Source organism: Neisseria sp. P0008.S002 (assembly GCF_051962805.1).
GTDB lineage: Bacteria > Pseudomonadota > Gammaproteobacteria > Burkholderiales > Neisseriaceae > Neisseria > Neisseria perflava.
Genome location: NZ_JBQCUY010000007.1, coordinates 1 through 113,454 on the forward strand (window position 1 = coordinate 1; position 113,454 = coordinate 113,454).

General features: G+C 48.3%; 113 protein-coding genes, 5 tRNA genes and 5 pseudogenes (1 of these 123 only partly in view). 90 read left to right on the plus strand and 33 right to left on the minus strand.

Annotated features, from left to right (window positions below; all coding sequences use genetic code 11):
- The first annotated feature begins 1,056 nt into the window (after window positions 1-1,056).
- The 5 genes from pyrB to ACTHSA_RS08440 all read left to right on the plus strand — a co-directional run bounded on the left by pyrB (window position 1,057) and on the right by ACTHSA_RS08440 (window position 4,593).
- On the plus strand, window positions 1,057-1,977 hold the full coding sequence (pyrB, locus tag ACTHSA_RS08420) for an aspartate carbamoyltransferase (RefSeq protein WP_440367686.1): 921 nt from the start codon (window positions 1,057-1,059) through the stop codon (window positions 1,975-1,977).
- A 10-nt stretch (window positions 1,978-1,987) separates the two neighbouring features.
- Window positions 1,988-2,446, plus strand: coding sequence for an aspartate carbamoyltransferase regulatory subunit (gene pyrI, locus ACTHSA_RS08425; protein ID WP_004520167.1), 459 nt, complete (start codon window positions 1,988-1,990; stop codon window positions 2,444-2,446).
- A 193-nt stretch (window positions 2,447-2,639) separates the two neighbouring features.
- Window positions 2,640-3,305 (plus strand): hypothetical protein, encoded by a 666-nt coding sequence (locus tag ACTHSA_RS08430; RefSeq protein WP_440378870.1) that lies wholly within the window; start codon window positions 2,640-2,642, stop codon window positions 3,303-3,305.
- Between the two features lie 275 nt (window positions 3,306-3,580).
- Window positions 3,581-4,444: a GNAT family N-acetyltransferase gene (locus ACTHSA_RS08435; protein WP_049336349.1), complete on the plus strand. Its 864-nt coding sequence runs from the start codon at window positions 3,581-3,583 to the stop codon at window positions 4,442-4,444.
- A gap of 23 nt (window positions 4,445-4,467) precedes the next feature.
- On the plus strand, window positions 4,468-4,593 hold the full coding sequence (locus ACTHSA_RS08440) for a hypothetical protein (protein WP_003684698.1): 126 nt from the start codon (window positions 4,468-4,470) through the stop codon (window positions 4,591-4,593).
- 65 nt (window positions 4,594-4,658) lie between these two features.
- Here ACTHSA_RS08440 and ACTHSA_RS08445 read toward each other — a convergent pair whose 3' ends face one another.
- On the minus strand, window positions 4,659-5,162 hold the full coding sequence (locus tag ACTHSA_RS08445; protein WP_049336347.1) for a hypothetical protein: 504 nt from the start codon (window positions 5,160-5,162) through the stop codon (window positions 4,659-4,661).
- Window positions 5,163-5,375: 213 nt separating this feature from the next.
- Between ACTHSA_RS08445 and pyk the strand changes: the two genes are divergently transcribed.
- Entirely contained in the window at window positions 5,376-6,848 is a 1,473-nt protein-coding gene (pyk, locus tag ACTHSA_RS08450) for a pyruvate kinase (RefSeq protein WP_049337966.1), read from the plus strand.
- A gap of 175 nt (window positions 6,849-7,023) precedes the next feature.
- Window positions 7,024-8,439 (plus strand): OmpP1/FadL family transporter, encoded by a 1,416-nt coding sequence (locus ACTHSA_RS08455; RefSeq protein WP_004520172.1) that lies wholly within the window; start codon window positions 7,024-7,026, stop codon window positions 8,437-8,439.
- 311 nt (window positions 8,440-8,750) lie between these two features.
- Here ACTHSA_RS08455 and ACTHSA_RS08460 read toward each other — a convergent pair whose 3' ends face one another.
- On the minus strand, window positions 8,751-10,016 hold the full coding sequence (locus ACTHSA_RS08460; protein ID WP_049336996.1) for a LysM peptidoglycan-binding domain-containing protein: 1,266 nt from the start codon (window positions 10,014-10,016) through the stop codon (window positions 8,751-8,753).
- 234 nt (window positions 10,017-10,250) lie between these two features.
- On the opposite strand from ACTHSA_RS08460, the gene def reads away from it, so the two are divergent.
- From def to topA, 10 genes and pseudogenes are all read left to right on the plus strand, one after another.
- Complete coding sequence (gene def, locus ACTHSA_RS08465) at window positions 10,251-10,754, plus strand: peptide deformylase (protein WP_003678675.1); 504 nt, start codon at window positions 10,251-10,253, stop codon at window positions 10,752-10,754.
- Window positions 10,755-10,889: 135 nt separating this feature from the next.
- Window positions 10,890-11,816, plus strand: coding sequence for a methionyl-tRNA formyltransferase (gene fmt, locus ACTHSA_RS08470; protein WP_070503666.1), 927 nt, complete (start codon window positions 10,890-10,892; stop codon window positions 11,814-11,816).
- 33 nt (window positions 11,817-11,849) lie between these two features.
- Window positions 11,850-12,368 (plus strand): annotated as a pseudogene (locus tag ACTHSA_RS08475) (O-acetyl-ADP-ribose deacetylase).
- Window positions 12,369-12,414: 46 nt separating this feature from the next.
- The gene (gene rsmB, locus ACTHSA_RS08480; protein ID WP_070503669.1) at window positions 12,415-13,674 is read left to right on the plus strand and encodes a 16S rRNA (cytosine(967)-C(5))-methyltransferase RsmB; all 1,260 of its coding nucleotides are present in this window, start codon (window positions 12,415-12,417) and stop codon (window positions 13,672-13,674) included.
- Window positions 13,640-14,233, plus strand: a complete 594-nt coding sequence (locus tag ACTHSA_RS08485) for a DUF4390 domain-containing protein (RefSeq protein ID WP_004520180.1) — start codon at window positions 13,640-13,642, stop codon at window positions 14,231-14,233. The genes rsmB and ACTHSA_RS08485 overlap by 35 nt, the downstream gene beginning before the upstream one ends.
- Before the next feature lie 3 nt (window positions 14,234-14,236).
- Window positions 14,237-16,363, plus strand: a complete 2,127-nt coding sequence (locus ACTHSA_RS08490; protein WP_004520181.1) for a sensor histidine kinase — start codon at window positions 14,237-14,239, stop codon at window positions 16,361-16,363.
- On the plus strand, window positions 16,350-17,624 hold the full coding sequence (locus tag ACTHSA_RS08495; RefSeq protein WP_004520182.1) for a sigma-54-dependent transcriptional regulator: 1,275 nt from the start codon (window positions 16,350-16,352) through the stop codon (window positions 17,622-17,624). Before ACTHSA_RS08490 ends, ACTHSA_RS08495 begins: the two co-directional genes overlap by 14 nt.
- A 235-nt stretch (window positions 17,625-17,859) precedes the next feature.
- Window positions 17,860-19,050 carry a DNA-processing protein DprA gene (dprA, locus tag ACTHSA_RS08500; protein WP_004520183.1) on the plus strand — a complete coding sequence of 397 codons (1,191 nt, stop codon included), beginning with the start codon at window positions 17,860-17,862 and terminating at the stop codon, window positions 19,048-19,050.
- Window positions 19,051-19,074: 24 nt separating this feature from the next.
- Window positions 19,075-19,530, plus strand: coding sequence for a DUF494 family protein (locus tag ACTHSA_RS08505; RefSeq protein WP_070624746.1), 456 nt, complete (start codon window positions 19,075-19,077; stop codon window positions 19,528-19,530).
- 73 nt (window positions 19,531-19,603) lie between these two features.
- Complete coding sequence (topA, locus tag ACTHSA_RS08510) at window positions 19,604-21,910, plus strand: type I DNA topoisomerase (RefSeq protein ID WP_004520185.1); 2,307 nt, start codon at window positions 19,604-19,606, stop codon at window positions 21,908-21,910.
- Between the two features lie 113 nt (window positions 21,911-22,023).
- Here the strand turns inward: topA and ACTHSA_RS08515 are convergent, their stop codons facing one another.
- The gene (locus ACTHSA_RS08515; protein ID WP_079453718.1) at window positions 22,024-22,374 is read right to left on the minus strand and encodes a hypothetical protein; all 351 of its coding nucleotides are present in this window, start codon (window positions 22,372-22,374) and stop codon (window positions 22,024-22,026) included.
- A 366-nt stretch (window positions 22,375-22,740) separates the two neighbouring features.
- On the opposite strand from ACTHSA_RS08515, the gene rsmD reads away from it, so the two are divergent.
- The 50 genes from rsmD (at window position 22,741) to rplQ (ending at window position 61,733) form a co-directional block, all read left to right on the plus strand.
- Window positions 22,741-23,313, plus strand: a complete 573-nt coding sequence (gene rsmD, locus ACTHSA_RS08520; protein ID WP_004520186.1) for a 16S rRNA (guanine(966)-N(2))-methyltransferase RsmD — start codon at window positions 22,741-22,743, stop codon at window positions 23,311-23,313.
- 122 nt (window positions 23,314-23,435) lie between these two features.
- Window positions 23,436-23,687, plus strand: coding sequence for a YfhL family 4Fe-4S dicluster ferredoxin (locus ACTHSA_RS08525; RefSeq protein ID WP_003679513.1), 252 nt, complete (start codon window positions 23,436-23,438; stop codon window positions 23,685-23,687).
- Between the two features lie 98 nt (window positions 23,688-23,785).
- A tRNA-Tyr gene (locus ACTHSA_RS08530) sits at window positions 23,786-23,869 on the plus strand.
- 31 nt (window positions 23,870-23,900) lie between these two features.
- A tRNA-Gly gene (locus tag ACTHSA_RS08535) sits at window positions 23,901-23,974 on the plus strand.
- Window positions 23,975-23,983: 9 nt separating this feature from the next.
- Window positions 23,984-24,058: transfer RNA gene (locus tag ACTHSA_RS08540), tRNA-Thr, on the plus strand.
- Window positions 24,059-24,106: 48 nt separating this feature from the next.
- Window positions 24,107-25,291 (plus strand): elongation factor Tu, encoded by a 1,185-nt coding sequence (gene tuf, locus ACTHSA_RS08545; protein WP_004520187.1) that lies wholly within the window; start codon window positions 24,107-24,109, stop codon window positions 25,289-25,291.
- A gap of 6 nt (window positions 25,292-25,297) precedes the next feature.
- A tRNA-Trp gene (locus tag ACTHSA_RS08550) sits at window positions 25,298-25,373 on the plus strand.
- A 131-nt stretch (window positions 25,374-25,504) separates the two neighbouring features.
- Window positions 25,505-25,780 carry a preprotein translocase subunit SecE gene (gene secE, locus ACTHSA_RS08555; protein WP_004521090.1) on the plus strand — a complete coding sequence of 92 codons (276 nt, stop codon included), beginning with the start codon at window positions 25,505-25,507 and terminating at the stop codon, window positions 25,778-25,780.
- Window positions 25,781-25,782: 2 nt separating this feature from the next.
- Window positions 25,783-26,316, plus strand: coding sequence for a transcription termination/antitermination protein NusG (gene nusG, locus ACTHSA_RS08560; protein WP_003680697.1), 534 nt, complete (start codon window positions 25,783-25,785; stop codon window positions 26,314-26,316).
- A gap of 104 nt (window positions 26,317-26,420) precedes the next feature.
- The gene (rplK, locus tag ACTHSA_RS08565) at window positions 26,421-26,855 is read left to right on the plus strand and encodes a 50S ribosomal protein L11 (protein ID WP_002220151.1); all 435 of its coding nucleotides are present in this window, start codon (window positions 26,421-26,423) and stop codon (window positions 26,853-26,855) included.
- Window positions 26,855-27,550 carry a 50S ribosomal protein L1 gene (gene rplA / locus ACTHSA_RS08570; RefSeq protein ID WP_003677918.1) on the plus strand — a complete coding sequence of 232 codons (696 nt, stop codon included), beginning with the start codon at window positions 26,855-26,857 and terminating at the stop codon, window positions 27,548-27,550. The genes rplK and rplA overlap by 1 nt, the downstream gene beginning before the upstream one ends.
- A 223-nt stretch (window positions 27,551-27,773) precedes the next feature.
- Window positions 27,774-28,274, plus strand: a complete 501-nt coding sequence (rplJ, locus tag ACTHSA_RS08575; RefSeq protein WP_003680699.1) for a 50S ribosomal protein L10 — start codon at window positions 27,774-27,776, stop codon at window positions 28,272-28,274.
- Window positions 28,275-28,331: 57 nt separating this feature from the next.
- Window positions 28,332-28,703, plus strand: coding sequence for a 50S ribosomal protein L7/L12 (gene rplL, locus ACTHSA_RS08580; protein ID WP_003677916.1), 372 nt, complete (start codon window positions 28,332-28,334; stop codon window positions 28,701-28,703).
- A gap of 189 nt (window positions 28,704-28,892) precedes the next feature.
- Window positions 28,893-33,071 carry a DNA-directed RNA polymerase subunit beta gene (gene rpoB / locus ACTHSA_RS08585; protein WP_070624754.1) on the plus strand — a complete coding sequence of 1,393 codons (4,179 nt, stop codon included), beginning with the start codon at window positions 28,893-28,895 and terminating at the stop codon, window positions 33,069-33,071.
- A 156-nt stretch (window positions 33,072-33,227) separates the two neighbouring features.
- Complete coding sequence (gene rpoC / locus ACTHSA_RS08590) at window positions 33,228-37,406, plus strand: DNA-directed RNA polymerase subunit beta' (protein ID WP_070624752.1); 4,179 nt, start codon at window positions 33,228-33,230, stop codon at window positions 37,404-37,406.
- Between the two features lie 572 nt (window positions 37,407-37,978).
- On the plus strand, window positions 37,979-40,885 hold the full coding sequence (locus tag ACTHSA_RS08595) for a nuclease-related domain-containing protein (protein ID WP_070624750.1): 2,907 nt from the start codon (window positions 37,979-37,981) through the stop codon (window positions 40,883-40,885).
- Window positions 40,872-43,175: a DUF7017 domain-containing protein gene (locus tag ACTHSA_RS08600; protein WP_070624748.1), complete on the plus strand. Its 2,304-nt coding sequence runs from the start codon at window positions 40,872-40,874 to the stop codon at window positions 43,173-43,175. The genes ACTHSA_RS08595 and ACTHSA_RS08600 overlap by 14 nt, the downstream gene beginning before the upstream one ends.
- 190 nt (window positions 43,176-43,365) lie before the next feature.
- Window positions 43,366-43,737 (plus strand): 30S ribosomal protein S12, encoded by a 372-nt coding sequence (gene rpsL / locus ACTHSA_RS08605; RefSeq protein ID WP_002218431.1) that lies wholly within the window; start codon window positions 43,366-43,368, stop codon window positions 43,735-43,737.
- Between the two features lie 117 nt (window positions 43,738-43,854).
- Window positions 43,855-44,325, plus strand: a complete 471-nt coding sequence (gene rpsG, locus ACTHSA_RS08610; protein WP_002240962.1) for a 30S ribosomal protein S7 — start codon at window positions 43,855-43,857, stop codon at window positions 44,323-44,325.
- An 18-nt stretch (window positions 44,326-44,343) separates the two neighbouring features.
- A complete protein-coding gene (gene fusA / locus ACTHSA_RS08615; RefSeq protein ID WP_003749269.1) occupies window positions 44,344-46,449 on the plus strand; it encodes an elongation factor G in 2,106 nt (701 codons plus the stop codon).
- Window positions 46,450-46,537: 88 nt separating this feature from the next.
- A complete protein-coding gene (tuf, locus tag ACTHSA_RS08620) occupies window positions 46,538-47,722 on the plus strand; it encodes an elongation factor Tu (RefSeq protein ID WP_004520187.1) in 1,185 nt (394 codons plus the stop codon).
- Window positions 47,723-47,739: 17 nt separating this feature from the next.
- The gene (rpsJ, locus tag ACTHSA_RS08625; protein ID WP_002642322.1) at window positions 47,740-48,051 is read left to right on the plus strand and encodes a 30S ribosomal protein S10; all 312 of its coding nucleotides are present in this window, start codon (window positions 47,740-47,742) and stop codon (window positions 48,049-48,051) included.
- A 252-nt stretch (window positions 48,052-48,303) separates the two neighbouring features.
- The gene (gene rplC, locus ACTHSA_RS08630) at window positions 48,304-48,948 is read left to right on the plus strand and encodes a 50S ribosomal protein L3 (protein WP_004520188.1); all 645 of its coding nucleotides are present in this window, start codon (window positions 48,304-48,306) and stop codon (window positions 48,946-48,948) included.
- Window positions 48,948-49,568 carry a 50S ribosomal protein L4 gene (gene rplD / locus ACTHSA_RS08635; protein WP_003684798.1) on the plus strand — a complete coding sequence of 207 codons (621 nt, stop codon included), beginning with the start codon at window positions 48,948-48,950 and terminating at the stop codon, window positions 49,566-49,568. Before rplC ends, rplD begins: the two co-directional genes overlap by 1 nt.
- On the plus strand, window positions 49,565-49,879 hold the full coding sequence (rplW, locus tag ACTHSA_RS08640; RefSeq protein ID WP_002243944.1) for a 50S ribosomal protein L23: 315 nt from the start codon (window positions 49,565-49,567) through the stop codon (window positions 49,877-49,879). The genes rplD and rplW overlap by 4 nt, the downstream gene beginning before the upstream one ends.
- Before the next feature lie 5 nt (window positions 49,880-49,884).
- A complete protein-coding gene (gene rplB, locus ACTHSA_RS08645; protein ID WP_003684813.1) occupies window positions 49,885-50,718 on the plus strand; it encodes a 50S ribosomal protein L2 in 834 nt (277 codons plus the stop codon).
- A 5-nt stretch (window positions 50,719-50,723) separates the two neighbouring features.
- Complete coding sequence (rpsS, locus tag ACTHSA_RS08650; protein WP_002215422.1) at window positions 50,724-51,002, plus strand: 30S ribosomal protein S19; 279 nt, start codon at window positions 50,724-50,726, stop codon at window positions 51,000-51,002.
- Window positions 51,003-51,010: 8 nt separating this feature from the next.
- Window positions 51,011-51,340 (plus strand): 50S ribosomal protein L22, encoded by a 330-nt coding sequence (rplV, locus tag ACTHSA_RS08655; RefSeq protein ID WP_003749277.1) that lies wholly within the window; start codon window positions 51,011-51,013, stop codon window positions 51,338-51,340.
- A 9-nt stretch (window positions 51,341-51,349) separates the two neighbouring features.
- Window positions 51,350-52,042 (plus strand): 30S ribosomal protein S3, encoded by a 693-nt coding sequence (gene rpsC, locus ACTHSA_RS08660; RefSeq protein ID WP_004520189.1) that lies wholly within the window; start codon window positions 51,350-51,352, stop codon window positions 52,040-52,042.
- A complete protein-coding gene (rplP, locus tag ACTHSA_RS08665; RefSeq protein WP_003684741.1) occupies window positions 52,026-52,442 on the plus strand; it encodes a 50S ribosomal protein L16 in 417 nt (138 codons plus the stop codon). Before rpsC ends, rplP begins: the two co-directional genes overlap by 17 nt.
- On the plus strand, window positions 52,442-52,633 hold the full coding sequence (gene rpmC / locus ACTHSA_RS08670; RefSeq protein ID WP_003684705.1) for a 50S ribosomal protein L29: 192 nt from the start codon (window positions 52,442-52,444) through the stop codon (window positions 52,631-52,633). Before rplP ends, rpmC begins: the two co-directional genes overlap by 1 nt.
- On the plus strand, window positions 52,633-52,896 hold the full coding sequence (gene rpsQ, locus ACTHSA_RS08675) for a 30S ribosomal protein S17 (protein ID WP_003684766.1): 264 nt from the start codon (window positions 52,633-52,635) through the stop codon (window positions 52,894-52,896). The genes rpmC and rpsQ overlap by 1 nt, the downstream gene beginning before the upstream one ends.
- A gap of 227 nt (window positions 52,897-53,123) precedes the next feature.
- Entirely contained in the window at window positions 53,124-53,492 is a 369-nt protein-coding gene (rplN, locus tag ACTHSA_RS08680; protein WP_002215434.1) for a 50S ribosomal protein L14, read from the plus strand.
- An 11-nt stretch (window positions 53,493-53,503) separates the two neighbouring features.
- Window positions 53,504-53,827 carry a 50S ribosomal protein L24 gene (gene rplX / locus ACTHSA_RS08685; protein ID WP_004520190.1) on the plus strand — a complete coding sequence of 108 codons (324 nt, stop codon included), beginning with the start codon at window positions 53,504-53,506 and terminating at the stop codon, window positions 53,825-53,827.
- A gap of 9 nt (window positions 53,828-53,836) precedes the next feature.
- Window positions 53,837-54,376: a 50S ribosomal protein L5 gene (gene rplE, locus ACTHSA_RS08690; protein ID WP_003684750.1), complete on the plus strand. Its 540-nt coding sequence runs from the start codon at window positions 53,837-53,839 to the stop codon at window positions 54,374-54,376.
- A 2-nt stretch (window positions 54,377-54,378) separates the two neighbouring features.
- The gene (gene rpsN, locus ACTHSA_RS08695) at window positions 54,379-54,684 is read left to right on the plus strand and encodes a 30S ribosomal protein S14 (RefSeq protein WP_003684736.1); all 306 of its coding nucleotides are present in this window, start codon (window positions 54,379-54,381) and stop codon (window positions 54,682-54,684) included.
- A gap of 14 nt (window positions 54,685-54,698) precedes the next feature.
- Complete coding sequence (gene rpsH / locus ACTHSA_RS08700) at window positions 54,699-55,091, plus strand: 30S ribosomal protein S8 (RefSeq protein WP_003684738.1); 393 nt, start codon at window positions 54,699-54,701, stop codon at window positions 55,089-55,091.
- 13 nt (window positions 55,092-55,104) lie between these two features.
- Window positions 55,105-55,638, plus strand: a complete 534-nt coding sequence (gene rplF / locus ACTHSA_RS08705; protein WP_004464590.1) for a 50S ribosomal protein L6 — start codon at window positions 55,105-55,107, stop codon at window positions 55,636-55,638.
- Between the two features lie 13 nt (window positions 55,639-55,651).
- Window positions 55,652-56,005 (plus strand): 50S ribosomal protein L18, encoded by a 354-nt coding sequence (gene rplR, locus ACTHSA_RS08710; RefSeq protein ID WP_003749287.1) that lies wholly within the window; start codon window positions 55,652-55,654, stop codon window positions 56,003-56,005.
- A 17-nt stretch (window positions 56,006-56,022) separates the two neighbouring features.
- Window positions 56,023-56,541 (plus strand): 30S ribosomal protein S5, encoded by a 519-nt coding sequence (rpsE, locus tag ACTHSA_RS08715; RefSeq protein ID WP_003684704.1) that lies wholly within the window; start codon window positions 56,023-56,025, stop codon window positions 56,539-56,541.
- Window positions 56,534-56,719 (plus strand): 50S ribosomal protein L30, encoded by a 186-nt coding sequence (gene rpmD / locus ACTHSA_RS08720; RefSeq protein ID WP_440366956.1) that lies wholly within the window; start codon window positions 56,534-56,536, stop codon window positions 56,717-56,719. The genes rpsE and rpmD overlap by 8 nt, the downstream gene beginning before the upstream one ends.
- A gap of 1 nt (window position 56,720) precedes the next feature.
- Window positions 56,721-57,155 carry a 50S ribosomal protein L15 gene (gene rplO / locus ACTHSA_RS08725; RefSeq protein WP_004520192.1) on the plus strand — a complete coding sequence of 145 codons (435 nt, stop codon included), beginning with the start codon at window positions 56,721-56,723 and terminating at the stop codon, window positions 57,153-57,155.
- A 13-nt stretch (window positions 57,156-57,168) separates the two neighbouring features.
- Window positions 57,169-58,482, plus strand: coding sequence for a preprotein translocase subunit SecY (secY, locus tag ACTHSA_RS08730; protein ID WP_004520193.1), 1,314 nt, complete (start codon window positions 57,169-57,171; stop codon window positions 58,480-58,482).
- Window positions 58,483-58,486: 4 nt separating this feature from the next.
- Window positions 58,487-58,705: a translation initiation factor IF-1 gene (infA, locus tag ACTHSA_RS08735; RefSeq protein ID WP_003684714.1), complete on the plus strand. Its 219-nt coding sequence runs from the start codon at window positions 58,487-58,489 to the stop codon at window positions 58,703-58,705.
- 18 nt (window positions 58,706-58,723) lie between these two features.
- On the plus strand, window positions 58,724-58,837 hold the full coding sequence (gene rpmJ, locus ACTHSA_RS08740; RefSeq protein WP_003697674.1) for a 50S ribosomal protein L36: 114 nt from the start codon (window positions 58,724-58,726) through the stop codon (window positions 58,835-58,837).
- Between the two features lie 67 nt (window positions 58,838-58,904).
- Complete coding sequence (gene rpsM, locus ACTHSA_RS08745) at window positions 58,905-59,267, plus strand: 30S ribosomal protein S13 (RefSeq protein WP_003749295.1); 363 nt, start codon at window positions 58,905-58,907, stop codon at window positions 59,265-59,267.
- A 19-nt stretch (window positions 59,268-59,286) separates the two neighbouring features.
- Window positions 59,287-59,682, plus strand: a complete 396-nt coding sequence (gene rpsK / locus ACTHSA_RS08750; protein WP_002216249.1) for a 30S ribosomal protein S11 — start codon at window positions 59,287-59,289, stop codon at window positions 59,680-59,682.
- 19 nt (window positions 59,683-59,701) lie between these two features.
- Complete coding sequence (rpsD, locus tag ACTHSA_RS08755) at window positions 59,702-60,322, plus strand: 30S ribosomal protein S4 (protein ID WP_003749296.1); 621 nt, start codon at window positions 59,702-59,704, stop codon at window positions 60,320-60,322.
- A gap of 25 nt (window positions 60,323-60,347) precedes the next feature.
- On the plus strand, window positions 60,348-61,334 hold the full coding sequence (locus tag ACTHSA_RS08760) for a DNA-directed RNA polymerase subunit alpha (RefSeq protein WP_003684706.1): 987 nt from the start codon (window positions 60,348-60,350) through the stop codon (window positions 61,332-61,334).
- A 24-nt stretch (window positions 61,335-61,358) separates the two neighbouring features.
- Complete coding sequence (rplQ, locus tag ACTHSA_RS08765; RefSeq protein ID WP_039862272.1) at window positions 61,359-61,733, plus strand: 50S ribosomal protein L17; 375 nt, start codon at window positions 61,359-61,361, stop codon at window positions 61,731-61,733.
- 145 nt (window positions 61,734-61,878) lie between these two features.
- Here the strand turns inward: rplQ and cas2 are convergent.
- The 7 genes and pseudogenes from cas2 to ACTHSA_RS08800 all read right to left on the minus strand — a co-directional run bounded on the left by cas2 (window position 61,879) and on the right by ACTHSA_RS08800 (window position 70,734).
- Window positions 61,879-62,204 (minus strand): annotated as a pseudogene (gene cas2 / locus ACTHSA_RS08770) (CRISPR-associated endonuclease Cas2).
- A pseudogene (cas1, locus tag ACTHSA_RS08775) lies at window positions 62,197-63,098 on the minus strand (type II CRISPR-associated endonuclease Cas1). Before cas1 ends, cas2 begins: the two co-directional pseudogenes overlap by 8 nt.
- Window positions 63,099-63,274: 176 nt before the next feature.
- Window positions 63,275-65,257 (minus strand): annotated as a pseudogene (gene cas9, locus ACTHSA_RS08780) (type II CRISPR RNA-guided endonuclease Cas9); the annotation flags it as partial.
- 269 nt (window positions 65,258-65,526) lie between these two features.
- Window positions 65,527-66,951 carry an alanine/glycine:cation symporter family protein gene (locus tag ACTHSA_RS08785; protein ID WP_070624650.1) on the minus strand — a complete coding sequence of 475 codons (1,425 nt, stop codon included), beginning with the start codon at window positions 66,949-66,951 and terminating at the stop codon, window positions 65,527-65,529.
- A gap of 262 nt (window positions 66,952-67,213) precedes the next feature.
- Window positions 67,214-68,725 (minus strand): lysine--tRNA ligase, encoded by a 1,512-nt coding sequence (lysS, locus tag ACTHSA_RS08790; RefSeq protein ID WP_049323415.1) that lies wholly within the window; start codon window positions 68,723-68,725, stop codon window positions 67,214-67,216.
- Window positions 68,726-68,904: 179 nt separating this feature from the next.
- Window positions 68,905-70,347 carry an aldehyde dehydrogenase gene (aldA, locus tag ACTHSA_RS08795; protein ID WP_070588191.1) on the minus strand — a complete coding sequence of 481 codons (1,443 nt, stop codon included), beginning with the start codon at window positions 70,345-70,347 and terminating at the stop codon, window positions 68,905-68,907.
- A gap of 311 nt (window positions 70,348-70,658) precedes the next feature.
- Window positions 70,659-70,734: transfer RNA gene (locus ACTHSA_RS08800), tRNA-Lys, on the minus strand.
- Between the two features lie 182 nt (window positions 70,735-70,916).
- On the opposite strand from ACTHSA_RS08800, the gene ACTHSA_RS08805 reads away from it, so the two are divergent.
- Entirely contained in the window at window positions 70,917-71,348 is a 432-nt protein-coding gene (locus ACTHSA_RS08805) for an Ag473 family lipoprotein (protein WP_003749309.1), read from the plus strand.
- A 63-nt stretch (window positions 71,349-71,411) separates the two neighbouring features.
- On the opposite strand, the gene ACTHSA_RS08810 is transcribed toward ACTHSA_RS08805, so the two are convergent.
- Both ACTHSA_RS08810 and ACTHSA_RS08815 read right to left on the minus strand, forming a co-directional pair.
- The gene (locus tag ACTHSA_RS08810; RefSeq protein ID WP_107811066.1) at window positions 71,412-72,386 is read right to left on the minus strand and encodes a TerC family protein; all 975 of its coding nucleotides are present in this window, start codon (window positions 72,384-72,386) and stop codon (window positions 71,412-71,414) included.
- Between the two features lie 33 nt (window positions 72,387-72,419).
- Window positions 72,420-72,869 (minus strand): CopD family copper resistance protein, encoded by a 450-nt coding sequence (locus ACTHSA_RS08815; protein WP_036493576.1) that lies wholly within the window; start codon window positions 72,867-72,869, stop codon window positions 72,420-72,422.
- Window positions 72,870-73,123: 254 nt separating this feature from the next.
- Between ACTHSA_RS08815 and ACTHSA_RS08820 the strand changes: the two genes are divergently transcribed.
- Window positions 73,124-73,336, plus strand: a complete 213-nt coding sequence (locus tag ACTHSA_RS08820; RefSeq protein WP_003684747.1) for a glycine zipper 2TM domain-containing protein — start codon at window positions 73,124-73,126, stop codon at window positions 73,334-73,336.
- Window positions 73,337-73,399: 63 nt separating this feature from the next.
- On the opposite strand, the gene ACTHSA_RS08825 is transcribed toward ACTHSA_RS08820, so the two are convergent.
- From ACTHSA_RS08825 to ACTHSA_RS08845, 5 genes are all read right to left on the minus strand, one after another.
- Window positions 73,400-74,320, minus strand: a complete 921-nt coding sequence (locus ACTHSA_RS08825; RefSeq protein ID WP_003749313.1) for a hydrogen peroxide-inducible genes activator — start codon at window positions 74,318-74,320, stop codon at window positions 73,400-73,402.
- 3 nt (window positions 74,321-74,323) lie between these two features.
- Window positions 74,324-74,587 (minus strand): cell division topological specificity factor MinE, encoded by a 264-nt coding sequence (gene minE, locus ACTHSA_RS08830; protein ID WP_003680625.1) that lies wholly within the window; start codon window positions 74,585-74,587, stop codon window positions 74,324-74,326.
- Window positions 74,588-74,590: 3 nt separating this feature from the next.
- Window positions 74,591-75,406, minus strand: a complete 816-nt coding sequence (gene minD / locus ACTHSA_RS08835; protein ID WP_440378871.1) for a septum site-determining protein MinD — start codon at window positions 75,404-75,406, stop codon at window positions 74,591-74,593.
- A 26-nt stretch (window positions 75,407-75,432) separates the two neighbouring features.
- Window positions 75,433-76,152 carry a septum site-determining protein MinC gene (gene minC / locus ACTHSA_RS08840; RefSeq protein ID WP_003749320.1) on the minus strand — a complete coding sequence of 240 codons (720 nt, stop codon included), beginning with the start codon at window positions 76,150-76,152 and terminating at the stop codon, window positions 75,433-75,435.
- A 147-nt stretch (window positions 76,153-76,299) separates the two neighbouring features.
- The gene (locus ACTHSA_RS08845) at window positions 76,300-77,535 is read right to left on the minus strand and encodes an FAD-binding domain-containing protein (protein ID WP_065422610.1); all 1,236 of its coding nucleotides are present in this window, start codon (window positions 77,533-77,535) and stop codon (window positions 76,300-76,302) included.
- A gap of 125 nt (window positions 77,536-77,660) precedes the next feature.
- Between ACTHSA_RS08845 and ACTHSA_RS08850 the strand changes: the two genes are divergently transcribed.
- The 6 genes and pseudogenes from ACTHSA_RS08850 (at window position 77,661) to ACTHSA_RS08875 (ending at window position 86,878) form a co-directional block, all read left to right on the plus strand.
- Window positions 77,661-78,518 (plus strand): ATP-grasp domain-containing protein, encoded by an 858-nt coding sequence (locus tag ACTHSA_RS08850; protein ID WP_004520216.1) that lies wholly within the window; start codon window positions 77,661-77,663, stop codon window positions 78,516-78,518.
- A 369-nt stretch (window positions 78,519-78,887) separates the two neighbouring features.
- Window positions 78,888-80,279 (plus strand): alanine/glycine:cation symporter family protein, encoded by a 1,392-nt coding sequence (locus tag ACTHSA_RS08855; protein ID WP_004520217.1) that lies wholly within the window; start codon window positions 78,888-78,890, stop codon window positions 80,277-80,279.
- Between the two features lie 82 nt (window positions 80,280-80,361).
- The gene (locus ACTHSA_RS08860; RefSeq protein ID WP_070624658.1) at window positions 80,362-81,618 is read left to right on the plus strand and encodes a D-amino acid dehydrogenase; all 1,257 of its coding nucleotides are present in this window, start codon (window positions 80,362-80,364) and stop codon (window positions 81,616-81,618) included.
- Between the two features lie 180 nt (window positions 81,619-81,798).
- Window positions 81,799-82,608, plus strand: a pseudogene (gene zupT, locus ACTHSA_RS08865) (zinc transporter ZupT).
- Between the two features lie 96 nt (window positions 82,609-82,704).
- Entirely contained in the window at window positions 82,705-85,536 is a 2,832-nt protein-coding gene (locus ACTHSA_RS08870; protein ID WP_070624660.1) for a valine--tRNA ligase, read from the plus strand.
- A gap of 82 nt (window positions 85,537-85,618) precedes the next feature.
- Entirely contained in the window at window positions 85,619-86,878 is a 1,260-nt protein-coding gene (locus ACTHSA_RS08875; RefSeq protein ID WP_440367143.1) for a hypothetical protein, read from the plus strand.
- Between the two features lie 256 nt (window positions 86,879-87,134).
- On the opposite strand, the gene ACTHSA_RS08880 is transcribed toward ACTHSA_RS08875, so the two are convergent.
- On the minus strand, window positions 87,135-88,076 hold the full coding sequence (locus ACTHSA_RS08880) for an ABC transporter ATP-binding protein (RefSeq protein ID WP_070734998.1): 942 nt from the start codon (window positions 88,074-88,076) through the stop codon (window positions 87,135-87,137).
- A gap of 15 nt (window positions 88,077-88,091) precedes the next feature.
- Window positions 88,092-88,982 carry an NUDIX hydrolase gene (locus tag ACTHSA_RS08885; protein WP_070624667.1) on the minus strand — a complete coding sequence of 297 codons (891 nt, stop codon included), beginning with the start codon at window positions 88,980-88,982 and terminating at the stop codon, window positions 88,092-88,094.
- Window positions 88,983-89,102: 120 nt separating this feature from the next.
- Between ACTHSA_RS08885 and ACTHSA_RS08890 the strand changes: the two genes are divergently transcribed.
- The 8 genes from ACTHSA_RS08890 (at window position 89,103) to ACTHSA_RS08925 (ending at window position 98,149) form a co-directional block, all read left to right on the plus strand.
- On the plus strand, window positions 89,103-89,687 hold the full coding sequence (locus tag ACTHSA_RS08890) for a beta-class carbonic anhydrase (RefSeq protein WP_049336840.1): 585 nt from the start codon (window positions 89,103-89,105) through the stop codon (window positions 89,685-89,687).
- A gap of 18 nt (window positions 89,688-89,705) precedes the next feature.
- Window positions 89,706-90,311 (plus strand): nicotinate-nucleotide adenylyltransferase, encoded by a 606-nt coding sequence (nadD, locus tag ACTHSA_RS08895; RefSeq protein ID WP_070624668.1) that lies wholly within the window; start codon window positions 89,706-89,708, stop codon window positions 90,309-90,311.
- A gap of 58 nt (window positions 90,312-90,369) precedes the next feature.
- Window positions 90,370-90,756, plus strand: a complete 387-nt coding sequence (gene rsfS / locus ACTHSA_RS08900; RefSeq protein WP_002246503.1) for a ribosome silencing factor — start codon at window positions 90,370-90,372, stop codon at window positions 90,754-90,756.
- Window positions 90,757-90,864: 108 nt separating this feature from the next.
- The gene (hrpA, locus tag ACTHSA_RS08905; RefSeq protein ID WP_083307443.1) at window positions 90,865-92,259 is read left to right on the plus strand and encodes an ATP-dependent RNA helicase HrpA; all 1,395 of its coding nucleotides are present in this window, start codon (window positions 90,865-90,867) and stop codon (window positions 92,257-92,259) included.
- A gap of 129 nt (window positions 92,260-92,388) precedes the next feature.
- Window positions 92,389-93,966: a lipooligosaccharide phosphoethanolamine transferase gene (gene lpt3 / locus ACTHSA_RS08910; RefSeq protein WP_107849013.1), complete on the plus strand. Its 1,578-nt coding sequence runs from the start codon at window positions 92,389-92,391 to the stop codon at window positions 93,964-93,966.
- Window positions 93,967-94,032: 66 nt separating this feature from the next.
- Window positions 94,033-96,993 (plus strand): DUF3418 domain-containing protein, encoded by a 2,961-nt coding sequence (locus ACTHSA_RS08915; RefSeq protein ID WP_070624670.1) that lies wholly within the window; start codon window positions 94,033-94,035, stop codon window positions 96,991-96,993.
- 32 nt (window positions 96,994-97,025) lie between these two features.
- Window positions 97,026-97,925, plus strand: coding sequence for an SDH family Clp fold serine proteinase (locus ACTHSA_RS08920; RefSeq protein ID WP_070624672.1), 900 nt, complete (start codon window positions 97,026-97,028; stop codon window positions 97,923-97,925).
- Between the two features lie 20 nt (window positions 97,926-97,945).
- Entirely contained in the window at window positions 97,946-98,149 is a 204-nt protein-coding gene (locus tag ACTHSA_RS08925) for a hypothetical protein (protein ID WP_070624674.1), read from the plus strand.
- Between the two features lie 292 nt (window positions 98,150-98,441).
- Here the strand turns inward: ACTHSA_RS08925 and ACTHSA_RS08930 are convergent, their stop codons facing one another.
- From ACTHSA_RS08930 to ACTHSA_RS08940, 3 genes are all read right to left on the minus strand, one after another.
- Entirely contained in the window at window positions 98,442-99,212 is a 771-nt protein-coding gene (locus ACTHSA_RS08930; protein ID WP_070624676.1) for a ParA family protein, read from the minus strand.
- A 67-nt stretch (window positions 99,213-99,279) separates the two neighbouring features.
- Window positions 99,280-99,909: a 16S rRNA (guanine(527)-N(7))-methyltransferase RsmG gene (rsmG, locus tag ACTHSA_RS08935; RefSeq protein WP_070624678.1), complete on the minus strand. Its 630-nt coding sequence runs from the start codon at window positions 99,907-99,909 to the stop codon at window positions 99,280-99,282.
- A gap of 82 nt (window positions 99,910-99,991) precedes the next feature.
- Window positions 99,992-100,486 (minus strand): hypothetical protein, encoded by a 495-nt coding sequence (locus ACTHSA_RS08940; RefSeq protein WP_070624680.1) that lies wholly within the window; start codon window positions 100,484-100,486, stop codon window positions 99,992-99,994.
- Between the two features lie 434 nt (window positions 100,487-100,920).
- On the opposite strand from ACTHSA_RS08940, the gene ACTHSA_RS08945 reads away from it, so the two are divergent.
- The 3 genes from ACTHSA_RS08945 (at window position 100,921) to ACTHSA_RS08955 (ending at window position 103,755) form a co-directional block, all read left to right on the plus strand.
- A complete protein-coding gene (locus ACTHSA_RS08945) occupies window positions 100,921-102,393 on the plus strand; it encodes a malate:quinone oxidoreductase (RefSeq protein WP_049329291.1) in 1,473 nt (490 codons plus the stop codon).
- A gap of 143 nt (window positions 102,394-102,536) precedes the next feature.
- Window positions 102,537-103,319 carry an indole-3-glycerol phosphate synthase TrpC gene (gene trpC / locus ACTHSA_RS08950; RefSeq protein WP_440367430.1) on the plus strand — a complete coding sequence of 261 codons (783 nt, stop codon included), beginning with the start codon at window positions 102,537-102,539 and terminating at the stop codon, window positions 103,317-103,319.
- Between the two features lie 64 nt (window positions 103,320-103,383).
- Window positions 103,384-103,755, plus strand: coding sequence for a DUF488 domain-containing protein (locus ACTHSA_RS08955; RefSeq protein ID WP_440367429.1), 372 nt, complete (start codon window positions 103,384-103,386; stop codon window positions 103,753-103,755).
- 72 nt (window positions 103,756-103,827) lie between these two features.
- Here the strand turns inward: ACTHSA_RS08955 and ACTHSA_RS08960 are convergent, their stop codons facing one another.
- The 5 genes from ACTHSA_RS08960 to argG form a co-directional block, all read right to left on the minus strand.
- A complete protein-coding gene (locus tag ACTHSA_RS08960) occupies window positions 103,828-104,460 on the minus strand; it encodes a DUF421 domain-containing protein (protein ID WP_049336846.1) in 633 nt (210 codons plus the stop codon).
- A gap of 14 nt (window positions 104,461-104,474) precedes the next feature.
- Window positions 104,475-104,924, minus strand: coding sequence for a DUF3290 domain-containing protein (locus ACTHSA_RS08965; RefSeq protein WP_036493644.1), 450 nt, complete (start codon window positions 104,922-104,924; stop codon window positions 104,475-104,477).
- Window positions 104,925-105,053: 129 nt separating this feature from the next.
- On the minus strand, window positions 105,054-105,269 hold the full coding sequence (locus ACTHSA_RS08970; RefSeq protein WP_049329287.1) for a hypothetical protein: 216 nt from the start codon (window positions 105,267-105,269) through the stop codon (window positions 105,054-105,056).
- The gene (locus ACTHSA_RS08975) at window positions 105,262-105,477 is read right to left on the minus strand and encodes a DUF4177 domain-containing protein (protein WP_036493650.1); all 216 of its coding nucleotides are present in this window, start codon (window positions 105,475-105,477) and stop codon (window positions 105,262-105,264) included. The genes ACTHSA_RS08970 and ACTHSA_RS08975 overlap by 8 nt, the downstream gene beginning before the upstream one ends.
- Window positions 105,478-105,520: 43 nt before the next feature.
- A complete protein-coding gene (gene argG, locus ACTHSA_RS08980; protein ID WP_036493659.1) occupies window positions 105,521-106,864 on the minus strand; it encodes an argininosuccinate synthase in 1,344 nt (447 codons plus the stop codon).
- A 110-nt stretch (window positions 106,865-106,974) separates the two neighbouring features.
- On the opposite strand from argG, the gene ACTHSA_RS08985 reads away from it, so the two are divergent.
- The 3 genes from ACTHSA_RS08985 to ACTHSA_RS08995 are packed head-to-tail and all read left to right on the plus strand — an operon-like array spanning window position 106,975 to window position 109,364.
- Window positions 106,975-107,775: a competence/damage-inducible protein A gene (locus ACTHSA_RS08985; RefSeq protein ID WP_070624686.1), complete on the plus strand. Its 801-nt coding sequence runs from the start codon at window positions 106,975-106,977 to the stop codon at window positions 107,773-107,775.
- Window positions 107,775-108,401, plus strand: coding sequence for a phosphatase PAP2 family protein (locus ACTHSA_RS08990; protein WP_070588213.1), 627 nt, complete (start codon window positions 107,775-107,777; stop codon window positions 108,399-108,401). Before ACTHSA_RS08985 ends, ACTHSA_RS08990 begins: the two co-directional genes overlap by 1 nt.
- A 12-nt stretch (window positions 108,402-108,413) precedes the next feature.
- Window positions 108,414-109,364, plus strand: coding sequence for a YheT family hydrolase (locus tag ACTHSA_RS08995; RefSeq protein WP_070624688.1), 951 nt, complete (start codon window positions 108,414-108,416; stop codon window positions 109,362-109,364).
- A gap of 94 nt (window positions 109,365-109,458) precedes the next feature.
- Here the strand turns inward: ACTHSA_RS08995 and ACTHSA_RS09000 are convergent, their stop codons facing one another.
- The 6 genes from ACTHSA_RS09000 to ACTHSA_RS09025 form a co-directional block, all read right to left on the minus strand.
- A complete protein-coding gene (locus ACTHSA_RS09000) occupies window positions 109,459-109,755 on the minus strand; it encodes a helix-turn-helix domain-containing protein (RefSeq protein ID WP_003680641.1) in 297 nt (98 codons plus the stop codon).
- A gap of 404 nt (window positions 109,756-110,159) precedes the next feature.
- Window positions 110,160-110,960 (minus strand): type I methionyl aminopeptidase, encoded by an 801-nt coding sequence (map, locus tag ACTHSA_RS09005; RefSeq protein WP_223168906.1) that lies wholly within the window; start codon window positions 110,958-110,960, stop codon window positions 110,160-110,162.
- 42 nt (window positions 110,961-111,002) lie between these two features.
- A complete protein-coding gene (locus ACTHSA_RS09010; protein ID WP_440367424.1) occupies window positions 111,003-111,608 on the minus strand; it encodes a hypothetical protein in 606 nt (201 codons plus the stop codon).
- A gap of 67 nt (window positions 111,609-111,675) precedes the next feature.
- On the minus strand, window positions 111,676-112,287 hold the full coding sequence (locus tag ACTHSA_RS09015) for a BON domain-containing protein (protein WP_036493677.1): 612 nt from the start codon (window positions 112,285-112,287) through the stop codon (window positions 111,676-111,678).
- 73 nt (window positions 112,288-112,360) lie between these two features.
- Window positions 112,361-112,954, minus strand: coding sequence for a phosphoheptose isomerase (locus tag ACTHSA_RS09020; protein WP_070825815.1), 594 nt, complete (start codon window positions 112,952-112,954; stop codon window positions 112,361-112,363).
- A gap of 4 nt (window positions 112,955-112,958) precedes the next feature.
- Entirely contained in the window at window positions 112,959-113,306 is a 348-nt protein-coding gene (locus ACTHSA_RS09025; RefSeq protein ID WP_440367422.1) for a YraN family protein, read from the minus strand.
- 65 nt (window positions 113,307-113,371) lie between these two features.
- Here ACTHSA_RS09025 and rsmI point away from each other — a divergent pair, with 65 nt between their 5' ends.
- Window positions 113,372-113,454, plus strand: partial view of a 16S rRNA (cytidine(1402)-2'-O)-methyltransferase gene (gene rsmI, locus ACTHSA_RS09030; protein ID WP_440378872.1) — the beginning only. The gene runs 796 nt beyond the window's last position; only the first 83 of its 879 coding nucleotides appear in the window; it begins with the start codon at window positions 113,372-113,374; the stop codon falls past the right edge of the window.

Consider the following 113,454-nt stretch of genomic DNA (forward strand, 5'->3'; position numbering starts at 1 on the left):
ATGGGGTAACAATCGGGTGGAAAGGGAGAAGCGGATAAAGAAAAAGGACGTGCTCAGGCACGTCCTTTCGGGAGAGGCTGATCTCAACCTCGAGTACTGCATTATTGTCTTAACCCGTTTTATTATTTTGACGAACTGAATATTTCAAATCCAGTACCTTATGCTGACACTGCAACCAGCCGGCGGAAGGTAATGCCCTGGTCAGAACTATTAGGAATTAACTGTAAATTGAGCGGGAAAGTTTAAAAGTAGAGAAAGCGGTAGTTTAAGTTATTGATGCAACATTATTCAGACGGCCCGAGCGGTCATGGGTAAGGATAATAAAAGATAAAGGCTGTAGACAAATTACACCAAGCAAAGATAGCATTGTCTGCAGGGTAAAAGGCTGGTTGATACAGCAAACATATATCTGTATCTATTTTGAAAGGCTATATTGAGAAACTGCACATCACTCCTTCAATATCGACGAGATAAGGTATGGCAGAAGGTTCGATCAAAGGCTACGGCAGCAAAACAGATGGCACCTAGAAAAACATCAGCTACAGACCTGCATTATCGCAAAGCCCTTTGCAACAACTCATCGACGGAAACGCAAATCAAACACAACCGAATATTTGTCGAAAAACCCGTTATGTGGTTGAACAAAGCTTTGTTACGTTTCACTGTAAATCAGGGTGTGAACCTAATTTGCTTTAGGCAACATGGGTGTGCAACGCTATTCGAAAGCGATATGTTTGAATCGTTGAAGTGGTTAACAGCTTACTTGCGCTTGTTTGCTCCTACAAGATGCGAGCATTGGGAAGATAAAAGGGAGCTGTCAAGTCCCTGTGTTTGATTTTTGGCTGTTGGGGATGAAGGATTTTTTGCAAAGGTCTCAGACCGTCTGAAAACTTGATAGAAGCAGTCGTCTGTTAAATATGCGATAATGCGGGAGATTTCATGGGTGTGGTAGAAACATGGTTGTGATTGTCCGACGGGGATGATGTCGGGCAACGATGGAATCGGTTTGCTTGAAACGCCCGCCTGTTGCGGGCTTTTTTATGGGAAGGAATGGTCATGCCTAATCCGCTTTATCGGCAACATATTATTTCAATTTCAGATTTGACGACGGAGCAGCTCGAATTGCTGCTTCAGACGGCCTTGAAGTTGAAAAAGCAGCCTCGCAAAGATTTGCTTGAAGGTAAATTGATTGGTTCGTGCTTTTTTGAACCCTCTACCCGTACGCGTTTGTCTTTTGAAACGGCGGTACAGCGTTTGGGTGGGAAAGTTATCGGTTTTTCCGATGGCGCGAATACCAGCGCGAAAAAGGGTGAAACGCTTGCAGATACTGCGAGGATTATTTCCAGTTATACGGATGCGATTATTCAGCGACACCCGAAAGACGGTGCGGCCCGTGTGGCGGCCGAGTTTTCGAGCGTGCCCGTGATTAATGCCGGCGATGGTACCAACCAACATCCAAGCCAGACGCTTTTGGATCTGGTAACGATTTATGAAACACAAGGTAGTTTGAGCAATTTGAAGATTGCGATGGCCGGTGATTTGAAATATGGCCGTACGGTACACTCATTATGTCAAGCATTGAAGCGTTGGGGTTGTGAGTTTGCATTTGTTTCTCCTCCCAGCTTGGCGATGCCGGACTATATCACTGAAGAGCTGGAGGAGGCCAGTTGCCCTTATCAAGTCCTGTCCAGCTTGGAAGAAGCGGTCGAATGGGCGGATATTTTGTACATGACCCGCGTTCAGCGCGAACGTTTTGATGAGCAGGAATTTGCCAAAATTCAGGGTAAATTCAATCTTGATGCGCCGATGTTGGCAAACGCCAAACCCAATTTGCGCGTCTTGCATCCTTTACCGAGGGTAGATGAAATTCATCCGAATGTGGATAAAACACCTCATGCCTATTATTTTGAACAGGCAACCAATGGAGTGTATGCACGGATGGCGATTTTGTCTTTGGTATTGAACGAAGAAGTTTAAGGAGCGAAAGATGGAAAACTCAAAACTCAGCGTTGAAGCAATCGAACAAGGTACGGTGATTGACCATATTCCTGCTGGTAAAGGCTTGGCCATTTTAAGACAGTTTAAGCTGCTGCATTATGGCAGCGCGGTTACGGTTGGTTTTAATTTGCCCAGTAAAACGCAGGGAAGCAAAGACATTATCAAAATCAGCGGTGTGTGGTTGGATGCCAATGCGGCCAACCGTTTAGCTTTATTTGCCCCTGAAGCAGTGGTCAACAAAATCGATCGGTTTAAGGTGGTTGAGAAACAGCATTTGTCATTGCCGGACGAGATTTCGGAAGTGTTCCGTTGCCCGAATACTAATTGTGCCAGTCATGGCGAGCCGGTCATCAGTCGCTTTTATGTCCGTTCACATAATGGTCAGACGCGTTTGAAATGCCATTATTGCGAAAAAACCTTCTCGCGTGATTCGGTTGCCGAAGCCTGATAAAAATCTCAGGCCGTCTGAAAATACGGCTATACGGTTTGAGTTGTCTGCTTGATACATTAGTTTCATAAAAAGCAAGATATTAAGCAAATTGCGTTAAAATTACGTTAAAATAATGCCTTCCGGGTTGATGACATTATTCGCCCGAAAGGCATTATTTTTTAATAACATGATACGAAATGTAGGAAAACTCATGCACTCATCCATACAAAGCCGGTTTGCCCCAATTTTATACGTCTTGATTTTCTTTGCCGGATTTTTAGCCGCACAAGTTTGGTTTAATCAGCAAGCCTATTTGACCAATCTTCCCCTTTTGGTTACAGCCATTTCTGCCGTTGCATTTGTTTGGTTGATTTGGGCCGTCGTATCTGCGCGATCCAAAGCTAAAAGCAAGATTTTGCACCGTGAGCAGCTGATTCAAAAAGAGAGCATTCATCCTGTTTTGCATGCGACGTTGCAACGTTCTGATGGACAAACGGATTTATTGGTTTTGGTTGTCCGCAATAGCGGTAAGGGCTTGGCGAAGAATGTGCGTTTTGAGGCTGAGGCTTTGCCGGATCACTTGCCGAGCAAGCTGGTTGCCGATGCAGTTATGCGCTTGGAGATGTTTTCCGGCGGCGTGGATATGCTGGCATCGGGAGAATTGTATGGCGGCGTGTTTGCAAGCATGTTGGCGCTGGCTGCCGAATTGCCGGACCAAACATTCGGCGGAGTATTGAAACTGAAAGCCACTTATGAAAATGCCTTTGGCGATCAATGCACTTCAGAAAGCGTTTTGGATTTGAGCATATTGAATTTCAATTTGTCAGAAATTAAATCCAATGGCGAGCAAAAGCCCCGCAAGAAATTGTTGTATTGATATTCAAAATATGCAGGCCGTCTGAAACCGAAATACTTGTTTTCAGACGGCCTGTTGTTATTTTTCAAATGATTTTTGAAGAAAAAGAGGCGTATCGGGTATAATAATCAAAGAATTCGAAACGGATTGTCAGGCTCGGCAAGCCGTCTCATCATTGTCGTATTTCAAAACCTTACTGATATTTTTTCAATAATCTGTTGCTATGTATCGGAACTTTTTCTGATGTTGGCACTGGCGAAATATTCCTTCAGCCATTTACTCTCAGGAAGCTGCTTATGTTAGTGTGTAATCCTTATGAAGTTGTGATCCATGGTACGACCAGCAAAGGCAAGATTTTCCGACCAAGCGACTGGGCGGAGCGCCTGTGCGGTATTTTGTCCTCCTTTACTAAAGACAACCGCCTTTCCTATTCGAATTGGGTGCGCCCGATTTTGGTGGACAATGTCCGTTGTGTAGCGGTCGATAAAAAGTTGGAAGAAGACAATCCGCAAATGTTCCGTTTCTTGATGGACTTTGCAGCGGATAATGATTTGCGCGTGATTGACTGCAAAGCCTTGCTCAAAGAGCAAGAGAGCAAACAGCAGGGCGAAGTGCCGGTCGAGCGCGTTTTGTTGGCGCAGGCGATTGAAGAAAAACATGCAGCCGAGCGTGCGGAAGCGGCCAATGCTCAGCCTGAGCCTCAAGCTGCCGCGCCTGTGGTTGGCGTATTGCGTGAAATTCCGCCGGAAGAAACCGCAACCGCTTTTGCGGCATTGAGCATTTTGCGTTCTTCTTTGACCGATATTCACCGTTTCGTCGAACAAATCAACGAGCATCAGCGCAAAACCGGTTACCGCCTGTTGGGTATTTTTGAAGAAGGTAAACAAAATGCCGTGGCCGTATGCGGTTTCCATACTGCACATAACTTGGCCAGTGGTTACCATATCCATATTGATGATCTCGTAACCATGCCGCAATGCCGCCAAAAAGGCTATGCTTCACGCTTGTTGGAAGAAGTACGCAAAATCGGTGCGGAAACCGGCGCGACCAAAATCCATCTGAATGTCCATGTTAACCATGACCGTGCAGGTGCGCATCGTCTCTACTTCAAAAACGGATTTGAAATTTGCGCTTACCATTTCCGTTGCGATCCGAAATAATTTTTGTGGAAAGAGAGAAATCAATGTTGAAGATTTTGACCGCGGCTGTTTTGACACTGAGCTTGGCGGCCTGCGCATCAGGCAGCGGAGGCAGCTCGCAAATGTATGGTGAGATTAAGGCCGGTGTAGAAACCAGCCATCAACGTTGAGATATACAATGACAAGGCCGTCTGAAATAGGTTTTCCTGTTTCAGACGGCCTTTTTGCAACTTGATTAGAGTGTCGTGGAGGTGTCGTCAGCGGCAACAGTCCGATGCAGGCGATACCAATTGTACAGGCGCAGGATGCACAAGAAAGCGATGATGGGCATGCAGGCTGCGGTAACCAGATAACGCGGGTTGCTGAAGTTTAAAACGTTGTGCCCGGAAAGCAGCGACAAAGCGGCATGCAACCATTCCCACAAAGACGAAATGCTGAATGCCAAAACAGCCAACAGGCCGAGGGTTCGGAAAATACCGATGGGCAGGATTTGTTGGCGTAATACGGCGCGGTTGAGTTGGAACAAAACAATCAAACCGAAGCCGATGATACAGACCATGCCGCCGTTGGCGACGATTTGTAGGCTGTTGAAGGCAATGTCGGGCGTAACGGAAATTGTACCGGACTGGTTGGCGGCGGTTTGTTGCAAATTTAAGCCTTGCATGACATTAAGTACGAAACCGTAGATCAGGTCGGCCAAAACGATACCGATGGGTAGCGGAGTCAAAAAACGTTTCATGGATCAGTTGGGTATTCTATTAGTATGAGGGAGGCCGTCTGAAAATTAAAAATGACGACGTGAGAGTGTATTGTATCCGATAGAAAAGTAGGTTAATGCAAAAATAAATTTAGTTTAAGTCAGAAAATGATGTAATTTTACGCCAACATTATTGCATTAAGAGTACAATCTTCTTCATTATCAAACGTGAAATCAACAGGAAAGGACGTTTACATGAGCCAATTGCAACGTGATTTAACCCGTATCAGCCACAATACCAAAATTGTTGCCACACTGGGTCCGGGCAGCAACAATGTACAATTGTTGGAAGACATGATCCGTGTCGGCGGCCTTAATGTCGTCCGTTTCAATTTCAGCCACGGTACGCCGGAGTTTCATGAAGAAAATGCCCGTATCGTACGCGAAGCCGCGAAACGTGCGGGTCAGGAAATCGCCATTCTTGCCGACTTGCAAGGGCCTAAAATCCGTGTCGGTAAAATTGCCGGCGGCAGCATCGAGCTGAATAAAGATGAAACTTTGATTTTGGATGCCGCACTTGAAGGCGAAGGTACACGCGAAGCGGTGGGTTTGGACTACCGTGATTTGCCGAATGACGTCGCTGCCGGCGATGTTTTGTGGCTGGACGACGGCCTGTTGACTTTGACCGTTGAGGCGGTTGAAGGAAGTAAGATTATTACAAGGGTAGAAAACAGCCATGTGCTGAAAAGTAACAAAGGTATCAATAAACGCGGCGGTGGCCTGTCTGCCGGTGCGTTGACCGAAAAAGACTTCCGCGACCTGAAAACGGCGATTGCCATTGGTTGCGACTACTTGGCCATCAGCTTTGTGAAATCTGCCGAAGATTTGCACATCGCACGCGCCAAAGTCGAAGAAGAAATGAAAGGCAGTACAGCCGTACGTCCCGGTTTGGTTTCCAAAATCGAGCGCGTAGAAGCCATTGAAAATCTGGACGAAATCATCCTTGCCAGCGACGGTATTATGGTTGCCCGCGGCGACTTGGCAGTGGAAGTCGGCCATGCCGCCGTACCTGCCCTACAAAAACGCATGATCCGCCGCGCCCGTGAGTTGCGCCGCTTCAGCATTACCGCAACTCAAATGATGGAATCCATGATTACCAACCCTGTACCAACCCGCGCGGAAGTCAGCGACGTGGCCAACGCGGTATTGGACGGTACCGATGCGGTGATGTGTTCCGCCGAAACCGCCGTCGGTGCGTATCCGTTTGAAACCGTCAGCCAAATGGCGATTATTTGTGCGGCTGCGGAAAAAGAACAAGATTCGCTCAACGGCGTTGCCGAACAGGTCGAGTATCCCGAAGCCGTCAGCACCAACTTGGCGATTGCTGGCGGTGCGGTCAGCGTGGCGCGAGCAGTTCACGCCAAAGCCATCGTTGCCCTGACTGAAAGCGGTTCGACCGCCTTCGAAGTCAGCCGCCACAACATCACCCTGCCGATTTTTGCCCTGACGCCGAGTGTTTCAGCGCAACGCCGCATGGCGATGTACCGCGGCGTGCGTCCGTTGATTTTGGCAACCAGTACCGATCACGATACCGCGCTGAACGAAGTGGAAGCCATGCTGGTAGAACACAAAATCCTCCAAAGCGGCGACCAATACATCATCACCAGCGGTTCGCAAATGCGCGAATCCGGTTCGACCAATACGCTGGAAGTGTTGCAGGTTAAATAATTGCAGTGATCCGATAATTGGAAAAGCAGGCTGTTTTAGCCTGCTTTTTTGTGTAAAAAAAGAAAAGATTAGGCAAAAATAATGATGTAGTATAGAATTGAGTGCCTATACTAAATCAATAAAGGACGTTTCAGACGGCCTTTTTCTTTGTACGCCACTTTCACGGTAAACCAAAATGATTCATTTCAACCTGAAAAAAACAGCGTTTATTTTAAGCGCAGCACTGTTATCTACCGCCGTCCAAGCCTCCGGCTACCATTTCGGCACACAATCCGTTAACGCACAAGGCACGGCCAACGCCGCCGCCGCCGAAGCCGCCGATGCCTCAACTATTTTCTACAACCCGGCCGGTTTGAGCAAAATCGACAGCAGCCAAATTTCCGTCAACGCCAATATCGTTTTCCCAAGCATTCATTATGAGGCAGAATCTGCGAAACACTTCCGCACGGGTGCCGATGTCAGCGGCTCGACCAGCGGCAAAATTACCGAAACCACCGTTGCTCCGCACGTTTATAGCGCGTACAAAGCCAGCGACGATGTGACTTTGGGTTTGGGCGTGTACGTTCCTTTCGGTTCGGCAACCGAATACGAAAAAGATTCCGTCTTGCGCCACAACATCAACAAACTGGGTTTGACCACCATAGCCATCGAGCCGGTAGTTGCGTGGAAACTGAATGAGCAGCACGCCGTCGGTGCCGGTTTGATTGCCCAATATTCCAAAGCCGAATTGCGCAAATACTCCGACTGGGATGCTTCCGGCGCCATCAGCCAGTTGGCCAGCGGCTTGGCTTCCCGTCAAGCAGGCCGTCCCGTTGCTGTCGATGCGACCGGCAAAGCTGACGGTCATGCCGATGTAAAAGGTCACGATTGGGGCTTTGGTTACCAACTGGCGTGGATGTGGGACATCAACGAGCGCGCACGCGTGGGTGTGAACTATCGTTCCAAAGTATCGCATACGCTGAAAGGCACTGCCGATTGGGAAGCGGACGGCGCATATGCAAAACGCGCATGGGATTTGGGTGCAATGGCTGCACGCGGTTATGTGCCGAACGAAAAAGCCAGCGTAAAAATCGTAACGCCTGAGTCTTTGTCTGTTCATGGTATGTACCGCGCCACCGACAAAACCAACCTGTTCGGCGATGTGACTTGGACGCGCCATAGCCGCTTCAACAAAGCGGAGCTGGTGTTTGAAAACACCAAAAAAGTTGTCAACGGCCAATCTGACCGTACCGTTATCACGCCTAACTGGCGCAACACTTATAAAGTTGCATTCGGCGGCTCTTACCAAGTTACCGAACCATTGCAACTGCGTGCCGGTATCGCTTTCGATAAATCGCCGGTTAAAAGCGCTGAAGACCGTATGAACAGCCTGCCTGACGGCAACCGTATTTGGTTCTCCGTCGGTGCCAAATATCAACTGGGTAAAAACCATGTTATCGATGCGGCGTACAGCCATATCCACATCAATGACACGGTTTACCGCACCGGCAAAGCCAGCGGCAACGACGTGGACAGCCGCGGTGCATCCTCTGCCCGCTTCAAAAATAAAGCGGACATCTTGGGCTTGCAATACACTTACAAATTCAAATAATCGGATTTGAGTTGTGGATAAAAAGGCCGTCTGAAGATTTCAGACGGCCTTTTTGATTGGCAGGAACAGATGGAGCAATCCACAGGCAATAAATGGTGTGTTGGGCTTTACATATTTCTGATTGGAATGGCAGAACGGAAAAACGATAGAAAAAAGAATAGCCGATTACCGGCTGGAAAAATAAGATGTTGTTTGCGCTTTAAACAACGTGTTACAGATTTCTTTATTCTGATGGGCAGCAATCAAAAGGCCGTCTGAAAAACAGGTTTTCAGACGGCCTTATTTGCCAGATGGCTGCTAAGAAAGCTCAATCAGCTGCGGACTTCCAGTTCGATTTCTCTTTCTTGTTCGTCTTCAGCCGGCTTGTCCATGGTTTTTTCATCAGCCATATTGTCCAAGTCGCGGCCGGGTTCGGAAGCGGTATCACCGATGGAAACGCTGTTCAGGCTTTCCAAAATAATGGCTGAGGCCAGATGGTCGGATGTGCGGTACACCATTGCCAAACCGATTTCTTCCGCCGGAATGGAAACCAACTCAACCGTATCTTTGTCTTTCGGCTTACGAATCAGGTTGTTGGATAGATTGACACGGACTTGGCGGCCGCGTTTGTAGAGGCTGACCACAGTGCCTTTGTCCAAGCCGTCGAGTTCGCCTTTATCCAAAGTAATGGTTTGGAACTGACCGGCTTCGCCCACGCCGTCGAAGATGGAAACGACTTTGGCCTGAATCGGACGGGCAGGGGCGTGAGGCATCACATTGAAGCTGTCGAGGCCTTCGGGCAGTTTCAGCAGATAGTCGTCTTTGCGGATTTCGGAAACGGCTTCTTCGATAACCAAAGGTTGCGCGGACTGGGTGCGCAGCTTCATGACTTTGTTGACTTGGGTGTAATACTCGTTGCTTTTGAGTTTTTCGTCAGAAGCGCGGGTACGGTTTTCCAAGGCGGAGTCGGTGTAAGGCAGCGTGTTGGCGATGCCGCTGAACACGACTTCTTGGCCGAGGAATTTACCGGTTTCCGGATCGGTGATGTTTTTATTGACGCGGTAGGTCAGGTAGCGGCCGGGTTCGGTCAGGCCGTATGCGTACACGCGGTTGCCTTGGGTGTAGAGGACGCGGTTGTCGGGACCTGCAATCAGGCGCGGCGCGTTGGCGGTTTCTTCCGGAGCGATAATCTGCGGATGTTTCATAAACATGCGGTAGAGGTTGACGTTGACGGTCGGAATGCCGTAGCCGGAAGTTTCGCGTACGCGCGGATGCAGTTTGATCACGGGAATGCCGTCTGAACGGGTTTGGGCGTGTTCAAAACCCAGTCGAGGCTGGCCGTTGACGTAGCGTAAAACCAACACCTGACCCGGATAGATCAGGTGCGGATTGCGGATGGCGTTGCGGTTGGCGCCCCAAAGGCGGTTCCATTGCCACGGGCTGTACAGATATTTGCCGGAAATGCCCCACAAGGTATCGCCGTTTTTAACGACGTAGCGTTGCGGCGCATTGGGGCGGATTTTTAAAGAAGCTGCCTGAGTGTGGGCAGAAATAGCCATGCCTGCCATGCAAAGCAGGGTTATAATACGTTGTTGCATAACCGTTCCCCTTGAAATCGGTTTGGTTTGTCTTCAGATGATAAACAGAGAAGGCTGGAGTTTGCGAAACTGCCGCCCATCCATCAATACGATAACGAACGGCCTCTGTCGCGCTATCTTAACATTTTTCGGCGTTATTTTAGCATTGAATGTTGCTGTCATGACAGGAGATTGTGGCGGCGGAAACCAAATCTGTATGAAAATCACACATCAGTTTTATAAAACGAGAATATTATGGCTTTACTGAACATCCTCCAATACCCTGACGAGCGTTTGCACACGGTTGCCAAACCTGTTGAAAAAATCGACGAGCGCATCCAGACATTGGTTGCCGATATGTTTGAAACCATGTACGAAGCACGCGGTATCGGCTTGGCGGCCACTCAGGTCGACGTACACGAGCGCATCGTCGTGATGGATTTGACCGAAGACCGCAGCGAGCCGCGCGTGTTCATCAATCCCGTCATTGTCGAAAAAGACGGCGAGACAACTTACGAAGAAGGCTGTCTGTCCGTACCGGGCATTTACGATACTGTGACCCGTGCCGAGCGCGTCAAAGTTGAAGCCTTGAACGAAAAAGGCGAGAAATTCACGCTGGAAGCAGACGGCCTGCTGGCAATCTGCGTGCAGCACGAATTGGACCACCTGATGGGCATCGTGTTTGTCGAACACTTGTCGCAGCTGAAACAAGGCCGCATCAAAACCAAACTGAAAAAACGTCAGAAACACACCATCTGACCTGCGCATCGCTTAAAGGCCGTCTGAAAAGACAAAACAGAAGGCATACTTCGGTTTTCAATCTTTCAGACGGCCTTTTCAGCTGAAACAGTTTGCCCAACGCGCCCATTCAAACCATTTTCACAAGGACACAACATGAAAGTCATCTTTGCCGGTACGCCCGATTTTGCCGCCGCCGCCTTGAAAGCCATCGCCGCCGCAGGTTTTGAAATTCCGCTGGTGTTGACCCAGCCTGACCGCCCCAAAGGCCGCGGCATGCAGCTGACCGCATCGCCGGTCAAACAGGCTGCCTTGGAATTAGGTTTGACCGTGGCGCAGCCGGAAAAGTTGCGCAATAACGCCGAAGCCCTGCAAATGCTTAAAGATACGGGCGCGGATGTGATGGTAGTGGCCGCGTATGGTTTGATTTTGCCGCAGGATGTGTTGGATACGCCCAAACACGGCTGCCTCAATATCCACGCTTCGCTGTTACCCCGTTGGCGCGGCGCGGCACCGATTCAACGTGCGATTGAAGCCGGCGACGCCGAAACCGGTGTGTGTATCATGCAGATGGACATCGGCTTGGACACCGGCGATGTGGTCAGCGAACACCGCTACGCCATCCAGCCTACGGATACCGCCAACGAAGTGCATGACGCGCTGATGGGTTTGGGTGCGGAAGCGATTGTTGCCGACTTGCAGCGTCTGCAGGCTGAAGGCCGTCTGAATGCGGTCAAACAGCCTGAAGAAGGCGTTACCTACGCCCAGAAATTGAGCAAAGAAGAGGCGCGTATCGATTGGAATGAAAGCGCGGCTGTGATTGAGCGCAAAATCCGTGCTTTCAACCCTGTACCTGCCGCGTGGGTCGAGTATCAAGGCAAACCGATGAAAATCTGGCGTGCCGAAGTCGTGGTCAAACAGGGTAAGGCAGGCGAAGTGTTGTCCTGCACTTCAGACGGCCTGCTGGTGGCGTGCGGTGAAAATGCGCTGAACATTACCGAATTGCAGCCTTCCGGCAGCAAACGCATGAGCATACAGGCATTTGCGGCAGGCCGGACGATTGAAGTCGGAACGGTTTTGTAACAGGCTGGAAACAAACGTAGAGGAAAGAAAACAATGGCTGTTTTTGAAGTGGTCGAGGGCGATATTACCCGATTGGCAGTCGATGCGATTGTCAATGCCGCCAATTCATCGCTGTTGGGCGGTGGCGGAGTAGACGGTGCAATACACCGCGCCGCAGGCAAAGAGCTGCTGGATGAGTGCCGAACTTTGGGCGGTTGCCGCACAGGCGAAGCCAAAATAACCCAAGGCTATCGTTTGCCTGCGCGTTTTGTCATTCATACGGTCGGGCCGGTATGGTTTGGCGGAAAACAAAATGAAGAGGCCAAATTGGCACAATCCTACGCCAATTCCTTGCTGCTTGCCCAGAAACACGATCTTCACAGCATCGCCTTTCCGTGCATCAGTACCGGTGTGTACCGTTTCCCGGCCAAAGCTGCCGCGCGTATCGCTTTGGAGAGTTTGAAACAAGTCCTGCCGTAATGTCCGGCAGTGGAAAAAATCATCTTTTGCTGTTTTTCCAAAGCAGATGCCGAATATTATCGGGCATTGCTGGCAGCCGAACAGGCCGTCTGAAATCCTCCGAACACTTGAAATCAAATATAAATCAGAAAGCAAAAATATGAGTATGTCCCTCGCCCAAAAACTGGCCGCCGACAGCGTTGCCGCGGTTGCCGAAGGGCGCAATCTTCAGGATGTCTTGGCGGAAATCCGCGCGGCGCATCCGCAGCTGACGGCGCAGGAAAACGGCGCGTTGCAGGATATTGCCTACGGTTGCCAGCGTTATTTGGGCAGTTTGAAGTATATGCTTGGTCAAATGTTGAAGAAGCCGATTGACAATCCGCAGCTTGAAAGCCTGCTTTTGGCGGCGATGTACCAACTGCATTACACGCGCAATGCGCCTCATGCCGTGGTCAATGAAGCGGTGGAAAGCATTGCCAAAATCGGCCGCGGCCAGTTCCGCTCGTTTGCCAATGCGATTTTGCGCCGCTTTTTGCGTGAACGCGACAAGCTCGCAGCTTCCTGCAAAAAAGACGATGTGGCGAAACACAATTTGCCGCTGTGGTGGGTGGCTTATTTGAAAAACCATTATCCGAAACATTGGCACAATATCACCACTGCGCTGCAATCGCATCCGCCGATGACTTTGCGCGTCAACCGCCGACACGGCAATGCCGAAAGCTATTTGGAAAAACTGGCTGCGGAAGGTATTGCGGCCAGGGCTTTGGACGAATACGCCGTGATGTTGGAAGAAGCTGTGCCGGTAAGCCGCCTGCCCGGTTTTTCAGACGGCCTGGTGTCGGTGCAGGATTTTGGTGCGCAACGTGCTGCCTATTTGTTGAACCCGAAAGACGGCGAACGCATTCTCGATGCCTGTGCGGCGCCGGGCGGCAAGACAGGCCATATCTTGGAACTGGCAGATTGTCATGTTACCGCTTTGGATATAGATGAAGGCCGTCTGAACAGGGTGAAGAGCAATCTTGACCGTTTAGGCTTTCAAAAGGCCTCTTTGACTTGTGCCGATGCGCAGGACTTGGCGGCATGGTATGATGGAAAGACCTTTGACGCTGTCTTGGCCGATGTGCCGTGTACCGCTTCGGGCGTGGCGCGGCGCAATCCTGACGTCAAATGGCTGCGCCGGCCGACCGATGCCGTCAAAACCGCACGCCAACAGGAAGCATTATTAGACGCGCTGTGGCAGACCCTGACGAAAAACGGCAGGATGTTGCTGGCTACCTGCTCGGTCTTTGTCGAAGAAAACGACGGTCAGTTGCAAAAATTCCTTAACCGCCATGCCGATGCCGAGTTGATCGAATCGCATGTGCTTTTACCGAACAAACATCAAGATGGCTTTTATTACGCGCTTATTAAAAAGCAGTAAAACGCTGATTGTACCGCTCTTGCTTGCCGTGTCGCTGAACGCGGCAGGCGAGGGCATCAGTGCGACCCGTGCCGAGGCAAAGCTGACCCATGCCGGACAGCTTTCCGTCAGCAGCCGTTTCCGCACTGACTTGCCCGACCAGCTTAAAGAAGCACTCAAACAGGGCGTCCCCCTGCATTTCAATTTAAGTTGGCAGCTGTCAGCGCCGTCTATGTCGTCTTATAAATTCAAGTTCGACCAGCTGCTCAACAACGACAGCACGATTCAATACAAATTGTCCTTCCATCCGCTGACCAACCGCTATCGCGTTACCGTCGGTACGTTTTCTACCGAGTACGATACGCTTGAGACTGCCTTGCGCGCAGTGGGCGCGGTCGCGAATTGGAAGGTTTTGTCCAAGGGTGCGCTGAGTGATGTGGCCGCCAAAGACACGAAGGCTGAAATCCGCCTGCTGCTGACAACCGCCAAGCTGCCCAAACCGTTCCAAATCAATGCCCTGACGTCTAAAAACTGGCATTTGGATTCCGGTTGGAAGTCCTTGTCGGTCGTGCAGGAGTAAACCATGCGCCGCTTTCTTCTGATTGCCGCCGTATTCGCCGTTGTTTTGTTGTACGGTCTGACTGTTGCAACGGGCAGCAGCAACGTATTGTCCGATTACTTCTGGTGGATTGTCGCCTTGTGCGGTTTGCTGTTGCTGGTGTTGGCGGCGGTGTTGGTGCGCTATGTCGTGCTTTTGATGCGCGACAACAGCAAAAGCGTGTTCGGTTCGCAGATTGCACGTCGGCTGTCGGGGATGTTTACTTTGGTTGCCGTATTGCCGGGCGTGTTTTTGTTCGGTATTTCCGCCCAGTTTATTAACGGTACGATTAATTCTTGGTTTGGCAACGATACCCATGAGGCTCTAGAGCGCAGCTTAAACTTGAGCAAATCCGCGCTGAACTTGGCGGTAGACAACGCTGTCAGCAACGCCACGCCGGTGCAGATCGACTTAATCAGCGCCGCTTCGCTGGACGGCAACTTAGGGCAAGCGCTGGCAAAATCCGCGCTTACTGCCGACTTTGCCCAGCTGGCGCTTTATAACGCGACTACCCATAAAGCCGAGAAAAGCATCAATCCCTTGAAACTAAATCAACCTGAGCTTAACAAAGAAGGATGGGAGCAACTGGAGCAGACCGGCTCGGTGCGCAGCTTGGAAAACATCGGCGGCGTGCTGTATGCTCAAGGCTGGATGCTGATCGGTCCGCATAAAAATCAGGATTATGCGTTGTTTTTTCGGCAGCCGATTCCGAAAGATGTTGCCCAAGACGCGACGCTGATTGAAGCAGCCCGAGCCAAATATGCCGAACTGAGTTATACCAAAAAAGGCCTGCAAACCTTTTTCCTGTCCACGCTGTTGGTCGCGACATTATTGGCCATCTTTTTGGCGCTGGTGATGGCTTTGTATTTTGCCCGCCGTTTTGTGGCACCGGTATTGTCGCTGGCAGAGGGTGCGCGGGCGGTGGCTCAGGGTGACTTCAGCCAGACTCGGCCGGTATTTCGCAATGACGAGTTCGGCCGTTTGACCCAGTTATTCAACCACATGACCGAGCAATTAGCGATTGCCAAAGAGGCAGACGAGCGCAACCGTTTGCGCGAAGAAGCAGCACGCCATTATTTGGAATGCGTGTTGGAAAGTTTGACTACAGGCGTGATTACTTTGGATGCCAATGGCCGTCTGAAAACCTTTAACAAGGCCGCCGAACAGATTTTGGGCGTTTCGCTGGTGTCTTTGTGGGGCAGTAACTGGCATCAATGGCACGGCAAATCGCCGCAGCAAACCCTGTTGGCCGATGTGTTTGCCGCCATTAATGAAACCGCCGATAGCAACAAACCCGTCCAAGTCGAATACGCCGCGCCCGATGATGCCCGAATCTTGTTGGGCAAAGCCACCATTTTGCCGGAAGACAATGATAACGGCGTGGTGATGGTGATTGATGACATTACCGTCTTGATGCGGGCGCAAAAAGAGGCCGCATGGGGCGAAGTGGCGAAACGTTTGGCGCACGAAATCCGTAATCCGCTTACGCCTATCCAGCTTTCCGCCGAGAGATTGGCATGGAAATTGCATGATAAACTAGATGAACAAGACGCCCAAATTCTCAGCCGTTCAACCGATACCATCGTCAAACAGGTGGCCGCGCTGAAAGAAATGGTCGAAGCGTTCCGCAACTATGCGCGTGCGCCGTCGCTGAATTTAGAAAAACAAGATTTAAACGGTTTGGTGTCGGAAGTATTGGTATTATATGAGGCCGGCGCGTGCAAGTTTAATGCACGGCTCAGCGCCGACGCCCTGCCGATTGTTGCCGATACGACGGCGATGCGCCAAGTGTTGCATAACCTATTTAAGAATGCTGCAGAAGCGGCAGAGTCGGACGAAGCGCCTCAAGTAAACGTCGAAACAGGGCGCGAAGGCGGACAGGTTTTCCTGACCGTCTGCAACAACGGCAAAAGTTTCAGCAAAGAAATGCTGCACAATGCTTTTGAGCCGTACGTTACCGACAAACCGACAGGAACGGGGCTGGGTTTGCCCGTTGTGAAAAAAATTATCGAGGAGCATGGCGGCCGTATCAGCCTGAGCAATCAGAACAGTGGCGGCGCGTGCGTCAAAATAGCTTTACCGGAAATGGCAGAAACTTATGCGAAGCAGTGATATTTTGATTGTAGATGATGAAGTAGGCATCCGCGACCTGCTCTCCGAAATCCTTCAAGATGAAGGCTATACCGTCACTTTGGCCGAAAATGCCGAAGAAGCGCGCCAATTGCGTTATCAAACGCGTCCGGCCATGGTATTGCTGGACATTTGGATGCCCGATTGCGACGGCATCACTTTGTTGAAAGAGTGGGCGAAAAACGGCCAACTCAATATGCCTGTGGTTATGATGAGCGGCCATGCCAGCATTGACACTGCGGTTGAAGCCACTAAAATCGGCGCGCTCGATTTTCTGGAAAAACCGATTGCCCTGCAAAAACTCTTGTCCGCAGTAGAACGCGCCTTGAAACATGGCGAAGTTCAGACGGCCTCCGGCATGACTTTGGACAAACTGGGCAACAGTTCCGTCATTCAAGAAATGAACGGCAGTATTGAAGCGGCCGCCAAACACAACCGCCCGCTGTTGTTGGCCGGTGAGGCTGGCTCGCCGTTTGAGATTGTCGCCCGCTATCTGCACAAAAGCGGTACGCCTTGGGTGGCAACCGACCGTGTCGAACACATTGTTGATACGCCGATGGAGCTGTTGCAAAAGGCATCAGGCGGTATTTTGTATGTCGGCGATATTGCCCGTTACAGCAAAAACATCCAAAACGGCATTGCTTTCTTGCTGGAAAAAGCCGACCGCTACAATGTCCGTGTGATTGCTTCATGCGGTTTTAAACGAGGTGAGGGCGCCGATGACGTCGTTGCCGGCCGATTAGCAGAGCTGTTGAAAGAGCGCATCAATGTTCCTTCTTTGCGCAGCCAGCCGGACGACATCGTCTTTTTAATCAACCGCATCATGACCGATTTGGCCGAAAGTCAAAAAATCCAGCCGGTAAAATTCAGCGACAGCGCATTGGTGGTTTTGCGCCAATACGATTGGCCGGGCAATTACGACCAGCTTGCCGAAACGGTGAAAAACATCATGTTGGAATCTGACGGCAAAGAAGTGGACGAGCAGGCCGTTGCCGTGGCTTTGGGTCAGAAGGAAAACGCGACGGCGACAGAAATCATCGGCGGCTTCAATTTCAATATGCCTTTGCGCGAATTGAGGGAAGAAGTCGAGCGCCGTTACTTTGAGTACCACATCGCCCAAGAAGGCCAAAATATGAGCCGCGTGGCGCAAAAGGTCGGTTTGGAGCGTACACACCTTTACCGCAAACTCAAACAACTCGGTATCAGCGTATCGCGCCGCAGCGCCGACAAATCCGAAGAATAAGCGCAATATCGGTTCAAACACAAAAGAGGCCGTCTGAAAGCCATCAGGTTTTTCAGACGGCATCGTCATTTGACGGTTTGCTTAGACAAGCAATACTTTATAAAAATAATGGTATGGCTAGGCATTGTTATTTTGCCTTTTAAGCCGACAGAAGTTTTATATCAATAAAATTTTCAGACGGCCTTGATTTACTTCAGGCCGTCTGAAAAAAACATTACGAAAAGGGAACAGATTGATGACGGAAAACGAGCGTTTTGCTTGGTTGCAACTGGCATTTACGCCCTATATCGGCGCAGAAAGTTTTTTGGTGCTGTTGCAGCAATTCGGTAGCGCACAAGCTGCCTTGAATGCGCCGGCAGACAAAATTGCCGCGTTGGTGCGCCATAAACAGGCAGCCGAGTCGTGGCGTAATGCGGACAAACGGGCTTTGGCGCAGCAGTCTGCTGAAGCCGCTTTACAATGGGAAATGCAGGACGGTTGCCGTTTGTTGCTGCTGCAAGATGATGATTTCCCCGAAATGCTGACACAAGGCATTACCGCGCCGCCGGTCTTGTTTTTACGCGGCAATGCAGAGCTGCTGCACACACCTTCTGCCGCGATGGTCGGCAGCCGCCATGCCACGCCGCAGGCAATGCGAATTGCCAAAGATTTCGGTAGGGCGTTGAGCGAAAAAGGCATTCCCGTCGTATCGGGTATGGCTTCGGGTATCGATACCGCCGCCCATCAGGGGGCATTGCAGGCAGATGGCGGCACCATCGCCGTCTGGGGAACCGGTATAGACCGCATTTATCCGCCGTCCAATAAAAACCTTGCTTATGAAATTGCCGAAAGGGGATTGATTGTCAGCGAGTTCCCTTTAGATACGCGTCCGTTTGCAGGCAACTTTCCGCGCCGCAACCGTTTGATTGCCGCATTATCGCAGCTGACATTGGTGGTCGAGGCGGCATTGGAATCTGGCTCATTGATTACCGCCAAGCTGGCGGCAGAGATGGGGCGCGAAGTGATGGCGGTGCCCGGGTCGATAGACAATCCGCATAGCAAAGGCTGCCACAAGCTGATTAAAGACGGGGCAAAACTGGTGGAATGTCTGGACGATATTCTCCATGAGTGTCCGCAGCTATTGCAAAATACGCCTGTTCCATCATATTCTATAAATAAGACGGTAAAACTGAAAAACGATCAAACCAAACATCTGCAACCAAAAACAATAGCGGATGAACCGCAAAGGCCGTCTGAAAACCTATCTGCCGCCCCATCAACAAGCGCTTTATTGGAAGCAATGGGTTACGACCCGATACATCCCGATATTTTGGCGCAACAAACCAATACGGCGGCGGCAGACGTGTACGCACAGCTTTTGGAATACGAACTTGACGGTATCGTTGCCGCCTTGCCGGGCGGCCGTTATCAGCGTGTCAAAGCATGAATTATCTATATTTAAGGAACCAGCATGACCGAAGTCATTGCCTATTTAATCGAACACTTCCAAGATTTCGACAATTGTCCGCCTCCGGAGGATTTGGGTCGCCTCTTGGAAGATGCGGGTTTTGATGCTACGGAAATCGGCAATACATTAATGATGATGGAAGTCTTGTTCAATACGTCCGAATTCTATGCTGAGCCGTTTAACAGCGACTCCCTGCGCGTATTCTGCCGTGAAGAAGCTGACAACCTGCCGCAGGAAGTCATGGGCTTGATGCAGTATTTGGTTACCGAACACGCAATTACTTATGAGCAACGCGAAATCGTCATTCATGCCCTGATGCACATTCCATCGGACGAAATCACCCTCGATACCGCCAAAGTGTTGGTATTGCTGGTGTTGTGGATGCACAAGAGCGAGTTACCCGTCCTGATAGGCGACGACTTGATGAGTGCGTTGACCGGACAAAACGTGATGCACTAAACCTTTTTTCAGACGGCCTCAATAATAAAGGCCGTCTGAAACATAAACCCAATACATCCAAAAGAGAACAACAATGGCGAAAAACCTATTAATCGTCGAATCCCCGTCCAAAGCCAAAACCCTGAAAAAATATCTGGGCGGTGATTTTGAAATCTTGGCGTCTTACGGTCATGTCCGCGATTTGGTTCCGAAAAGCGGAGCAGTCGATCCTGACAATGGCTTTGCCATGAAATACCAACTGATCAGCCGCAACAGCAAACACGTCGATGCCATCGTTGCCGGTGCCAAAGAAGCTGAAAACATCTACCTCGCAACTGACCCGGATAGGGAAGGCGAAGCCATTTCTTGGCATCTTTTGGAAATCCTTAAATCCAAACGCGGATTGAAAAACATCAAACCGCAGCGTGTCGTGTTCCACGAAATCACCAAAAACGCCGTGCTCGATGCGGTTGCCCATCCGCGCGAAATCGAAATGGATTTGGTCGATGCGCAACAAGCCCGTCGCGCTTTGGACTATTTGGTTGGTTTCAACCTTTCGCCATTGTTGTGGAAAAAAATCCGCCGCGGTTTGAGCGCAGGCCGTGTGCAAAGTCCCGCACTGCGTTTGATTTGCGAACGCGAAAACGAAATCCGCGCGTTTGAAGCGCAGGAATATTGGACGGTGCATCTCGACAGCCACAAAGGCCGCAGCAAGTTCACCGCCAAACTCGCCCAATACAACGGCGCGAAACTCGAACAATTCGACCTACCGAACGAAGCCGCGCAAGCCGACGTGTTGAAAGAACTCGAAGGCAAAGAGGCTGTCGTTACCGCCATCGAAAAGAAAAAGCGCAGCCGCAACCCAGCCGCGCCGTTCACCACATCCACCATGCAGCAGGATGCCGTGCGCAAACTCGGTTTCACTACCGACCGCACCATGCGTACCGCCCAGCAGCTTTACGAAGGTATAGACGTAGGGCAGGGCGCCATCGGTCTGATTACCTATATGCGTACCGACAGCGTGAATTTGGCCGATGAAGCGTTAACCGAAATCCGCTATTACATCGAAAACAAAATCGGCAAAGAATATCTGCCAAGTTCGGCCAAGCAGTACAAAACCAAGTCCAAAAATGCCCAAGAAGCCCACGAAGCGATCCGCCCGACTTCTGTGTACCGCACGCCTGAAAGCGTCAAACCCTTCCTGAGCGCAGACCAGTTCAAACTCTATCAAATGATTTGGCAGCGTACCGTTGCCTGTCAGATGACGCCCGCCAAATTCGACCAAACCACTGTCGATATTACCGTCGGCAAAGGCGTATTCCGCGTAACCGGACAAGTGCAGACTTTCGCAGGCTTTTTGAGCGTGTATGAAGAAAGCAGTGACGACGAAGAGAGCGAAGACAGCAAAAAACTGCCTGAAATGAGCGAAGGCGACAAACTGCCTGTGGACAAACTCTACGGCGAACAACACTTTACCACCCCGCCGCCGCGCTACAACGAAGCCACGCTGGTTAAAGCCCTCGAAGAATACGGCATCGGCCGCCCCTCGACCTACGCCAGCATCATCTCCACGCTCAAAGACCGTGAATACGTTACCCTTGAGCAAAAACGCTTTATGCCCACCGACACAGGCGACATCGTCAACAAATTCCTGACCGAACACTTCGCCCAATATGTCGATTACCACTTCACCGCCAAACTCGAAGACCAGCTTGACGAAATTGCCAACGGCAAACGCCAATGGATTCCCGTGATGGATAAATTCTGGAAACCATTTATCAAGCAAGTAGAAGAAAAAGAGGGTATCGAACGCGCCAAATTTACCACGCAGGAACTCGACGAAACCTGCCCGAAATGCGGCGAACACAAACTGCAAATCAAATTTGGCAAAATGGGTCGTTTCGTTGCGTGTGCCGGTTATCCCGAGTGCAGCTACACCCGCAACGTTAACGAAACCGCCGAAGAAGCGGCCGAACGTATTGCCAAAGCGGAAGCAGAGCAAGCTGAACTCGACGGACGCGAATGCCCTAAATGCGGCGGTCGTCTAGTGTACAAATACAGCCGTACCGGCAGTAAATTCATTGGCTGCGCCAACTATCCGAAATGCAAACACGTTGAGCCGCTGGAAAAACCGAAAGACACCGGCGTCCAATGCCCGCAATGCAAAAAAGGCAACCTCGTCGAACGCAAATCCCGTTACGGCAAACTGTTTTACAGTTGCAGCACTTATCCTGACTGCAACTACGCCACTTGGAACCCGCCCATTGCAGAAACCTGCCCAAAATGCGCGTGGCCGGTTTTGACCATCAAAACCACCAAACGCTGGGGCGTGGAAAAAGTGTGCCCACAAAAAGAATGCGGATGGAAAGAACAGATTGAACCGCCGGCACCGAAAGAGTAATTGGTTAAAGCTTGGATAGAAAAAGGCCGTCTGAAAAATGATTTTCAGACGGCCTTTTTTTAAATATTTTCAATTAAGCTAGAGAAGAATATCCATAAAGTTAAGGAGATGGTTCAATAACATCCAAATTGGTTACAGGTTTTACTAAAATAATTGCCCTGAGAATTTCTTCCATTCATAAAAGTGGTATCTCCAATTCTTTGGGTGGTCATATCCCAAGAATTACCATTTGCTGCACGACCATTAGTATAAGTAGTGTTGCCAATATGCATACTTTCTTGAGACCAATTGCTTCCAGTTCGAGAATTATATCCATTTACATAGGTAGTATCGCCAATTGTTTGGATACTATAAGTATTCCCGCTATTGTCATTGCAAGTGTGAAATGAGTCGCTTCCATAGCAAGCTGCGAAAGAAGAAACTGGTGTTACAAGTAAAGTAAAAAGTAAGACGATATTTTTCATACAAAACCTCAATATTCATTATAGGTAATATGAAAATATAATATAAAAATATAATTTACTCAACTATATTTGATAATTTAACCATCCATATAAAAATCAAACTATTTTGAAGCAAGGAGGAAAAGTCGTTAGATATGTAAATTAAATAAAAAAGTGGGTGTTTGAAAAGTTAGAGATGTCTATAGACATATTAGAATTTAGCCTTTGAAACAATTAACTTCTTTTATTTAGAACAAACTAAGGCCGTCTGAAAAATGAGTTTCAGACGGCCTTGTTGTCTCTAAAAGCAGAGATCGAAATATGGTTTGATAGCAGTTTCACTATATAATTGAGGCCGTCTGAAAAATCGGTATCTTTTTAAGAATTATGGCAAACAACAAACATTCCAAACACAGCAATCAAGTACGTATCATTGGTGGACAATGTAGGGGACGAAAGTTAACATTTTTATCTGCAGATGGTCTGCGCCCGACGCCTGACAGCGTGCGTGAAAAACTGTTTAACTGGCTGGGTCAGGATTTAACTGGAAAAACAGTATTGGATTTATTCAGCGGCAGCGGTGCTTTGGGAATGGAGGCTGCTTCTCGTCATGCGGCAAAAGTGGTAATGGTCGATAACCACCGCCAAACTGTTCAAACACTTCAGAAAAATATCCGTGAATTAGGTTTGAAACAGGCGAAAATCGAATGTTCAGACGGCATGGCTTATCTGGCAAGGCTGTCTGAAAAATTTGATGTTGTGTTCCTTGATCCGCCGTTTGCATGGGAAGATTGGCAAAATCTGTTTATCCGATTGCAAAGCCACTTGAAAAATGGGGCAATGGTCTATATTGAAGCAGGGAAGCTGCCTGAAAAACCGGATTGGCTGGAAATTTATCGGGAAGGAAAGGCGGGAATGAGCAGGTTTGAATTGTTGCTCTATTCGCAAGTTGCTGAATAGTATAGAATTTGAGAATCATTCCCAAGGTGTAAAACATTCTTTCAAACGGATTGTTCCGACGTCATTTGTGCTATAATCCGCGCCCAATCGGTTTTGATAATTTAAGAAAAAAGGAAATAGAAATGTCGCTCTTTATTACAGATGAGTGCATTAACTGCGATGTGTGCGAGCCGGAATGCCCTAATGATGCCATTTCGCAAGGTGAAGAAATTTACGAAATCAATCCAAATTTGTGTACGCAATGTGTAGGCCATTACGATGAGCCTCAGTGCCAACAGGTATGTCCTGTCGACTGTATCTTGATTGATGAAGAGCATCCTGAAACGCACGAAGAGCTGATGGCTAAGTACGAAAAAATCATTCAGTTTAAATAAATAGTGTTTAAAAGCAAAAGCTTGGATGTTTTTGAAGAAATAAATAAAAAAAAATCTTGACGGAAATCTAAGTTGCCAATAAACTAGCGTTCTCTTTTGGAGGGATTCCCGAGCGGTCAAAGGGGGCAGACTGTAAATCTGTTGCGTGAGCTTCGAAGGTTCGAATCCTTCTCCCTCCACCAAAAATTCTTACTTGGAGCAAATAGTGAGTATGCGGGTGTAGCTCAATGGTAGAGCAGAAGCCTTCCAAGCTTACGGTGAGGGTTCGATTCCCTTCACCCGCTCCAAACAATTTCGCCCATGTAGCTCAGGGGTAGAGCACTCCCTTGGTAAGGGAGAGGTCGGCAGTTCAAATCTGCCCATGGGCACCATCTCATTATTACCCTTTCTTTCAAAAGCTTAGATTATAGGATATTGCCATGGCTAAGGAAAAATTTGAACGTAGCAAACCGCACGTAAACGTTGGCACCATCGGTCACGTTGACCATGGTAAAACCACTCTGACTGCTGCTTTGACTACTATTTTGGCTAAAAAATTTGGTGGTGCTGCAAAAGCTTACGACCAAATCGACAACGCTCCTGAAGAAAAAGCCCGCGGTATTACCATTAATACCTCACACGTAGAATACGAAACTGAAACCCGTCACTACGCACACGTAGACTGCCCAGGCCACGCCGACTACGTTAAAAACATGATTACCGGTGCTGCCCAAATGGACGGCGCGATCTTGGTATGTTCCGCAGCTGACGGTCCTATGCCACAAACTCGCGAACACATCCTGTTGGCCCGCCAAGTAGGTGTACCTTACATCATCGTATTCATGAACAAATGCGACATGGTTGACGATGCCGAGTTGTTGGAACTGGTTGAAATGGAAATCCGTGACTTGTTGTCAAGCTACGACTTCCCAGGTGATGACTGCCCAATCGTACAAGGTTCTGCACTGAAAGCCTTGGAAGGTGACGCTGGTTACGAAGAAAAAATCTTCGAATTGGCTGCTGCTCTGGACAGCTACATCCCAACACCTGAGCGTGCTGTGGACAAACCTTTCTTGTTGCCTATCGAAGACGTATTCTCTATCTCCGGTCGTGGTACAGTAGTAACCGGTCGTGTAGAGCGCGGTATCATCCACGTTGGTGACGAGATCGAAATCGTAGGTCTGAAAGAAACTCAAAAAACCACTTGTACCGGTGTTGAAATGTTCCGCAAACTGCTGGACGAAGGTCAAGCAGGTGACAACGTAGGCGTATTGCTGCGTGGTACTAAACGTGAAGATGTAGAGCGTGGTCAAGTATTGGCTAAACCAGGTACTATCACTCCTCACACCAAATTCAAAGCAGAAGTATACGTACTGAGCAAAGAAGAGGGTGGTCGTCACACTCCATTCTTCGCTAACTACCGTCCACAATTCTACTTCCGTACTACTGACGTAACTGGTGCAGTTACTTTGGAAGAAGGTGTAGAAATGGTAATGCCAGGTGAGAACGTAACCATTACTGTAGAACTGATTGCGCCTATCGCTATGGAAGAAGGTCTGCGCTTTGCGATTCGCGAAGGTGGTCGTACCGTAGGTGCGGGTGTGGTTTCTTCTGTAATCGCTTAAGTTTACAGGCCAATAGCTCAATTGGTAGAGTATCGGTCTCCAAAACCGAGGGTTGGGGGTTCGAGACCCTCTTGGCCTGCCAAATAAAAAATTAACCGGCCTTGTGCCGGTTAATTTTTTTGTACTTAAGTTTTAAGATTATTTGGAATTAATTAATGGATCAATGCCACTATCTAAAATAAAGGCGGGTGGGGTATTGATAAGTGAGTAAAGATGACAGAACATCCGTCTGGACGCAAAGAAGACCATCAGAAAAAGGAAGTTGTGGTAAGTAATAAGCCAGCTCCTGAAAAGAAAGAAGGTCTGTTTGCATATTTTAAGAGCTCTTGGACTGAGTTTAAGAAGGTAGTTTGGCCGAGTCGTGATGAAGCGGTCAAAATGACTGTATTCGTGATTATCTTCGTTGCAGTTTTAGCAGCCTTCATTTATACGGCAGATACAATTATTTCATGGTTGTTTTTTGATGTTTTATTAAATAGGAAAGGGTAAAGATGTCAAAGCGTTGGTATGTGGTACAGGCCTATTCCGGTTTCGAGAAAAATGTTCAAAAAACATTGAAAGAGCGTATTGCTCGTGAAAACATGGAAGAATATTTCGGCCAGATTCTCGTTCCTGTGGAGGAAGTAGTAGATATCAAGAATGGCCGAAAAACCATCAGTGAGCGTAAATTCTATCCAGGCTATGTATTGGTTGAAATGGAAATGACTGATGATTCATGGCACTTGGTTAAGAGTACCCCTCGAGTAAATGGTTTTGTAGGCGGTAGTGGAAATCGCCCGATCCCAATTTCTCAAAAAGATGCAGATGCTATTTTGCAACAAGCTAAAACAGGTGTTGAGAAGCCAAAACCAAAAGTTGAGTTTGAAGTTGGTCAGCAAGTTCGAGTAAACGAAGGCCCATTTGCTGATTTTAACGGTATTGTTGATGAAGTTAACTACGAACGTAATAGACTGCGTGTTTCAGTTCAGATTTTTGGTCGTGAAACACCGGTTGAATTAGAGTTCGGTCAGGTTGAAAAGATTTAAGTGGTTTAATTCGCTTGAAAATTTTTTTTTAAGCGGATATAATCGCAAATTCTGTTTGGGAAGCGGAATGGTTCCGCGTTATACCCGTTTTTAGGAGTTCTTAAGTGGCAAAGAAAATTATCGGCTACATCAAACTGCAAATTCCTGCAGGTAAAGCCAATCCATCTCCCCCAGTTGGTCCTGCTTTGGGTCAACGTGGTTTGAATATCATGGAATTCTGTAAAGCATTTAATGCTGCAACCCAAGGTATGGAACCTGGTTTGCCAATTCCAGTCGTTATTACTGCATTTGCGGATAAATCATTCACTTTTGTGATGAAAACCCCTCCAGCTTCTATCTTGTTGAAAAAAGCTGCTGGTCTGCAAAAAGGTAGTTCTAATCCTCTGACTAATAAAGTGGGTAAATTGACCCGCGCCCAGTTGGAAGAAATTGCTAAAACTAAAGAGCCTGATTTGACTGCTGCTGACTTGGATGCGGCTGTTCGCACTATTGCCGGCTCTGCTCGCTCAATGGGCTTGGACGTGGAGGGTGTTGTATAATGGCTAAAGTATCTAAACGCTTGAAAGCTCTGCGCTCTTCTGTTGAAGCTAACAAACTGTACGCAATCGACGAAGCAATTGCTTTGGTTAAAAAAGCTGCTACTGCTAAATTTGACGAGTCTGTTGACGTATCTTTCAACCTGGGTGTTGATCCTCGTAAATCTGACCAAGTTATTCGTGGTTCAGTCGTTCTGCCTAAAGGTACCGGTAAAACAACTCGCGTAGCTGTGTTTACTCAAGGTGCAAATGCAGATGCTGCTAAAGAAGCTGGCGCAGATATTGTCGGCTTTGAAGATCTGGCTGCTGAAATTAAAGCTGGTAACTTGAACTTTGACGTTGTTATTGCTTCTCCTGATGCAATGCGTATCGTTGGTCAATTGGGTACCATCTTGGGTCCTCGTGGTCTGATGCCAAACCCTAAAGTAGGTACTGTTACTCCTAACGTTGCTGAAGCAGTTAAAAATGCAAAAGCAGGTCAAGTACAATACCGTACAGATAAAGCAGGTATCGTTCATGCAACTATCGGTCGTGCTTCTTTCGCTGAAGCTGACTTGAAAGAAAACTTCAATGCGTTGCTGGATGCTATCGTTAAAGCCAAACCTGCTGCTGCTAAAGGCCAGTACCTGAAAAAAGTTGCTGTATCCAGCACTATGGGTTTGGGTGTTCGCGTTGATACTGCAAGCGTGAACAACTAAGAAATTTTCAGGTGATCCAGTTTTCTGGATTGCCTGAATTTGGGCTACTTAAAATTAAGTAGATGTCCAAGACCGTAGGGATCGTAAGATTTAATCGTAACTGCCCTACGCAGACGGTAGTCCTGAAACACATTGCAAGATTGCTTGTAAGATGTCTTTTTAGGTTACCGCGCTGGTGGGATATCATTTCGGTATCCTGTTTATAAACAGTGGGAGGTAGACCTTGAGTCTCAATATTGAAACCAAGAAAGTGGCCGTAGAGGAAATTAGCGCAGCAATTGCTAACGCTCAAACTCTCGTAGTCGCTGAATATCGCGGTATCAGTGTTTCCAGCATGACTGAGCTTCGTGCAAATGCACGTAAAGAAGGCGTTTACTTGCGCGTTCTGAAAAATACTCTGGCTCGTCGCGCAGTAGAGGGTACTTCATTCGCAGGTTTGGCCGATCAAATGGTTGGTCCATTGGTTTACGCTGCTTCTGAAGATGCTGTTGCTGCTGCTAAAGTGCTGCACCAATTCGCGAAAAAAGATGACAAAATTATCGTTAAAGCTGGTTCTTACAATGGCGAAGTGATGAACCCTGCTCAGGTTGCTGAGTTGGCTTCTATTCCAAGCCGCGAAGAACTGTTGTCCAAACTGTTGTTCGTTATGCAAGCTCCTGTATCAGGCTTTGCACGTGGTTTGGCTGCTTTGGCAGAGAAAAAAGCTGGCGAAGAAGCCGCTTAATCAATTTTGTTTCATTTAATCAATTATTTTTTAATACAATATTTGGAGTAAAATAGCATGGCTATTACTAAAGAAGACATTTTGGAAGCCGTTGGTTCTTTGACCGTAATGGAATTGAACGACCTGGTTAAAGCTTTTGAAGAGAAATTTGGCGTTTCTGCTGCTGCCGTTGCAGTTGCAGGTCCTGCAGGTGCTGGTGCAGCTGCTGCTGAAGAAAAAACTGAATTTGACGTAGTATTGGCTTCTGCCGGTGATCAAAAAGTTGGCGTGATTAAAGTTGTCCGCGCTATCACTGGCCTGGGTCTGAAAGAAGCTAAAGACATCGTTGACGGTGCACCTAAAACTCTGAAAGAAGGTGTTTCTAAAGCTGAAGCTGAAGACATCCAAAAACAACTGGAAGAAGCCGGCGCTAAAGTCGAAATCAAATAATTTGATGCTTCCTATGAAGGCTGGCAGTTTTCTGCCAGCCTTATTTTGCTTCTTAAAATAAGCATCAGGTATTGTTTACATTTATTTGCATAGTCTTTATAAAATCATTGCAAATAAATGTAAATATCAGGTTAATGCATGCCGTTGTTTCAGACGGCCTATTATTTAAAATTGCTTTTCGGAGTGTATATGAGCTATTCGTTTACCGAGAAAAAACGTATCCGTAAGAGTTTTGCAAAGCGAGAGAATGTCTTAGATGTTCCTTTCCTGCTGGCAACCCAAATTGATTCTTATGCGAAATTTTTGCAGCTGGAAAATGCTTTTGACCAACGCACTGATGATGGTCTGCAAGCAGCATTTAATTCTATTTTCCCGATTGTGAGCCATAACGGTTATGCGCGATTGGAATTTGTGCATTACACATTGGGCGAGCCTTTATTCGATATTCCTGAATGTCAATTGCGCGGCATTACTTACGCGGCTCCATTGCGTGCCCGTATCCGTTTGGTGATTTTGGATAAAGAAGCATCTAAGCCGACTGTAAAAGAAGTTCGTGAAAACGAAGTGTATATGGGTGAAATCCCATTGATGACGCCAAGCGGCTCTTTTGTCATCAATGGTACTGAGCGTGTGATTGTTTCCCAGCTGCACCGTTCTCCTGGCGTGTTCTTTGAGCATGACCGTGGTAAAACACATTCTTCCGGTAAGCTGTTGTTCTCTGCTCGTATTATTCCTTACCGTGGTTCATGGTTGGATTTCGAATTTGATCCAAAAGATTTGCTGTATTTCCGTATCGACCGTCGCCGTAAAATGCCGGTTACGATTTTGTTGAAAGCTTTGGGCTACAACAATGAACAAATCTTGGATATTTTCTACGACAAAGAAACTTTCTATTTGTCTTCAAACGGTGTTCAAACTGATCTGGTTGCAGGCCGTCTGAAAGGTGAAACTGCCAAAGTTGATATCTTGGATAAAGAAGGCAATGTACTGGTTGCCAAAGGTAAACGTATTACTGCGAAAAATATCCGTGATATTACCAATGCAGGCTTGACTCGTTTGGATGTAGAGCCAGAAAGTCTGATTGGCAAAGCATTGGCTGCGGATCTGATTGATCCGGAAACCGGCGAAGTATTGGCTTCTGCTAACGATGAAATTACAGAAGAGCTGTTGGCCAAACTTGATATCCATGGTGTAAAAGAAATTACGACCCTTTATATCAACGAATTGGATCAAGGCGGTTACATCTCCAGCACTCTGCGTACAGACGAAACTGCTGATCAGCAAGCTGCACGCGTAGCGATTTACCGCATGATGCGTCCTGGCGAACCGCCTACCGAAGAAGCTGTTGAGCAGCTCTTCAACCGCTTGTTCTTCAGTGAAGACAGCTATGATTTGTCTCGCGTAGGCCGTATGAAATTCAATACGCGCACATACGAGCAAAAACTGTCTGAAGCACAACAAAACTCTTGGTATGGCCGTTTGCTGAACGAAACTTTGGCCGGTGCTGCCGAAAAAGGTGGTTACGTTCTGAGCGTTGAAGACATTGTTGCTTCCATTGCTACATTAGTTGAACTGCGTAACGGTCATGGTGAAGTAGACGATATTGACCACTTGGGTAATCGTCGTGTTCGTTCTGTGGGTGAGTTGACTGAAAACCAATTCCGCAGCGGTTTGGCTCGTGTAGAACGTGCAGTTAAAGAGCGTTTGAACCAAGCAGAATCTGAGAACTTGATGCCGCATGACTTGATCAATGCGAAACCTGTTTCTGCCGCGATTAAAGAATTCTTCGGTTCCAGCCAATTGAGCCAATTTATGGATCAGACCAACCCATTGTCTGAAGTAACCCATAAACGCCGTGTATCTGCATTGGGCCCGGGCGGTTTGACTCGCGAACGTGCAGGCTTTGAGGTGCGAGACGTACATCCGACCCACTATGGCCGTGTATGTCCTATTGAAACACCTGAGGGTCCAAACATTGGTTTGATCAACTCATTATCCGTTTATGCGCGTACCAATGATTATGGTTTCTTGGAAACTCCTTACCGCCGTGTTGTCGATGGCAAAGTAACTGAAGAAATCGACTACTTGTCTGCTATCGAAGAAGGCCGTTATGTGATTGCACAGGCGAATGCCGATTTGGACAAAGACGGTAATTTGATTGGCGACTTGGTCACTTGTCGTGAAAAAGGCGAAACCATTATGGCGACGCCTGACCGCGTTCAATATATGGACGTGGCAACCGGTCAAGTGGTATCCGTTGCAGCATCTCTGATTCCATTCTTGGAACATGATGACGCGAACCGTGCATTGATGGGTGCCAACATGCAACGTCAGGCTGTACCGTGTCTGCGCCCTGAAAAACCGATGGTTGGTACCGGTATTGAGCGCTCTGTTGCCGTTGACTCTGCAACTGCAATCGTTGCCCGCCGCGGCGGTGTGGTTGAGTATGTAGATGCCAACCGTGTTGTAGTTCGTGTTCATGATGATGAAGCGACTGCCGGTGAAGTGGGTGTCGATATTTACAACTTGGTTAAATTCACCCGTTCTAACCAATCTACCAACATCAACCAACGTCCGGCCGTAAAAGCAGGCGATGTGTTGCAACGTGGTGACTTGGTGGCCGACGGTGCATCTACCGACTTGGGCGAGTTGGCTTTGGGTCAAAACATGACCATCGCCTTCATGCCATGGAACGGTTACAACTACGAAGACTCGATTCTGATTTCAGAAAAAGTGGCTGCAGACGATCGTTATACTTCGATTCACATTGAAGAGCTGAACGTTGTCGCACGTGACACTAAACTGGGTGCGGAAGACATTACCCGCGATATTCCGAACTTGTCTGAGCGTATGCAAAACCGTTTGGATGAATCCGGTATCGTATATATTGGTGCAGAAGTAGAAGCTGGTGACGTCTTGGTAGGTAAAGTAACACCTAAAGGCGAAACCCAACTGACTCCTGAAGAAAAACTGCTGCGTGCCATCTTCGGTGAAAAAGCGTCTGACGTAAAAGATACTTCATTGCGTATGCCTACCGGCATGAGCGGTACCGTTATCGATGTTCAAGTCTTTACTCGTGAAGGTATTCAACGCGACAAACGTGCTCAATCCATTATTGATTCTGAGCTGAAACGTTACCGTCAAGACTTGAGCGACCAGTTGCGTATTTTTGATAACGACGCATTTGACCGTATCGAGCGTATGATTGTTGGTCAAAAAGCCAATGGTGGTCCGATGAAGCTGGCTAAAGGCAGTGAAATCACTACCGAATATTTGGCGAGCCTGTCCAGCAAACATGATTGGTTTGACATCCGTTTGGCTGACGAAGATTTGGCCAAACAGTTGGAACTGATTAAATTGAGCCTGCAACAAAAACGCGAAGAAGCGGATGAGTTGTATGAGATCAAGAAGAAAAAACTGACCCAAGGCGACGAGCTGCAACCGGGCGTACAAAAAATGGTGAAAGTATTTATCGCCATCAAACGCCGTCTGCAAGCCGGTGACAAAATGGCGGGTCGCCACGGTAACAAAGGTGTGGTATCACGCATTCTGCCGGTGGAAGACATGCCTTACATGGCTGACGGCCGTCCGGTAGACATTGTACTGAACCCATTGGGCGTACCTTCCCGTATGAACATTGGTCAGATTTTGGAAGTTCACTTGGGTTGGGCGGCAAAAGGTATCGGTGAACGCATCGATCGTATGCTGAAAGAGCAACGCAAAGCCAGCGAGCTGCGTGAATTCTTGAACAAACTCTACAACGGTAGCGGTAAGAAAGAAGATTTAGACAGCCTGACAGATGAAGAAATCATCGAATTGGCTTCTAACCTGCGCAAAGGTGCGTCTTTCGCCTCTCCTGTATTCGACGGTGCGAAAGAGTCTGAAATCCGCGAAATGTTGAACTTGGCTTACCCAAGTGAAGATCCTGAGGTTGAGAAACTGGGCTTCAACGACAGTAAAACTCAAATCACGCTGTATGACGGCCGTTCCGGCGAAGCATTTGACCGCAAGGTTACAGTCGGTGTGATGCACTATCTGAAACTGCACCACTTGGTTGACGAAAAAATGCACGCCCGTTCTACCGGTCCATACAGTTTGGTTACCCAGCAGCCTTTGGGCGGTAAAGCTCAGTTCGGTGGCCAACGTTTCGGCGAGATGGAGGTTTGGGCATTGGAAGCATACGGCGCGGCATACACGCTGCAAGAGATGCTGACTGTGAAGTCTGACGACGTGAACGGCCGTACCAAAATGTACGAAAATATCGTCAAAGGTGAACACAAAATCGATGCCGGTATGCCTGAATCCTTCAACGTATTGGTTAAAGAGATTCGCTCACTGGGCTTGGATATCGATTTGGAACGCTACTAAACAGAAGTTTTCAGACGGCCTTTTAAGGTCGTCTGAAAAAGCGGTTTCAGAATAAGAATGAAGCAATCGGCATTTAGGCCATCTGAAATCAAAAGTACCGTTTCCCAATATCGAAAATCCGCCATGCGGTAAAAATACTTCCTTCAAGGAGCAAAAATGAATTTGTTGAACTTATTTAATCCGTTGCAAACTGCCGGCATGGAAGAAGAGTTTGATGCCATCAAAATCGGTATTGCCTCTCCCGAAACCATCCGCTCATGGTCTTATGGCGAAGTTAAAAAACCTGAAACCATCAACTACCGCACGTTCAAACCTGAGCGTGACGGTTTATTCTGTGCCAAAATCTTTGGCCCGGTCAAAGACTATGAATGTTTGTGCGGTAAATACAAACGCTTGAAATTTAAAGGCGTAACCTGTGAAAAATGTGGCGTAGAAGTGACCCTGTCTAAAGTACGCCGCGAACGCATGGGCCACATTGAATTGGCAGCACCAGTTGCCCATATTTGGTTCTTGAAATCCCTGCCTTCCCGCTTGGGTATGGTACTGGACATGACTTTGCGCGATATCGAACGCGTATTGTACTTTGAAGCATTTGTGGTAACCGATCCCGGCATGACTCCGTTGCAACGTCGTCAATTACTGACTGAAGACGATTACTACAACAAACTGGACGAATACGGCGACGACTTCGATGCCAAAATGGGTGCAGAAGGTATCCGTGAATTGTTGCGCACCTTGGATATTACCGGCGAAATCGAAATCCTGCGTCAAGAGCTGGAATCTACCGGTTCTGACACCAAAATTAAAAAAATTGCCAAACGTTTGAAAGTATTGGAAGCTTTCCACCGTTCCGGTATGAAACTGGAATGGATGATTATGGACGTGCTGCCGGTATTGCCGCCTGATTTGCGTCCGTTGGTTCCATTGGATGGCGGTCGTTTTGCCACTTCCGATTTGAACGATTTGTACCGCCGCGTTATTAACCGTAACAACCGTCTGAAACGTCTGTTGGAACTGCATGCGCCTGACATCATCGTTCGTAACGAAAAACGTATGTTGCAAGAAGCAGTTGACTCTCTGTTGGATAACGGCCGTCGCGGTAAAGCCATGACCGGCGCCAACAAACGTCCGCTGAAATCATTGGCTGACATGATTAAAGGTAAAGGCGGCCGCTTCCGTCAAAACCTGCTGGGTAAACGTGTGGACTACTCTGGTCGTTCCGTGATTACCGTAGGTCCATACCTGCGTCTGCACCAATGTGGTCTGCCGAAAAAAATGGCGTTGGAACTGTTCAAACCATTCATTTTCCACAAATTGGAAAAACAAGGTTTGGCGTCTACCGTTAAAGCTGCGAAAAAATTGGTAGAACAAGAAGTACCTGAAGTATGGGATATCTTGGAAGAAGTGATCCGCGAACATCCGATTATGCTGAACCGTGCGCCAACCCTGCACCGTTTGGGTATTCAAGCGTTCGAACCTATCCTGATCGAAGGTAAAGCGATTCAGTTGCACCCATTGGTGTGTGCCGCATTTAACGCCGACTTTGACGGTGACCAAATGGCTGTACACGTTCCATTGAGCTTGGAAGCACAAATGGAAGCACGCACGCTGATGCTGGCTTCAAACAACGTATTGTCTCCAGCCAACGGCGAACCAATCATCGTACCTTCTCAAGATATCGTATTGGGTCTGTACTACATGACCCGCGACCGTATCAATGCCAAAGGCGAAGGCAGCCTGTTTGCCGATGTGAAAGAAGTGCATCGTGCATACCATACCAAACAGGTTGAACTGGGTACGAAAATTACCGTACGTCTGCGCGAATGGGTAAAAAACGAAGCAGGTGAGTTTGAGCCTGTCGTTAACCGTTACGAAACGACTGTCGGCCGTGCATTGTTGAGCGAAATCTTGCCTAAAGGCCTGCCGTTCGAGTACATCAACAAAGCGCTGAAGAAAAAAGAAATTTCTAAACTGATTAACGCATCATTCCGTCTGTGCGGTTTGCGTGACACAGTTATTTTTGCCGACCACTTGATGTATACCGGTTTCGGTTTTGCGGCTAAAGGCGGTATTTCCATTGCGGTTGACGATATGGAAATTCCGAAAGAAAAAGCAGCCTTGCTGGCTGAGGCTAATGCCGAAGTTAAAGAAATCGAAGACCAATACCGTCAAGGTTTGGTGACCAACGGCGAACGTTACAACAAAGTGGTCGATATTTGGGGTCGTGCCGGCGATAAGATCGCTAAAGCGATGATGGACAATCTGTCCAAACAAAAAGTTATCGACCGTGACGGCAACGAAGTTGATCAAGAGTCCTTCAACTCTATTTACATGATGGCCGACTCTGGTGCCCGTGGTTCTGCAGCTCAGATTAAACAGTTGTCCGGTATGCGTGGTTTGATGGCCAAACCTGACGGCTCTATTATCGAAACGCCAATTACCTCTAACTTCCGCGAAGGTTTGACTGTATTGCAATACTTTATTGCGACCCACGGTGCGCGTAAAGGTTTGGCGGATACCGCGTTGAAAACGGCAAACTCTGGTTACCTGACCCGTCGTCTGGTAGACGTAACTCAAGACTTGGTCGTTGTTGAAGACGATTGCGGTACTTCAGACGGCTTTGTCATGAAAGCAGTAGTACAAGGCGGTGACGTAATTGAAGCGTTGCGCGATCGTATTTTAGGCCGTGTTACAGCATCAGATGTTGTTGATCCTTCAACTGGCGAGACTTTGGTTGAGGCAGGTACACTGCTGACTGAGAAATTAGTTGATATCATTGACCAATCTGGTGTTGACGAGGTTAAAGTCCGTACGCCAATTACTTGTAAAACCCGTCATGGCTTGTGTGCACACTGTTATGGCCGCGACTTGGCGCGCGGTAAACTGGTTAACGCTGGTGAAGCTGTAGGTGTAATTGCTGCACAATCTATTGGTGAGCCAGGTACTCAGCTGACCATGCGTACGTTCCACATCGGTGGTGCGGCATCTCGTGCGGCTGCTGCCAGTCAAGTGGAAGCCAAATCCAATGGTACAGCTCGTTTCAGCAGCCAAATGCGTTACGTTGCCAACAACAAAGGCGAATTGGTTGTCATTGGCCGCTCTTGTGAAGTAGTGATTCACGACGATATCGGTCGCGAACGTGAACGTCACAAAGTACCTTACGGTGCAATCCTGCTGGTACAAGACGGCGAAGCCATTAAAGCCGGTCAAACTTTGGCAACTTGGGATCCGCATACCCGTCCGATGATCACCGAACACGCAGGTATGGTGAAATTCGAAAACGTGGAAGAGGGTGTTACCGTTGCGAAACAAACTGACGATGTAACCGGTTTGTCTACTTTGGTAGTGATTGACGGCAAACGTCGTTCTTCTAGTGCTTCTAAACTGTTGCGTCCGACTGTCAAACTGTTGGATGAGAATGGTCTGGAAATTTGCATTCCTGGTACGACTACCCCAGTTTCTATGGCATTCCCGGTCGGTGCGGTGATTACCATCCGTGAAGGTCAGGAAGTCGGTAAGGGTGATGTGTTGGCGCGTATTCCACAAGCGTCTTCTAAAACCCGCGATATTACCGGTGGTTTGCCGCGCGTTGCTGAGTTGTTTGAAGCACGCGTGCCGAAAGATGCAGGTATGTTGGCTGAAATTACCGGTACCGTTTCCTTCGGTAAAGAAACCAAAGGTAAACAGCGTCTGATTATTACCGACGTAGACGGTGTAGCATACGAAACGCTGATTTCTAAAGAGAAACAGATTTTGGTACACGATGGTCAAGTGGTAAACCGTGGTGAAACCATCGTAGACGGTGCCGTAGATCCACACGACATTCTGCGTCTGCAAGGTATCGAAGCATTGGCCCGCTACATTGTTCAAGAGGTACAAGAGGTTTACCGCTTGCAAGGTGTGAAGATTTCCGATAAACACATCGAAGTCATCATCCGTCAAATGTTGCGTCGAGTGAACATTGTGGATGCTGGTGATACAGAGTTTATTACCGGCGAACAAGTTGAGCGTAGCGATGTGATGCTTGCCAATGAAAAAGCGTTGGAAGAAGGTAAAGAGCCTGCACGTTACGAAAACGTATTGTTGGGTATTACCAAAGCCTCTCTGTCCACCGACAGCTTCATTTCTGCTGCATCGTTCCAAGAGACAACCCGCGTTCTGACCGAGGCTGCGATTATGGGCAAACAAGACGAGTTGCGTGGTCTGAAAGAGAACGTCATCGTCGGTCGCTTGATTCCTGCCGGTACTGGTTTGACCTACCACCGCAGCCGCCATCAACAATGGCAAGAAACCGCGCCTGCTGCCGAAGCAGAAAGCGAAAACGCTGCCGAGTAAGGTCGGATAGTGCAGTAAAGCAAAACCGCAAGTCGAAAGACTTGCGGTTTTTTTGTTTTCAGACGGCCTTTTTGGGGGAAAGGCCGTCTGAAAGAAATGGGTGGTTGTTTTGTATGAAAACCTGATTTCTTCAGGTGGCTGAGCCGGTCGTTGCCGTTTGGGGAAGTTTCAGTTACAAGAAGGTCGAATTCTCCGAATCCGACACTTGATTAGAGAGCAAGAAAACGGTTAAGTACGATATGTTGCTTTTTGGGATAACATACCTACCAAACATCAATGATATTTTCATTGCAAAATTTCCCTATTTATTCTTAATACATATGATATGATTTTATTTCATTTGAATTGAATCATGCGATAAGCCGAGCTTTTCAACAAACTTTATACAATATTTTTAAATTTCATATAGTAAATGCTAAAATGTTGGGTTAGATTAAATTTCTATCGTCTATTTTCAGACGACCTGATTATTCATAACCAATAGCTCGAAAGTTATGCCGTCTGAAATAGATGTTGCATAACTGTCGGGCTATTTTGTCTTACAAACGCCGATAAATAAACGGGGAATAAAAATGAGTTTCCATGCTTACCGAACTAAACCTTTTGAACATACCCATGAAAACAGAGCTTTCAATGATTTATATGTATTGTTGGAACAGAGATATGCTAAAGAAACTGAACCGGTTTATCTTTTAGGAAATGTTTACGCTAATAATACGGAAATCGATGCAGTTGTTCTCAAGTGTAATGCTGTAATTGTGATTGATTTTAAAAATTATGGTGGAGAGATACACTTTTCTGAAAACGGTGTTTGGAAAGCTGACGATGTGCCGGTTAAAGGGGGAGCACAGGTGAATCCTTATCTTCAGCTACGAGCTAACAGGCTGGAGATGTTGGAGTATTTGAAAGATATTACGTTTTCCATGAATCCTAAGAATCATGTGGTTTGTCTTTGTTTGTTTCAGCAGAACATTCAATTTGATATTCAAACCTTACCGCCAAAAATTAAACCATGGTTTCATGTGCAGGATTATCGTAATGCAATCCGTAATATTGATGAGATTACTAATAAAAATACTCGCTTTACCGAGCAAGACTTAAATCTGATTATAAAAAAATTAGAGATTCCTGCTTACCGTTTAGAAGGACGGGCAGCGGAAGTGCGGTTTGCTGATGGAGATAGCGAAGCCGTGTCAGAAGCTGCGGTTGTATTGAATAACACCCAGAGTCAGGCACTTAAAAATATACGGATGTGGTTGGATGACGAAGCTTCAAAAGTCTTTTTCTTAAAGGGGGCGGATAATACCGGCACAATCAAAATTTTACAAACTTTGCAGCAGAAAAACACGGATACGCGGTGTCTGGCTCGTAATATGCGTACAAAAGAGCGTTATGAAAATAATGGCATTAATAATGTTGATAGTATTTATCAGTTTTTGTATGGCAATCGAAAAATCGATACAGAAAATTTGAAGGAAACCTATCAGGTTAAATATAAAGAAATTTACGATTTTCTTCATCAAACCAATATAGATGGCACACCCAAAAAGCAACCGCTTATTGTGATATTAGACGGACATCTGTTTGCCGATGAACATTATGAAAGTGATTTTACCGTTTATGGTTCGGGTTGGTTAGTGCGAGATTTGCTACGGGCTTTGTCTGTCCGCAAAGTTAACCCATCAGAGGAAGAGATAAATGTTCTGGAAAATAAACGAAATGAGGAAGAAACAGTTGATTTTTCAGACTTTCCAAAGATGCTGATTATTGGCGACCCATATCAGTTGTTGCGTGGCGGTAAGAGAAATAATCTTGTATATGGTTCGATTTTTGCTGAAAATAAAATCAGTAGTGAGGCATTTGAATTAAATGCGCAAGATAGAGAAGCGGGAAGCTATGCTGAAATGCTGGATTTTCAGAAACCGTTGATTGAACAAATTAAAACGGAGCGGTTTCTACGTTTACCACGTCCGCAGCAAGGAGTTATCCGCCAAATACAAAAAGGCGAAAAAACAGATGAAATTATTGATAGATTACTGCATTTTCCAAGAGAAGCAGCGATTTTGTGTGGGAAAAACGAGCAGGCTGCCAAAACAAATCTTGCAATCCGAAAAAAATATCTGCAGGCTGAATCAGCTATGGCTTTGGTGTGTGGCGATATTGTGGAATTGCTGAATAAATCAGTCGGTGAAAAAAGGAATGCTATTGAGGGGAAATACGTTGATTTATATCCCCATCGGTTTTATAAGGTTATGGATGCAGGCCGCTATTTTGAGCAATCCATATCGTTAAAAGGGCGCGATTATCCGACAGTTGTACGGTTTGGCGTTGCGGATATTTGTGATAAGAACGAACAGAAATATAAAATTTTGTATCTGCCTGAGGCATTGAGTGGCGCAGAGCTTACAGCAGACCAAAAAATTGCCTTGCGTATTTTTGCAGAGCAGGATGTGAAGCAACATAATCCAGAGATTTGTCATTTAGAGCAGGAAGCAGACCGTCTGAAAGCTGAGCGAGACAGTTTGGAAAAAGATTCTAAAGAGTATAAAGAGAAGGATAACGAATACCAAGATGTTAATAAAAACTATCGCGAGCAGTTAGTAAAAGCCGTATTGGAAAACCGCTATATGAATGCTGCCCGATTGAAGTTTGCATATGCAATGACAGTACACCGTGCCATGCAAGGGGAGCCGTTGCATACAGTTATTTTGGATGCTTCGGCTGCACATGATACGGAGACACCGGCAACAGACAGTTATTTCCGTTTTATTTACAGTACCACAACGGTTGCTGCAGAGTCATTACTGCTGCTGAATTATCATGAACTGAATGAGTGGTCGAAAACGGAGTGGAACATCAAATCAGCCGTTGTTGCACCATTTACAGCTCAGAAGAGATTTCATTTTCTGCAAAGCCGACAACCGACTGACTTTGAAAGAAACATGCCGTTTCCGACCGGTTTTCATCCACATACACCGCAGCAATGGGCTTTACTATTGGCGGTTAACGACATATTGGCAGATAGCGGTTGGCATATTGACAATATTACGCAGCACCAATATAAAGAACGTTATGTTTTCAGTCATTCAGACGGCATTATTGAGTTGGATTTTAATTACAATGGGAAGTTTGAAGTCAATGTTGAGGCTAGCAAGGTTGTGCGTGGAAATGATGAATTGGTATTACAACTTTTAGATTTGTTGAGAGCATCACAGCCAGAGTTTCAAAATAATATTCAAGAAGCGTATTCAGTATTTAAGGATAGAGCAGTTGAAAAAGGCTGGCAGATTTATAGTATCTATGAGAGCAACTTCAAACTTCATGTTGTATTGCAGACCATGAATGAGAAAGTTGGTTTGGAATTGAATATACCGAATGATTCAAAAAAGGGCTTAATCAGTAGTGTGCAGGTTAAGAAAGCAGACAGCCAGAAGATATTGGATAAATTTATAGGGGATTTTTGTGATGGAACAGAATAGTGCGAGAAAAGTTAATGAATTGAGAAAAGGGGGCAAAATAGATGAAGCTTGGAACTTGGCTCAACAGGCGATGCAGAATGAAATGCGGGATTTCTGGCTGGAAAGTGCATTCTTTTGGGCAGGTTATGCGATGTGTAAGCGCATACAGGATAATATTAAGCAGCGGACAGAGAGAAATCCCAAGTGTGAATATCAGCCTTTTCCGCAGGAATCAGCACAGTTTAATTTGGTGTGCCGCTGGTTAAGATGGGCGGATATCCCAGTATGGAATGATGATAATCAGTATGTTTGGCTGCTACGAATTAGTCAGCGTAATTTAAATCATTTTCCTGATTTATTGGTGTTGCTGGTATGTTATTCAGACGGCTTGTTTGAAGAGAAAGATATGCAACCGTATCGGACTGAAAAGGGGGAATCGCCTAGTTTATTATTGAAATTTGGGCGAATGTTGGCAGATGTGTGGCAAAGTAACCCAGATTTCAGAGAGAAAATAAAGGCAGAGGAATTGTTTGCTCTGCTGGCCTATGTCCGCAAATACGCCCAAGATACACAGCATAAAATGTGGTTGGATAAAGATGAGGCCGAATGTTTGCTCGTGGCAGGGCAAACTCTGAAAGCTCAAACCCTAGCGCGTTCGGTGGTTAAGAAAAAACGGCAGGATGCATGGGCATGGGATTTGTTTGCTCATATGTATGCGGCAGAAAATCCGCAAATGGCAATGGAATGTTGGGCTAAATCAATTTTGTGTGCTCATGAAAAATCATTTGCTTTTCCCGCACTTAAATCTGCAGCCTCAATTTTAGCTAAACAAGGATTAGCCGATAAGGCTTCTATGTGTGTTAAAGAAGTGGTTGAGCATTGCCAGCAACAAGGTTGGAATATCAAAAAAGAGGTAACAGAATTATGCTCGCAATCTTGGTATGACGGCAATGTGGATACTGCAGGCTTGAAGCCTTTTTTAAAAACGCTGGCAGCTAATGCGGAAAGTTATCTGATTGGCGAAACGGAAACTGTGTCAGCAATTGTGGTTGGGAAGAATGCGGAGGGAACAAAAATATTTGCCTATGTCCGTAAGGACGAGACTATTGCAGTCCCAGCGAAGATGTTTCAGGGGCAAAGTATCCCGGAGTTGGGTGAGTATTTGGAACTGAAGATCAGTAAAGAAGATCGTTTTTTAGTTTCAGCTAAAATCGGGCAGGAAGTGCATATTGATGGGCTTACTGCCAGGAGTGGGCAGCTAAGAGTTCAGAAAGGTAGCACATATGGTTTTGTCGAAGATATTTTCATTCCGCCACATTTAGTGATTCAAGAGTGGATTGATGACTTTGTTACCGTATTAGCATTTCAAAAGTACGATGAGAAAAAGGCTAAATATGCTTGGCAGGCAATCAAATGTGAGTTAGAGAATTACTCGAAATATAAAGAGCGTTATTTATTGGAAGGAGTTACCAAGAATTTTGGATTGGTATCAAAAGTAGAGCAATCCGGTAAATCCTTTCGGGTGTATCTGAATAAAGATACAAAAATTACTGTTCCGATGCCGCTATTTGAAGGCCAGAAGTTACCAGAGATAGGTGATTACATGGAATTAACCATGAGCTTATCAAGTAAAGTAGTGCTTTCTACCCGAGAGAGTGAACCCAAAGTTATATCTGATGTAAAAATTGAGAGCGATATTCTGCGTGTTCAACAGTCAAAAGATTTTGGTTTTGTAGGAGATATTTATGTATCTGAAAAACTGATACCGAAAGAACATGCAGGAAAATATGTAACAGTATTGTGCATAAAGAAACTCAATAAACAGAAAAACACCTATGGCTGGCAGGCAATTAAATATCTGAAAAATGCGTTTGAGCAAAAAGAGCATTATCTGTCAGAGCAAATGACAGAAATGGCAGGGGTTATCGAGAGTGTCGATAATGTTCACAGATGTTTCTATGTGTATGTAAATAAAGATAGAAAAATTTGTGTTCCTTTTGAGATTTATAATGGAAAAGCGAAGCCGAAGCCTGGTAGCTATGTCATGCTGACTTTAACATCAGATGGTGGTAGTGTATTGGAGGCGATACCAACAGATGAAATTAGTATACAAGGTGTTGGAATAACAAGTGGCTCGCTGCAAAAAAATCCTACAAAGGGTTTCGGATTTGTTGACAATGTGTATGTACCGAAAGAATTAATCGGAAGTATTGAAGACTATACTGAAGTGGAAGTATTGTACATTAATGAGTTTAATCGTAAGGAAAACAGATATACTTTACGGGCGTTGACTTGTTGGGAATACGATTAAGTCTATACATTCAACAGGCCGTCTGAAAAATATATTTTCAGACGGCCTTTGTTGTTAAATCGTTATCACAAAATGAAAAAACATCATGATTTATCAGCAATATGCTTGACTTGTATCTTGCAAAAAAACTATAATTCCACTCTTGCCGACATGGTGTCGGCAAGTATTTAACTCAACAGGACGAGAAAATATGCCAACTATCAACCAATTGGTACGCAAAGGCCGTCAAAAGCCCGTGTACGTAAACAAAGTGCCTGCACTGGAAGCTTGCCCGCAAAAACGTGGCGTGTGCACCCGTGTATACACAACTACCCCTAAAAAACCTAACTCTGCATTGCGTAAGGTATGTAAAGTTCGCCTGACCAACGGTTTTGAAGTAATTTCATACATCGGCGGTGAAGGCCACAACCTGCAAGAGCACAGCGTCGTATTGATTCGCGGCGGTCGTGTAAAAGACTTGCCAGGTGTACGTTACCACACTGTACGCGGTTCTTTGGATACTGCAGGTGTTAAAGACCGTAAACAAGCCCGTTCTAAATACGGTGCTAAGCGTCCTAAATAATTATCGGGACTCAAATAGGCACGTCGGCCGCCTAAGCTGAACAACGGCCGAGTAAGTGAATACTTAATTGGGTATTCATGGGAATAGACCCAACTGAATAGATTAAAGGAAATTAAAATGCCAAGACGTAGAGAAGTCCCTAAGCGCGACGTACTGCCAGATCCAAAATTCGGCAGCGTTGAGCTGACTAAATTCATGAACGTATTGATGATTGACGGTAAAAAATCTGTTGCAGAGCGTATCGTTTACGGTGCTCTGGAGCAAATTGAGAAAAAAACCGGCAAAGTAGCAATCGAAGTATTTAACGAAGCCATTGCAAACGCCAAACCTATCGTGGAAGTGAAAAGCCGCCGTGTAGGTGGTGCAAACTACCAAGTTCCTGTTGAAGTTCGTCCTTCACGTCGTCTGGCCTTGGCAATGCGCTGGGTTCGCGATGCGGCCCGTAAACGTGGTGAGAAATCTATGGACCTGCGTTTGGCGGGTGAATTGATTGATGCGGCTGAAGGTCGTGGCGGTGCGTTGAAAAAACGTGAAGAAGTACACCGCATGGCTGAAGCAAACAAAGCATTCTCTCACTTCCGTTTCTAATATCGAAAGGCTAACAAAATGGCTCGTAAGACCCCTATCAGCCTGTATCGCAATATCGGTATTTCTGCCCATATTGACGCGGGTAAAACAACCACAACAGAACGTATTTTGTTCTATACAGGTTTGACTCATAAATTGGGCGAAGTGCATGACGGCGCGGCTACTACCGACTACATGGAACAAGAGCAAGAGCGTGGTATTACCATTACTTCTGCTGCTGTGACTTCTTATTGGTCTGGTATGGCGAAACAGTTCCCTGAGCACCGTTTCAACATCATCGACACTCCGGGACACGTTGACTTTACTGTAGAGGTAGAGCGTTCTATGCGTGTATTGGACGGCGCGGTAATGGTTTACTGTGCAGTAGGCGGTGTTCAACCTCAATCTGAAACCGTATGGCGTCAAGCTAACAAATACCAAGTACCTCGCTTGGCATTTGTAAACAAAATGGACCGTCAAGGTGCCAACTTCTTCCGCGTTGTTGAGCAAATGAAAACCCGTTTGCGCGCAAACCCAGTACCTATCGTGATTCCGGTTGGTGCGGAAGACAGCTTCAGCGGTGTCGTTGACCTGTTGAAAATGAAATCCATTATTTGGAATGAAGCCGATAAAGGTACAACCTTTACCTATGGCGACATTCCTGCTGAATTGGTTGAGACTGCCGAAGAATGGCGTCAAAACATGATTGAAGCTGCAGCAGAAGCCAGCGAAGAATTGATGGACAAATACTTGGGCGGTGATGAGCTGACTGAAGAAGAAATCGTAGGCGCATTGCGTCAACGTACTTTGGCCGGTGAAATTCAACCAATGTTGTGCGGTTCAGCATTTAAAAACAAAGGTGTTCAACGTATGTTGGATGCAGTTGTAGAATTGCTGCCTGCTCCTACCGACATTCCTCCAGTTCAAGGTGTTAACCCTAACACTGAAGAAGCCGACAGCCGTCAAGCCAGCGATGAAGAGAAATTCTCTGCATTGGCGTTCAAAATGTTGAATGATAAATACGTTGGTCAGCTGACTTTCATCCGCGTTTACTCTGGTGTGGTGAAATCCGGTGATACCGTATTGAACTCTGTAAAAGGTACTCGCGAACGTATCGGTCGCTTGGTGCAAATGACTGCTGCAGACCGTACTGAAATTGAAGAAGTACGCGCTGGTGATATTGCAGCTGCGATCGGTCTTAAAGACGTTACTACTGGTGAGACCTTGTGTGCAGAAAGCGCACCTATCATCTTGGAACGCATGGAATTCCCTGAGCCGGTAATCCATATTGCCGTTGAGCCGAAAACCAAAGCCGACCAAGAGAAAATGGGTATCGCCCTGAACCGTCTGGCGAAAGAAGACCCTTCTTTCCGCGTTCGTACAGACGAAGAGTCCGGTCAAACCATTATTTCTGGTATGGGTGAGCTGCACTTGGAAATTATTGTTGACCGTATGAAACGCGAATTCGGCGTGGAAGCAAACATCGGTGCGCCTCAAGTGGCTTACCGTGAAACCATCCGCAAAGAAGTTGAAGCTGAATACAAACATGCCAAACAATCTGGTGGTAAAGGTCAATACGGTCACGTTGTGATCAAAATGGAACCTATGGAACCAGGTGGTGCGGGCTACGAATTTATCGATGAAATTAAAGGTGGTGTGATTCCTCGCGAATTTATTCCGTCTGTCGATAAAGGTATTCGCGATACTTTGCCTAACGGTATCGTTGCCGGTTACCCAGTAGTTGACGTACGTGTGCGTCTGATCTTCGGTTCTTCACACGATGTTGACTCCTCTCAACTGGCCTTCGAATTGGCTGCGTCTCAAGCCTTCAAAGAAGGTATGCGTAAAGCCAATCCAGCTCTGTTGGAACCAATCATGGCAGTTGAGGTGGAAACACCTGAAGAATACATGGGTGACGTAATGGGCGACTTGAACCGTCGTCGTGGTGTTGTATTGGGTATGGATGATGACGGCATCGGCGGTAAAAAAGTCCGTGCCGAAGTGCCTCTGGCAGAAATGTTCGGTTATTCTACCGACCTGCGTTCTGCAACCCAAGGCCGCGCTACTTACTCTATGGAGTTCAAGAAATATTCTGAAGCTCCTGCCCACATAGCTGCTGCTGTAACTGAAGCCCGTAAAGGCTAATCAGGCAAATAGGTCGTCTGAAAGGCTGAAATGATTTTTCAGACGGCCTCTGTTCTTTAATCGATCTTTAATGTAAAGGAATTAGCTCATGGCTAAGGAAAAATTTGAACGTAGCAAACCGCACGTAAACGTTGGCACCATCGGTCACGTTGACCATGGTAAAACCACTCTGACTGCTGCTTTGACTACTATTTTGGCTAAAAAATTTGGTGGTGCTGCAAAAGCTTACGACCAAATCGACAACGCTCCTGAAGAAAAAGCCCGCGGTATTACCATTAATACCTCACACGTAGAATACGAAACTGAAACCCGTCACTACGCACACGTAGACTGCCCAGGCCACGCCGACTACGTTAAAAACATGATTACCGGTGCTGCCCAAATGGACGGCGCGATCTTGGTATGTTCCGCAGCTGACGGTCCTATGCCACAAACTCGCGAACACATCCTGTTGGCCCGCCAAGTAGGTGTACCTTACATCATCGTATTCATGAACAAATGCGACATGGTTGACGATGCCGAGTTGTTGGAACTGGTTGAAATGGAAATCCGTGACTTGTTGTCAAGCTACGACTTCCCAGGTGATGACTGCCCAATCGTACAAGGTTCTGCACTGAAAGCCTTGGAAGGTGACGCTGGTTACGAAGAAAAAATCTTCGAATTGGCTGCTGCTCTGGACAGCTACATCCCAACACCTGAGCGTGCTGTGGACAAACCTTTCTTGTTGCCTATCGAAGACGTATTCTCTATCTCCGGTCGTGGTACAGTAGTAACCGGTCGTGTAGAGCGCGGTATCATCCACGTTGGTGACGAGATCGAAATCGTAGGTCTGAAAGAAACTCAAAAAACCACTTGTACCGGTGTTGAAATGTTCCGCAAACTGCTGGACGAAGGTCAAGCAGGTGACAACGTAGGCGTATTGCTGCGTGGTACTAAACGTGAAGATGTAGAGCGTGGTCAAGTATTGGCTAAACCAGGTACTATCACTCCTCACACCAAATTCAAAGCAGAAGTATACGTACTGAGCAAAGAAGAGGGTGGTCGTCACACTCCATTCTTCGCTAACTACCGTCCACAATTCTACTTCCGTACTACTGACGTAACTGGTGCAGTTACTTTGGAAGAAGGTGTAGAAATGGTAATGCCAGGTGAGAACGTAACCATTACTGTAGAACTGATTGCGCCTATCGCTATGGAAGAAGGTCTGCGCTTTGCGATTCGCGAAGGTGGTCGTACCGTAGGTGCGGGTGTGGTTTCTTCTGTAATTGCTTAATTGAGGGATATTGATAAATGGCAAACCAAAAAATCCGTATCCGCCTGAAAGCTTATGATTACAGTCTGATTGACCGTTCTGCGCAAGAAATCGTTGAAACTGCCAAACGTACTGGCGCTGTTGTTAAAGGTCCGATTCCTTTGCCAACTAAAATCGAACGTTTCAACATCTTGCGTTCTCCTCACGTGAATAAAACTTCTCGTGAACAATTGGAAATCCGTACCCACTTGCGTCTGATGGACATCGTGGACTGGACTGACAAAACTACTGATGCACTGATGAAACTGGATCTTCCAGCGGGTGTGGATGTAGAAATTAAAGTTCAATAAGAACTGAAAAACCGAACAGCTTGGCTGTTCGGTTTTTTTATAGAATTCTTAGGCCGTCTGAAAATTGTCAGACATTTGGCAACGCTTCATCCGAAAAAAATGATGGTTTTAAGAAGTTAAATTGAAATTTTTGTTGATATTTCTTTGATTTGTCAATTATAATGGTGGACTTGGTACATCCGTATCAAGTTTAACTTTGTCTGAAAGGCAGGCCAATCGTAGCCCGCCCCTTTACTTAAAAGGAAAATAATCATGACTTTAGGTCTGGTTGGACGCAAAGTTGGTATGACTCGCGTGTTCGACGAACAGGGTGTTTCTGTTCCGGTAACTGTTTTGGATATGTCTGCCAACCGCGTTACACAAGTGAAATCCAAAGATACTGACGGCTACACTGCTGTACAAGTTACCTTTGGTCAGAAAAAAGCTAATCGTGTCAACAAAACTGAAGCCGGTCACTTTGCTAAAGCGAGTGTTGAAGCTGGTCGCGGTTTGGTTGAGTTTGCTTTGACTGAAGAAAAGCTGGCTGAATTAAAAGTCGGTGATGAAATTACCGTTTCTATGTTTGAAGTTGGTCAATTGGTAGATGTAACCGGTACCTCTAAAGGTAAAGGTTTCTCTGGTACGATCAAACGTCATAACTTCGGTGCTCAACGTACTTCCCACGGTAACTCCCGTTCTCACCGTGTTCCTGGTTCTATCGGTATGGCACAAGACCCTGGTCGCGTGTTCCCTGGTAAACGTATGGCAGGTCAATACGGTAACACTAAAGCAACTGTTCAAAAATTGGAAGTTGTGCGTGTTGATGCTGAACGCCAACTCTTGTTGGTTAAAGGTGCTGTTCCGGGTTCGGTTAACAGCGACGTCGTGGTTCGTCCTAGCGTGAAAGTAGGTGCGTAATGGAATTGAAAGTAATTGACGCTAAAGGACAAGTATCTGGCAGCTTGGCTGTTTCTGATGCTTTGTTTGCTCGTGAATACAATGAAGCTCTGGTTCACCAACTGGTTACTGCTTACTTGGCAAATGCCCGTTCTGGTAATCGTGCTCAAAAGACTCGTGCCGAAGTAAACCACTCTACTAAAAAACCATGGCGCCAAAAAGGTACCGGTCGTGCTCGTTCCGGTATGACTTCTTCTCCGCTGTGGCGTAAAGGTGGTCGTGCATTCCCAAACAAACCTGACGAAAACTTCACTCAAAAAGTGAACCGTAAAATGTACCGTGCCGGTATGGCGACTATTTTGTCCCAATTGGCTCGTGATGAACGTTTGTTTGCAATCGAAGCATTGACTGCTGAAACTCCTAAAACCAAAGTTTTTGCTGAACAAGTGAAAAATTTGGGTTTGGAGCAAGTTCTGTTTGTAACTAAACAGCTCGACGAGAATGTTTACTTGGCTTCACGCAACTTGCCTAACGTATTGGTTTTGGAAGCTCAACAAGTTGATCCTTACAGCTTGCTGCGTTACAAAAAAGTCGTTATCACTAAAGATGCAGTTGCACAATTAGAGGAGCAATGGGTATGAATCAACAACGTTTGACTCAAGTAATCTTGGCACCTATCGTTTCTGAAAAAAGCAACGTATTGGCTGAAAAACGTAACCAAATGACGTTTAAAGTTTTGGCAAATGCAACAAAACCTGAAATTAAAGCGGCTGTTGAGCTGCTGTTCGGCGTTCAAGTTGCAGACGTTACTACTGTTACCATTAAAGGTAAAGTTAAACGTTTTGGTCGCACTTTAGGTCGTCGCAGCGATGTTAAAAAGGCTTATGTAAGCTTGGCTGCCGGTCAAGAGTTGGATTTGGAAGCCGCTGCTGCAGCTGCAGATAAGGAATAAACAAAATGGCAATCGTTAAAATGAAGCCGACCTCTGCAGGCCGTCGCGGCATGGTTCGCGTGGTAACAGAAGGTTTGCACAAAGGTGCACCTTATGCACCTCTGCTAGAAAAGAAAAATTCTACTGCCGGTCGTAACAACAATGGTCATATCACTACCCGTCATAAAGGTGGTGGCCATAAACATCATTACCGCGTTGTAGATTTTAAACGTAACAAAGACGGTATCCCTGCAAAAGTAGAGCGTATCGAATATGACCCTAACCGTACTGCATTTATCGCACTGTTGTGCTATGCAGATGGTGAGCGTCGCTACATCATTGCTCCTCGTGGTATTCAAGCCGGTGCAGTATTGGTTTCCGGTGCTGAGGCTGCTATCAAAGTAGGTAACACTTTGCCGATCCGCAATATTCCTGTTGGTACAACTATTCACTGTATCGAAATGAAACCAGGTAAAGGTGCGCAAATTGCGCGTTCTGCTGGTGCTTCTGCGGTATTGCTTGCAAAAGAAGGTGCTTACGCTCAAGTTCGTTTGCGTTCTGGTGAAGTACGCAAAATTAGCGTAAATTGCCGTGCAACTATCGGTGAAGTTGGTAACGAAGAACAAAGCCTCAAAAAAATCGGTAAAGCTGGTGCTAACCGCTGGCGTGGTATTCGTCCGACCGTTCGTGGTGTTGTAATGAACCCTGTTGATCACCCGCATGGTGGTGGTGAAGGCCGTACTGGTGAAGCTCGCGAACCGGTTAGCCCATGGGGTACTCCTGCTAAGGGCTACCGCACTCGTAATAACAAACGCACGGATAACATGATTGTTCGTCGTCGTTACTCAAATAAAGGTTAATTAGTATGGCTCGTTCATTAAAAAAAGGCCCATATGTAGACCTGCATTTGCTGAAAAAAGTAGATGCTGCTCGTGCAAGCAACGACAAACGCCCAATTAAAACTTGGTCACGTCGTTCTACCATTTTGCCTGATTTCATTGGTCTGACTATCGCTGTACACAACGGTCGCACTCACGTGCCTGTGTTTATCAGTGACAACATGGTTGGTCATAAATTAGGTGAGTTCTCATTGACCCGTACCTTTAAAGGCCACTTGGCCGATAAAAAGGCTAAAAAGAAATAAGGTGAATCATGAGAGTAAGTGCACAACATAAAAACGCCCGTATTTCAGCTCAAAAAGCTCGTTTGGTAGCTGATTTGATTCGTGGTAAAGACGTTGCCCAAGCTTTGAATATCTTGGCATTCAGCCCTAAAAAAGGTGCTGAGCTGATTAAAAAAGTATTGGAATCAGCAATCGCCAATGCCGAACACAACAATGGTGCAGACATTGACGAACTGAAAGTGGTAACTATCTTTGTTGACAAAGGTCCAAGCTTGAAACGTTTTCAAGCTCGTGCCAAAGGTCGCGGTAACCGCATCGAGAAACAAACTTGTCATATTAACGTGACAGTGGGCAACTAAGGAAAAGCTATGGGACAAAAGATTAACCCTACAGGCTTTCGCCTGGCGGTAACTAAAGACTGGTCTTCAAAATGGTTTGCTAAAAGCACCGACTTTTCTACTGTTTTGAAACAAGATATTGATGTTCGTAACTACTTGCGTAAAAAACTGGCTAATGCTTCAGTTGGTCGCGTAGTGATCGAGCGTCCTGCTAAATCTGCACGTATTACTATTCACTCTGCTCGTCCAGGTGTGGTTATTGGTAAAAAAGGTGAGGATATTGAAATCTTGAAGCGTGACTTGCAAACTCTGATGGGTGTGCCTGTTCATGTAAATATTGAAGAGATTCGTCGTCCTGAATTGGATGCACAAATCATTGCTGATGGTATTGCCCAGCAGCTTGAAAAACGTGTTCAATTCCGTCGCGCTATGAAACGTGCAATGCAAAATGCAATGCGTTCTGGTGCTAAAGGCATCAAGATCATGACTTCAGGTCGTCTGAATGGTGCTGATATCGCTCGTAGCGAATGGTACCGTGAAGGTCGTGTGCCTTTGCATACTTTGCGTGCGAACGTAGATTATGCAACTAGCGAAGCGCACACTACTTATGGTGTACTGGGTCTGAAAGTTTGGGTTTATACAGAAGGTAATATTAAATCTTCTAAACCTGAGCATGAGAAGAAACAAAGAAAGGCAGGTGGACGTAATGCTGCAGCCAACTAGACTGAAATATCGCAAGCAACAAAAAGGTCGTAATACCGGTATTGCTACTCGCGGTAACAAAGTAAGTTTCGGTGAGTTCGGTTTGAAAGCCGTAGGTCGTGGTCGTTTGACTGCCCGCCAAATCGAAGCTGCTCGTCGTACTATGACTCGTCATATTAAACGTGGCGGTCGTATTTGGATTCGTGTATTCCCTGATAAACCAATTACTGAAAAACCTATCCAAGTTCGTATGGGTGGCGGTAAAGGTAATGTGGAATATTACATTGCTGAAGTTAAACCAGGCAAAGTATTGTACGAAATGGACGGTGTTCCTGAGTCTTTGGCTCGTGAAGCATTTGAATTGGCCGCTGCCAAATTGCCTATTCCTACAACCTTTGTAGTAAGACAGGTGGGTCAATAATGAAAGCAAATGAATTGAAAGACAAATCTATTGAGCAATTAAACTCTGATTTGTTGGACTTGTTGAAAGCTCAGTTTGGCTTACGCATGCAAAATGCAACCGGTCAGTTGGGTAAATCTAGCGAGTTGAAACGTGTACGTCGCGATATTGCTCGTATTAAAACCATTTTAACTGAAAAAGGTGCTAAGTAATGAGCGAAGCTAAAAATGTTCGTACTTTGCAAGGCAAAGTGGTAAGCGACAAAATGGACAAAACTGTTACAGTATTGGTTGAACGTAAGGTTAAACACCCTCTGTACGGTAAAATTATTCGTTTATCAACTAAAATCCATGCCCATGATGAAAACAATCAATATGGCATTGGTGATGTAGTGGTAATCGAGGAATCTCGTCCTTTGTCAAAAACCAAGTCTTGGGTTGTAAAGGAATTGGTTGAGAAAGCCCGTACTGTTTGATTTAAAACACAGTAATGCAGCTTAATAAGAAACGAAGTCTTGCAGCAAAGTTAATTTGCGTGTAAACTTCGTTTCTTATCTTCCAGCTTCTTATGGAAGTTTCTCTCCCTTCGGGATCCAAGACTGGTTTACTAGAACCGTGATGGTTTCATTTAATAAGCAGCTTAAAGTAAGGTGCGAGTTATATGAAAGTGGTAAATTAAGTTGGTTAATTTAAAGGTACTAATATGATTCAAATGCAGACCATCTTAGATGTGGCTGATAACTCTGGTGCGCGTCGCGTAATGTGCATCAAAGTATTAGGCGGATCTAAGCGTCGCTACGCTTCTGTTGGCGACATTATTAAAGTTGCAGTTAAAGATGCAGCCCCGCGTGGTCGTGTCAAAAAAGGTGATGTATACAATGCGGTAGTTGTTCGTACTGCTAAAGGTGTGCGTCGTCCTGATGGTGCGTTAATTAAATTCGATAACAATGCTGCTGTGTTGTTGAATAATAAACTTGAACCTCTGGGTACCCGTATTTTTGGTCCGGTAACCCGTGAATTGCGTACTGAGCGATTTATGAAAATCGTTTCATTGGCGCCTGAAGTATTATAAGGAATAGCGCGATGAATAAAATCATTAAAGGCGATCAGGTTGTAGTGATTACCGGTAAAGATAAAGGTAAGCAAGGTCAAGTAGTTCGAGTATTGGGTGATAAAGTTGTTGTTGAGGGTGTTAATGTTGTAAAACGCCATCAAAAACCTAATCCAATGCGTGGTATTGAGGGTGGCATTATTGCTAAAGAAATGCCTTTAGATATTTCTAATATTGCAATCCTGAATCCGGAAACTAATAAAGCTGACCGTGTTGGTATTAAGCTGATTGAAAATGAAGGCAAAGTTAAACGCGTTCGTTTCTTCAAATCAAATGGCTCTATCATTGGAGCATAAGGAGATAACATGGCTCGTTTGAGAGAGTTTTATAAAGATACAGTTGTTCCTGAATTGGTTAAACAATTTGGTTACAAATCAGTAATGGAAGTTCCACGTATTGAAAAAATCACCTTAAATATGGGTGTAGGTGAAGCTGTTGCTGATAAAAAAGTAATGGAGCATGCTGTTTCTGATTTAGAGAAAATTGCTGGTCAAAAACCAGTTGTTACTGTTGCTCGTAAATCTATCGCAGGTTTTAAAATCCGTGATAACTATCCAGTTGGTTGCAAAGTAACATTGCGTCGTGATCAAATGTTTGAATTCTTAGATCGTTTGATTACTATTGCATTGCCTCGCGTACGTGACTTCCGCGGTGTAAGCGGTAAATCATTTGATGGTCGTGGCAATTACAATATGGGCGTTCGTGAGCAAATTATTTTCCCGGAAATTGAATACGATAAAATCGATGCTTTGCGTGGTTTGAATATTACTATTACAACTACTGCAAAAACTGATGAAGAAGCGAAAGCTTTGTTGTCACTGTTCAAGTTTCCGTTTAAAGGATAATCATGGCTAAGAAAGCACTTATTAATCGTGAGCTGAAACGTCAAGCATTGGCGAAAAAGTTTGCAGCTAAACGTGAGGCAATTTTCGCTGTTATTAATGATGCTAATGCGACTGAAGAAGAACGTTTTGAGGCACGTTTGAAATTTCAATCCATTCCTCGTAATGCAGCACCTGTACGTCAACGTCGTCGTTGTGCTTTAACAGGTCGTCCTCGTGGCACTTTCCGTAAATTTGGTTTGGGCCGTATTAAAATCCGTGAAATCGCTATGCGTGGCGAGATCCCTGGTGTTGTTAAAGCTAGCTGGTAATAGGAGTATAAATAATGAGTATGCATGATCCTATTTCCGATATGTTGACTCGTATTCGCAATGCGCAACGTGCTAATAAAGCAGCAGTTGCCATGCCTTCTTCTAAACTGAAATGTGCAATTGCAAAAGTTCTGAAAGAAGAAGGTTATATCGAGGATTTTGCGGTTTCTGCTGATGCAAAACCGGTATTGGAAATTCAATTGAAATACTATGCAGGTCGTCCTGTGATTGAGCAAATTAAACGTGTTTCACGTCCAGGTTTGCGTATTTACAAAGCATCAAGTGAGATCCCTAGCGTAATGAATGGCCTGGGTGTCGCTATTGTTAGTACTTCTAAAGGTGTAATGACTGATCGCAAAGCCCGTTCTGAGGGTGTTGGTGGTGAGTTGTTGTGCATCGTAGCCTAGTGGAGAAAAGTAAATGTCACGCGTCGCAAAAAACCCAGTGACTGTTCCTGCTGGTGTAGAAGTAAAATTCGGAACAGATGCATTGGTTATCAAAGGTAAAAACGGCGAATTGTCTTTTCCTTTGCATTCCGATGTTGCTATTGAACTGAACGATGGTAAATTGACTTTTGCTGCAAAAAATGACAGTAAACAGGCTAATGCTATGTCTGGTACTGCTCGTGCATTGGTTAATAACATGGTTAAGGGTGTTTCTGAAGGTTTTGAGAAAAAACTTCAATTGATTGGTGTGGGTTATCGTGCCCAAGCTCAGGGCAAAGTTTTGAACTTGTCTTTGGGTTTCTCTCATCCAATCGTATACGAAATGCCTGAAGGTGTTTCTGTTCAAACTCCTAGCCAAACAGAAATCGTTTTGACTGGTGCAGATAAACAAGTGGTTGGCCAAGTCGCTGCTGAAATTCGTGCATTCCGTTCTCCTGAGCCTTATAAAGGTAAAGGTGTTCGTTATGTGGGTGAAGTAGTAGTGATGAAAGAAGCCAAGAAAAAATAATTGAGGTTCACTAATGGATAAACATACAACCCGACTCCGTCGTGCACGCAAAACCCGTGCGCGTATTGCGGACTTGAAAATGGTAAGATTATGTGTGTTCCGCAGCAATAATCATATTTATGCTCAAGTAATTAGTGCTGAAGGTGATAAAGTATTGGCTCAAGCCTCTACATTGGAAGCTGAAGTACGTAGTAGCCTGAAATCAGGTAGTAACGTTGAAGCAGCAGCTGTAGTTGGTAAGCGTATTGCTGAAAAAGCTAAAGCAGTGGGTGTTGAAAAAGTTGCTTTTGACCGTTCAGGTTTCCAATATCACGGTCGTGTGAAAGCTTTGGCTGAAGCTGCACGTGAAAATGGTTTAAGCTTCTAATATTTGGAGACTTTCAGATGGCAAAACATGAAATTGAAGAACGCGGTGACGGCCTGATTGAAAAGATGGTCGCAGTTAATCGCGTGACTAAAGTAGTTAAAGGTGGCCGTATCATGGCTTTCTCTGCACTGACTGTTGTTGGTGATGGTGATGGTCGCATCGGTATGGGCAAAGGTAAATCAAAAGAAGTACCAGTTGCTGTTCAAAAAGCAATGGATCAAGCTCGACGCTCTATGATTAAAGTACCTTTGAAAAACGGTACTATTCATCATGAAGTTATTGGTCGTCATGGTGCTACTAAGGTATTTATGCAACCTGCTAAAGAAGGTAGCGGTGTGAAAGCTGGTGGTCCAATGCGTTTAGTATTTGATGCTATGGGTATTCATAACATTTCAGCTAAAGTACATGGTTCTACTAATCCTTACAATATTGTACGCGCTACATTAGACGGTTTGTCTAAATTGTATACCCCTGCTGATATTGCTGCTAAACGTGGCTTGACAGTAGAAGATATTTTGGGAGCTAACCATGACTAAGCAAAAAAAGATTAAAGTTACATTGGTTAAGAGCCTGATCGGTACAATTGAATCTCATCGTGCATGTGCTCGCGGTTTAGGTTTGCGCCGTCGTGAACATACTGTAGAGGTTTTGGATACCCCTGAAAACCGTGGCATGATCAATAAAATCAGCTACTTGTTGAAAGTGGAGTCTTAATATGTTTTTGAATACTATTCAACCTGCTGAGGGTGCTACTCACGCTAGTCGTCGTGTAGGCCGTGGTATTGGTAGCGGCTTGGGTAAGACAGGTGGTCGTGGTCATAAAGGTCAAAAAAGCCGTTCTGGTGGCTTCCACAAGGTAGGTTTTGAAGGCGGTCAAATGCCTTTGCAACGTCGTCTGCCGAAACGTGGTTTCAAATCTTTGACTGCGGCCGCTAATGCTGAAGTTCGTTTGAGTGAATTGAATCTGATTGCTGTGAACGAGATTGATGTCTTGGTTCTTAAACAAGCTGGTCTGATTCCTGCAACTGCTTCTAATGTAAAAGTTATTGCTTCTGGTGAAATCTCAAAAGCAGTTACCTTGAAAGGTGTAAAAGCTACTAAAGGTGCTAAAGCTGCTATTGAAGCTGCCGGTGGTAAAGTAGAAGAATAAGGCTTGCACTACAGTGGCTAATCAACAATCTTTATCAGGATTATCCAAATTTGGTGATCTGAAAAAACGTCTGGTGTTCCTTTTAGGTGCTTTAGTCGTTTTCCGTATTGGTGCTCATATACCGGTACCGGGCGTAGATGCTGTTGCATTAGCTAAGTTATACGAAGGCGCTGCAAACGGCATATTCGGAATGTTAAATATGTTCTCGGGTGGTTCGTTGGAGCGCTTTAGTATATTTGCAATTGGTATCATGCCTTATATTTCATCGTCGATTATTGTTCAGCTTGCTTCTGAAATTGTTCCTTCTTTAAAAGCTTTAAAGAAGGAAGGTGAGGCTGGTAGGAAAATAATTACGAAATATACTAGGTATGGGACGGTATTATTGGCTGTATTGCAAAGCTTTGGTGTTGCAACATTTGTTTATCAACAAGGTGTTGTTGTAACGAGTTCGCTTGAGTTTCATATTTCTACAGTGGTCTGTTTGGTTACAGGTACTATGTTTCTGATGTGGTTAGGGGAGCAAATTACCGAGCGTGGTATTGGTAATGGTATTTCTTTAATTATTACAGCAGGCATTGTATCGGGTATCCCATCCGGTATTGTTCGGTTATTAACTTTGACTGAACAAGGCTCTATGAGTATGTTGATGGCGGTATCAATTGTGATTGGTATTTTGCTGTTGATCTATGCTGTAGTTTATTTTGAGAGTGCTCAGCGTAAAGTTCCTGTGCATTATGCTAAAAGACAGTTTGGCTCTGGAATAATGCCGGGACAAAGCATTCATATGCCGTTCAAGCTAAATATGGCAGGTGTTATTCCTCCTATTTTTGCTTCCAGTATTATTTTATTTCCATCTACACTTTTAGGTTGGTTTGGTTCAAATAGTACGAATTCTGTTCTTCATAAGGTTGCTGCAATGCTGCAACACGGACAGCCTTTGTATATTGGATTGTTTGCAACAACTATTATCTTCTTCTGCTATTTCTATACTGCTTTAGTATTTAGCCCTAAAGAAATGGCTGAGAATTTGAAGAAAAGTGGTGCATTTGTACCTGGTATTCGCCCAGGTGAGCAAACTTCTAGATATTTGGAAAAAGTTGTACTGAGACTAACATTATTTGGTGCTTTGTATATCACTACAATCTGTCTGATACCTGAATTTTTAACGACAGCATTGAATGTACCTTTCTATTTAGGCGGAACATCTTTGCTTATCTTGGTTGTCGTTACAATGGATTTTAGGACGCAAATCAATTCCTACGTAATGAGCAGTCAGTATGAAGATTTGATGAGTCGTCCAGATATGAAATCTTTATCACGTAAGTAGGCTTATGGCTAAAGAAGATACCATACAGATGCAGGGTGAAATCCTTGAGACTTTGCCCAATGCAACGTTTAAAGTAAAACTGGAAAATGATCATGTAGTACTTGGTCATATCTCTGGAAAAATGCGAATGCACTATATCCGTATTTCTCCAGGTGATAAGGTAACAGTTGAATTAACTCCTTATGATTTAACCCGTGCTCGGATTGTTTTCCGAGCAAGATAAACGATAAAAGGAAATAAAATGCGTGTACAACCTTCTGTAAAGAAAATTTGTCGCAATTGCAAGATTATTCGTCGTAATCGTGTAGTTCGCGTAATTTGTACTGACCCACGTCACAAACAACGTCAAGGTTAAGAAGCTAGTTTTCTTAACTATTGATTTTGTGGTATAGTGACATACTTTGCCCTAAAAAGGAAAAAATATGGCTCGTATTGCAGGGGTAAATATCCCTAATAATGCCCATATCGTAATTGGCCTTCAGGCTATTTATGGTATTGGTGCGACTCGTGCTAAATTGATTTGTGAGGCAGCAAATATTGCTCCTACTACTAAAGCAAAAGATTTGGACGAGGCTCAATTAGACGCTTTGCGTGAGCAAGTTGCTAAATATGAAGTTGAAGGCGATTTGCGTCGTGAAGTAACGATGAGCATTAAACGACTGATGGATATGGGTTGCTATCGCGGCTTCCGTCATCGTCGTGGCTTGCCTTGTCGTGGTCAACGCACTCGCACAAATGCTCGTACCCGTAAAGGTCCGCGCAAAGCGATTGCCGGTAAGAAATAAATTTTAAGGAATTTGATTAATGGCTAAAGCAAACACAGCTTCGCGTGTACGTAAAAAAGTACGTAAAACCGTAAGCGAAGGTATTGTGCACGTTCATGCATCTTTCAACAATACCATCATTACAATCACTGACCGTCAAGGCAATGCATTGTCTTGGGCTACCTCTGGCGGCGCTGGTTTTAAAGGTTCTCGTAAAAGTACACCATTTGCAGCACAAGTTGCAGCAGAAGCAGCTGGTAAAGTTGCCCAAGAGTATGGCGTTAAAAATTTAGAAGTCCGCATTAAAGGCCCTGGCCCTGGTCGCGAATCTTCTGTACGTGCTTTAAACGCTCTTGGTTTCAAGATTACCAGCATTACTGACGTTACCCCGTTGCCTCATAACGGTTGCCGTCCGCCTAAAAAACGTCGTATTTAATATTGGAGTGATTTAAAACATGGCACGTTATATTGGCCCTAAATGTAAATTAGCACGTCGCGAAGGTACGGATCTGTTTTTGAAGAGTGCACGTCGCTCTTTGGATTCAAAATGTAAAATGGATTCTGCACCTGGTCAGCACGGTGCGAAAAAACCACGTTTGTCAGACTACGGTTTGCAATTGCGTGAAAAACAAAAAATCCGTCGTATTTATGGTGTGTTAGAACGCCAATTCCGTCGTTACTTTGCGGAAGCTGATCGTCGTAAAGGTTCTACCGGTGAATTGCTGTTGCAATTGCTGGAGTCCCGTTTGGATAATGTCGTTTATCGTATGGGTTTTGGCTCTACCCGCGCTGAAGCACGTCAATTGGTTTCTCATAAAGCTATCGTTGTAAACGGTCAGGTTGTTAATATCCCTTCTTTCCAAGTTAAAGCAGGCGATGTTGTAGCTGTTCGTGAAAAAGCTAAGAAACAAGTACGTATCCAAGAGGCATTGAGCTTGGCTACTCAAATTGGCTTGCCAAGCTGGGTATCTGTTGATGCCGACAAATTGGAAGGTGTATTCAAAAATATGCCGGATCGCTCAGAATTGTCTGGCGATATTAATGAACAGCTGGTGGTAGAGTTCTACTCTAAATAATGCTAGCTCAATGAGGGACAGTTAAATGCAAAATAGCACAACCGAATTTTTGAAACCTCGTCAAATCGATGTAGATACCTTGTCTTCTACTCGAGCTAAGGTGTCTATGCAGCCATTTGAGCGTGGTTTTGGTCATACTTTAGGTAATGCTTTGCGTCGTATCTTACTGTCATCCATGAATGGCTTTGCCCCAACTGAAGTAGTTATTTCTGGCGTATTGCACGAATACTCTACTATTGATGGTGTTCAGGAGGATGTTGTTGACGTTCTCTTGAACATTAAAGGTATCGTATTCAAGCTTCACGGTCGTAACCAAGTTCAGTTGACTTTGAAGAAAACAGGTGCCGGTGCAGTTGTAGCCGGTGATATTGATTTGCCACACGATGTGGAAATCATCAATCCTGAACATGTTATTTGCCACTTGGCTGACAATGGCCAAATCGACATGGAAATTAAAGTAGAGCAAGGTCGTGGTTATCAGTCTGTTTCAGGCCGTCGCGTATTGCGTGATGAGAACAAACAGATTGGTGCGATTCAGTTGGATGCGAGCTTTTCGCCCATCAGTCGTGTTAGCTTTGAAGTTGAACCTGCACGCGTAGAGCAACGCACGGATTTGGATAAATTGGTTTTGGATATTGAAACCAATGGTTCTATTGATCCAGAAGAAGCTGTACGTAGTGCCGCACGTATCTTAATTGACCAAATGTCTATTTTTGCAGATCTGCAAGGTACTCCGGTTGAAGAGGTTGAAGAAAAAGCACCTCCTATCGATCCTATCTTGCTGCGTCCTGTAGATGATTTGGAATTAACCGTACGTTCAGCTAATTGTCTGAAAGCTGAAGATATTTACTATATTGGCGATTTGATTCAACGTACTGAAACCGAGCTTCTCAAGACCCCTAATTTGGGTCGTAAATCTTTGAATGAGATCAAAGAAGTGTTGGCCTCTAAAGGTCTGACATTAGGTTCCAAATTAGAAGCTTGGCCGCCTGTAGGCTTAGAAAAGCCGTAAGTTTGAAGATTAAAGGATAATGACATGCGTCATCGTAATGGCAACCGCAAATTAAACCGTACTAGCAGCCACCGTGCTGCGATGCTGCGCAATATGGCGAATTCCTTGTTGACTCACGAAACCATCGTGACAACTTTGCCTAAAGCAAAAGAATTGCGCCGCGTAGTTGAGCCCTTGATTACCTTGGGTAAAAAACCTTCTTTGGCAAACCGTCGTTTGGCTTTTGACCGCACTCGCGATCGTGATGTTGTAGTTAAATTGTTTGACGAATTGGGTCCACGCTTTGCTGCTCGTAACGGCGGCTATATTCGTGTACTGAAATACGGTTTCCGTAAAGGCGACAATGCTCCTTTGGCATTGGTTGAATTGGTTGATAAAGCAGCTGATTCTGCTGAATAAGCAAATTAATATGAAAGCACTACCTGTTTAGGTGGTGCTTTTTTATTTGGATAGACCCTTTCTCATTTCGCAGTGCTACAATACTTCAACGGGAAACCCTTATTCTATAAGGGTTTCCCGTTTTATTTTGTCTAAAAAAGCAGCCTTAAAATAATAATAGTTGGTCGGAATTTACCCTTTTTTCTTGGATTTTCAGCTCTCCCAACAGCAGTTTCATGGTGGTATATTGCTTTTCTGTTACTTCCAAACAGCGGATTGAGCCTTCTTGCGGTAGGTTTGCACATAGCCTATTGTGGTGTTTTTGCAACGAATCTCGACCTTTGACAATACGGCTGTATACGGAAAGTTGGAGCATTTGGTATCCATCTTTTAAAGGAACTGGCGGAATTGATTGGCGGCTTTGCGCTTGGCCGCCGTGGTAACAGGTAGGTCGAAGAAGACGATAATCCTCATAAATTTAGCCTCACTCATATTGGTATTCTTTCAATGGCAAGATTTCGGGCAGTTTCAGCTGTTTAGCGTTTTTGTTAGTTACGCTGGCTTGAAATGAAGAAATCATTTTGTCGATGGCAGCCAAGGTGCTGAAATGTTGCCGTTCGATGCAGATTTGATAGTGAAGGATCTTGATAAGGTTTTGTTTGAGGTTGGGTGTCAGTTCAGTTTTCAGACGGCCTTGTTTATGCAAATGTATAACGACCAGGTCGGCCAATGGGCGTAAGGGTTCGAGAAAGTCATCGGCGAGGTTGAATGGATTTAGTTCGCTCCTATGAAACAAGCCTAATGCAGGCAACCAACCATATAAGGTCAGGGCGCGTGCTACTGCTGCACGGAGTACGGCGTAGGTGTAGTTCAATGCGGCATTGACGTACGGGTAAACTTTTCCCCAAAGAGGGCTTGGAAGTAGAGGGCGGCAGCTTGGGCTTCACGGTTTCCTGTATCGCCTGAACGGACTTCGACTGCCAAAGTGCGCAGCCGTTTGGTTGCAAGATCATTGCCTGTTTCGTCTGCGACAAATGCTTGATTTAGGATTTTTTGGCGGACGATATGTTGCCAGAGTTGCTTTTTTAAGGGTTCGCTTATATTCAGTTGCAGCTTGAGGATTTTAAGTTGGCGGTGATATTGGGCATAAGGCAGCCATTGTCCGTAGGGTAGGAATTGCTCATCACATGTCAGCAGGGTTGCACTATGATCGGCTAAGGCTGATAAGAGCGGGGCGGTAATTAGGGTTTCGCGGTTTTCGATGATGATAACGGCGATGTCTTCTAATGGTACGGTATGGGACTCGCCGTTTTGTTGAATCAGCAGTTGCCGGCGTTGTAAGGATAATTTACCGCCGTTTTGAATGAGCAGGCTGCGCCAAGTCATGTTTTTCCCCTTATTTTTTATAAAAAATCCCTGCTTCAGGCCGTCTGAAACAGGGATAGATTAATTTAACGGACAGGTGGGCGTTTTTTCAGACGGCATGGTCTGATTTCTTTGCCGAGTTCGTCGATTTGGTATTTTGGGAATGAAAGGGCGGTTTTGACACCGATTCGATATATGCCGTCTTCGTCGAATTTTTGCAGCAGAATCCGTTGTTTTTTACTGCGAGGAAAACGGCTGGTTTCAACACGCGCTTTAAATTCCTGCCATTCGCGGCTGTTGTCTTTGCCGTTGAAGTATTCGTAAGGGGTTTGATTACCTTTGTTTTGGTTTTCGCTGCCCAATACCAGCACTTTATTGTTGAAACTGTCGTCCCATGTGCGCGAGAACGGCAGGGCATGGTCGATTTCGATATAGCCTTTTTCGTTCAGACGGCCTAGGTTGATTTCTTTGCCCGAATACAGGCATTTGCCGTGTTGTTGCTCGTACAGGCGCAGTTTCAGAATATCTTTGGATTTGGGTTCGCCGACAAAATTGGGGAAATACTCTCGGAACTTAGCGGCGGCTTTTTCCCGGTCTTTACGGTTTTCTTCTTGGCGTTTTTCGATTTCTTTGCGGTCTTTAAACGATTTGCCTACTTCCCTTGCCGTTTCAATATGGATACGTGCAGGGGAGCCGTACCGGCGTACAACGGCATTTATGACTTTTCTGGCTTGAGATAAGGCGCGCAAGACGACGGGGTTGCGGATTTCGTCGGCGGGAATCGGCGGCAGATAAATCTTTTCTTCCGCATTTTTCTTGCCGTAATGGTCTCCGTAGATTTCGGCGCAGGCTTCATCGTAACGTTTGCCTTGCTCCATTAGAGGCACAATTCGGCGCAATGCTTTCAAGGAAATTTGGACGAACTTGTCGAAGCTGATGTGTTTTAACAGCGCTTCTAAAATTTCGGGCTGAACACGGTCTTTCAGACGGCCTGTAATGTCTTCATCGGTTTTGAACAGGGAGAATGCCGTGCCGATTTCGTCTTGTAATTCGGGAGAAAGGTTTAATGGGGATTTTTTGTCTTTCAATCCTTCTTTTTCCAGCGCACGGCTGATGGCATGGTAGGCCTTCATTTCCATCAATGTTGAGGCTTCGGCATTGTCTTTACCATAGCGCAAGCCTTTGAAAAAGGCGGTATCTTCTAAACCCAGCAGCTTACGGGCTTGTGCGTAAGTCAGTTTGGATTTTCTGTATGGCTCGTCCATAAGCGTGGCGCGTTCGGTAGTGGTCAATGGCCGCTCGCTGCCTTGCTCTAAAATACGCAGGTTGTTCAGCTTGGTCAGCCAGATGAAACGTCCGGCGGTGTAGGTGTTTTTAGCGGCTTTCGGCTCTGTCGGCTCAAAGGTGCAATACCCCAACATTTTTTGAACAGCATCGCCAGACAGGGCAGGGCGTTGCGCCATCAGCAGGGTTTCAATACCTTCTTTAAGGCCGTCTGAAACATGCGGATTGCCGAATTCTTTTTGTTTTTCAAACAGTAAATTCAGCTCTGCTTGTAAATCTTTGCGGTTGAACGTATGCGAATAATCGCCGCGTTGGTTGCGGATATGGCCGCTTTCTTTCTCAAATTTATTTAAAGCTAATTCGGCTGGTGTGCGGAAATTGCCTGTTTGTAAGGCATGGGCATTGTCGGCTACGCCTTTAAGCAAAGCGCCAAGCTCCTTATCGGCAGTTTCGCCCTCGTTTTTTCTTTGCGACAAATAGCCGCGATGTTTGATTAAATGCAACAAGACTGCCGACCACTCCAAAGGCGTCAGTTTGCGATCTAATGCGGCTGCGCGAAGTTGCCATGGTGTATTCGGTAAGGATTTAATCAAGCCGTTTTCATCAAAATCGGCGGCTTGTAATACGCCTTCGCGTTTCAATAGGCGACGGGCCCGAAGCAGGCGATGGGCGCGACGGCGGGTCAGGCGGCGGACGCTGCGTGCCAAGCGTCTCGCTGCTGCGAGAGAGTCGCCTGTTTTCGGTACTTCCGCACGCTCAAATACGCGCACGCCTAAATCAATCAGGCGGATGGGGTTTTCTTCTTCATCAATTTCTACCATTGCCCAGCCGACGGATGCGATGCCGATATCGAGGCCGAGGATGTAGTTGATTGGGTTGGGTTTGAATGCAGCCATCAGTTTCTCCGTAATGTGATGTTTGGTAAGTATAAATATATCCTAGGTAAGTATTACCATGCAAATGAAATGCTTGACTGGGTGCCGATTTGGAATTAGAATCTGTCCATATTGTTGCACTGCGAAATGAGAAACGTTGCTACAATAAGGCCGTCTGAAAAGATGTGCCGCAACGCTCTGCCCCTTAAGGCTTCTGCTTTAAGGGGCATCGTTTTGTCTAAATGGCAGGGATTAAAAAGGCCGTCTGAAGTTTCAGACGGCCTTTGGTTTTACCAGATATCGGATTTGATTTTGCGTTTCAAGCCCGGGTGTTCAGAGAGTTTGAACTCTGGGTCTTTGCCCATTTTCAGCTTGGCTGTGTAGTCTTTCAACAGCAGGAAGGCAAGTGGTGACAGGAGCAGGATGGCAACGAGGTTAATCCATGCCATGATGCCCATGGCCATGTCTGCCATATCCCATACCAAGGGTACGTTGGCAACTGCGCCGAAGTAGACCCATGCCAAAACCAGCATACGGAAAACGGCGGTAACCAGCCAATGGCTCTTGATGAATTGGACGTTGGACTCGGCATAGGCATAGTTGCCGATAACGGTTGAAAAGGCAAACATAAACAGGATGGCAGCAAGGAAGCCCGCTCCCCATTCGCCTACCTGGCTGACGATTGCCGCTTGGGTCAGCGCCGCACCGCTCAGGTCGCCGTAAGGCTGTTGATAGGTCAAGACGATAAAGGCGGTGCATGAGCAGACGATGATGGTATCGACGAAAACGCCCAGCATTTGAATCATGCCTTGGGAGACGGGGTGTTTTACTTCGGCTGCGGCTGCGGCGTTCGGCGCGGAACCCATACCCGCCTCATTGGAATACAGGCCGCGTTTGATACCCTGCATCATGGTGGTCGAAATCAGACCGCCGAGGAAACCGCCTGCAGCCGAATCAAAGTTGAACGCGTTGGAGAAAATCTGACCGAACACGTCAGGAATCAGGGAAATATTGGTAGCAATGATGAAGAGTGCTATGACGAGATATAAAACCGCCATCAGTGGAACGATAATTTCCGCGGCTTTAGATACGCGACGGATACCGCCGAAGATAATAGGGGCAGTCAGAATGACCAGGGCGACACCGACATAGTGTTGATCCCAGCCCCATGCCGCTTTGGTGGTATCGGCGATGGTATTGGTCTGTACGGCTTCAAATACAAAGCCGAAACAGAAAATCAGGCTCAGGGCGAACAAAACGCCCAGCCATTTTTGTCCCAGGCCTTGAGTTATGTAGTAGGCAGGACCGCCGCGGAAGTGGTGGTTGTCGTAGTCCCGGACTTTAAAGAGTTGGGCCAGTGAAGATTCGACAAACGCCGAACTCATGCCGATTAAGGCGGTTACCCACATCCAGAATACCGCGCCCGGCCCGCCGAGTTTGATGGCAATCGCCACACCGGCGATGTTGCCTACGCCTACGCGGCTGGCCAAGCCGGTAACGAATGCTTGGAACGGTGTGATTCCGTGCGGATCATCACCTTGTTTGCGGCCACTCAGCATTTCTTTGATACTGCGGCCGAAGAGGCGGAATTGTACAAAACCGGTGGTAACGGTGAAAAAGAGGCCTACGCCTAAAAGCATATATACCAACCCCGACCACATTGGGTCGTTGATGGCGTTTACCCAGCCGTGAAGCTGTTCGAAAAATTGATCCATACAAACCTTTCAGAGTTTCTGCATTTTCAGACGGCCTGTGTGTGTGGGCTGTCTGTAATTGGATGTATTCTAGCAGACTGTCAACAAACTGAAAAACGTTTACATATTCTTTTTTATATTATCTTTTTGATTATCATGGAATTTTATTATTATGGTGTAAAGGATTTATCGATTTAAACTCTTCCGTTTTACATATTTAAACAAAAAGGCCGTCTGAAAACAGAGTCTTGTTTTCAGACGGCCTTGATTTTATTTCAATGCGTTATTCGGGACGCATTTGTGGGAACAGAATTACGTCGCGGATGGTTTGCGAATCGGTCAGCAACATTACCAAGCGGTCGATACCGATGCCGCAGCCGCCGGTCGGCGGCAGGCCGAATTCCATGGCGCGGATGTAGTCGGCATCATAGTGCATGGCTTCGTCGTCGCCGGCATCTTTTTGCGCCACTTGCGCTTTGAAGCGTTCGGCTTGGTCTTCCGGATCGTTCAACTCAGAGTAACCGTTTGCCAGTTCGCGGCCGACAACGAAAAGCTCGAAGCGTTCGGTCAAACCTGGTTTGCTGTCGGATGCGCGTGCCAATGGCGACACTTCGACAGGGTAGTCGATGATGAAAGTCGGGTTCCACAGTTTGCCCTCGGCGCAACCTTCAAACAGGGCAAGTTGCAGGCTGCCGATACCTGGAGAAGGAGGCAAGCTTTCGCCGTGTTTGACGATTTCTTTTTTCAGCCATTCTTCATCGTTCAACTGCTCATCGGTGTAGTGCGGATTGTATTTTTTGATGGCACCGAGAATGGTCAGGCGTTCAAACGGGCTTTCCAAATCGACTTCTTTTCCGTTGTAGCTGATTTTTGCTGTGCCGTTTACTGCGCGGGAAGCGTTGCGGATGATGTCTTCCGCCATTTGCATCATGCGTTCGTAGTCGGAGAAGGCTTCGTAGAATTCGATCATGGTGAATTCAGGGTTGTGGCGTACGGACATGCCCTCGTTACGGAAGCTGCGGTTGATTTCAAACACGCGTTCCAAGCCGCCGACAACCAAGCGTTTCAGATACAGCTCGGGAGCGATACGCAGATAGAGCGGAATGTCCAAGGCATTGTGGTGGGTAACGAACGGTTTTGCCGTCGCACCGCCCGGAATCGGGTGCATCATTGGGGTTTCAACTTCCAAATAATGCTCGTTGACCATGAAATTGCGCACGGATTGGATGATTTGGCTGCGTTTGATGAAGGTATTGCGTGATTCTTCGTTGGCAATCAAATCGACGTAGCGTTGACGGTATTTGGTTTCCTGATCGCTCAAACCTTTGTGTTTGTCCGGCAGAGGGCGCAGGGATTTGGATAGCAGGCGGATGTTGGACACGCGCACGGTCAATTCGCCGTGGTTGGTTTTGAACAAAGTACCTTCCGCGCCGACGATGTCGCCCAAGTCCCAGTGGTTGAAGTCGTCCAAAACTTCTTGGCTCACACCTTTGTTGTTCAGATAAAGCTGGATTTGACCGGTAACGTCTTGAATGGTGGCGAAGCTGGCTTTGCCCATTTGACGTTTGAGCATCATGCGGCCGGCTACTTTGACGGGAATGCCTTGCGGGTCGAGTTCTTCTTTGCTGATTTCACCGTATTGGGTATGCAGGTCGGCGGCGAAGCTGTCGCGTTTGAAATCGTTAGGGTAGGCGTTGCGTTCTTTGCGGATGTTGTGCAGTTTCTCGCGGCGCAGGGCGATGATTTGGTTTTCGTCCAACTGCGGCTCGATTTGAGGATTGTTTTGTTCGCTCATGGTGTTTTCCGGAAAAATAAGTCAGGCTGCCGGAGTGTTCAGACGGCCTGAATAAAGTGAAAAATTGGCTCTATTTTACGCGATGTCGGTATTTTTTTCTATAAAGCCAGAAAGGCCGTCTGAAACCTGAAAAATCGGTTTCAGACGGCCTTTTGTTTTATGAAGGGCAGTATCGGCAGTTAGATATCGGTTTCTAAATAAACAACTTGGGTTTGCAGATATTCTTCCAAGCCGTGTTTGCCGTCGGCGCCGCCGATACCTGATTTTTTCCAACCGGCATGGAAGCCCTGCATGGCTTCAAAGTTTTCGCGGTTGATGTAGGTTTCGCCGAAACGCAGACGGCGGGTTACATAAAACGCTTCATTCAGATTGGTGGTATAGACGGAGCTGGTCAGGCCGAATTCGCTGTCGTTTGCCAAAGCAATGACTTGATCGAGCGTGTCGAAAGTGGCAACAGGCAGGACGGGGCCGAAGGTTTCTTCCTTCATGATGTCCATGCTGTTGTCGGTATTGGTCAGCAGGGTAGGTTCGAAGAAGTAGCCTTTGCCGTCGGCACGTTTGCCGCCGCAAACCAAAGTTGCGCCTTGTCGAACTGCACGTTCGACTTTCTCGGCAACGGCTTTGACGGCGCGCTCTTCAATCAATGGGCCCATTTCCAGTGCGCCAGGTTCGGCCTTAGCTGGATTGCCGTAGCGCACGCCTTTCATGGCGGCGGTCATTTTTTCAATAAATGCGTCTTTCAGGCTGTTGTGGACATACACGCGTTCGGCGCAGTTACAGATTTGACCAGTATTGCCCACGCGTGAAGCCAAGATGGATTTGACGGCCAGATCCAGGTCGGCATCTTTCAAAACGATGGCAGGGGCTTTGCCGCCCAGTTCCAGTGAGACTTTGGTAATGTTGGCGGCGGCAGCTTCCATTACTTGACGGCCGGCATCGACAGAACCGGTCAGGCTGACCATATCGACTTGCGGATGCGATGCTAAGGCATTGCCGATTTCTGCGCCTGGGCCGTTGACGACGTTGAATACGCCGGCAGGTAAGCCTGAAGCATGAACGATTTCAGCAAAGATGTGGCAGTTAATCGGGGTAACGCTGCTTGGTTTGACGACGATGGTATTGCCTGTTACCAAAGCCGGGCCCATTTTGCGGGCGATCAGGAAGAATGGGAAGTTCCACGGCAAAATGCCGGCGATTACGCCCAAAGGACGTTTGAACAATAAAATGTTTTCGCGCGGACGGTCGCTTTGGATGATTTCGCCTTCATAACGGCGCGCCCATTCGGCTTGGTAATCGAGATAATCGGCAGTGAACATGACTTCTATGCGTGCCAAATCTTTGGTTTTTCCGCCTTCGGCAACAATGGTATCCGTCAGCTCGTCGGCACGTTCGCGGATGCCTTGGGCAATTTTGCGCAGGTATGCGCCGCGCTCAACGGCAGGCAAACGCTCCCATGTAGTTTGCGCATCTCTGGCCGCGGCAACGGCACGATCAACATCGGCTTTTCCACCTTTAGGCTCACGCGCGATGACTTCTTCGGTTGCCGGATTCAATACATCACGCCATGTACCGTTAAAGTCGGTTTCAAAGCGGCCGTTGATATACATAGACAGTTGTTTCATCAAACCTTCTCCTGTTGTTGTAGTTGGATGTAGTTTTAGTCTATGCCTAAATTGTCTGGCATACAAGAGGATTTGGCATGGGTTGATGGTAGGTATTTGGAAGTTTTTAGAAAAAGATGTTGGGTGGGGGAGTTGGGTTTGATTGATTCAAGAGGTTGGTGCTGGTGTGATGCCTTGAGTTGCATCCATAACAGCATTGTGACAAAGCTCGGATATTGCTTGATTTTGATGATGAGAAAGGTATCAAGTGAAGAAAGGCTTGATGGAGAATATAAAAAAAACCTGCTTTTTTCAAAGCAGGTTTTCATATTTGGTGGGTCGTGAGCGATTCGAACGCTCGACCAACGGATTAAAAGTCCGCTGCTCTACCGACTGAGCTAACGACCCGATAAGCTGTGCATTATAGGGAGATTGTTTCTTTTCGTCAACTGTTTTTTTGAAATTTTTTTCAAAAAACGTAAACCAGCTGTTATTTGGCGTTAATTCTCCCTTTTTCGAGTATTAATTATGTTATGATTTTCTAATCTGTCAGTTCTGATGGATATTTTTTAGACCAAAGGATATACAACATGAAAAAATTATTGATTGCTGCGATGATGGTGGCTGGTTTGGCTGCTTGTTCTCAAGAGGCGAAACAGGAAACTCAAGAAGCGGCTTCTGCCGTTGCTTCTGATGTGAACGCTGCTGCCGAACACGCGGCTTCTGCTGCCGATGCTGCTGCTTCCGAAGCTAAAGGCGCTGCTGAACAGGCTGTTTCTGACGCTAAAGAAGCCGGTGCCGATGCGAAGGAAACTGCGGAGAAAGCAATTTCCGATGCTAAAGAAACTACCGGTAAAGCCATCGATGGTGCTAAAGAAGCCAGCGACAAAGCCTTGGACGATGCAAAAGCTGCTGTGGGTGAAGCTAAAGATGCTGCCAAAGATGCGGCTAAAGATGCTTTGGGTAAAGCAGCCGATGCGACTCAAGAAGCTGCCGATAAATTGAAAGACGCTGCTAAATAAGCTGGTGTTTGATATTTGAAAAGGCCGTCTGAAATGTTCAGACGGCCTTTTTATATCGGCAGATTATTTTTTCTCTTGCTGACGCGTGTACACCAAAGAAGTCAGGATGGATGCACCCAGTGCGCCGAAGACGACGGACAGGGAAATGGAAATCGGGATATGCACCCAGTGCATAATCAACATCTTGATACCGATAAAGCTCAACACGAAAGCCAAGCCGTATTTGAGGAAAATAAAGCGTTCGGCAAAATCCGCCAGCAAAAAGTACATGGCGCGCAGGCCTAAGATGGCAAAAATGTTGGAGGTAAGGACGATGAACGGGTCGGTGGTGACGGCAAAAATAGCGGGAATGCTGTCCACGGCGAAGATGACGTCGCTCAATTCGATCATAATCAATACCAGTAAAAGCGGCGTAGCGATGCGTTTGCCGTTTTCAAGGGTAAAGAATTTTTCACCGTCAAACTGTGGGCTGGTCGGGATGACTTTTTTGAGCAGGGTCAGGATTTTGTTTTGGGAAAGGTCTTCCTCTTCTTCCGATTCGGGTTTCATCATGTGGATGCCGGTATAGAGCAGAAATGCGCCGAAAAGGTAGAGAATCCATTCGAATTGCTGTACCAGTGCCGCGCCGATGAAAATCATGATGGCGCGCAGGACGATGGCGCCGAATACGCCATAGAGCAGGACGCGGTGTTGGAATTTGGGTTCGACTTTGAAATAGCCGAAAATCATCAGGAAAACGAAGATGTTATCGACGGCAAGGGATTTTTCAAGCACATAGCCGGTGAAGAATTCGAGGACTTTTTCTTTGGCGACAACGGCCCCATAAGTCGGGTTGCCCGCCAGTTCAAAATAGAGCCAGCCTGCAAATGCGCAGGATACGGCCACCCAAATGCCGCTCCAGGCGAGGGCTTCTTTAATGCTGACTTTGTGGGCGCCGTTTTTTTTCAGCGATACCATATCGATGGCGATCATGATTAAGACGGCAATAAAGAAGATGCCGTAAAACATCGGCGAGCCGACGGACGGGTATTGGGTCATAAACAATCCTTGTGTGTGGGGTATGGGTAAGGTTTACCAAGACAGGTAGAACATCGCCTTGGCAAAAAAGACGATAAACAGCATATGGCTGAATACGACGGCGTGTATGTATTTCGACCAGCCGACGGTGAGGGTATGCCGTGCCATTTTGACGACGGCGATGGCAAAATGTACCAAAACGCTTACTGCCAACAGGATTTTGATGCTCAGCATGATGCCGAAGGAGCTGTCGAATGGGTGGTGCAGTATCGGCAGGTAGCGGTTGTATACCATCACGATGCCGCTGATGAACAGGGTAATGACGACAGGCGGCATTACGCGGACGGCACGATAGGACATGGCACGTTCGACTTCGCGGCGCGATTCACGCGAAACGCGGCCGGTGTGTAAAACGGAGAGGACCAGCATTTCGAAAAATACGCCGCCGACAAAGGCAATCGCGCAATAAACGTGGATGATGTGTGCCAGTGCGTAGATACTCATGACGGGTGTTTCCGGTAATTCAGACAAGTCGTCATTGTATCACTACCGAATGCGGTTGATGTATGCGCAATTTTATGCCAAATATATTAAAATTTATAAATATTCTTTTGGAATTGCCGTTTGTTTTTGCATTTAACCGTTCATCAAGAGCGTTATCTTAGTTTAATCTGTCTTTACTTATCAGAAAATATATTAATGAAAGGTTGTGCCATACTATTCCATATAAAGCTTAACCCCTGATGGAGAATCAAACCATGAAGAAAACTTTTGCAAAAACTGTGACCTTGATCATGCTGGCCGCTTCTTTGGGCGCGTGTGCCAATATGACTCAAACCCAACGCAACACTGCTGCTGGTGCGGTATTGGGCGGCGTGGCAGGTAATTTGATTGGTGGCGATACCGGCTCTACCTTGGGTGGCGCGGCTTTGGGTGGTGTTATTGGCAGTCAAGTTCATACCCGCTACTAATCCTTTATTCGGTTTAAAATAAAAAGGCCGTCTGAATGTTCAGACGGCCTTTTGTTTTACGGTTTATTCGTTGACGAACGTTACACCGGTCAGTTGCGATTGCAAAATGGCAGTGCGCAACGCAGTCAGTGCTTTCGGACGGACAAAGTTGCGGCGATAAGCCAAAACGACACGGCGGTGCGGTGCAGTGCCTTCAAACGGGATAATGCTGAAAAGCATGTGGTCGTTTTCGGTCAATGCGGTAGCCGGCATGACGCTGATGGCCAGACCGCTGGCAACCATGTGGCGGATGGTGTTGATGGAGCTGCCTTGCAGGGTATTGGTCAAGCCCTGGATTTTTTGCTTGGAAGCCAATTCGGAACAGCTTGCCAACACTTGGTCGCGCATACAGTTGCCTTCGGATAGCAGCAACACTTGTTCTTCGCTCAAAAGCTGAGGCGTAACGGCATCGAGTTCTTCAAAGTGATGGCCTTTGGGAACGATGACGAAGAAAGGTTCGTCATACAGAGGCTCGGTTACGATGCCCGGCTCTTGGAACGGTTCGGCAACGACGATTGCATCGACATCGCCGCGTTTGAGCGACTCGGTCAGGATGTGGGTATAGTTCTCTTCCAGCATCAGCGGCATTTTCGGCGCGGTTTCACGCAGCGCGGTAATGAGCTTGGGCAGAAGGTAGGGGGCAACGGTAAAAATCAGGCCGAGTTTGAACGCGCCTTCCAATTCGTTTTGCTCTTCATTGGCAAGGTGCTTGATGAGTTCTGCTTCTTCCAGAACCCGGCGGGCTTGGGCGACAATGCGCTCGCCCGCTTCGGTCGTGATGATGTCGTTGCTGCTACGGTCGAACAGGGATACCGACAGCTCTTCCTCCAGCTTTTTGATGGCGATGGAGAGGGTGGGCTGGCTGACAAAGCAGCGTCGTGCGGCACGTCCGAAGTGACGTTCTTGTGCGACGGCTACGATGTAACGCAATTCGGTCAAGGTCATGTGTTAAGCCTTTTTTTGTTCCGGCAGGGTGATGTTCAGCTCAAGAACGTCCAAGCCGTCTTGTTTCTCTTGGGAGATGCGGATGTCGTCCAAGGATACGTTGACGTATTTGGACAGGACTTCCAGCAGCTCTTTGCGCAAGGTCGGCAGATAATCCGGAGCTTGGCCTTCTTGTGCGCGTTCTTGCGCGATGATGATTTGCAGGCGGTCGCGCGCGACGGTGGCGGTTTTCGGCTTTCTGCCGAACAGCATATCGAGCAGTGACATGTATTAACCTCCGAACAGTCGTTTTAAGAAACCTTTTTTCTCGGCTTCGAGGAAACGCATTTCGCGGTTTTCACCCAAGAGGCGGGCAATAACGTCTTTGTAGGCTTCGGCTGCGGCGGCATTGTCTTGGTGGATGACAGGTTCGCCGGCGTTGGAGGCCTGCAGGACGTTTTGTGATTCGGGAATCACGCCGATCAACGGGATGCGCAAGATGTCGCAGATGTCTTGTACCGACAGCATTTCGCCTTTGGCCACACGCTCAGGGGAGTAGCGGGTAATCAGCAGGTGTTCTTTAACAGTGCTGCCTTGTTCTGCTTTGCGGGATTTGCTTTGCAAAATGCCCAAGATACGGTCGGAGTCGCGGACGCTGGATACTTCCGGGTTAGTGGTAATGATGGCTTCGTCGGCAAAGTAGAGCGCCATCAGTGCGCCTTGTTCGATACCGGCAGGGGAGTCGCAGATGATGAACTCGAAGCCCATTTTTTTGCTGGACAGCTCTTTCATCACGTTGTCCACGCCTTCGCGGGTCAGCGCGTCTTTGTCGCGGGTTTGCGAGGCGGGCAGGATGTAGAGGTTTTCGCAGTTTTTGTCTTTAATCAGGGCTTGGTTGAGTGTGGCTTCGCCTTGGATGACGTTGATGAGGTCATACACGACGCGGCGTTCGCAACCCATAATCAGGTCGAGGTTGCGCAAACCGACGTCGAAGTCGATTACGGCGGTTTTGTGGCCGCGCAGGGCCAGGCCGGTTGCGATGCTGGCGCTGGTAGTGGTCTTGCCTACGCCGCCTTTACCTGAAGTTACTACGATGATTTTGGACACGATATTTCCTTTTTAAGTACTGATGTTTATTCGGCGTCGATTGCGCTGATAACCAGTCGGTTGTCTTGCAATGATACTTGTACGGGTTTTTTGTGCAGATGCTCGGGCAGGTCTTGCTCGAAGTTGCGGTAGATGCCGGCAACGGAGACTAACTCGGCCTGCATGGAATGGATGAAGATGCGCGCGTTGGTGTTGCCTTTTGCTCCGGCCAACGCTCTGCCGCGCATGGGGGCGTAAATATGGATGTTGCCGTCGGCGATAAGTTCTGCACCTTGGCTGACGATGCCGGTAACGATGAGGTCGCCGTTTTCAGCGTACACCTGCTGGCCGGTACGCACGGGCGTGCTGACCAATACGGTCGGATTGTTGATGACGGTGGCCTGTACGTCTTGCGGCTGCGGTGCTTGGCGCGGGGTGGGCGCTGCCTGTGTGTCGGCTGCCTGGGTGGCGTTGCCTTGTTTGAAGACCAAGTGGTAACGCGCCGCCGCCGCCGCCCATGTGTCGCTGGTGTGGTGCAGCCCTAAGATTTGCATGCCGTAACGGGCAAACAGGGAAATCATGCCGCCCAAATCGATGGATTCGGGGTGGTCGAAATCTTGTACGTCTAAAATAAAGGGAACGAATTCGTCTTGGGACTGGCCTGCCAGTTGGCGCAGGAATTCTTCCAATTCGGTTAGATCTGCGGTGTGCAGATGGATGGATAAGACGTCCAAACGTGACGTTTTTATGTCGAATGCGGGTTTCATTGTAATGAAATAATAAAATTTTTTAATGACGTAAGTTTACCGTGTAAATCTTGGCTATTCAATCTGTTTGGCCGTCTGAAACCAAAATATTTTGTTTGAACGTTTTTTAGCTGTATTTAGTGTGGTTTTTTGGTGTGAACGTAGGTTTCAGACGGCCTTGGGAAAGGGATAGCCGTGTGTGTCGATGTCGTCGGCGGCGGCCCACGGCGTGTGGATGAGGGTGGACGGCAGGTGCGCCAATTCGGGGAGGTAACTGCGGATGTAGCTGCCGTCGGGGTCGATTTGGTGCGAACGGTGGGCATAGCGGACGGTGGCCGTGTCTTGGGCGGCAAGGTGCCAGTTGGCTTGGTTGAGCGCAGGGTCGGTGCCAGTTTGGACGGAGGCTGTCCACGCGATGCCTTGGTTGGGGTCGAAGTTGAGGGCATGGCAGAAATAGTGGGCGCACAGCTGCTGGAGAACGGGGTGTAAGTGGCCGGTGGCTTCGAGGCCGCGGATGGAGGCGTCGATGATGGGCACGCCGGTTTGGCCGTGTCGCCAGTATTCGCGTACCGGGGCGGCATCGGTTGTTTCGGGCAGGCGGCGGTGGTAGGCGAGCTGGTAGCAGTAGTCGCGGAAAATGAGCTTGTCCAGCCACTCGAAATGTCGGTTTGCCAAGCTTTCGGCAGCCAGCAGGCGCGGGGAAATGCAGCCTGCGGACAGGTAGGCATTGAGGAGGCTGGTGTTTTTTCGTGCCGGAAAATTTTGGGTAATCGGGTAGTGAACCAAATTCTGTTTGAACGCGTGCCATTGCGTTAAGGCTGCGGTTTCGCCGCTCTGCTGATAGGCAGGCAATACTGCGCCGGTATGGGCTGGAAACAGTGGAACGTTTTGTCCGATTTGAACAGGCAATTTGGTTTCAGACGGCCTTTGTCCTGAATAAGCCTGCAACCATGCTTGTTTATAGGCGGCAAAATCGGTGTAGGGCAGGCCGTTGGCATCCATGAGGGGGGATTTGGCCAAAATGCCGCGGTCGTTGGCGTGTTGCAGGGCAATGCCTGCTTGGTCGAAATTGTGCCAGAGGTGGTTGTCTTGGCGGATTTCGGCTTCGGTGTAGGCTTCGTCTGTGATGACGGTATGGGCATTAAGCGCAGCAGCCAAGGGGAGGAGGTCTTCGTCGGAAGCGACGACATATAAGGGAATATGGTGTGCCGCCAGACGGGTATGCAGTTCTTGTGCGGCTTGATAATGGAACAGGCTTTGACGCGGATTGTGGTTTTCAGACGGTCTTTGGCTGACCCAGACGCAGGTGATGGGCAAACCGCTTGCAACGGCGGCATTAAGCGCGGCATTGTCATGCAGGCGGAGGTTGCGGCGGAACCAGACAAGGACGTGAGCAGATTTCATGAGCATGTTCCGACGAAAAAGGGGAAACCATTTTATCAGAATCGGCCTCATGTATCAGGCCGTCTGAAAAATCTTTTGGTTTGATTTCGCTATATAATTTTGGTTTTAGCAATGAGGCGGCAACCATGACCGAGCAAACCGTTTTGGCACTCATTACCTGCCAAACTTATCCCGAACCATCGGACAACCTGAAAACATTGGCGGCATGCTTGGAAAGCATGGGCGTGAAAACCGTATTTGATGCGTGGCAAAACCATCCGTCTGCGACGTTTTTACTGCCTTTGTGCGCATGGGATTATGCCGCCGAACCCGAAGCCTTCCGCCAATGGCTGGAACATGCCGGGCAGGCGGGGCAGCGTTTTATCAATCCGCCCGAATTGATGGCTTGGAATATGGAAAAGACTTATTTATGCGATTTGGCGGCGCGCGGAGCGCAAGTGATTCCCAGTGTGTTCGTTCCGCCGCAAAAAGCCGAATTGGCCGACATCCTGAACCAACAGGGCTGGACGGAAGCGGTCATCAAGCCGGCATTTGGGCAGAGCGGCAAAGGCGTGGTTAAAGTTTGTGCGGAGGCATTGGACGTGAACATGGCGGATTATCCGCAAGGTATGATTGTTCAACCATATATCCGCGAAATCGAAACAGCAGGCGAAACATCGCTGGTGTTTTTCAACGGCGCATTCAGCCATGCCGTGCGCCGTCAGCCGCCGCAAGGCGAATGGCGCGCCAACTCGGCCTATGGTGTGTCGGTGTTCGGTATTGAGCCACCCGAGTTTGCCATCAGTGCCGCACAAGATGTACTGGCCGCTTTGCCGCAAATGCCGGTTTACGCCCGAGTGGATGGTACATTGGTCGGTGACACCTTCCTGCTCAATGAGTTGGAACTCATCGAGCCAGCCCTGTATTTGCACACCAGCGAAGGCGCAACGGAACGCTTTGCCCGAGTGCTGGCGCAGTTGCTTGGGCAACATTCATCAACCTGATTTTATCAATATAATTAACAAGCCTCAGGCCGTCTGAAAACCATCTTTCAGACGGCCTGAAGCTTTTTAAAACAAGATTTGCATGTTTGTATTTTTCAATAATGTGCCATTTGTCGATTGTGTCATTTTAATTGTTGCAGTCTTAATTGATGGTTGATTAACTTTCATTTGGCATTTTATCTCGGCCGCAGCCTTTATTTTTAGCGGATTGTAAACAATCTGATCGGTCTAAATAGATATCTTTTTAGGGTAAAACCTCAAAAATCTTTTTAAAAAGAAAGATATTGTCTTATTGAATATTCTGTGCTGAAATTACATGACACTACAAAAAGTAGTGCATAAAAAATAAAACAGACAAAGGAGAAAGCCATGCAATTGTTTTTAGACAATCTCAAAGCCTTTTTCGAAACCATCAGCGGCTGGGTCTGGGGACCTATTATGTTGATGCTGCTGGTCGGTACGGGCATTTTGCTGACCGTTTTGCTGAAAGGCTTGCAGTTCACCATGTTGGGTTATGCGCTGAAACAGGCGTTTATGCCGTCAAAGAAGCATGAAGACGGCGAAGACCACGAAGGCGATATTTCCCATTTTGCGGCGTTGATGACCGCGCTGTCTGCCACCATCGGTACGGGTAACATTGCCGGTGTGGCGACTGCGGTGGTAACCGGCGGTCCGGGCGCAGTATTTTGGATGTGGATGACCGCCATTTTCGGTATGGCCACCAAATACGGCGAGGGCGTGTTGGCGGTGAAATACCGCGTCACCAATTCCAAAGGCGAAATGTCCGGCGGCCCGATGTATTACATCGAAAAAGGCTTGGGCAAAAACTGGAAATGGATGGCCGTCGCGTTTGCGCTGTTCGGCACATTCGCTTCCTTCGGTATCGGCAGCTCGGTGCAGTCCAACTCGGTTGCGCAGGCAGTGCAAACCAGCTTCGGCGTCGAACCTGCCTACACCGGTGTGATATTGACTGTATTAACGGCCATCGTGCTTTTGGGCGGCATTAAGGGCATCGCCAAAGCCGCGTCCTTTATCGTGCCTGCCATGGCAGTGTTTTATGTAGTAGGCGGTATTGCCATTATCGCGATTAATTCCGATGTGCTGATGCCTGCCGTCAAACTGATTTTCTCCGATGCGTTTAGTGCGCAAGCCGTGGCCGGCGGCGCTATCGGTACGGTCATCCGCTACGGCGTGGCACGCGGAGTGTTCTCCAATGAGGCGGGTATGGGTTCTGCGCCGATTGCCGCCGCCGCCGCGAAAACCGACCACCCCGTCCGTCAGGCTTTGGTTTCCATGACCGGTACTTTTTTGGACACCATCGTTGTCTGCTCGATTACCGGTATCGTGTTGGTCATGGGTCTGCTCGGCGCAGGCGGCGAGTTTGTGAAACCTGAATTGAGCGGCGCGGCGCTGACAACCGTTACTTTCCAAAAAATGCTGCCCGGCATCGGCGGCTGGATTGTCACCATCGGCCTGATTTTCTTTGCCTACTCAACCATTCTCGGCTGGTGTTATTACGGCGAGAAATGCGCGGTTTACGTCTTCGGCGAGAAGTTTGCCGGTTTGTACCGCGTGGGTTACGTCTCTTCCGTCATGCTGGGTACCGTATTGAGCCTTGATTTGGTATGGCTGGCTTCGGATACATTCAACGGCTTGATGGCCTTGCCCAACCTGATTGCGCTTTTATTGATGGCGAAAGTCATCGTCAATGAAACGCGTGACTTCAAACAAAAAATCAAAAACGGCGAATTGCCGCATTAATGTCCAAGGCCGTCTGAACCTGAACATTCAGACGGCCCGATATATATTAAGTTTGTTTTGAAAAAAGTCAGAGGAGGAGAAAATGAAAGTGCTTGTTTTAGGTGCTGGTGTTGCCGGCGTATCTTCCGCGTGGTATCTGGCAGAAGCAGGACATGAAGTAACGGTCATCGACCGCGCCGAGGGCGTAGCGATGGAAACCAGTTTTGCCAATGCAGGCCAGCTTTCCTACGGCTATACCACGCCTTGGGCTGCACCCGGTATCCCGACCAAAGCACTGAAATGGCTGTTTAAAAGCCATCCGCCTTTGCTGTTTCGCCCTGACGGCAGCCTGTATCAAATCGAATGGCTGTGGCAAATGCTGCAAAACTGCACGGCAGCGCGCTATCAAATCAATAAAGAGCGCATGGTCAGGATTTCTGAATACAGCCGTGAAATGTTCCGCCGTTTTGAAGCGCAAACCGGCATGAATTTTGAAGGGCGCAAAAAAGGCACTTTGCAGATTTTCCGCCAAGCCAAAGAAGTTGAAGCGGCAGAACAAGACATTGCCGTTTTGGAACGCTACGGCGTGCCGTACCGCCGTCTGAAACCCGAAGAATGCGCAGAGTTTGAGCCTGCGCTGGCACGCGTTACCGCCAAAATTGCCGGTGGCCTGCACCTGCCTGCGGACGCGACCGGCGACTGCCACCTCTTCACTGAAAACCTATACAAATTGTGTCAAGAAAAGGGCGTACAGTTCCACTTCAACCAAACCATCAGCCGCATCGACCACAATGGGCTGCGCATCAAGGCCGTTGAAACCGAAACAGGGCGGTTTGAGGCAGATGCCGTTGTCTGCGCGCTCGGCTGCTTCAGCAGGACGGTTTTGGCGCAGTTGGATCTCAATCTGCCCATTTACCCCGTCAAAGGCTATTCCTTGACCTTGCCGGTCACAAATTCAGACGGCGCACCGGTGTCCACTGTTTTGGATGAAAGCTACAAAGTTGCCATCACGCGCTTTGATAACAGAATCCGCGTCGGCGGCATGGCGGAATTGTCGGGCTACGAAATCAAACTGCCCGAAAAACGCCGCGAAACCTTGGCTTTGGTCGTCAACGATTTGTTCCCCGAAGGCGGCGATTTGAGTCAGGCATTGTTCTGGAGCGGACTCAGACCGATGACGCCCGACAGCACGCCGTTAATCGGGCGCACCCGCTTTGATAATCTCTTCCTGAATACCGGCCACGGTACTTTGGGTTGGACCATGTCGCTGGGTTCGGCAAAATTAACCGCCGATATCGTGAGCGGCAAAGACACCGAAATCCGCAGCGACGATTTGAGCCTGTCGCGTTATCAGGCTTAAGCTGGAAAGCGATAAGGTTTAGCGACATTTCAAACTTAAGGGCCGTCTGAAAACCATTTTTCAGACGGCCTTTTGTTTCAAAATCCGTGTATCCAATCAATAAAATAAATAATAACTATTATCATAATCATTAAAAAGTGTTAGTCTGAACCTGTCCCAGCTTTTAGCGCAGGTTTTCTCATGCCCGATTTTTCGATGTCCAATTTGGCCGTTGCCTTTTCCATCACGTTGGCAGCCGGTTTGTTTACCGTATTAGGCAGCGGCTTGGTGATGTTTTCCAAAACGCCCAATCCGCGCGTGTTGTCGTTTGGTTTGGCATTTGCCGGCGGTGCGATGGTGTATGTTTCCCTGACAGAAATTTTCAGTAAATCCAGCGAGGCGTTCGCTGAAATTTATGATAAAGACCACGCGTTTGCGGCGGCGACCATGGCATTTTTGGCCGGGATGGGCGGCATCGCGCTGATTGACCGCCTGGTGCCGAACCCGCATGAAACCTTGGATGCGCAAGATCCGTCGTTTCAAGAAAGCAAACGCCGCCATATCGCGCGAGTCGGCATGATGGCGGCGTTTGCGATTACGGCGCACAATTTCCCCGAAGGCTTGGCGACGTTTTTTGCCACCTTGGAAAATCCGGCGGTCGGGATGCCTTTGGCCTTGGCGATTGCCATCCATAATATTCCGGAGGGCATTTCCATTGCCGCGCCGGTTTATTTTGCCACCCGCAGCCGTAAGAAAACGGTGTAGGCGTGTCTACTATCCGGCTTGGCCGAGCCTTTGGGGGCGGCTTTGGGCTATTTGGTTTTGCAGCCGTTTTTGTCGCCTGTCGTGTTTGGTTCGGTATTCGGCGTGATAGCCGGTGTGATGGTGTTTTTGGCGTTGGACGAGCTGCTGCCGGCCGCCAAACGCTATTCAGACGGCCATGAAACCGTTTACGGCCTGACAACGGGCATGGCGGTGATTGCCGTCAGCCTGGTATTGTTCCATTTTTAAAACCCGTATGCCAAAGGCCGTCTGAAATGATTCAGACGGCCTTTTTGCGTTATAATCCGCACATCAAAAATAACCTTAATTTCACAAAGTTCCATCATGTTAGACAAATACAATCCAGCCGAAATCGAATCCAAACATTATCAAAACTGGGAAGAGCAGGGCTATTTCCAACCTGATATGGATTTGACGAAACCGTCTTTCTCCATACAACTGCCGCCGCCCAATGTAACCGGTACGCTGCACATGGGCCATGCCTTCAACCAAACCATCATGGACGGCCTGACTCGCTACTACCGCATGAAAGGCTGCAACACCGCCTGGATTCCCGGCACCGACCACGCGGGCATCGCCACGCAAATCGTGGTCGAGCGTCAGCTTGCCGCGCAAAACGTGTCCCGTCATGACTTGGGCCGTGAAAAATTCTTGGAAAAAGTGTGGGAATGGAAAGAAGTTTCCGGCGGTACGATTACCCAACAAATGCGCCGCGTGGGCTGTTCCGCCGACTGGACGCGTGAGTATTTCACAATGGACGACGTGCGTGCCGAAACTGTTACCGAAGTGTTTGTGCGCCTGTTTGAACAGGGCTTGATTTACCGCGGCAAACGCTTGGTGAACTGGGATCCGGTTTTGGGTACGGCAGTGTCTGATTTGGAAGTGGAAAGCGTGGAAGAACAAGGCTCTATGTGGCACATCCGCTATCCGCTGGCGGACAATCCTGCCGAAGCCGTTATCGTGGCGACTACCCGTCCCGAAACGTTGCTGGGCGACGTGGCCGTTGCCGTCAACCCTGAAGACGAACGTTATACCCACTTAATCGGCAAGGAATTAATCCTGCCACTGACCGGCCGTACCATCCCCGTGATTGCTGACGAATACGTCGAAAAAGACTTCGGTACAGGCTGCGTGAAAATCACGCCTGCGCACGATTTCAACGACTACGAAGTCGGCAAACGCCACGACACGCGCCTGATTAATGTGTTCGATTTGGAAGCCAAAGTGCTGGCAAACGCCGAAGTGTTTAACTTCAAAGGCGAAGCGCAACCAGGCTTTGCCCTGCCTGAAAAATACGCAGGCTTGGACCGCTTTGCCGCGCGCAAACAAATGGTTGCCGATTTGCAGGAACAAGGTTTCTTGGTCGAAATCAAACCGCACACGCTGATGACGCCGAAAGGCGACCGTACCGGTTCAGTGATTGAACCGATGCTGACCAGCCAATGGTTTGTCGCCATGTCCGCCACGCCAAACGGCGGCGAGCCTGACAGCGAATTCAAAGGTTTGAGCCTCGCCGACAAAGCCAAAAAAGCTGTCGACAGCGGCGCGGTACGTTTTATCCCTGAAAACTGGGTCAACACCTACAACCAATGGATGAACAACATCCAAGACTGGTGTATTTCGCGCCAACTGTGGTGGGGCCATCAAATCCCTGCGTGGTATGACAACGAAGGCAATGTGTATGTCGCCCGCAATCAGGAAGAAGCCGAAAAACAAGCCGGCAAAACCGGTTTGACCCGCGAAGAAGACGTATTGGACACATGGTTCTCCTCCGCGCTCGTGCCGTTTTCCACACTCGGCTGGCCGTCTGAAACCGACGAACTCAAAGCCTTCCTGCCATCCAACGTCTTGGTAACCGGCTACGAAATCATCTTCTTCTGGGTGGCGCGCATGATTATGATGACCACCCACTTTACCGGCAAAGTACCATTTAAAGACGTGTACATCCACGGCATCGTGCGCGACCACGAAGGCAAAAAAATGTCCAAATCCGAAGGCAACGTCATCGACCCTGTGGATTTGATCGACGGCATCGACTTGGAAAAACTGCTGGTAAAACGTACCACCGGCCTGCGCAAACCTGAAACCGCGCCAAAAGTGGAAGAAGCCACGAAAAAACTTTTCCCCGAAGGCATTCCGAGCATGGGCGCGGACGCATTGCGCTTCACCATGGCAAGCTACGCCAGCTTGGGACGTTCGGTCAACTTCGACTTTAAACGTGCCGAAGGCTACCGCAATTTCTGCAATAAATTGTGGAACGCTACCAATTTCGTGTTGATGAACACCGAAGACAAAGACTGCGGTCAAGACGAAATGCAGCCGTTGGCGTTTACCTTCGCCGACCAATGGATTATCGGCAAACTGCAACAAGCCGAAGCCGCCGTTGCCGAAGCCTTTGAAACCTACCGCTTCGACCTGGCCGCACAAACGCTGTACGAATTTGTGTGGAACGAATATTGCGACTGGTACATCGAGCTGGCAAAAGTGCAAATCCAAACCGGCTGCCCGACAACCCAGCGCACCACACGCCGCACCCTCGTACGCGTACTCGAAACCATCCTGCGCCTGCTGCACCCAATCATGCCTTTCATTACCGAAGAGCTGTGGCAGGTCGTTGCGCCTCTGGCGAATGCCAAAACCGCCGACAGCATCATGTTGGCCGCCTATCCGCAAGCCGATAAAGAAAAAATCGTTCAGACGGCCTTCGATAAAATGGCCGCATTGAAAGACTTGGTGGAAGAAGTGCGCAAACTGCGCGGCGAAATGGGTATCGCGCCAAACGTCAAAGCACCGCTCTTCGTCGAAGGCAGCGCAGAACTCGAAGGCCTGCTCAAATACTTGCCGTCGCTGACCCGACTGACCGAAGCCAAGCTGGTGGATAGCTTGCCCGAAGCGGAAGACGCACCTGTCGCCGTCTGCAACGGCGCGCGCCTGATGCTGAAAGTCGAAATCGACAAAGCCGCCGAAACCGCCCGTTTGAGCAAAGAAGCCGAGAAGCTGCAAAAAGCCTTGGACAAACTCAACGCCAAACTCTCCAAACCCGGCTACACAGAAAAAGCACCGGCGCATCTGGTGGAAAAAGACAAAGCCGATTTGGCGGAATTGGAAGACAAAATGGCGAAAGTGCAAACTCAGTTGGCGAAGTTGAAAGGGTAGTATTGTTTGGTTGTAAAAGGCAGCCTGAAAATTGTGGAATAGGTTTCAGGCTGCCTTATTTTACCCTGCGGGAGAGTCAAAAATGTTTGAAACACAAGTTTTCTTTAACCAGAAAAAAGGAAAATCCAGTTCTTTAATCAACCGATTAAATGAAGTAATCGACAAACGCAAGAAATACGGCTTGTACATTGCAAGCTGTTATCTGCCTGATGAAAAAGGGCTCAGCAAACTAGTGGAATTTGTTAAGGAGTTGATGAACGATATAAAAATTTACGAAGTGAATTTTTATATTGATGCCCGACAAGTAGTAAAACTATCCACGCCTATTATTGAAACCAAACTGCTTAAGCCATTGGCAAGACTGTTTGGGGATGAGCAAGTGTCTTTTCATGTTGTAGAGTCTGAAAACTTGTTCCATACAAAGGCATTAGCACTTATTGACAACTTTGATGAACCGAATGGTGCTCTTTTTGTCGGTTCAAGCAATTTCACCTCTGCCGGTTTGTTTGCAAACAAAGGAGGCAATCACGAGACTGGTATGCTCAGCAACTTGAACGATATTTACAATTTTATTGAGAGCCTACAAGAGCTTCCCGTTTGCTTACTTCAAGATTTTTCTGCTTACAAGTTAGATTCTTATACTTTTCAATACTCCCTTGTTTCACAAGGGAGATTTGTTCATAAATGGCAGCAAACCTTGCAGCAATATTTTGCTATCCGCTATGAATTAACAGAGCAAGGAAGGCGGGAAATTGGCTCAGAGCAATTAAAAAGCATGGGGTTTGACATTGATGCAGAGACAATCAGCAAACAATTTCTTCAATTTGATAGTTTCGTAGATAGCGCAGAAGCTGAAGAATTAAAAAATTTACGACGAAAAGGAATCGAAACATATCTCGGACATTGGGTGCCCAAAAGTATGATTCAAGTTACTAAGAACAATGCAGATTTAAATAAATTTTACCAGTGGCTTGAAGATTCTGTTCGTATGCAGCTTGCTCGCAAAGAACATGAAATTTTTGAGCAATACCAATTACTGCTGGAACAGGGAATTATCAAGCCAACCAGTAAAAAAGCTTCAATGGTTTTTGAAGACAGGCTGGCGAAATTAAGGAAAGATTTGGATGAAAACGACGGACATAAATTGCGTCGTTTCCTCAATAAATTTGAAATTTTTGATTTGCCTTATGATTTCTCATGTAAATCAGAAATTAAAGACCTTTATGATATTTTGGTTGAATCATCTCAGGCTGCAATTAGAAAAAAAGAAGCAATGAAGCGGATAAATCAGGCTATTGAAGAAAAAAATCCTGATTTAATCAATGATTGGATAGAAGAGTAAGCAAGCGTAGGTTAGGTCAAGGCTCAACAAAACCGTTAAATCATCTGTTTTATGTTGGGTTTGCAACCCAAGCTACCAAAAGGCCATCTGAAACTGCTCTTTCAGATGGCCTCCCCATTTTCAGGTTGCCCTTCCCCAAGGCAGCCTGAAACCTTTCCCCCGCCCCAAACCCATCCGCCGTCATTCCCGCCTGCGCGGGAATGACGGTGTTTGTTGCTTTTCAGACGGCCTTTTTCTTTTTCTTAATCCATCACATTCAATCAAACCAAACAATCTGATTTTCATCCACGCTGATGCGGATTTCCTGTCCGGTTTGCGGTTTGTCCGTATCGTGGTCGGCGTGGGGATACCAAATCAAATCGCCGTATTGCGGATGGGCGAGGGTAAGGCGTATGCCTTCGGCGAGGGGGACGGCTTCGCTGATGCGGACGGCTGTGCCGTTCGGGTCGAATCGGATGGCGTGTTGGGGAATGTAGCGTGTGTCGCCGGTGTTGGCCAAACCGAGCAGTAGGGCGGCTTGGGCGTTGACGGGGCGGCGGATAAGGGTTTCCGGCGTGCCGTGTTGGAGAATGCGGCCTTCGTGCATGATGGCGATGGTGTCGGCCATGGTGCAGGCTTCCTCGGCGGAGTGGGTCACGAGGATGGCGGGGATGTTTTGACTGCGGATGCGTTCGGCGGTCAGGGTGCGCAGGTGGTGGCGCAGGTGGGTGTCGAGGCTGGAGAAGGCTTCGTCCAAGAGCAACAGCGACGGGCGCGTGATGAGGGCGCGTGCGAGGGCGAGGCGTTGCTGTTCGCCGCCGGAGAGGCTTTCGGGTTTGCGTTGTGCTTCGTGTTCCAAACCGATGTCGCGCAAGGCCTGCATGGATTGTTCTTCGATTTCGGCTTTGGGCAGGCGGCGCATTTTGAGGCCGAAGCCGACGTTGTCGAGGGCGGTTAAATGCGGCAAAAGGGCGTAGTCTTGAAACATCAGCGAGATATTGCGTTTTTCAGACGGCATGTCGGTGATGTTGTCGCCGTTGAGCCAGACTTCGCCGCTGTCGGGACGCACCAGGCCGACAATGGTTTTGAGCAGGGTGGATTTGCCGCAGCCGGAGCGGCCGAGTACGGCGAGGATTTCGCCTGCTTCGACGTTTAGATTGATGTCTTGGGCAACGGTTTTGCTGCCGAAGCGTTTGTTGATGTTTTTGAGTTGCAACATGGTTTCAGACGGCCTTTAAAAATGGGGTCGGCAACGGATGCTGTCGAGCCATGCGGACAGCGGATGTTTGGGGTCGATCAGGCCGTATCGCCGGCAGGCTTCGATCGTGACCAGCTTGGCATCGTGCATCATGTGTCCGCCCAACATGGCATCGAGCAGGGTGGGGATGTCCATCAGTTCAAAACCGGCGACTTCTCCGTCTTGGTTGGCGGGTTGGAAGCCTTCGGGTAGGATGATGTCGAAGATATACAGGATTTCGTTGTGGACACCGCGATTAACCGGGCGCAAACTATATATTTGGGCGGTCGGTCGGATATGGGGTGTCATAGAAGCGGGAATGCCTGCTTCTTCTTCGCCTTCGCGGCAGACGGCTTCAGACGGCCTCTCTCCGCTGCTGATGCCGCCTCCGGTCAGGTTGTCGAGTTTGTTTGGATCAACGGCTTTGTGCGGACTGCGGCGGCCTATCCAAAAGCGCAAACCGTCTTCTGTTTCGACCAATCCGTTCAAATGCACTGCCTGACTCATCAGGCCGAACGGACGGAAGGCGGCGCGTTCGAGTGCGCATAAAGGCTTGCCCGACTGGTCGCAGATGTCAAATTTTTCACCGCGCCAACCCTTGAGCCAACCGCACTCGCGCCACTGTTGCGCCAGCGTTTGCAAACTGTCGCCCATTTCCGCCCAGCTGTCGGTTTCCAAATTCAGGCCGTCTGAAAGGATCGACTGCCTGCCTGTCCAATCTTGCCCGAGGCGTTCGCGCCATAACGGGTTCAGACGGCCTAAAGGCAGGCCGTTGAGATACAGAATGCACCAATCGTCGGATGCGCCATAGCTGGTTTGCGCCCAATCCCACAATGCATCGTGGACATCGGACGCGAATACCTGTTCAAAGCGGAAAGACTGAGACACGGCACATCCTCCAAAAGAACTAAAGATACGTCGATTTTAGCCGTTTACGGCGAATTTGCAAAACAACCATACCCCCTGAAAACCGCTATAATAGAGTAAACCATCCGAAACGAGCACATCATGAGCGAATTGAGCGAAATCCTCGCCTATAACCAACATTTCGTCGAAACGGGCGAATACGAAAAATACTTTACCAACAAATACCCCGGCCGCGAGCTGGCCATCCTTTCCTGCATGGACGCACGCATTATCGAATTGCTGCCCAATGCTTTAGGCTTGAAAAACGGCGATGCCAAGCTCATCAAAAACGCCGGCGCGCTGGTGACCCACCCTTGGGGTTCGGTGATGCGCAGTTTGTTGGTCGCCGTATTTGAACTCAAAGTCAAAGAAATCATGGTCATTGCCCACCACGACTGCGGTATGCGCGGATTACACGCCGAAGAGTTCCTCCAACGCGTACATGACAGCAATATTCCCGACGACCGTATCGAAACCCTGCGCAATGCCGGTATCGATTTGGACGGCTGGCTGACCGGTTTTGACGATGTCGAAGACAGCGTGCGCCATACCGTCGAGCTGATTCGCAAACATCCGCTGATGCCCGACAACATCGCCATCCACGGCCTGGTCATCCATCCGACCACAGGCAAGCTCAACCTGATTGTTGACGGCAGCCTGCCTGCTTCAGACGGCCAAAACATCTAACGCAGACACCACCACGAAATGAAAAACATCGGATTATTCGGCGGCACGTTTGACCCCATCCACAACGGCCACCTCCATATCGCCCGCGCCTTCGCCGACGAAATCGGTTTGGATCTTGTCGTCTTCCTGCCGGCAGGCGACCCGTACCACAAAGACAGCACGCGCACGCCGGCACAAGAGCGCCTCAATATGGTTGAACTCGCCATTGCCGACGAACCGAAATTCGCCGCCAGCGACTGCGACATCGTCCGTGACGGCGCGACCTATACGTTTGACACCGTCCAGATCTTCCGCCAGCAGTTTCCCGGCGCGCAACTGTGGTGGCTGATGGGCAGCGACAGCCTGATGCAGCTGCACACATGGAAAAAATGGCAAACCCTCGTGCGCCAGACCCATATCGCCATCGCCATGCGACAAGGCGACAACCTCAACAAAACCCCGCGCGAATTGCACGCATGGCTCGGCGAAGCCCTGCAAAACGGCAGCGTCCGCATCCTCAACGCGCCGCTGCACAACACCAGCTCCACCCAAATCCGTGCCGATCTCGCCAAAACCCACCATTCAGACGGCCTGCCGCAACCGGTCGCCCAATACATCCGCCAACACAAACTCTATGGAAAATAGCGTTTATTCAGGCAGATAAGCTATAATGCCGTCTGAAAACATTTCAACTAGGAAAATAATGAACGAACAAGAATTGCAAGACCTGCAAAAAATGGTCGAAGTGGCCGTAAACGCCCTCGAAGACATTAAAGCCAAAGACATCTCTGTTTTGGAAACCCAAGACAAAACCTCCCTGTTCGCCCGCATGATTATTGCCAGCGGCGACAGCACACGCCAAGTCAAAGCACTGGCAAATAACGTTGCCGTCGATTTGAAAGAAGCCGGTTTTGAAATCCTCAGCACCGAAGGCGACAGCGGCGAATGGACGCTTGTCGACGCAGGCGACCTCGTTGTCCACGTCATGCTCCCTGCCGTGCGCGACTTCTACGACATCGACACCTTGTGGGGCGGAGAAAAACCGAGTTTCCACGCCGGTATGCAAAAACCTTGGCACGCCGCCGACTAAAACGGTTTATCCATACAAAGGCCGTCTGAAACTTGAAAGCAAGCAAGTTTCAGACGGCCTTTTGCTATAATTCCATTCTTTTCACATTATTTAATTCATTGCACCATCATGCCGCAACCCGATTTCGCCCAAACCCTCTCCAAAGACCGCCATTTTCTGCGATCTGCCTTTAAGAACCCCAATAAATACGGCGGCCTGGCCAAGGTTGAGGAAAAATACAAAAAATCGCACGACCTCTATCTGCAACGCCTGTCCAAACTGCCCAAGCCCGAATTCGACAACACGCTGCCCGTTCACGAAAAGCTCGACGAAATCAAAAAAGCCATTGCCGAAAATCAGGTAACGATTATTTGCGGCGAAACCGGTTCGGGCAAAACCACGCAGTTGCCCAAGATTTGTTTGGAACTCGGGCGTGGGGCGGCAGGATTGATCGGGCATACCCAGCCGCGCCGTTTGGCTGCGCGTTCCGTAGCAGAGCGGATTGCCGAAGAGCTGAAATCCGAAATCGGCAACGCGGTCGGCTATAAAGTGCGCTTTACCGACCACACCTCGCGCGATGCCTGCGTCAAGTTGATGACCGACGGCATCCTGCTGGCAGAAACCCAGACCGACCATTATCTCGCCGCATACGACACGATTATCATCGACGAAGCGCACGAACGCAGCCTGAACATCGACTTCCTCTTGGGCTATTTGAAACAGCTGCTGCCGCGCCGCCCTGATTTGAAAGTCATCATCACCTCGGCAACGATAGATGCAGAACGCTTCTCCCAACACTTCAACGGTGCCCCTGTTTTAGAAGTGAGCGGACGGACGTATCCCGTCGAAATCCTCTACCGACCGCTGACCAGCAAAGACGAAGACGACGCAGAAGTCGAGCTGACCGACGCAATTGTCGATGCAGCCGACGAATTGGTACGCTATGGCGAAGGCGATATTTTGGTGTTCCTGCCGGGCGAGCGCGAAATCCGCGAAGCCGCCGAAGCCCTGCGCAAATCCACGCTGCGCCGCAACGACGAAATCCTGCCCCTATTCGCACGCCTGTCGCACGCCGAGCAGCACAAAATCTTCCACCCATCAGGCGCAAAACGCCGCATCGTGCTGGCAACCAACGTCGCCGAAACCTCGCTCACCGTACCGGGCATTAAATACGTCATCGACACCGGCCTCGCGCGCGTCAAACGCTATTCCGCACGGGCGAAAGTGGAGCAGCTTCATGTCGAAAAAATCTCCCAAGCTGCCGCCTGCCAACGCTCCGGTCGCTGCGGACGCGTCTCCGCAGGCGTGTGTATCCGACTGTTTTCAGAAGAAGATTTCAACAGCCGCCCCGAATTTACCGCCCCCGAAATCGTCCGCAGCAACCTAGCCGCCGTCATCCTACGCATGGCATCGCTGAACTTGGGCGACGTAGCAGCATTCCCATTTTTAGAAATGCCCGATTCGCGGTATATCAATGACGGTTTTCAGGTATTACTGGAGTTGGGTGCGGTGGAGGCCGTCTGAAAAGTAAAAGAAAATGGTAGATTATGTTTCATTTTCAGACGGCCTAAATCATTGAGAAACTAAAAACTATTGAAAAGGGAATATTGGGTTTTAAAACTCAATCGGTAAATTTTTTATTGTGAAATATTAATGATGAAAAAATCTTTCCTCACGCTTGTTCTGTATTCGTCTTTACTTACTGCCAGCGAAATTGCCTATCGCTTTGTATTCGGAATTGAAACTCTGCCGGCGGCAAAAATTGCAGAAACGTTTGCGCTGACATTTGTGATTGCTGCGCTGTATCTGTTTGCGCGTTATAAGGCTTCACGGTTGCTGATTGCGTTGTTTTTTGCGCTCAGCATCATTGCCAACAATGTGCATTACGCGGTTTATCAAAGTTGGATAACGGGCATTAATTATTGGCTGATGCTGAAAGAGGTTACCGAAGTTGGCAGCGCGGGCGCGTCGATGTTGGATAAGTTGTGGCTGCCTGTGTTGTGGGGCGTGTTGGAAGTCGTGCTGTTTTGCAGCCTTGCCAAGTTCCGCCGTAAGACGCATTTTGCTGCCGATATTTTGTTTATTGCGGCGATGTTGCTGATTTTTGGACGTTCATTCAGTACGACGCAGGAACACGGTATTTCGCCCAAACCAACATACAGCCGCATCAAAGCCAATTATTTCAGCTTTGGCTATTTTATCGGACGCGTGTTGCCGTATCAGTTGTTTGATTTAAGCAAGATTCCTGTGTTCAAACAGTCTGCGCCAAGCAAAATCGGGCAGGGCAGTGTTCAAAATATCGTCCTGATTATGGGCGAAAGTGAAAGCGCGACGCATTTGAAACTGTTTGGTTACGGACGCGAAACTTCGCCATTTTTGACCCAGCTGTCGCAAGCCGAATTTAAGCCGATTGTGAAACAAAGCTATTCCGCCGCTTTGATGACGGCTGTGTCCCTGCCCAGCTTTTTTAATGCGATACCGCATGCCAACGGCTACGAGCAAATCAGCAGCGGCGATACCAATATGTTCCGCCTCGCTAAAGAGCAGGGCTATGAAACGTATTTTTACAGCGCGCAGGCGGAAAACGAGATGGCGATTTTGAACTTAATCGGTAAGAAATGGATAGACCATCTGGTTCAGCCGACTCAGCTTGGCTACGGCAACGGCGACAATATGCCTGATGAGAAGCTGCTGCCGCTGTTCGACAAAATCAATTTGCAGCAGGGCAAGCATTTTATTGTGTTGCACCAACGCGGTTCGCACGTCCCATACGGCGCATTGTTGCAGCCTCAAGATAAAGTTTTCGGCGAAGCCAATATTGTGGATAAGTACGACAACACCATCCACAAAACCGACCAAATGATCCAAACCGTATTCGAGCAGCTGCAAAAGCAGCCTGATGGCAACTGGCTGTTTGCCTATACCTCTGATCATGGTCAGTATGTGCGCCAAGATACCTACAATCAAGGCACGGTGCAGCCCGACAGCTATCTCGTGCCGCTGGTGTTGTACAGCCCGGATAAGGCCGTGCAACAGGCTGTCAACCAGGCTTTTGCGCCTTGCGAGATTGCCTTCCATCAGCAGCTTTCAACGTTCCTGATTCACACACTGGGCTACGATATGCCGGTTTCAGGTTGTAGCGAAGGCTCGGTAACGGGCAATCTGATTACAGGCGATGCAGGCAGCTTGAACATTCGCGATGGCAAGGCGGAATATGTTTATCCACAATAAGCGGCGTGAAAACCAATAAAGACAAATTTAGATGATGTCGGGGATAGATGCCCGATTGACAAGACTATGCAAAATATGAAAAACCAAGTACGCGGATCAGGCATTGATGCCCGATTCAACCCAGCCAATATTTCAGACGGCCTGCAAAACAGTTCAGGCCATATCGGTGCCAACACGCGCTACCGTCTGACCAAGCTCGGCGAACAAATGGCGCGCCTGCCCATCGACCCGAAAATCGCGCGTATTTTACTGGCGGCGAAGAAACACGACTGCATGGCGGAAATATTGGTGATCGCGTCCGCACTGTCGATTCAAGACCCGCGCGAGCGGCCGTTGGAAGCGCGCGATGCCGCGGCCAAGGCGCATGAACGCTTTACCGATAAGCAATCTGACTTTCTTGCCTATCTGAATATTTGGGACAGCTTCCAGCGCGAGCGCGACAAAGGTTTGTCCAACAAGCAGCTGGTGCAATGGTGCCGTCAATATTTCCTGTCGCATCTGCGGATGCGCGAATGGCGCGAGCTGCACCACCAGCTTGCTCAAACCGCGATTGAAATGGGTTTGACCACCAAAGAAGCCGCGTTTAGACAACCTCCTTCCCAAGAACAATTAAGGCCGTCTGAAAGCCAAGGCGACCAAGATTTGGCGGCAAAGCTCAAACAAAAACAACTGGATAAGAAACAACACCGCGCCCAAATCCGCGCCGCTAAAGAAGCCGGATACGAACAAATCCACCGCGCCCTGCTGACCGGCCTTATCGCCAACGTCGGCATGAAATCACCCGACGGCAACGACTATACTGGCGCGCGCGGCAGCCGTTTCCACCTTTTCCCGGCATCAGCCCTGTTCAAAACCAAGCCCAAATGGGTGATGGCGGCAGAATTGGTTGAAACCACGCGCCTTTACGCGCGCGATGTCGCCGTTATCCAGCCCGAATGGATAGAGCAGGAAGCGTCGCACCTCGTCCGCTACCATTATTTCGAGCCGCACTGGGAACAAAAACGCGGCGAAGTCGTCGCCAGCGAACGCGTGACGCTTTACGGCCTGACCGTATTGCCGCGCCGCCCCGTGTCTTACGGCAAAGTTGCGCCCGAAGAAGCGCGCGAAATCTTTATCCGCGGCGCATTGGTGGCGCAGGAAAGCAATCTTCAGACGGCCTTTTTTGCCCACAATAAAAAGCTGATTAAAGAAATTACCGAACTCGAACACAAATCGCGCAAGCAAGACGTATTGGTCGATGACGAAGCCCTGTTTGCGTTTTATAACGAACGCCTGCCCGAGCTGGTGTGGAAAGACGCGAAAGGCGGCGTTTGGGGAAGCGAAGAGGGCGGACAAACCCAGTCGGACAAGACAGCCGATCAAAACGGACAAGCAAACCAGCGCAACGCAGGGCGTGTGGCGCAAGCCGCGCACGCGGATTCCAAAGATGCGTCCAACCGCGAGCGAGAACCGAGTTCACGTACCCGACAAAATGTTTCAGACGACCCCAAACCCAAAAAGCAGCCTACATCTCAAAAAGGCCGTCTGAAACCTTTGCCCCTTGCCGATATCCGCACCTTTGAAGCCTGGCTCAAAACCGCCGAACGCGACAATCCGCGCCTGCTGTTCCTCAGCCGCGACGATTTGATGCAACACGCCGCCGCGCACATTACCGAAGAACAGTTCCCAAAATTCTGGCAAACCGCAGACGGCAAGTTCAAACTTTCCTACCGCTTCGAGCCACACCATCCGCTTGACGGCGTGACTATGACCGTGCCGCTGACCGTCCTTAACCGCCTGCACGCGCCGTCGCTCGAATGGCTGGTGCCCGGTATGTTGCGCGAAAAAATCCAGCTGCTGATTAAAGCACTGCCGAAGCAAATCCGCCGCATTTGCGTGCCCGTACCCGATTTCATCACCAAATTTCTCGAAAGCAATCCCGACCGCCAAGCGGCCATCATTCCCCAGTTGGCGCACTTTATCGCCAAAAGCGCCGGCGATATGCGGATTCTCGAGCAAATCGACCAAGACGCATGGGCGGCGCAAGAATTGCCTGAACACTGCTATCTGAATCTGCGCATTATTGACGACGGCGGACAAGAGCTTGCCGGCGGCCGCAAACTGCACGAATTGCAACAACAGCTTGGCCAAGCCGCCGCCGTCACTTTCCGCGACAACACCCAAGAATTTGAGCGCGACAACGTGACCACATGGGACATCGGAACCTTGCCCGAATCCATCAAATTCGCCCGCGGCAAACAACAGCTTACCGGCTATCTCGGCCTGCAAAAAGAAAAAGACGGCCGCATCGCCCTGCGCCTGTTTGACACCACCGAAGCTGCCGAACAGGCACACCGTCAAGGCGTCATCGAATTGATGAAGCTGCAATTAAAAGAGCAGGTAAAAGATTTAAACAAAGGCATCCAAGGCTTTACCCAAGCCGCCATGCTGCTCAAACACATCAACGCCGACACCCTGCGCGACGACCTCACCCAAGCCGTCTGCGATCGCGCCTTTATCGGCGAAGACGAGTTGCCGCGCAACGAAAAAGCCTTCAAAGAACAAATCAAACGCGCCCGCAGCCGCCTGCCTGCCGTCAAAGAAGCCCTCAGCCGTTACTTGCAGGAAACCGCCGCCGCCTACGCCGAACTGAACGGCAAACTTGGCAAACATCCATTGACCCACCTTCTAAGACTACGCCTGCAAACTCTGCTTGCCCCCGGCTTCGCCACTCGCACTCCGTGGGCACAATGGCCGCGCCTGCCCATCTACCTCAAAGCCATGACCCTGCGCCTTGAAAAATACAGCAGCAACCCCGCCCGCGACGCAGCCCGCGAAGCCGATATTCAAGAGCTGGAACAAATGTGGCAGGAAAAAACCGACAGCTTGGTGAAACAAGGCCTCCCCATTTCAGACGGCCTTGCAGGGTTTAAATGGATGATTGAAGAATTGAGGGTGTCGCTGTTTGCGCAGGAGTTGAAGACGCCGTATCCGGTGTCGGTGAAGCGGTTGTTGAAGGAGTGGGAGAAAGGTACAATAAACAATTAGTGTGTCTTGTTAATGTTTGTTAAGGCTAATGTATGCTATTAAATCTCTATAACACTATTTCTAATTACGCTAAATATCAAATGGGGGAATTACGTGATCAAAGATTCTCTGGTTGCGATTTTATTTGTTACTATGGGGGAATTAATTGGGACTCTATTGATATTTGGCGTAGTACAATATCAACATTGGGAGATACTTGCAAACAGAGAGATGTTAATAAGATTGTTATATTTTTATCAACCTTAGGTGGCTCTGCTTCAGCAGTTGAGAGAATGGTTGAAATTACACGCCATTATTATGAAGAGGTTTACTTTGTAATCCCTGGTTTTGCTATGTCAGCAGGCACAATTTGGACAATGTCTGGAGATAAAGTATATATGAATTATGCCTCTGCGCTGGGGCCAATAGATCCGCAAGTTCAGTCTATGGACGGGAAATGGGTTCCTGCGTTAGGATACTTGGATAAGGTAAAAGAAATAATTGAGAAATCTAGGAATAATGATGTTACCCAAGCAGAACTTATGATGATTAATCAATTAGATCTAGCTCAATTACGCCAATATGAACAGGCTGCAGAGTTATCAGTAGATTTATTAAAAACATGGCTAGTTAAATATAAATTTAAAAACTGGGTAACGCACCGAACAACAAATAAAGGTGATCCTGTTACAATAGAAGAGAAGAAAGCAAGAGCACAAGAAATTGCATACAGCTTGAGTGATAATAGTCGATGGCATTCTCATGGAAGATTTATTGGAATTAATACATTAAAAGATGATCTTCGATTAGAAATTGATGATTTTAGCAATGATCAAGAAATGTCTATTCTAGTTCAAAATTTACATAGTTTTTTAAATGAACATATTGAGAAATTTGGTATACCAATATTAGTAGAATCAGCTATTCCTGCTAACATTGAAAAACTAACTTAAGGGTTTAAGGAGTAAACAATATGTCTCTCGTAAAACAATTAAATGATATAAAAGATATGGTAATAAACCAAGAACAAGCTAATATGATTAAAAGCTTGGAGAGGGTTGGGTTAATAAAAAAACCAGAATTTACCCTTTTTTATGGATCAAATCGCTTAATAAATGATCATGCAAAGCATATACAACAAATATCCTGCTATGAATCAAAAGTACTTAAAATGTAAAAAACATTATTTAAATCATAAAAATAGTTAATTTAAATTTATTGGGTTTGGGATTTGGGAAATGGGCAGGCTAAAACTGAAACAAAGCAAGCTGTAGCCTGCATCAAACCGTGTGTGTGCCTTTGGGCACACACCCTACCTATGAATCACAAAGAATTTGAAATTTATGCGTAGGGTGTGTGCGGTACGCACGTACGCGGTCTTTTTAAAAAATATTCTTTCCAATCAAACCAAAGGCCGTCTGAAAGTATTTCCCAACTTTCAGACGGCCTTTTTATATTCATATTTCTGTTTATTTTTCCACCCGTGCAATCAGTTCATCGGCCAAGTCTAGATAAGCTTGGGTGCCTTTGGCGTGGGCATCGTAGGCGAGGGCGGGGAGGCCGTGGCTGGGGGCTTCGGCGAGGCGGATGTTGCGGGGGATGACGGTGTCGAAGAGCAGGTTGCCGAAGTGTTGTTTGAGCTGTTCGCTGACTTCGACGACGAGGCGGCTGCGGCTGTCGTACATGGTGCGGACGATGCCGGTTACGTCGAGGTCGGGGTTGATGGCTTGGCGGATTTTGCGGACGGTGGCCACTAGGTCGGAAATGCCTTCGAGGGCGTAGTATTCGCAAAGCATGGGGACGATGACACCGTTGGCGGCGACAAGGCCGTTGAGGGTGAGCAGGGTCAGGGACGGGGGGCAGTCGATGAGGACGTAGTCGTAGTCGTCGGCAACGAGCTGCAGGGCGTTTTTGAGGCGGATTTCGCGTGCGATTTCTTGGACGAGTTCGACTTCTGCGCCGGCCAGTGTACGGTTGGCGCCCAATACGTCGTAGCCGCCTTCTTTGCTGCGGACGACGGCGTTGGGGATGTCGGTTTCGCCGAGGACAACTTGGTAAACGCCGTTTTCGATGGTGGCTTTGTTGATGCCGCTGCCTGTGGTGGCGTTGCCTTGGGGGTCGAGGTCGACGACGAGGACGCGGCGGCCTTTGGAGGCTAGGGAGGCGGCTAGGTTGACGGTGGTGGTGGTTTTGCCGACTCCGCCTTTTTGGTTGGCGACGGCGAGGATTTGTGCGCTCATGTGCTTTGCTGTCGTATTAAGTGTGGATGGCTGGATTGTACCGTTATTCGGTATGCTTGGGTTGTTTTCAGACGGCCTTTTTGCGGATGATGACGATATGGCGTTCGGCATTGAGTTGGGGAACGTGCAATGCTTCGACTTTTTCGACGGCGACGCTTTCGGGCAGTTTGTCGATTTCTTCTTGCGGATATACGCCTTTCATGGCCGCCCAGTAGCCGCCGTCTTTGAGGAGGTGCTCGGTCCAGTTGACGAAGTCGGCGAGTTCGGCAAAGGCGCGGCTGGTGATGACGTCGGCGCGGCAGTCGGCGGCGGCTTCTACGCGGCCGCTGATGACGCGGACGTTTTTAAGGCCGAGTTCGATGACGGCTTGTTGCAGAAAGGCGGTTTTTTTGGTGTTGGCATCGAGGAGGGTGATGTCAAGGTCGGGACGACAGATGGCGGTGGGTATGCCGGGCTGTCCGCCGCCGGAGCCGACGTCGAGCATGGTTTGGGCGTGTTCGATATTGGGTAAGAGGGTCAGGCTGTCGAGTAGGTGATGGCTGACGGTTTGGGCAGGATTGCGCAGGGCGGTCAGATTGTAGGTTTTGTTCCACTTTTGCAGCAGGGCGGCATAGTCTAGGAGTTTGGCCTGTTTGGCTTCGTCGATGTCCAAACCCAATGCCTGTATGCCGTCGCGGAGCTGTTGCGCCTGATTCATTTGTTATTCCTTATTGGTTAAAACGCGTTGGATGTAATGGTAACGGAAAGCATGCCGTCTGAAAATGTTTGTACCTGTTGAATCAACGTTTCATTTTGTGAAAGACGATGGGCTGCTCCGGCGCGCGCGTGAGCTGTTTGGGCAGGGTCAGCATGGCGATGATCCATACGGAGAGGGTGTAGTAAAACACGCCTTGCCCGCGCATACCGGCCAATGCGGCATTGCCTAAGATGGCTTTAAAAATCAAACCTGCCGCCGCCGAGGCACACGCTGCGACACCGGCAAGGAAAATGGCGTAACGTGAATGCCGGCGCATCATTTTTTTATACGCCAGCTTGGTCAGTCCGCCGGCAATCGGCAGGTTGAGGAAGGCAAACATGCCGCAGACAAACCATGCGACGGAATCCTGCCAACCGCTTTGCCATGCCCATGCGCCGTCTTTGACCGTGACCAGCAGGCCTTGGCCGTCTGAAAAGGCGATTTGCACGATATTGTGCAATATCATCGCCAGCGGCAGGGTGAGGAACATCAGTGCGACCAATAGGGGGCGGTAGGGCTTTTCTTGTGTCAGATACATGGCGGTTTGCCTTGTTGTGGGATAAGTCGAAATGATAGCAGATTGGCGGTTGATTCACGTTTGTTAGCGCTGAAATTGCTGACAAAAACGGTCAATTAAAAAAGAAATGAAAAATTCTTTTTTCTTGGCAAACGTTGGTAGATAAAGGTTAAGAAAACGTTTTCAGACGGCCTAATCTCTTATTTTTATATGAACCGAACAGAAAATCTTTGCATTTCTCCGTAAAATCTACTAAATTCTCAATAACATATTATAAAGACCTGAAATCTGGAACCCAAACCGAAACTGCCTTCCGCCATTTACGCTCGGAAACTCAGCAGGCAACAAAAGTTTCACACACAACAAAAATACAAAATAATTCCTATGAAATCAGTTGTTTATAATGATAGATAACCACAAGGCAAACCATGCCTGACTTTAGTAGGAGTAAAACCATGGCTGAAGCAACCGATGTCGTATTAGTAGGCGGCGGCATTATGAGCGCCACTTTGGGCGTATTGCTCAAAGAACTCGAACCATCTTGGGAAATCACCCTGATCGAACGCTTGGAAGATGTAGCGTTGGAATCATCAAATGCATGGAACAATGCCGGTACGGGACACTCTGCGCTGTGTGAATTGAACTATGCGCCCCTGACTGCCGACGGCACGATCGATCCGACCCGCGCCCTCAATATTGCCGAACAATTCCATATCAGCCGCCAATTTTGGGCGACTTTGGTCGAAGAAGGCAAACTGACCGACCGCACTTTCATCAATTCCGTTCCCCATATGTCGCTGGTGATGAACGCCGACCATTGCAGTTATCTGCAAAAACGTTTCGACGTGTTCAAAAACCAAAAACTCTTTGAAAAAATGGAGTTTTCTACTGACCGCGCCAAAATTGCCGAATGGGCGCCGCTGGTTGTCAACGGCCGTGATGAAAACCAATCCATCGCCGCCAACTACTCCGCCGAAGGCACAGATGTCGATTTCGGCAGCCTGACCCGCCAGATGGTCAAATACTTGAGCGACAAAGGCGTAAAAATCAAATTCAACCGCCATGTCGACGACCTCAATCGCGAATCGGACGGCGCATGGGTGCTGAAAACCAGCAGCACCAAAGACGATGACGACCCGTTGACACTCCGCACCCGTTTCGTCTTCCTCGGCGCAGGCGGCGGCGCACTGACCCTGCTGCAAAAATCTGGTATCCCCGAAGGCAAAGGCTACGGCGGCTTTCCGGTTTCCGGCCTCTTCTTCCGCAATAGCAATCCCGAAACGGCCGCGCAACACAACGCCAAAGTGTACGGCCAAGCCTCAGTCGGCGCACCCCCTATGTCCGTTCCGCATTTGGATACCCGCAACGTGGACGGCCAACGCCATTTGATGTTCGGCCCGTATGCAGGCTTCCGCCCCAACTTCCTCAAACAAGGCTCGCTCATGGATCTGCCGATGTCCATCCACATGGACAACCTCTATCCTATGCTCCGCGCCGGTTGGGCTAATATGCCGCTGACCAAATACCTCTTGGGCGAATTGCGCAAAACCAAAGAAGAACGCTTCACTTCGCTCTTAGAGTATTATCCGGAAGCCAATCCTGACGATTGGGAACTGATTACCGCCGGTCAACGCGTACAAATCATCAAAAAAGACCCGAAAAAAGGCGGCGTACTCCAATTTGGTACCGAAATCGTCGCTCATGCCGACGGCTCGCTGGCCGCATTGCTGGGCGCGTCCCCAGGTGCATCAACCGCCGTACCTTTGATGATTAAGCTGATCAACCAATGCTTCCCAGATCATGCCGAATCATGGTCAGGCCGTCTGAAAGAATTGGTGCCCGGCTACGGTATCAAGCTAAACGACAATCCGTCTTTGGCGGACGAAATCATCAGCCACAACGCGTCCGTTTTGGGCATTCATCACTAAATTGAAGCAGACACAAAGGCGGGCATTCTTGCCCGCCTTTTTTCAAACCATTAAAATAGCGGCATTCAGGCCGTCTGAAATCTAATCTGCAGCAGCATGTTGCACGATTCAAACCCGAAAATCAGCCCCAATAGAAAAACGCCATGACCGATATTCTCAACAAAATCCTTGCCACCAAAGCAGAAGAAGTGGCCGCCCAAAAAGCTGCCGTTTCCTTGGAAGACATCAAAGCCCAAGCGCAGGCTGCCGCGCCGGTTCGCAGCTTTATCGGCTCGATCCGTGAAAAACACACGCAGAATCTACCTGCCATTATTGCCGAAGTCAAAAAAGCCAGCCCGAGCAAAGGCCTGATCCGTCCTGATTTTCATCCTGCTGAAATCGCCGCTGCCTATGAAAAAGCCGGTGCAGCCTGCTTGTCCGTGTTGACGGACGAACCTTACTTCCAAGGCTCGCCGGAGTATTTGAAACAGGCGCGTGCGGCCGTGGCGCTGCCGGTCTTGCGTAAAGACTTTATCATCGACGAATACCAAATCTATCAGGCGCGCGCGTGGGGTGCGGATGCGGTTCTTCTGATTGCCGCCGCATTGGAAGCCGGGCAGCTTGAGCGTTTTGAAGCCGTTGCCCACGAATTAGGCATGACTGTATTGTTGGAGTTGCACGATGTGTCCGAGCTGGAAAAATGCCGCAACATGACCACGCCGTTGTGGGGCGTCAACAACCGCAACCTGCGTACGTTTGAAGTGACCCTGCAACAAACCCTCGACCTCTTGCCTGAATTGAACGGCAAAACCGTTGTAACCGAAAGCGGCATCCGCAACAAAGAAGACGTCGATTTCATGCGCGACCACGGCGTGCATACTTTCCTGATCGGCGAAACCTTTATGCGTGCCGACGATATCGAAGCAGAAGTCAAAAAACTGTTCTAAACCCTAAAAAACATCAGGCCGTCTGAATTTTCAGATGGCCTGAATCCATTGGAGACGAGAAAAAATGTTTGCCGTACAGCGCATTTACGCCTATCAACCCGATTCTAAACAAACCGCCGTCTTTATCGACCGCCTTTATCCGCGCGGCGTCCATAAAGAAGTTTTCGCTACGGCGCTTTGGCTGAAAGACATTACGCCCAGTGCAAACCTGCGTCGCTGGTATCACGAAAATCCGGCTGAGAATTTTGACGGTTTTGTCAGCCGTTATCATGAAGAGCTGCAAGGCGATGCCGAGCAGGCCGCCATCAAGCGGCTGCTGGATTTGGAGCGGCAACACGGCAATATCCTGCTGCTGACCGCCGTCAAAGATCCCCGACATTCCCACGTCTCTGCGCTGGCTCAATTTTTGGGCACAACGTTTGAATATCGCGATTAAAAAATCAGTGTTTGAACCGGATACAAAAAGGCCGTCTGAAATCAAGGTTTCAGACGGCCTGCTATTTTCAAATCAAGAAGGATAACGGTGTGCCACCAATTTTCCGTCTATGTATTCGCCGATATAGACTTGCGAGGCTTCAAGGTGGAGGCGGTCGAGTTCCTGTTGCAGCCATTCTTCATCACGCTTAATGATTTCGAGGATGTCGGGGTCAACTTGGCCGTCTGTAATCAGTGGATAGCGCAAGCTTTCGTCGCCGTACTTAATGACGGCGAGCTGGCCGTTTTGTTCCATCACGGCACGTTTGACGGCAGAGATTTCGTAGATGCCGGCGGCGCGGAGTTTGAACATGAGGTCGTGTGCGCTGATGCCGTTTTTCATGCATTCATCGGTTTGGATTTTGCCGTTGACGATAACCCAGACGGATTTGCCGTCAATGATGGATTTGACCCAGCGGTTGTGGTTTTTGATGAATTTCAGGCTCAAAACCAACAGCGTCCACAAAATCAGCACGAGGAAAAATTGCAACAGGCCGACGCTGTCGCTGTAAATCACGCCGCCGATGATGCCGCCGAGTACATAGTTTTGCACTTGGTCCATGGCGGAGGTCGGCGCGAGGTTGCCTTTACCTAAGAGGTTGATTTGCAAAATCAAACCTAAAATACCCATCAGCAGTTTGAGGGCGAGCAGGGAGTATGCTTCCATGTGTGTGTATCCTGTTATTCTTTATCGATGAGTTCGATATTGTTGTTGACCAAATTGATGGGCGTCAGCGTGTAGGCGGAGAAGTCTTGATTGAAATGGACTTCGTAGTATTGGTTTTTAATGCCGATAATCATGCCGTTGAACAGGCGCGTGCTGTTGACGATGATGTCTTGTTTTTCAACTTTTTGGTTTTCAATCAAGGCATTGAGAAAGCCGACCATGCGCGACGTATCGGCGGCAAAGTTTTGACGCTCGCTGTACGAAAGATATTGCGTGCCGCAGATGAGGATGAGCAACAGCAGCGCAATAATGCTCAGGTCGCGGTATTTGGTGTCCATGCGGTGGCGCAGGTATTGCGATACGGCGAGCAGGAGGATGACGAGGGCGGCGAAAATCAGGATGTATTTCAAGTAGTCGTTGAAATACATATGATTTTCAAGATAAAAGTGAGAAAAGAATTTCATGATATTTGATAAATTTGGGAAGGGTAATAAGGCCGTCTGAAACTTACATTTCAGACGGCCTTGTCTATTAAACAAGGATGTTGCGTTAAGGTTTCGGATAAAGCATACATGGTGCTTCCCGAAGTAGTATCAGTTGATAAATCCGTCGTCTTTCATTTTCTTTTCGGCAAAATACTGGCTGATCACCAGCAAGCTGGCCAGAATGATAATGAAAAGACCTGCCATGGTCAGGGTGATTTTGAGAAACAAATCGGCATCGACGAAGGAAAACCAAAGTTGCAAAATCAAGAGCAACACCCAGCTGACGAACAATCCGAGACAGGCATAGACGCCGAGTTTAAACACGTTCTTTTTCCAAAATGACGACGTAGGCTTCACGCACGAAAAACAGCAGCATGCGGCGTTGGTCTTTTTCCATGGTAACGACCTTCCAACCTTGTGAAGCGTGGCTGTTGAGGAAATCGCTGAATTTGACCGGATTGATTTTGGCACTGCCGAAAATCAAGCTGGAAAGCAGGTTCTCTTGATAAATGACGGCTTTATATTCTTTCATTTTATTCCTTTAAAATAAGGGGGCCTTAAGGCCCCCCATGATTCTACTCCTTATTGTTCAACTGCGGCAATACGGAACCTTCGCCCAAGGACAACAAACCGCTTTGCGAGTAAATACCCAGTTTGGCGCGGGTATCGGTGATGTCGAGGTTGCGCATGGTGAGCTGGCCGATGCGGTCGAGCGGGGTGAATGCGGCGTCTTCAACTTTTTCCATGCTCAGGCGTTCGGGTTGGTAGGTCAGGTTGGGCGATTCGGTGTTCAGAATCGAATAGTCGTTGCCGCGGCGCAGTTCGAGGGTAACTTCGCCGGTGATGGCTTTGGCAACCCAGCGTTGGGCGGTTTCGCGCAACATGAGGGCTTGGCTGTCAAACCAGCGGCCTTGGTAGAGCAGGCGGCCGAGACGCAGGCCGTTGATGCGGTATTGTTCGATGGTGTCCTCGTTGTGGATACCGGTTACCAAGCGTTCGTAGGCGATGTGGAACAACGCCATGCCCGGGGCTTCGTAGATGCCGCGCGATTTGGCTTCGATGATGCGGTTTTCGATTTGGTCGCTCATGCCCAAGCCGTGACGGCCGCCGATGCGGTTGGCTTCGAGGAAGAGTTCGACAGGATCGGCGTATTCTTTGCCGTTTAATGCAACCGGCACGCCTTCTTCAAAGCGCACGCTGACTTCTTCGGGTTTGACTTCGACGTTTTCGTCCCAGAAGGCAACGCCCATGATAGGCTTAACGATTTTGATGCCGCTGTTGAGAAATTCCAAGTCTTTGGCTTCGTGCGTCGCGCCGAGCATATTGGAGTCGGTGGAGTAGGCTTTCTCCACCGACATTTTGTAGTTGAAGCCGTTGGCAATCAGAAATTCGCTCATTTCGTGGCGGCCGCCAAGTTCGTCGATAAATTGTTGGTCGAGCCAAGGTTTGTAGATTTTCAGCGCGGGATTGGTCAAGAGGCCGTAGCGGTAGAAACGCTCGATGTCGTTGCCTTTGTAGGTGCTGCCGTCGCCCCAGATATTCACATCGTCTTCTTTCATGGCGGAAACGAGCATGGTGCCGGTAACGGCGCGGCCCAAAGGCGTGGTGTTGAAGTAGGCGATGCCGCCGGTGGAAACGTGGAACGCGCCGCATTGGATGGCGGCGATGCCTTCATGTGCCAATTGTGCGCGGCAGTCGATTAAGCGGGCGTTTTCTGCACCGTATTCCATCGCTTTTTTAGGAATGGCGTTGTAGTCGTCTTCGTCGGGCTGGCCAAGGTTGGCAGTGTAGGCGTAAGGCAGCGCACCTTTGAGTTTCATCCACAGCAGCGCGGCGGAGGTATCAAGGCCGCCGGAGAAGGCGATGCCGACTTTTTGGCCGACGGGGAGATTTTGTAAAATGGTATGGTTTTGGCTCATGGGAATTTCTCCAGACTTGAAAAGTTGAAACCATTATCTTATAAATGGAATACATTGTCAGCAATTAGGCCGTCTGAATGTTCGGAGGGCCGTATTAAAGAAACCTCATCATGAACGCTTTTAACCTCATTATCATCGGCGACGAAATCTTACACGGCAGCCGCCAAGACAAGCATTTCGCCTTTTTCAAATCTTTATTGGAATCGCACGGGCTGAAGCTCAATCAGGTGCAATATCTGCCCGACGAACCCGAATTGCTGGTCAAACAGCTGCGCCGCAGTTTTTCAGACGGCCTGCCGACTTTCGTTACCGGCGGTATCGGCTCTACACCTGACGACCATACGCGCCAAGCCGCCGCTGCTGCTTTGGATTTGCCTGTCGTCCGCCATCCTGAAGCCGCCAAGTTTATCGAAGGCGTAACCCTGAAACGCGGCGAGCCGCTTGATTCGCCGGAACACGCCCAACGCCTGAAAATGGCGGATTTTCCCGAAGGCGCGGAATTGGTGCCCAATCCGTTTAACAACATCGCCGGATTTTCCATCCGCGAGCATTATTTCTTCCCCGGCTTCCCCGTGATGGCGCACCCGATGGCGGAGTGGGTATTGGAAACTTATTACGCCGACCGCTTCAACCAAACCGAACGCGGCAGCCGTAGCGTGTATGTGTTCGACCAACCCGAATCGCGCATTACGCCGATTATGGAACATCTTGAGCGTACCTACGCCGGTGTTCGTTCGTACAGTCTGCCCACCGTGGGCCGTACCGATTCAGACGGCCGTTATACTCCGCCGCATATCGAATTCGGCATCAAAGCGGAAGGCGAGGCCTGCCGCTTGTTGGATGCTGCGTGGGAAGATGCGTTGCAGGGTTTGCAGGCGATTGGCGCGACTTTGAAAGAAACGGTGGAATAATGCACTTATCCCCAGCCCAATCCAGACGCGCACTGACTTTTGTCTCTTTGCTGTTTTTGCCGCCGACCCTCATCATCGGCATTTGGCTGGCGCAATATGGCGGCTTTGCTTTTGAGCCGCCGCTGATGCACGCCGTCCATGCCCACGCAGGAACATGGTTTGACCCGATTGCCACCGTGTTGCACTATCTGGGCAAAACCGCGATTGCCGTGCCGCTGATCGGTGCAGTCGCTGCAGCCCTGTATTTTGCCGATAAGAAGCGCGAAGCACTGTTTTGCGTGTTGGCGGCATTGGTGCCGACTTTGAACATGCTGATTGTGAAGGTTTGGTTTGCCCGCGAACGTCCGCTGCTTTGGCCGCGCCTGATTGAAGAGAGCAATTTTTCCTTCCCCAGCGGCCACAGTACGTTTTCCGCCGCCATTGCCGTCATGCTGATATTGCTTTGCCGCCGCACGCGCTACCGCCGCGCCGCTTGGATAGGCGGTATTTCCTTTGCCCTGTTGACCGGGTTTTCGCGCATTTATTTGGGCGTGCATTATCCCACCGACGTTTGGGCAGGCTGGACCAACGGCACGCTGACTGCCTTGTTGGTGTATATGCTCATCTTCAGGCCGTCTGAAAAATAGAAGAAACGAATTATGAATACACGTTCACCCAACACGCCTTATTGGCTCAGAAACGGCCATGCCGACACTCTATTTGCCAAGTTGCTGCAAGGCAAGGCGCCCGACTACCGCCGCGAGCTTCTGCCCGACAGTACCGGCAAAACCCAAGTTGCCTACGATTTTGTCGACAGTGCCGACCCCGATGCGCCGTTGGTGGTTTTGTTTCACGGACTGGAAGGCAGCAGCGAGAGCCATTACGCGGTCGAGCTGATGAAAGCCGTGCAGCAGCGCGGTTGGAACGGCGTGGTTGCCCATTTCCGCAGTTGCGGCGGCATAGAAAACACCGCGCCCGTGTTCTACCACCTCGGCGATACGTCCGAAATCGCCTTTATGCTCAACACGCTTGCCCGACGCTATTCAATCATCTACGCCGTCGGCGTTTCTTTGGGGGGTAATGCTTTGGCCAAATATTTGGGCGAGCAGGGCAGCAATGCCGTTCCGCGCGCTTCTGCCGTCGTTTCTGCACCGGTTGATGCCGTAGCGGCAGGTACGCGTTTTGATCAGGGCATGACGCGACTGATTTACACGCGCTATTTTTTGAATTCACTGTTGCCGAAAGCCCAGGCGATTCCCCGGTTTCAGACGGCCTTAAGCCAGCAAAACTGCAAAACGCTTGGCGATTTTGACGACCGCTTTACCGCGCCGCTACACGGTTTTGCCGACCGCCACGATTACTACCGCCGCAATTCCTGCAAACCGTTTCTGAAAGGCGTGGATACGCCGTTGCTGTTGCTTAATGCCGTCAACGACCCCTTCCTGCCGCCGGAAGCCCTGCCGACCGGGCGGGATGTGTCCTCGGCCGTTACGCTGTTGCAACCGGCATACGGCGGTCATGTCGGCTTTGTCAGCCGCGATCAGGGCCGTCTGAATCTGCAATGGCTGCCGCAAACGGTGTTGGACTATTTCAAACAGTATCAGCCGTAAATGAAAAAGGACATGTATGCGACATGCCCTTAGTGTGCAGAAAGTAAAAAGGCCGTCTGAAAACGAATTTCAGACGGCTTTTTGAATGGCTTGATTATTTGCCTTTGTTGTCGGCTTTGGCTTCTTTTTTCAGAGAAGCGTACAACTCAGGGTCGCGGTTTTTCAGCAGGGAAGCAACGGCCAAGTCGTCACGGTTGACTTTAGCTAAATCTACGCGCTCGATATGTACCAAACGCAGCAATTCGCGTACAGGTTTAGGCATATTGCGGCCGGATTCGTAACGGGAACCACCGGATTGAGTCACACCAATGCGGCTCCAGAAGTCCATTTGGTTCAGGCCGAGTTTTTTACGGATATCGCGGATGTTTTCAATTTTTTCGAACGATTTCATGAATCTTCCTTATTGTGGTATTTGTTGCATGCCTCTAGGCATAAAAATGGGTCTGCAAGAATGCCGGCATCCCTTTTCCTGTAGGCTTTTGGGGTGATATGTGGGCGTATTGCAAATGACTGATCTAGATAATTAGACAGTATATTCGAAAGAAGTTTGCCGCTGTTTGCCATAATTTGTGTAAATATTTCTTAATTCATTATTTCGTATAATTTTTGGCATATAAATCATTAAATTATGCGATTATCTTAAATATGGCGTGGGCAAATTTTTACATAACTAAACAATTCATTATGGGTAAAAACTTAATTTCGAGCATTTATTCGGTTTGGTGGGTTGGGAAAACGGATAAATTTCAGGCCGTCTGAATCTGTATTTTTAGACGGCCTGAAAATTTTTCAAGTTTAAGGCTTGCCGGTGGCAGGGCTGATGGTGAGGATTTCGTAGCCGGTTTCGGTAACCAAGACTTCGTGTTCCCATTGGGCGGAGAGGGAACGGTCTTTGGTGACCACTGTCCAACCATCGTTCAGGATACGCAGGTGGCGTTTGCCTTGGTTGATCATCGGCTCGATGGTAAAAATCATGCCCGGTTTGAGGACGAGGCCCTGACCTTTGCGGCCGTAGTGGACCACTTGCGGCGCTTCGTGGAAACCGCGGCCGATGCCGTGGCCGCAGAATTCTTGAACTACGGAGTAGCCGGCATTTTCGGCAACCTGTTGGCAGGCATAGCCGACGTCGCCGAGGGTGGCACCGGGTTTGACCGCTTCGATACCCGCCATCATGGAGGCGTGGGTCACGTCGATCAGGCGCTGGGCAATCGGTGAGACTTTGCCGACGGTAAACATGCGGCTGGAGTCGCCGTGGAAGCCGTCTTTTTTGATGGTCAGGTCGATGTTGACGATGTCGCCTTCTTTCAGCGGCTTGTCATCGGGAATGCCGTGGCAGATGACGTGGTTGACGGAGGTGCAGCAGGATTTCGGATAGGGCGGGTTGCCGTAGTTGAGGGGGGCGGGATAACCGCCTTGGACGTTGACGTGGTAGTCGTAAACGAGTTTGTCGATTTCGTTGGTGGTGACGCCGGGTTTGACGAATTGGCCGATGTAATCGAGGGCTTCGGCGACCAAGCGGCCAAGTTCGCGCATTTTTTCGATTTCTTCGGGGGTTTTGATGATGACTTTGTCCATGAGGTTTCCTTCTTGTTTCAGACGGCATGGGGGCCGTCTGAACGGGACGGGTGTGCCGTCTGTTTAAAACAGGTTGTCGAGATTGTCTTTGTTGCGCGGTTTGGTTTGTGGTTTGGTCTCAGGCTCGGCTTTGGGAGTCGGTTTGGACTCGGGGGCTTTGGCTTTTGCCGGTTTGTTTTCTGCTGCTTGTGCGGCCGGTTTGCTGTCTGCGGCTTTGTTTGCTACCGGCTGGCTGTCTGCTTGAGGTGTGTTTTGAGCGGCAGGGCTGCTGTTGTCGGATTGTGTTTTTTCTGATTTGTCAGTTTCGGCGCGTTTGTTTTCTGTGCGTTTGCCGCGGTGTGCGGCAGGCCGGTCGTTTTTTGCACCTTCTTCGGCTTTGTCGCCTTTTTCGTTTTGTGGGACGACAGGATTGCCGGAGGCGGTTTTTTCGTCGCCTTCTTGGGCGGGTTGGACGGTTTCAGGTTCGACTGCGCCGTTGGGGCGCCAAACTTCAATGCGTGTATCGGTTTGTTCGGCAGGGCTTTTTTCGGGTACGTCGGTTTTACCGGAGTTTAGGGTGCTGAATACGCCGGCGACAAGGGCTGCGACGGCGATAAAGCTGACAAGGAATAAAGCGCGGATTAGGTGTTTGGGCTTAAGTTGGAAAGGGGTTTTATTATTCTTGGACATGATGGGTCAGGTAATCGTTGGAGGAATGGCCGTCTGAATATTCAGACGGCCCCGGGTTGCCTGTGAATCAGTTGGCAACGTAGTTTTGATAGAGGGTCACGACTTTTTGTACGCCGACGGTCGTGCTGACTTTTTGGGTCACGCGAGCTTGCTCGTCGGGCGTGAGGATACCCATGACATAGGTCACGTTGCCGTAAGTTACGATTTTGACGCGTGCTTGGGTGGCCGGGCTGAGGCCCAACAGGGCGGCGCGGACTTTGGATGTGCCCCAGGTGTCGTTGGTCACGTCGCCAAGCGAACGCGCTTGCGAGGCGACGGTAATGTAGTTGTACACGCCTTCTGCGGCTTGTTCGGAACGGGCGATGCGTTCAACAAATTGTTTTTCGCCTTCGGTGGCCACTTGTCCGAGCAGGAGCAGGTGGCGGTTGTAGCCGACAACGTTCAGTTTGGGCTTGTAGCCTTCGACTTGGTTGTTTTGGCGCAGGTAGGAGCGTGCGGTGGTTTCGACGCGCAGGGCCATAACGTTGTCGTCGGTTTGCGCGCCTGTGGTGCGGCGGTCGACGGCGGATTTGGTGCCGACGGCAGCACCGCCGATCAGTGCGCCGACGCAGCCGCTCAGACTCAGGCTCAAGAGGGTCGCTGTCAGAACGGGGAGGGCGTAGCGTTTGATATTCTTCATATCCTTTTCCTTGGGTATGGACGGGTGGGCGTTCAGACGGCCTTTAAGGGATGAGCCGTCTGAAAAGAAAGGGTTACATGCCTTCAAGCAGGGCGGAGTCGATACAGTCGCACATGGCGTGAATCAGCAAAATATGGTTTTCCTGAATGCGGGCAGTACGCGGATAAGGGACGTTGAGCAAAACGTCGGTATCTTTGAGCATGGCGGCGATTTTGCCGCCGTCGCGGCCGGTCATGGCGATGACGTGCATATCGCGTTCGTGTGCCGCTTTGATGGCTTCGATGACGTTGGCGGAGTTGCCGGAGGTGGAGATGCCGACCAATACGTCTCCGGCACGTCCGAGTGCGCGCACTTGTTTGCTGAATACGTGGTCGAAACCGTAGTCGTTGCCGATGGCGGTCAGGGCGGAAGTGTCCGTCGTCAGCGCGACAGCGGCCAATTCCATGCGCTCTTTTTCAAAACGGCCGGTCATTTCGGCGGCGAAGTGTTGCGCGTCGGCAGCCGAACCGCCGTTGCCGCAGGCTAAAATTTTGCCGTCGTTCATCAGGCATTGCAGCATCAGCTCGGCGGCCTGTGCGGTCGGCTCGACCAGTACTTTTTCAGCTTCCTGCTTGGCGCGGATGCTCTCGGCAAAATGTGCGGAAACGCGTTCTTGTAATGTTGTCATGAGGTTAACCTGTAATATTTTGAATCCATTCGGGCGGGCCGTCGCCCTCGATCAGTACCGCGTCCAGGCGGCAGGGCGCATGGTTTAACCCGTGCTTTTGCAGATAATACTCTACACTTTGTTGCAATTTCAATAATTTGGACGGCGAGATGCTGTATGCGGCACCACCGAAACCTCGGTTTTTGCGGTATTTTACTTCAACAAACACAATCGTACCGCCGTTTTTGACGATTAAATCGATTTCGCCGTAGGCGCAATGCCAGTTCCGTGCCAGCAGCGAGCAGCCTTTGCCTAGCAGGAACGCCAGTGCCGCATCTTCGGCCGCCGCCCCCTGTTTGTGGTTTAAGCGCATGAAAAGTTTACCCGTTATATAATTATTGTTTTTAAAGAGACGCCGTTTCAGACGGCCTTGAATCTATGTACACAAAACACCTGCAAAAAGCCGTCGACAGCATCGAAAAACAGACATTATACGTTGTCGCCACACCCATCGGCAATTT

Excerpts from the sequence above, each read along its gene's own strand:
- pyrB (WP_440367686.1), top strand. The coding sequence starts at position 1,057 with ATGCCTAATCCGCTTTATCGGCAACATATTATTTCAATTTCAGATTTG.
- pyrI (WP_004520167.1), top strand. The coding sequence starts at position 1,988 with ATGGAAAACTCAAAACTCAGCGTTGAAGCAATCGAACAAGGTACGGTG.
- ACTHSA_RS08430 (WP_440378870.1), top strand. The coding sequence starts at position 2,640 with ATGCACTCATCCATACAAAGCCGGTTTGCCCCAATTTTATACGTCTTG.
- ACTHSA_RS08435 (WP_049336349.1), top strand. The coding sequence starts at position 3,581 with ATGTTAGTGTGTAATCCTTATGAAGTTGTGATCCATGGTACGACCAGC.
- ACTHSA_RS08440 (WP_003684698.1), top strand. The coding sequence starts at position 4,468 with ATGTTGAAGATTTTGACCGCGGCTGTTTTGACACTGAGCTTGGCGGCC.
- ACTHSA_RS08445 (WP_049336347.1), bottom strand. The coding sequence starts at position 5,162 with ATGAAACGTTTTTTGACTCCGCTACCCATCGGTATCGTTTTGGCCGAC.
- pyk (WP_049337966.1), top strand. The coding sequence starts at position 5,376 with ATGAGCCAATTGCAACGTGATTTAACCCGTATCAGCCACAATACCAAA.
- ACTHSA_RS08455 (WP_004520172.1), top strand. The coding sequence starts at position 7,024 with ATGATTCATTTCAACCTGAAAAAAACAGCGTTTATTTTAAGCGCAGCA.
- ACTHSA_RS08460 (WP_049336996.1), bottom strand. The coding sequence starts at position 10,016 with ATGCAACAACGTATTATAACCCTGCTTTGCATGGCAGGCATGGCTATT.
- def (WP_003678675.1), top strand. The coding sequence starts at position 10,251 with ATGGCTTTACTGAACATCCTCCAATACCCTGACGAGCGTTTGCACACG.
- fmt (WP_070503666.1), top strand. The coding sequence starts at position 10,890 with ATGAAAGTCATCTTTGCCGGTACGCCCGATTTTGCCGCCGCCGCCTTG.
- rsmB (WP_070503669.1), top strand. The coding sequence starts at position 12,415 with ATGAGTATGTCCCTCGCCCAAAAACTGGCCGCCGACAGCGTTGCCGCG.
- ACTHSA_RS08485 (WP_004520180.1), top strand. The coding sequence starts at position 13,640 with ATGGCTTTTATTACGCGCTTATTAAAAAGCAGTAAAACGCTGATTGTA.
- ACTHSA_RS08490 (WP_004520181.1), top strand. The coding sequence starts at position 14,237 with ATGCGCCGCTTTCTTCTGATTGCCGCCGTATTCGCCGTTGTTTTGTTG.
- ACTHSA_RS08495 (WP_004520182.1), top strand. The coding sequence starts at position 16,350 with ATGCGAAGCAGTGATATTTTGATTGTAGATGATGAAGTAGGCATCCGC.
- dprA (WP_004520183.1), top strand. The coding sequence starts at position 17,860 with ATGACGGAAAACGAGCGTTTTGCTTGGTTGCAACTGGCATTTACGCCC.
- ACTHSA_RS08505 (WP_070624746.1), top strand. The coding sequence starts at position 19,075 with ATGACCGAAGTCATTGCCTATTTAATCGAACACTTCCAAGATTTCGAC.
- topA (WP_004520185.1), top strand. The coding sequence starts at position 19,604 with ATGGCGAAAAACCTATTAATCGTCGAATCCCCGTCCAAAGCCAAAACC.
- ACTHSA_RS08515 (WP_079453718.1), bottom strand. The coding sequence starts at position 22,374 with ATGAAAAATATCGTCTTACTTTTTACTTTACTTGTAACACCAGTTTCT.
- rsmD (WP_004520186.1), top strand. The coding sequence starts at position 22,741 with ATGGCAAACAACAAACATTCCAAACACAGCAATCAAGTACGTATCATT.
- ACTHSA_RS08525 (WP_003679513.1), top strand. The coding sequence starts at position 23,436 with ATGTCGCTCTTTATTACAGATGAGTGCATTAACTGCGATGTGTGCGAG.
- tuf (WP_004520187.1), top strand. The coding sequence starts at position 24,107 with ATGGCTAAGGAAAAATTTGAACGTAGCAAACCGCACGTAAACGTTGGC.
- secE (WP_004521090.1), top strand. The coding sequence starts at position 25,505 with ATGACAGAACATCCGTCTGGACGCAAAGAAGACCATCAGAAAAAGGAA.
- nusG (WP_003680697.1), top strand. The coding sequence starts at position 25,783 with ATGTCAAAGCGTTGGTATGTGGTACAGGCCTATTCCGGTTTCGAGAAA.
- rplA (WP_003677918.1), top strand. The coding sequence starts at position 26,855 with ATGGCTAAAGTATCTAAACGCTTGAAAGCTCTGCGCTCTTCTGTTGAA.
- rplL (WP_003677916.1), top strand. The coding sequence starts at position 28,332 with ATGGCTATTACTAAAGAAGACATTTTGGAAGCCGTTGGTTCTTTGACC.
- rpoB (WP_070624754.1), top strand. The coding sequence starts at position 28,893 with ATGAGCTATTCGTTTACCGAGAAAAAACGTATCCGTAAGAGTTTTGCA.
- rpoC (WP_070624752.1), top strand. The coding sequence starts at position 33,228 with ATGAATTTGTTGAACTTATTTAATCCGTTGCAAACTGCCGGCATGGAA.
- ACTHSA_RS08595 (WP_070624750.1), top strand. The coding sequence starts at position 37,979 with ATGAGTTTCCATGCTTACCGAACTAAACCTTTTGAACATACCCATGAA.
- ACTHSA_RS08600 (WP_070624748.1), top strand. The coding sequence starts at position 40,872 with ATGGAACAGAATAGTGCGAGAAAAGTTAATGAATTGAGAAAAGGGGGC.
- rpsL (WP_002218431.1), top strand. The coding sequence starts at position 43,366 with ATGCCAACTATCAACCAATTGGTACGCAAAGGCCGTCAAAAGCCCGTG.
- rpsG (WP_002240962.1), top strand. The coding sequence starts at position 43,855 with ATGCCAAGACGTAGAGAAGTCCCTAAGCGCGACGTACTGCCAGATCCA.
- fusA (WP_003749269.1), top strand. The coding sequence starts at position 44,344 with ATGGCTCGTAAGACCCCTATCAGCCTGTATCGCAATATCGGTATTTCT.
- tuf (WP_004520187.1), top strand. The coding sequence starts at position 46,538 with ATGGCTAAGGAAAAATTTGAACGTAGCAAACCGCACGTAAACGTTGGC.
- rpsJ (WP_002642322.1), top strand. The coding sequence starts at position 47,740 with ATGGCAAACCAAAAAATCCGTATCCGCCTGAAAGCTTATGATTACAGT.
- rplC (WP_004520188.1), top strand. The coding sequence starts at position 48,304 with ATGACTTTAGGTCTGGTTGGACGCAAAGTTGGTATGACTCGCGTGTTC.
- rplD (WP_003684798.1), top strand. The coding sequence starts at position 48,948 with ATGGAATTGAAAGTAATTGACGCTAAAGGACAAGTATCTGGCAGCTTG.
- rplW (WP_002243944.1), top strand. The coding sequence starts at position 49,565 with ATGAATCAACAACGTTTGACTCAAGTAATCTTGGCACCTATCGTTTCT.
- rplB (WP_003684813.1), top strand. The coding sequence starts at position 49,885 with ATGGCAATCGTTAAAATGAAGCCGACCTCTGCAGGCCGTCGCGGCATG.
- rpsS (WP_002215422.1), top strand. The coding sequence starts at position 50,724 with ATGGCTCGTTCATTAAAAAAAGGCCCATATGTAGACCTGCATTTGCTG.
- rplV (WP_003749277.1), top strand. The coding sequence starts at position 51,011 with ATGAGAGTAAGTGCACAACATAAAAACGCCCGTATTTCAGCTCAAAAA.
- rpsC (WP_004520189.1), top strand. The coding sequence starts at position 51,350 with ATGGGACAAAAGATTAACCCTACAGGCTTTCGCCTGGCGGTAACTAAA.
- rplP (WP_003684741.1), top strand. The coding sequence starts at position 52,026 with ATGCTGCAGCCAACTAGACTGAAATATCGCAAGCAACAAAAAGGTCGT.
- rpmC (WP_003684705.1), top strand. The coding sequence starts at position 52,442 with ATGAAAGCAAATGAATTGAAAGACAAATCTATTGAGCAATTAAACTCT.
- rpsQ (WP_003684766.1), top strand. The coding sequence starts at position 52,633 with ATGAGCGAAGCTAAAAATGTTCGTACTTTGCAAGGCAAAGTGGTAAGC.
- rplN (WP_002215434.1), top strand. The coding sequence starts at position 53,124 with ATGATTCAAATGCAGACCATCTTAGATGTGGCTGATAACTCTGGTGCG.
- rplX (WP_004520190.1), top strand. The coding sequence starts at position 53,504 with ATGAATAAAATCATTAAAGGCGATCAGGTTGTAGTGATTACCGGTAAA.
- rplE (WP_003684750.1), top strand. The coding sequence starts at position 53,837 with ATGGCTCGTTTGAGAGAGTTTTATAAAGATACAGTTGTTCCTGAATTG.
- rpsN (WP_003684736.1), top strand. The coding sequence starts at position 54,379 with ATGGCTAAGAAAGCACTTATTAATCGTGAGCTGAAACGTCAAGCATTG.
- rpsH (WP_003684738.1), top strand. The coding sequence starts at position 54,699 with ATGAGTATGCATGATCCTATTTCCGATATGTTGACTCGTATTCGCAAT.
- rplF (WP_004464590.1), top strand. The coding sequence starts at position 55,105 with ATGTCACGCGTCGCAAAAAACCCAGTGACTGTTCCTGCTGGTGTAGAA.
- rplR (WP_003749287.1), top strand. The coding sequence starts at position 55,652 with ATGGATAAACATACAACCCGACTCCGTCGTGCACGCAAAACCCGTGCG.
- rpsE (WP_003684704.1), top strand. The coding sequence starts at position 56,023 with ATGGCAAAACATGAAATTGAAGAACGCGGTGACGGCCTGATTGAAAAG.
- rpmD (WP_440366956.1), top strand. The coding sequence starts at position 56,534 with ATGACTAAGCAAAAAAAGATTAAAGTTACATTGGTTAAGAGCCTGATC.
- rplO (WP_004520192.1), top strand. The coding sequence starts at position 56,721 with ATGTTTTTGAATACTATTCAACCTGCTGAGGGTGCTACTCACGCTAGT.
- infA (WP_003684714.1), top strand. The coding sequence starts at position 58,487 with ATGGCTAAAGAAGATACCATACAGATGCAGGGTGAAATCCTTGAGACT.
- rpmJ (WP_003697674.1), top strand. The coding sequence starts at position 58,724 with ATGCGTGTACAACCTTCTGTAAAGAAAATTTGTCGCAATTGCAAGATT.
- rpsM (WP_003749295.1), top strand. The coding sequence starts at position 58,905 with ATGGCTCGTATTGCAGGGGTAAATATCCCTAATAATGCCCATATCGTA.
- rpsK (WP_002216249.1), top strand. The coding sequence starts at position 59,287 with ATGGCTAAAGCAAACACAGCTTCGCGTGTACGTAAAAAAGTACGTAAA.
- rpsD (WP_003749296.1), top strand. The coding sequence starts at position 59,702 with ATGGCACGTTATATTGGCCCTAAATGTAAATTAGCACGTCGCGAAGGT.
- ACTHSA_RS08760 (WP_003684706.1), top strand. The coding sequence starts at position 60,348 with ATGCAAAATAGCACAACCGAATTTTTGAAACCTCGTCAAATCGATGTA.
- rplQ (WP_039862272.1), top strand. The coding sequence starts at position 61,359 with ATGCGTCATCGTAATGGCAACCGCAAATTAAACCGTACTAGCAGCCAC.
- ACTHSA_RS08785 (WP_070624650.1), bottom strand. The coding sequence starts at position 66,951 with ATGGATCAATTTTTCGAACAGCTTCACGGCTGGGTAAACGCCATCAAC.
- lysS (WP_049323415.1), bottom strand. The coding sequence starts at position 68,725 with ATGAGCGAACAAAACAATCCTCAAATCGAGCCGCAGTTGGACGAAAAC.
- aldA (WP_070588191.1), bottom strand. The coding sequence starts at position 70,347 with ATGAAACAACTGTCTATGTATATCAACGGCCGCTTTGAAACCGACTTT.
- ACTHSA_RS08805 (WP_003749309.1), top strand. The coding sequence starts at position 70,917 with ATGAAAAAATTATTGATTGCTGCGATGATGGTGGCTGGTTTGGCTGCT.
- ACTHSA_RS08810 (WP_107811066.1), bottom strand. The coding sequence starts at position 72,386 with ATGACCCAATACCCGTCCGTCGGCTCGCCGATGTTTTACGGCATCTTC.
- ACTHSA_RS08815 (WP_036493576.1), bottom strand. The coding sequence starts at position 72,869 with ATGAGTATCTACGCACTGGCACACATCATCCACGTTTATTGCGCGATT.
- ACTHSA_RS08820 (WP_003684747.1), top strand. The coding sequence starts at position 73,124 with ATGAAGAAAACTTTTGCAAAAACTGTGACCTTGATCATGCTGGCCGCT.
- ACTHSA_RS08825 (WP_003749313.1), bottom strand. The coding sequence starts at position 74,320 with ATGACCTTGACCGAATTGCGTTACATCGTAGCCGTCGCACAAGAACGT.
- minE (WP_003680625.1), bottom strand. The coding sequence starts at position 74,587 with ATGTCACTGCTCGATATGCTGTTCGGCAGAAAGCCGAAAACCGCCACC.
- minC (WP_003749320.1), bottom strand. The coding sequence starts at position 76,152 with ATGAAACCCGCATTCGACATAAAAACGTCACGTTTGGACGTCTTATCC.
- ACTHSA_RS08845 (WP_065422610.1), bottom strand. The coding sequence starts at position 77,535 with ATGAAATCTGCTCACGTCCTTGTCTGGTTCCGCCGCAACCTCCGCCTG.
- ACTHSA_RS08850 (WP_004520216.1), top strand. The coding sequence starts at position 77,661 with ATGACCGAGCAAACCGTTTTGGCACTCATTACCTGCCAAACTTATCCC.
- ACTHSA_RS08855 (WP_004520217.1), top strand. The coding sequence starts at position 78,888 with ATGCAATTGTTTTTAGACAATCTCAAAGCCTTTTTCGAAACCATCAGC.
- ACTHSA_RS08860 (WP_070624658.1), top strand. The coding sequence starts at position 80,362 with ATGAAAGTGCTTGTTTTAGGTGCTGGTGTTGCCGGCGTATCTTCCGCG.
- ACTHSA_RS08870 (WP_070624660.1), top strand. The coding sequence starts at position 82,705 with ATGTTAGACAAATACAATCCAGCCGAAATCGAATCCAAACATTATCAA.
- ACTHSA_RS08875 (WP_440367143.1), top strand. The coding sequence starts at position 85,619 with ATGTTTGAAACACAAGTTTTCTTTAACCAGAAAAAAGGAAAATCCAGT.
- ACTHSA_RS08880 (WP_070734998.1), bottom strand. The coding sequence starts at position 88,076 with ATGTTGCAACTCAAAAACATCAACAAACGCTTCGGCAGCAAAACCGTT.
- ACTHSA_RS08890 (WP_049336840.1), top strand. The coding sequence starts at position 89,103 with ATGAGCGAATTGAGCGAAATCCTCGCCTATAACCAACATTTCGTCGAA.
- nadD (WP_070624668.1), top strand. The coding sequence starts at position 89,706 with ATGAAAAACATCGGATTATTCGGCGGCACGTTTGACCCCATCCACAAC.
- rsfS (WP_002246503.1), top strand. The coding sequence starts at position 90,370 with ATGAACGAACAAGAATTGCAAGACCTGCAAAAAATGGTCGAAGTGGCC.
- hrpA (WP_083307443.1), top strand. The coding sequence starts at position 90,865 with ATGCCGCAACCCGATTTCGCCCAAACCCTCTCCAAAGACCGCCATTTT.
- lpt3 (WP_107849013.1), top strand. The coding sequence starts at position 92,389 with ATGATGAAAAAATCTTTCCTCACGCTTGTTCTGTATTCGTCTTTACTT.
- ACTHSA_RS08915 (WP_070624670.1), top strand. The coding sequence starts at position 94,033 with ATGCAAAATATGAAAAACCAAGTACGCGGATCAGGCATTGATGCCCGA.
- ACTHSA_RS08920 (WP_070624672.1), top strand. The coding sequence starts at position 97,026 with ATGCTATTAAATCTCTATAACACTATTTCTAATTACGCTAAATATCAA.
- ACTHSA_RS08925 (WP_070624674.1), top strand. The coding sequence starts at position 97,946 with ATGTCTCTCGTAAAACAATTAAATGATATAAAAGATATGGTAATAAAC.
- ACTHSA_RS08930 (WP_070624676.1), bottom strand. The coding sequence starts at position 99,212 with ATGAGCGCACAAATCCTCGCCGTCGCCAACCAAAAAGGCGGAGTCGGC.
- rsmG (WP_070624678.1), bottom strand. The coding sequence starts at position 99,909 with ATGAATCAGGCGCAACAGCTCCGCGACGGCATACAGGCATTGGGTTTG.
- ACTHSA_RS08940 (WP_070624680.1), bottom strand. The coding sequence starts at position 100,486 with ATGTATCTGACACAAGAAAAGCCCTACCGCCCCCTATTGGTCGCACTG.
- ACTHSA_RS08945 (WP_049329291.1), top strand. The coding sequence starts at position 100,921 with ATGGCTGAAGCAACCGATGTCGTATTAGTAGGCGGCGGCATTATGAGC.
- trpC (WP_440367430.1), top strand. The coding sequence starts at position 102,537 with ATGACCGATATTCTCAACAAAATCCTTGCCACCAAAGCAGAAGAAGTG.
- ACTHSA_RS08955 (WP_440367429.1), top strand. The coding sequence starts at position 103,384 with ATGTTTGCCGTACAGCGCATTTACGCCTATCAACCCGATTCTAAACAA.
- ACTHSA_RS08960 (WP_049336846.1), bottom strand. The coding sequence starts at position 104,460 with ATGGAAGCATACTCCCTGCTCGCCCTCAAACTGCTGATGGGTATTTTA.
- ACTHSA_RS08965 (WP_036493644.1), bottom strand. The coding sequence starts at position 104,924 with ATGAAATTCTTTTCTCACTTTTATCTTGAAAATCATATGTATTTCAAC.
- ACTHSA_RS08975 (WP_036493650.1), bottom strand. The coding sequence starts at position 105,477 with ATGAAAGAATATAAAGCCGTCATTTATCAAGAGAACCTGCTTTCCAGC.
- argG (WP_036493659.1), bottom strand. The coding sequence starts at position 106,864 with ATGAGCCAAAACCATACCATTTTACAAAATCTCCCCGTCGGCCAAAAA.
- ACTHSA_RS08985 (WP_070624686.1), top strand. The coding sequence starts at position 106,975 with ATGAACGCTTTTAACCTCATTATCATCGGCGACGAAATCTTACACGGC.
- ACTHSA_RS08990 (WP_070588213.1), top strand. The coding sequence starts at position 107,775 with ATGCACTTATCCCCAGCCCAATCCAGACGCGCACTGACTTTTGTCTCT.
- ACTHSA_RS08995 (WP_070624688.1), top strand. The coding sequence starts at position 108,414 with ATGAATACACGTTCACCCAACACGCCTTATTGGCTCAGAAACGGCCAT.
- ACTHSA_RS09000 (WP_003680641.1), bottom strand. The coding sequence starts at position 109,755 with ATGAAATCGTTCGAAAAAATTGAAAACATCCGCGATATCCGTAAAAAA.
- ACTHSA_RS09010 (WP_440367424.1), bottom strand. The coding sequence starts at position 111,608 with ATGTCCAAGAATAATAAAACCCCTTTCCAACTTAAGCCCAAACACCTA.
- ACTHSA_RS09015 (WP_036493677.1), bottom strand. The coding sequence starts at position 112,287 with ATGAAGAATATCAAACGCTACGCCCTCCCCGTTCTGACAGCGACCCTC.
- ACTHSA_RS09020 (WP_070825815.1), bottom strand. The coding sequence starts at position 112,954 with ATGACAACATTACAAGAACGCGTTTCCGCACATTTTGCCGAGAGCATC.
- ACTHSA_RS09025 (WP_440367422.1), bottom strand. The coding sequence starts at position 113,306 with ATGCGCTTAAACCACAAACAGGGGGCGGCGGCCGAAGATGCGGCACTG.